We start from the raw sequence: 115343 nt of genomic DNA, 5'->3' as shown, positions 1-115343 counted from the left end.
GGCACCGCTGAAGTTCACCCCCCTGCGCAAATTTCTGCAGGACCTGATCAAAAGTGCGGAATGGAATATCGTCGATGCCTATCTCCGTACCTGGAAAAACAAAGGCTGGAACTCCCTGTTCTTCCGGCTCCTTTCCAAAGGCCACCCGGACCGGGAAATGGACTACCTGGAAAATATTCTCCTCCAACCCGGCAAAGATTATGTCAACTACGAATTATCACGGACATTGCTGCAAACCAATGCAGACAAGTATCTGCCGCTCATTGAAAAAGCCACCGGCCACCTGTCTGCACTACCTGATTATTCCGGACAACTCACCGGTTATTATCTGCTGGCTGGTCATCAACCGGAAAAATATAATACACTGCTGGTAAATGCCGCCTATACATACCTCCGGGAATATTACAGCAGCATGGCCGGTCACGCCTACCGGCAACAGCAGGCAGCCATGAAAGGCAGTGCAGACTTACTTCCACCGGACGTAATAGCGGTAAAGGAACTCCTGCTACAGGATAAAAACCCCGCTATTCATTACCTGGATCAATATCTCACAGAAAAAAAATACCTCCACCAGGATGTATTTAATACCATACTGGAACTGCTGCAGGAACAGGCTGCACCCCTACTTTTAAAGGCACTGGAAAATGACTATGATGCCCGGCAGGTACTGCCGCTGCTCACACAATTAAACCAGTCGCTTTACCTGGAACAGCTGTGGGACTTCACCCTGCACAAACTAAAATCAGTTCGTACCCTCGTAGCCGTTATACTGGCAGATCATCCGCAGGCGCTGGAAAAAGCAGGTGAGCTATTGCTGCACCGCAAAGCCGATCAACGGCTCACCGCCGTACAAATCCTATGCAAACTGCATACACCGGCAGCAAAAACATTGCTGCAACAGGCGCTGCATAAAGAAATCAATGACGACGCCCGTGACCTCATGCTGGATGCCCTCGGCGACCCGATCACCGGCGACGATGATGCTGTCACCACAGCACAGCTGGTAACCTTTGCAAAGAAAAGAGGCAAGCTCTCAAAACCACTGGAAACATGGCTGGACGTTGCCGCGCTGCCACCTTTGTTCTTACAGGACGACAGCACACTCCCCCCCGATATGATGCGTTTCCTGCTGTACCGCATGTCGCGCATAACAGCGATGCAGCCAGACGTGGAAGCCAGGCCCCTGCTACGTTTGATCGACAGATCCCGGAGTGGTGATTTTGCGGCACATCTCCTGAAATTATATACAGACAAAGCCGGTGATGTCAGGCTGAAATACCTGCTGGCATTGGCTGCACTGGTGGGAGACGAACAACTGGCAGACCATTTATACAGCTGTATCTGTCAATGGATAGCTGAAAAACGTTTAAAAATAGCCGAACAGGGCGTGGCCGCCCTCGTCCTCCATGGCAGCAATAATGCCCTGCGTGCCGTGGAATTTTTATCACGGAAATACCGCGTCCGGAAATCCAGCGTAGGTGCGGCAGCGTTAGCCGGCCTGGAAAACGCCGCTGAAGAACTGGGCATCAGCATCCATGAGCTGGGTGACCGCATTGTGCCTGACTTTGGCTTTAAAAATCTGTCCAGATCGTTTGCGGTGAAAGGGGATATTTACCGGGTGTATATTGACAACAACTTCAAACCGGCCTTTATCAACAGCAACGACCGCAGGTTGAAATCCATACCCACAGCAACTCCTGTCGCAATAAAAGATGCATTCAAAGCTCTTGGCAAAGAAGTAGCGGAAGTGGCGAAATTACAATCACTACGGCTGGAACAGTATCTCGTTGAGCAAAGGAAATGGAAGGCTGCGCAATGGCAGCAATGCTTCCTGCACAACCCCATCATGTTTGTTTGTGCCAACCGCTTGTTGTGGGCCATTTATGACAGGCATGATAAATTGATCACTTGTTTTCTTTGCAGGGAAAACGGTCGTCTCACCGGTCTTCAGCAGGAACAAATCACCATACCTGAAGATGCCACGGTGCGCATACTTCATCCGCTATACCTGGATACTGCAACCGGGGAACAATGGAAGCAACAGTTGGCAGCGTTGAGGATTATCCTCCTGTTCCCGCAGCTGGACAAACCAGAAGAAACAGCGCCGCCGGTACTTTACCAGGAAACTACAACGGACACGGCTATATCACCGGACAAACCCGTATTGGTGTAACAATTATTAATCACGGAATTTTATTTGTACTTTATCACACTTATCCGAGTGAACAATTAAAATACGTTTATGTTAAAACTACAATCCATTGTGGCAGGCAGCCTACTGCTGCTACTCTCTCTAACAACAATCCGGTTGCAGGCAGTGAACATTATACCGCAACCCTCCGAAGTAAAAACAGCTTCTGGGACCTTTACATTATCCGGCGCCACCGCTATTGTAGCAGGCAAAAGCACCAAAGAGGCCCAACAACTGCAACAGGCATTACAGGAAGCTGCCGGTCTTGACCTGGCGTTACGGCCTTCCGCCAAAAGCAATTTTATCCGCTTATCGCTCAATGAAAAGCTGAAAAAAGAACTGGGAACCGAAGGCTATCTGCTGAATGTACAACCAGGCAGCATCACCATCACGGCTCCTACTTCCACCGGCATCTTTTATGGTATCCAATCACTCCGGCAGCTGGTAAAGGCTAACGGTAATACCTATACGATTGATGCAGTCAGTATAAAAGACAAACCCCGCTTCGGCTGGAGAGCCTTTTTACTGGATGAAGGCCGCTACTTCAAAGGCGCTGCTGCGGTAAAACAGTTGCTGGATGAAATGGCGCTGTTGAAAATGAATACCTTTCAGTGGCACCTGACCGAAGACCAGGGCTGGCGGATAGAGATCAAAAAATATCCCCTGCTCACAAAAGTAGGTGGCCGCCGCGACTCCACCCAGATAGGCAGCTGGAAAGGCGCTATTACTTTCGACGGTAAACCACATGAAGGCTTCTACACACAGGAGCAGATCAAAGATATTATTGCCTACGCCGCCGAAAGACATATCACCATTGTACCTGAAATTGAAATGCCCGGCCATTCTGCCGCCGCTATTGCTGCGTACCCATGGCTTGGCACCAACAAACAACCTATTACTGTTCCCACCAAATTCGGGGTGCAATATGATGTTTTCAATGTCAGTGATCCTAAAGTGGTGGCCTTTTTACAGGATGTACTCCAGGAAGTTATTGACCTATTCCCCACCTCCAAAGTGATCCATATTGGCGGTGATGAAGTGAAATATGATCAGTGGAAAGCAGATGCAGGCGTACAGGCTTATATGAAACAACACAACCTTGCTACTCCGGCCGATTTACAGATAGCCTTCACGAATAATATTTCCAATTACCTCGCTGGTAAAAACCGTCGCATGATGGGATGGAATGAGATCATGGGCGCCAAACTTCATGAATACAATGATGAGATGAAAGACGGTGCCAAAGAAAAGCTGGCACAAGGCACCGTTGTACAATTCTGGAAAGGCGACCTGAAACTGATTACCGACGCGGTTTCCAAAGGATACGATGTGGTTAACTCCTATCATTCCATGACCTACCTCGATTATGATTACAAGTCCATTTCACTGGAAAAAGCATATAGCTTTGATCCCATCCCCGAAGGACTGGATCCTAAATATCATGCAAAAATACTGGGTAGTGGCTGCCAGATGTGGGGTGAATGGATTCCCGATGTAGCTGCCATGAACAGAATGGTATATCCTCGCCTCGCCGCCTATGCAGAAGATGCCTGGACCTTACCTGCCAATAAAAACTTTAGTAATTTCCGTACAGCACTCGCTTATTTTTATGACAGATGGCATAAGGAAGGAATTGTAGCGCACCAGTAACCAGGATTACCAGGATTGATAGGATTTACCGGATGGGTGTAGAAGATTTGATTGAAGCAGATGAATATGATATTATTCGCTTCGATCAAATCTTCTACACCCATCCGGTAAATCTTTTTTATTCCTGTTAATCCTGGTCCGTTTTTGTAAGCACGTACGTATTGTTTTTCTTCTGCAACCCGTAGCTGATTGTTTTCCGGTCGTTGGAAGTTACTGCATTGGCCTGTCCTTCGCGGAATAAGGGGAAAGTGCGTACAAGTGTATTCCCTTTTATATAGAATGAATCCCGGCCTTTGTAAGCGGGTTCCTCCAGGGTATCCAGCTCCATGGTATTGATACGGATAGCCCCCTCTTTATTGATAACATACGCGTATACTTTGCCATATGCATCTGTTCCGCAGGAAGTTGTAAAACAATAGAGTTCCGGCATTTTATCGTGGTCAAGATCCCCTACGGTAATGTGTTTCATCTTTCCTTTAATATCTCTGTCCATAATCGTATCTGCTTTTGCAGTACTATCCTTTACAGCATTGACAGCAATAATAAGATTGCGCATAGTAGCATCTCCCCGTGTAATGGCGGTGATGTGGAAATCACCTATTACGGTATCCTGCTGAAAGCTGGTCCTGTCTTCATGCGGGACCGGTACAGAAGCCTTTGCGGTATCCTGATCCCCCTGCTTTTTCTTTCCGCTGTTACATGCCATCAAACCGGTTGCGATAAAAATACCAGCAAACAAGTAGTTCCTGTAATTCATCTATGATAGATTTAAATAAATTAAATAATAAGCGTGGATTCAGTCTCTGATCTGTCACAAAAGCAATGCCTTAATACCATTCCGTGTACAAGGTCGTTTTGTTGCTTCATTGTCTCTCAACTTCCACTGAATGATGGCCAAAATCCACAACCTAAAATGCTGTGTGACAACGCATATAAAAGCCCTTTTTCACTAACTGAAATACAGTCAATGTATTATAGCACACCCGGCCATGGGTCAATAATACCGCATGATATATGCCGTGTTAATCCCTGAACATTTAAAACTATTTATTATGAAAAACCTTCCGGCATTTGGAATATTGATCGTACTGGTCTTATTCATTTTCTTTCAGGGTACACCGGGCAGACAGCTACAGGCTGCACCGGTTAGTAATAATGAATTAGCTTCTTTCCAGCAGGACACACTTCCTCCTATGGGACGGGATACGTCTAAAATGCATAAACATGGAAAGAAAAAAGATTGGAAGATGAAGGATACTACAATGAGGAAAGATACATTGAAATAGACCAGGATTAAAAGAATTAAAAAGGATTTACAAGATTGAACCACGAGATAATAATACGGGTAGATGTTTCCGTTTTTATCTCGTGGTTCAATCTTGTAAATCCTTTTTAATTCTTTTAATCCTGGTCTATTTCAGGGACCCAAATAATCCATTTTTATAATCAGCGATGGCCTGATCCACTTCCGCAGCTGTATTCATGACAAAGTTGTCTTTTGCTGCAACGGGTTCGTCGATCGGTTCGGCGCTGAGATAGAGCAGTCGTGTATTTTCGAGGGCCGTAATCCGGATATCGGGCTGGTCATCTTCCTTATCAAATACAACCAGGTGATACCCTTTTACGGTGGTACCGTTTACCAGTATGCTGCCATCAATTACATAGAGCAGCGTCCAGTAACCGGGCGTTGCTTTTAAAGTAACCGACTTATCTACTGTTATGCTTCCCCAGATAGCCGTGATAGGTGTAAAATTCTGCAAGGGACCAACCCTGTTGTCATACTCCCCGCTGATGAGACTGAGATGTATCCCGTCTGCCATCGCTACGAGCGGCATATCGGCACCGGTAATATACTGATACCAGGGATCTTCCCATTTATGTGCAGCCGGTACGTTGAACCAGAGTTGTAAGAGTTCGTAGTTACCGCCGGTACGCAAAAACTCAGCGGAGGGGCCTTCACTATGCAGGATCCCTTTCCCGGCAAACATCCATTGCACATCACCGGCGGAGACAGTCATGGCATTGCCGGTACTGTCGCGGTGAAAGCCCTGCCCCTGCAACATGAAAGTAACGGGTGCAAAGCCGCGGTGCGGATGCGGATGTAACCTGTCTTCCGGAGATCCCGGTGCATGGTATTTTGGCGGCATATGATGCACCACAATAAACGGATTAGCAAAACGGAACTGCATCGTTGGCAGCGACTGCCGTACTACTTCCGTATCTGTAATATGCTTTTCACGTCCTTCGAGGATGTGCAGGATCTTCTTCTCCATAAAGGGTATTTTTTATTGGAGCAGCTTTAAACGTGCTTTTTCAACTGAGCTTCGGAACATCTTGATAATCAGCACTTCATAATTTTCTATATGCAGTACTTCTCCTACTTTGGGAATGTTACCGTGTATATAGTTTATTAAACCGGAAAGTGTCTCATAATGTTCACTTTCGGGGAGGGGAACCGGTAATAATTCGTTGATATCTGCCAGGTATTCGTGCGCGTCTACCAGGAAGGTGTTATCATCTTTTTGTTCAACAATGGGCGATTCATGATCATGTTCATCCTGGATATCTCCTACCAGTTCTTCCAGGATATCCTCCATGGTCACAATCCCTTCTGTATCGCCAAACTCGTTGGTCACCACGGCCATTTGCAGACGCTGTCCCTGGAAAGTGCGGAGCAGGTCCTTGATCTTCATACTATCCGGCACATAAAATACCGGTTTCAGGATATCATTAATGTCGGTGAGTACTTTTTCATGTACGCCTTTCATGAGATCTTTGGTATAGATCACGCCTTTCAATTCATCCAGTGAACCGTTGTATACGGGATACCTGGAATAGCCATCTATAATCACTTTATCAACCAGCTGGTCAAAGGGCAGTGTTATATCGAGGGCAGAAATATCTTTTCTATGGGTCAGGATTTCTTTTACGCGGCTGTCATCAAATTCAAATACATTCTGTATCAGCTCCCGTTCTGTTTCTTCAATGGCGCCACCTTCCTGGCTTTCAGAGATGATAAGCTTCAGTTCTTCTTCTGAGTGGATTTCCGATTCTCCTACCGGCGTTAAGCCGATCAGGCGCAGGATACTGTTGGCCAGGCCGTTCAGCATCCAGATGAAGGGACGGAAGATGACAAAGAAAAAACGCAGCGGTAAGGCAACTGCGAGTGTGGTAGGCAAAGGTTTACGTATAGCCATTGACTTTGGCGCCAGCTCTCCGAAAACGATATGGAGAACGGTGATCACCAGGAATGCCACCGGAACCGCAATGGCATGTGCCGTAGCAATAGTGATTGTTAATCCGAGCTTATCCATTGAATTCAGGACCAGTTGGGTTACAACGGTTTCACCTACCCAGCCAAGGCCCAGGGAAGCGAGGGTAATACCCAGCTGTGTAGCCGCCAGGTATCCATCAAGGTTACCAACTATATGTTTAGCAGCTATAGTAGCCCTTTTTTGTGTCAGGCCGCCTTTACTGTTGATTTGAGAGGAACGTACTTTAACGATGGCAAACTCTGCCGCTACAAAAAAACCGTTTAATAATACTAAAAAAAAAGTCCAGAAAACTTGCAAAAGCATGTATGTGGGAGTTGGTTCGCAACCCCAAATATAGGTAAATCAATTTTTATGTGTTGTACCTATTTTTTTCTGCAATTTTTTTTGAATCAGTCTACTTATCTCATAGAGTTTATGTATTTTGTGGGGAAATTAGGCTGGCACATATCTAAAAAATGGAGAAAGTAATTACTACCGTACCTGCATCTACGCCAACGGACGATACAGCAGTAACATCTGTGTTTGTTAATGATTCGGCGCCTGCAACCATTCCTCCTAAGATCAGAAAGCTAAGATGGATTTATTGGCTATCCGGTCTTCTTATATTAACTGTTGTTACCACAGTGCTGTGGTATCACATTCCTGCTTTCCGTGATTATGCGGAAGACATTCCACCTACCTTTTATTATTTCCTGGTGGCAGGGTTTATATTCGCGATGATAGACGGCGCCATCGGTATGTCTTACGGCATCACCTCTACCACCTTTTCCCTGTCAATGGGCATTCCGCCCGCATCTGCCAGCACGGCGGTACACATCTCTGAAATCCTCAGCAATGCCATTGCCGGATGGATGCATTTTAAAATGGGGAATGTCAACAAAAAATTATTCAAAAGCTTATTGATACCCGGCATCACGGGAGCTGTGATCGGTGCCTACCTGTTGTCATCACTAGAGCATTATTCGCAATACACCCGACCGGTGGTTTCCTTCTATACGCTGATCCTGGGTGTGGTGATCCTGCTACGGGCCATCCAGGTAAACAGGGCAAAACACAATAATAAAAAGATTAAACGGATAGGCTTGCTGGGATTTGGTGGTGGTTTCATTGACGCCATCGGCGGCGGTGGATGGGGTTCCATTGTATTATCATCCCTGATTGCCGGCGGCCGGCATCCCCGCTTTTCATTGGGCACGGTAAAGGCTACCCGCTTTTTCATTGCCATGCTAAGTTCCCTGACCTTTGTAACGGTGCTCTCTCATGTACACTGGGATGCGGTACTTGGGCTTGTGCTGGGCAGCGCCATGGCTGCTCCTATTGCGGCTAAAGTATCCAATAAAATATCTGCTAAAACAATTATGCTGGCGGTAGCGGTCATTGTGATCGTGGTAAGTATGAAGAGCCTTTACACTTTCATCCTTCACCTGCTATAGATAGCCGGCTCAATCACTTGTTACGGGCCGGTTTACCTTCAGGGTAACCGGCTTGTTCCTTTCATACTGTACCCAGGCCTGGATAACCACTGCGTCTTTGTCATTAAAGGGTTGAGCAGGCAGAAATTTAGTATCAATATCTACCTTAATCCCTGCCGTGCGGTCTTCAAACATGTAAATAGTTCCGCCCAGGTTCTTCGTCACATAGCCCGTAATCCTTACCGTTACGCTGTCATTAGTCAGTTGCCGGGCATTCTTCAGCACCTCTCCTATATTATAGTCGTGGTTCTGAAAAGCGACTGTGAATAACAAACAAAGTAACAAGCTTTTCATGGTGATTATATTGGTTCGCTACCTGTTAAACACCCCTGCGTACAAATTGTTCACTTATAGCTGGTTAACGGGGGAAATACAGTTGATCATAATTGAGATTTCCGGTATAAATTGTAGGTAGAATAAATTCACAGGCATGCGTATCTTCAAAAACTACAGTGGTATTTTCTGGTTGCTGGGGGGCATTGCAGGTGGCAGTATTGCCGGTCTGCTGCTGGGTCCAAAGGTAGCGGTCATCAAACCAATTGGCGATATCTTTCTGAACCTGTTATTTACGGCTGTTATCCCGCTGGTATTTTTTGCCATTGCCAGCGCCATTGCGCATATCGAAGCCTCGCACAGGCTGGGCAAAGTACTGGGCATCATGTCCATCGTTTTCCTTTGTACCATCCTTATTTCAGCTTTCCTCACCATTGTGGCTGTATGGATCTTCCCTATTCATCAGCAAGTTACGCTGTCACACGCCGTAGATGTGGAAAGCCCCGGCAACTTCGGTGAACAGCTGACACGGCTGTTGAGTGTCGGTGAATTTTACGAATTGCTTTCCCGTAAAAACATGTTGCCCTTTATAATTTTCTCTGTGCTGGTGGGCCTGGCCGCCATGCGTGCAGGTGAGCGTGGTGTAGCGTTCCGGAAATTTTTGTACTCCGGTAATGAGGTCATGAAAGACCTGCTGGCGGTGATCATGAAAATAGCGCCCGTGGGCCTGGGTGCTTACTTTGCTTACCAGGTGGGCACGGTAGGGCCGCAATTGTTTGGCACATATGCACACTCACTGGGTATTTATTATGGTTTCGGTACTATCTATTTTATAGTCGGATTTAGTTTTTATGCTTTTGTAGCGGGTGGTTTTAATGGTATTAAAATCTTCTGGAAAAACAATATTATTCCCACCTTAACCGCGGTGGGCACCGGTAGCAGCATTGCTACCATTCCTGCCAACCTCGAAGCGGTGCAACGGATGGGCGTACCGGCATCCATTGGCAATGTGGTAGTGCCGCTAGGTGCTACCCTGCATAAAGATGGCTCCAGCATTTCTTCTATCATAAAAATGGCCGTTGTATTTGCGATGTTCGGCAAAGGTTTCAACAGTGTAGATACCGTGCTGATGGCCATGGGCATAACCGTGATCGTGAGCATCGTGGAAGGCGGTATTCCCAATGGCGGCTATATCGGCGAGTTGCTGGTCATGTCCGTATATGGGTTCCCGGTAGAAGCCCTCCCGCCGCTGCTGATCATCGGAACATTGGTTGATCCGCTGGCCACTATTTTAAATGCGACGGGAGATAACGTAGCGGCTATGCTGACAGCACGCTTTCTGCCCGGGCGTGCTGCGGCAGTTTCTTAAAAGCCTGTTCCAGGTCGGCCAACAGGTCGGCCGACTCTTCCAGCCCTACAGATAAGCGAATCAGGCTGTCACTTACCCCTTCTGCCCTTCTCTTTTCAGCAGGGATAGATTTATGCGTCATTTCAGCCGGATGACAAAGCAAACTTTTAATGCCGCCCAGGCTTTCCGCCAGTTTAAAGTAATGCGTGGAGGTAACAAAAGTGGTGGCGGCAGCGGCGCTATCATCTTTTAAAGTAAAAGAAATAATCCCGCCAAACCCTTTACTCTGCCGCTTTGCCAGCTCATGTCCCGGATGCGATGGCAAACCGGGATAGAACACTTTTTCTACCGCCGGATGTTCTGCCAGGTATTCCGCTATGATTTGTGCATTGATGCCGTGTTGTTTAATACGCAGGTGCAGGGTTTCAATACCACGGATCAGCAGGAAGCTGTCGAATGGCGACAGGATGGCGCCACAGGCATTCTGATAGAACTTTATTTCTTCTCCCAGCTGCTCCGTTTTGGCTATCACTACCCCGGCGATAAGGTCACTATGTCCGCCGAGATACTTGGTAGCACTGTGGATCACGAGGTCCGCCCCCAATGACAATGGCTGTTGCAGCACCGGTGACGCAAAGGTATTATCTACACAAAACAAACAATTGTGTGCTTTTGCAATACGACCTATAGCGGCAATATCAGAGATCTTCAGCGTGGGATTGGTGGGCGTTTCCAGCCATATCAGCCTGGTAGCGGGTGTGATGGCATGGAAGACGGCCTGCGTATCAGAAGTATCAACATAGTTTACCCGGATCCCGAATTTTTCATACACTTTATGAAAGAGGCGGAAAGCGCCACCATAGATATCATCTACGGCTACAATTTCATCCCCGGATTTAAGCAGTTTCAATACGGCGTCTATGGCTGCCAGTCCGCTGGAGAAGGCAGATGCAGCGGCGCCACCTTCCAGCTGTGCAATAATTTTTTCTACTGCCGCGCGGGTAGGATTATTGGACCGTGCATAGTCATAACCTTTGTTTACACCCGGTGCTTCCTGTACAAATGTAGAAGTCTGGTAGATAGGCACAGCAATGGCGCCGGTTTGCGGGTCTACGGGAATAGCATGGATCAGTTCTGTGATTGTGCTCATCTTTGATTGTTTTTTTAGTTTGATAAAAAACGTTCTTGCGGAGCAAATCAAGAGAGAGAGTGGGATTTTCGAATTTTTTGATTTTCGAATTTTGGTATTTAAATTCAAAAATTCGAAAATCAAAAAATTCGAAAATCAAAACTTATCTTTCCTGACATCTGATCAGGATGGATGCAGCACCTTTCAAAGCTTGTGCAGTGAAGGTTGCTAAGGTATCATCGGGCCATTTCCCTACTCCTTTCTTGATAAGCAACTTAAAGAACTGGTGCAAAGATAAAGCAGAAAAATTAACCACCAAATTTATTTTCCTACAAATTCAGTAGACTATTGTTTAGCCAATGTTAAACGTATGCCTTCTTCGTAAGATGTTGGTTTGAATTGATAATAATTTTCAAATTTGGAGGAGTCAAAAATATAGGGATGATTGTTCTGGTACAGCATCTCCCCTAATTCCCCTATGGTGGTATCAAACAATCCGGACAGGCCGATCATAAAACTGCCCAGCTTCATGTACCGGGGCTTAATGCCCATTTGCCCCGCAATCAGCTCCACATAAGTTTTACCATTGGGAGCGGGATTGGTGGTAGGCAGGTGCCAGATCTGGTTCCATGATTGCGCGTCCTGGGAAAGCAGGTATAGTCCCTTGCCGGCATCGGGCGTAAAAGTATAACTATGGGTTACATTATCTTTTCCCAGCCACATCGCGGAGCTGTTTTTCTTAAACCGGTCGATAATCAGGAGGTTGAGGAAACCGGTTTTATCTGCGCCGGGGCCGTAGAAATCGGCTGCACGTGCTATGGAAGCAGTCATATTACCCGCCTTCACTTCATCCATTAATTGGGTGGCAATAGCCGCGCGAACCTCCCCTTTATGGCTGGAAGGATGATACGTGGTATCTTCTTTCATAGGGCCGTCTACTAACCCGTAGGAATATACGTTATCGAAGAAGATGAGTTTAGCGCCGGCTTCCTTACAGGCATTAATCACATTGGTCATGATCTTAGGCCATGCAGTAGCCCATAGTTTCCTGTCATATTTAAGACCTGCGGTCAGGAAAACGATGGCGGAGCCATTTACTGCCTGCTTCGTTTGTGCGTAATCGGTAAGGTCGGCGGTTACCAGGTTGGTGATGCCTGCAAATGTTTTGGGAGAGCGGCCTACGAGGCGGACCTGTTTCCCGTTCTTCGTCAATTCCAGGCACAGCTCATTGGCAATGATACCACCTGCCCCCAGGATGGTATATAAAGGCTGAATAGATTCGTTTGACATGGTTAAAATATTGAGTGTTTTTAGATGCTGTTGGAATATTAATTTTTATATAAGACGTATAAAACCCGAAAATATTTTATCAGGGGTCCAATGGATCCCGGGCATCGGCCTGTAAAGATTTCAGATCCGGTATAAAAGAGAGGAAATACAGATCGGCCTGTTTTATTTCCGTGGCCGGCAGGTAGCTCAGCTCCTGCATACAACGCAGGTTGAAGATACTTCCGCTCACATAGCTCAGGTGAAAGGGATCGGACACACAGCACATTTTTTTATTCATGGGGAAGCCATTGCGCCAGGCAATGCGCACCGCGTTGCGGATATTGGTAGTGGTATGCCGGGCATAAGGCTCCAGGATCACAGCGGCTGCGGGGATCTTCAGTTCATTCACCAGGTACTTCTTCATTTCCACTGCTTCAGAAAACGGGGTGCCGATGGGATGTACATGTCCGCCGGAAACGATGATGCAGGGAGCAAGACCTTTACGGAACAGGTCTGCCCCTATGCGGCAGCGGTTCTTACCGGCATCGCTGATAGCGTCTGTATTGCCGGGGCCCGCACCCAGGATCAGCAGGGCGGAAAAGGTATATTTATCCCAGTCAGTTTTTTTCAATTGCGTGTAAGCCTCGCTGTTAGTATCCGACAGCGGCTCATAGCGCGCGCATTCATCACGTTTGTTCAGGCGCAGCAAGGCCAGTGCAAGATCGAGGGAGGGCCTGAAAAAGAGGCGCCTGTTGCTATTACCGTCATCTTTCAACGCCTGCGTCACTTTTATTTTATAGGCCGGGGATGACACATCATATACAGCGGAATCAATGGCTGCATAACGGAATCCTTTATTGGTCGTATAGGCGTTAATGATATAGTTTACTCCTTGCGCCGCATCCTTCCAGGCACGGGCAAGTAATGCGGTATCGGGCATCGCTGCGTACAATTGAAACAAGCCGCTGCTGCGCATGGCTTTCACCAGTCCTTCCATTTCCGCCGGATACCGGGTCAATAAATCAGGCAGTGTGTTGCCGATGCGGCTGATCACCTCTCCTGTAAATAAAAACGGATCTGTTATAGCTGTGATATTGAGACTAACGGAATGGGGCACACGCTGTACGTATGTTTTTCCGATACGTTGCATAGTGGTATCCCCGGCCATTATCCGGGCAATGGCAGGCATCTTTTCAAATAAAGTAAACAGGTAGAAATTTCTATCCTGGATATAATCTTTCCCCGTAAGAAAATGATAGCCGGGATCCGGGTAGGCATACTGACTTTTAGCAGCCGGTAAGAAAGCGATCAGAAAAAATAGTACAACCAGGTACTTTTTTATACTTGCCATTGGTAAAAAAACGTTACGCCATACAAAGTACGGATTACCTTTTAATAAGATTTAGTTCTATCTTTGATTTAAAATAAAAAACAATACATTAATAAATAATATGTATATCTAAGTTATTAAAAATTATATACCTATAAAACATTTAGTCATAAATATAGCATTAGCTGTAAAGATTAAAATCACTTATTTTTGGCCCGCCAATGCGGCGTAAACCGTAACTGCCAATAACCCAACAATGTATAATACCCACGAAAGAAAAAGCTTTTTACGTTTCGCTATACTCATCCTGATGGTAATCATACTGGTTACCTTTTTCATGATCATTGTTCTCCGCAAGCGGGCATCTGATCAGCTGGGCGTAGTGGTAAAAAGCCTGGTTGCTACAAAAACGGATGCAGGGCATATTGATCAGGCAGTGCAACTGTTGTATGCAGCAGACAATAATTTCCGTTTATATACACTCACTTACAACCCTACGCACTTACATACCTATATAAACGACTTACAGGAAATTAACGCACATCTTGATACTGCTATAGGCGCTACAGCCGCTGAACAACAAATGCAAGGCCTGCTGGCCGACAAGGAAGAGAAAACAGCGGTTTTCCTGCGGGGCAAGCTGTATGTAGATTCTCTCCTGCTTTTATCACAGTCGTGGGATACTGCCGCAGCGCCACCAGCGTTGCAACAGCTGAAAGCAATAAAGATACCACAGCAACAGGAAGTAGATACGATCATTACCTCAACCTCCGGTACCAGTCAGGGCAAGAAGAAATTATTCGGAAGGCTCAAAGAAGCAATTTCCAATAAGGTCAGTGTGCAACATACCCAGCAACAGGTACGGCTGGTAAAACGTCATATCGACACCAGCAGCAGTGGTGTTGCTTACAATGAAGCGGCGCTGAAACAGCTCCGGGATACTTATCAGCAATTTATGCGGGAAGCGGCGGGTAGTCATGCTAACCTGAACCGCAAAGAATATGCGCTGGTAATGGCTAACCAGCGGTTGTTTACCGAATTGCAACGATTGCTGACCACCCTGAAACAGAATGTAGTGGAGGAAGCTGACAAAAAACGTCTGCGCCTTAGCCAGGACATTAATCACTCCTTATATAGTATCGACAAGCACAGTTACTGGGAGATCCCGTTGATCCTGCTGCTGGCCGCCATTATTATTTATGGGATCGCACGTTTGTACCGTTACGACCTGGCATTGCTGCGTGCCAAGCAACAGGCAGAAAAATTTGCCCGGCAGAAAAGTGAGTTTGTGTCTACCATGAGCCATGAAATACGTACCCCTATTCACTCTTTGCTCGGCTATGCCACCAACCTGGAAAGGGAAAAACCGGGGGAAACGGTATCGGCTATACGAAATTCAGCAGAAGTATTGCTCTCTGTCGTAAATAACGTACTCGACTACACGCAGATGGAGACAAAAAAACCGGAACTACGGCAAGAAAAATTCTCTCCCCGTACTGCTATTGAAGAAGTGTGTAACAGTTTACAGATACAGGCGGAAATGAAATCGCTCCTGTTAACTACACATATTTACTTCCCTACCGGTCAGCAGGTGATAGGCGATGTGTTCCGCCTGAAACAGGTGATCACCAACCTTGTAGCAAATGCCATCAAATACACCAACAAAGGCGAAGTAAGCGTTACCGCGCAATTGCGCGATGGCAGCTTATTACAGATAACCGTAAAAGATACCGGTATAGGCATCAAAGATGAAGACCAGTCGTCTTTATTTGAAGCCTTTTCCCAGGGTCATAATGGACTCACCAAAGGTAGTGGACTGGGTTTACACATCTCCAAAAAAATCATTGATCTACATGATGGTACGATCGAAGTAAAAAGTGTGGCAGGTAAAGGATCCTCTTTCTATTTTGAAATCAGGTACCAGGCGGTGACGCCATCTCCGGGTACTATTAAAATTACAATGCCCGTGAATACTCCCAAAACAGCTGTAGCACCTCCAGGCGTGAGATTGCTGGTTGTAGAAGACAGTGTACTGAATCAGAAATTACTCGCGCTGCTCCTGGGCAGGCTGCAAGCCAACCACGTTATTACCGGCAGCGCAGAAGAAGCACTGGAACTGTATATGCAGGAATCATTTGACATGATCCTGACTGACATTGACCTCCCCGGTATGGATGGTATTGCCCTTACAGCCGCTATCAGGGAACTGCCTGATAAAAAGAAAGCCAATGTAACCATCATCGCCATTACAGGCAATGTACTGGAAGACGATATCGCCCTGTACATGCGCTGTGGCCTGAACGATTACATCATGAAACCTTACCGGGAAGAAGACATCCTCAGTAAGATCAGCGCCTATGGCTTGCTGATTTAAAGCTGAATGTATTAAATTACAGGATGACTTTCGCCGATCAGATTATACAGTTTAACCTGGGCCTCCATTTTGAAGGCGTACTTCCTGCTGGTATCAGGATGATGAACCCTTTCCGTGAAAATCCGGAAATAGTACCCATCATGCAACAATTCTATAAAAAATTTTATGATGATAAACAGCCGCGGCAACTGATACTGGGTATTAATCCCGGCAGGCTTGGCGCCGGCGCTACAGGTGTTCCATTCACAGACACCAAAAGGATGGCGGAAAAATGTGGTATTGATATACCCGGCTTCAAAACACATGAACCTTCTTCTGTTTTTATATATGATGTGATAGACGCCTACGGCGGATTGAAAAAATTCTATAAACAGTTCTACATCGGTTCTGTTTGTCCCCTTGGCTTTACTGCCTTAAAAGCAGGTGGAAAAGAAGTTAACTATAATTATTACGATAGTGCTGCGCTTATCAAAGCAGCAGATAAATTTATCATTGCCAGTTTACGGCAGCAACTGAAATGGAATATTAGCCGGGAAGTTTGTTATCTGATGGGTACGGGAAAAAATGCGGTCTTTTTTCAGGCATTGAATGCCAGGGAGAAATTTTTTAAGGAAGTAGTTCCGTTGGAACATCCGCGGTTTGTCATGCAATATAAATCCAAAACCAAAGAAGACTACATAGATAAATACCTGGCTGCTTTTACAGCACATCACTAAACCCCAATCCGGGGAATTTTTAAGCAGTGTGGACATAAATTTCGTCCGCAATCATATTAAGTAACCCCATGTTTAACCGATGGCCGGCCCCGGTTGCACCTGGTGCACGAACGTATCCGTCATCATCTTTTTCCATCACCACCTCTTCCCCATTCACATCTACGGTAAAACGTTCGGCGGAATCGGGTCTGATATAAAAACGACCACCCGCGGTATTGATCATAAACGCATTCATACACTCTTTTTTTTTGTAAATAACTGCAAACGGCGGGCCATCCATTTTTACCGCCTGGTATATTCCTTTTACTTTTCTACCGTATTAAAAACCGCCAGGGGATCATCAAGAACAAAATTGTATTCCAGCATCTTTTTTAGCTTCGAAGAAGTTACGATTTTATAAGGTAAATCCCAGGGTTGTATTTTTCTGGGTATCTCCAGGTTGAAAGCTGCTGCCGCCGCCTTATAATAATTCATCCGGAGCGGATGACCACCGGCACAGGCGTTAAAAATTTCTCCCCATACATCTTTTTCTATTACCCGGCTGATCACACCAATGCAATCATCCCGGTGGATGACGTTCATCGGCACATCATTCAGCTGCCTGCGACTGATGCGGCTCAAGGAATTCGGTATCCGGTCGTAACCTATCAGTCCGCCGAAGCGCAATACGGTTGTCCGGAACCCGGTAGCCCGGAGCAGCACTTGTTCCGCCAAACGAAGCGCCTGTCCGTTGGGGGTATCAGGCACCACGTCATTGGTTTCAGTGACCAGGTCATTGATGTCTGCATATACGGAGGTAGAACTCACAAACAGTACGCGGCGGATGCGGGTGGTTTGCAGTTTATCCCGCAGCAGTGTTATTTCCGCCACATGCGCCTCCACGCCCCGGTGGATACGCGGGGGGATATTGACGATCAGTATATCGGCGTCCCAGAACGCTTCGGGCGCGTCAAGCTGCGTTTCGCTCAATGATACTACATAACCATCAATGCCGGCTGCTTCCAGTTCGCGAACCCCTTCAACGGAGGTCCTCGCACCTTTTACAGGGTAGCCTTCCTGTAAGAAGTGCAGCGCCAGTGGCTTGCCCAGCCACCCGCAACCTAAAATGCTGATTTTTTTTAACTGTTGGTCCATGCTGGAATTAACTTTTACACGCCTGCCTGCGGCAGTATGGCGTGGCTGATGTTACATGAAAAACCGGTGAGCGATGATGAGAAAAACGCCCATTTGTAAACGGACAGGAAAGATAGGAAGTTTTCCTTTTACCCGGCACAACGAAGGGCGGGTAGCCACAATTTAATATTTCCACATCAAAAAAGCCACTGCCAGCATCATGATCAATGTTACGCCATGATTGATGTATCTCACGGTGGCAAATTCTTCATGGGCAATAGGGCGTGGATGCTCCCCGATGTAAGGCTTCTCCACTACTTGGCCGTGGTAAGTGTTAGGGCCTCCGAAGCGGCAATGGAGGATACCTGCCATGGCGGCTTCGGGGTAGCCGGCGTTCGGACTGGCATGTGCGCTGCCGTACTTCCAGACATACCTGCATGCGCGGCGGCTCCCCGATACCAGGATCATGAGCAAGGCCGTAATACGTGCCGGAAAGAAGTTGGCCACATCATCAAGACGGGCAGCGAAGCGGCCGAAATAAAGGTAGTCCGCATTTTTATAGCCTATCATGGAATCCAGGGTGTTGATCATTTTATAACACATCATACCAGGCAACCCCGCGAGTGCATAAAAGAAGAGTGGTGCAATGACGCCATCGCTGAGGTTTTCCGACATGGACTCCATCACTGCTATGCGGATCTGGTCTGGCGACAGGCTGGAGGTATCGCGGCCAACGATCCAGGAAAGACGTTTGCGTCCAGCTTCCACGCCCTCCTGGTGGAGCACATCAAATACCTCCTGCCCTTCCTGTAACAGGCTTTTATTGGCAAGCGCAAAGAAAACGAAGATGGTACTGAAAACATAGTATGCCCAGGGCCATGACCATAACCACCGCTGTACCCAATAAAAGAAGCTGTATACCACTATACATAATACGATAGTGAGGATAGCGCCTTTCATGAAACGGCCGGTTCCTGTATTGAGCCACCGGGTACCATAGCGGATCAGGCGGCCGAATAATTTTACAGGATGCGGCCAGCTGCGGGGATCTCCCAGCAGCAGATCAGCTGCATAGCCTAACAGTAACGGCAGTACGAATTTTAAATCAGGCTCCATTTTCGCAGGGCAGAGATGAGTAAACTGTTATCAGTTGCATTCCGGCAGGCCACCCGGCAGTGGCCTTGTTCCAATCCATAGAAATTGGACGCATCGCGGATCAGAACCCCGTAATGCTCCACCAACCAGGCTTTAAGTCCGGCAGCGGTACCCGTTAATGTTTCAAACAGTATAAAATGTGTGTTCGTGGGATAAACCTTGAACTCTGCCATCTTCCTGATGGCTTCCCACAAAAGATAAGTATCTGCCAAAAGCGAATCCAGGGGCAGCTCAAATTCAGCAGGATGCTCCAGGATATAATAGCCAGCTTCGAGCGCCAGACTATTGACAGACCAGGGCATTTTACCCGTGCGCACCCGCTCCAGCAATGGCTGTTGCCCTACCAGGTAACCGAGCCGCAAGCCCGGGATGCAACAGGTTTTGGTAAGAGAGCGCAGCACCAGCACATTGGGCAGGTGGTGCAGATGAGGCAGGAGGCTGCCGGCATTCCGGGTAAACTGAATATATGCTTCATCCACCACAAAAATGGTGTGCCGGTTGTGTGCAATCAGCTGGCGTAAAGCATGTTCATCCAGCGCCTGACCGGTAGGGTTATTAGGATTGCAGAGAAATACGAGATCCGTAGCGAAGTGTGTATCTGCCGTGAGCTTATCCCACAGCAGGTATTGCACCTGGTGGCGGTGTAGCTTGCAGGCGTCCTCATACTCCGCAAAAGTGGGCACCACAATGGTAGTAGCAGCCAGGCTAAAAGCCTGCGCCACAAGATAAATGGCTTCTGTGCCGCCATTGGTAACCATTACCGTGCCCGGCGACAGTTTTGCCTGCTTTTCCAGCATGGCTTGTAGTTTTATCGCGCCCGCATCGGGATAGTGATTGATGTCGCCTATCCTGGCGGCGAGGTGCTGCTTCAGCCCTTCCTGTAGCCCGCCGTACCAGACGTTAGAGCTAAAATCAGCTACTATAGGGCGATTAAACAGGTAGCCATCATCTCCGTGTCCTTGTATCATACCGTTGTTTTTTTATAACTCCAATGTCTTATAAACAGCTTTTATATCCAGATGTTCACGGATATGTGCTGCCAGTTTATCATATTGCTGATCTTTGAAACGGCGGTAGTCGAAATCCTTTACGGCCATCACTTTACCACATTGCGTCAGCAGGTCATTGATCACCACATCATTATCCAGGATACCATGCAGGTAGGTGCCCCAGCATTTGCCGCTGAGGAAATAACCATCCGGCATACCGTTGTGCAGGTGATTAAGCGGAGAGGGATGCTCACTAACGGTGTCGCCCATATGAATTTCGTAGCCTTCGCATAACTTTTCCCCGTTGCGGTAATGAAAGCTGCGTTGCTGCGTAACCTTTTCCTTTGTCAGCACCGTTGTCACCGGGAGGATGCCGAGGCCCGGTATGCTGGCGGTTTCCCCCTCCACCCCATATGGATCAGCCACCTGCGTTCCCATCATCTGATAACCACCGCAAATACCGATCACTACTTTATTTCGTTTATGCGCCTCCGTTATAGCACGGGCGGTTCCGTTATTTTTGATAGCTACCAGGTCAGCAATCGTATGTTTGCTGCCGGGCAGAATAATGATATCTGCGGCAGCAATATCGGCGGGGTTATCTGTATAAAAAATATTTACGCGCTCATCTTTCTCCAACACATTAAAGTCTGTAAAATTAGACATGTGGCGCAGTAATACTACCGCAATATTTACTTTTCCGGTGCTTAGTTTTTTATGTCTGATCGATAGACCCAGGGAATCTTCTTCTTCAATATGAATATCCTGGTAGTAAGGCAGCACACCTGTAACGGGTACGCCGGTAAGGGATTCCAGCTGTTTACGCCCATCGTCAAACAGCCGGATGTCGCCCCTGAATTTATTGATGATGATCCCTTTTATCAATGCTTTTTCTTCCGGCGGCAACAGTGCGATGGTACCGTAAACACTACCGAAGATGCCACCCCGGTCGATATCCGCAATGAGGTATACCGCCGCTCCTGCATGTAGTGCTATCCGCATATTAGTGATGTCGCGGTGGCGGAGATTCAGTTCTGAAATACTGCCGGCGCCTTCCATCACGATGGGGTTATACCGGGCAGACAAGCGATTGAATGCCCCTTTCACTTCTTCAAACAACAGGTGCTTGTCGTCCTGCATAAAATATTCCCAGGCTGACTGATTACCGGCAGGTTTACCATGCAACACCAGCTGGGCACTTTGATCGTTGGTAGGTTTCAGGAGTACCGGGTTCATATCGGTATGACAGGGCACGCCCGCGGCTTCCGCCTGAACGGCCTGCGCACGGCCTATCTCCAGGCCATCGGGGGTAGCGTAGCTATTGAGTGACATATTCTGCGCCTTGAAGGGAGCAGGCGAATAACCATCTTGTTTAAGTATCCGGCAAAACCCGGCGGTGATCACGCTTTTACCTACATCAGAGGCGGTGCCAGCAAACATAAGTGGCCGGAGTTGTTTCATGGATGTAAGGTACTAAAGAGGGATTATAATCTAAACAGTTCATCTCCTACTCCGCTATTCACAACAACTTTTGTCATCTTCATATTTGTTTCAAAACCACCGGCGGTAGCCTTATATTTAAAGGGTACCTGTATGCCGCTTACATCGCGGTAGTCGCTATAATCCGTTACCACATTACTGTCCGTCGTCCCTTCCTGCCCCTCCAGTGTAATGGATCGCAACTTCAACCCGGTCTTTGTGTCATAGTAGTTTTTATACAGCATACCATTGGGCAAGGCCACCGTTACAACATACACTTCCCTGTCATTGACATAATCTGTTACCGGTGACAGCTCCAGCTTTGCATTATCCGGGGAAGCCAGGAAATAAGTTTCTGCAAACAGCAGGTTCTTTTCTTTCCATATCCCTTTTTCAGCAGCGGTAAGCGGTACTTCCTTTCCCATCTTCCAGATTTTCACGGAATCTCCGTTGATCACCAGTTTACGCGATACTGCATTGATAACAGGAATGAATACTTCCTGCCATACTTTGCCCGGTTGTTTGTAAGTTGTTTTTAATGTTACCTGTGTACCCTGCGTATCGCCTTCTCCTTCCAGGATATAATCCTTTACGCCTTTCAGCTTATCGGCACCGCCAATAGCCTGTATGTAATGGTTTAGTATATCCGTGGCCGTAGTACCTGCGGGAACCGGTTTTCCCGGGTCGGCTTTCCAGGTATTATTGGATGGATTGATATCCGGGAATACGCCTTCCGGATCAATGACTACGCTGGCCAGCTTCACTTTGGAAGGATAACGGACAACCCAGGTAGCGCCGCGCTGCCATACTTCCACCGGTAGCCGTAACGTATCTGTTTTACCGTTTTCTTCTTTGATGCCGATCACCACAGGCATGGGTAGCTGTTCCAGGTTCTCAATGGTAATGAGTGCCCCTTGTGCAGGATCATTCTTCACGTATGCCACATTTTTTATGCCCTGATCCAGTTTCCAGTTGTACATAAACCATCCGCGCCAGAACCAGCCCAGGTCTTCTCCCGCTGCATTTTCTATTGTGCGGAAAAAATCCCATGGTGTAGGGTGTTTAAACGCCCAGCGTTGAATATATTCACGAAGGGCATAATCAAAACGCGCACGCCCCAGGATCTGGTCGCGGAGCAAATTCAATCCCATGGCCGGTTTGAAATAGGCCGCCACACCATTATAACCCAGATTAATAACATCAGGGGTATTCATGATGGGTTCTGCCCTGGCAGAAAACATCATAGGCGCCATTCGCTGTGCTTTTTGCGGGAAATAAAATTCGCCCTTATTAAAGGCCTCGGTGGAGATGACATTGAGGAAAGTGTTGAAGCCCTCATCCATCCAGGCATATTTACGTTCATTGGAACCCACGATCATAGGGAACCAGTTGTGACCGAATTCATGATCGGTGACACCCCACAAACCACCCCTGGTAGCCCGCCAGGAACAGAATACAATACCGGGATATTCCATACCGCCTACCAGGCCGGCAACATTGGTAGCTACCGGGTAAGTATAAGGAAACCATTGATTGGAATAGTGTTCGAGACAACCTTTTACAAATTCAGTAGACCGTCCCCAGGCATCTGCAGCACTGCATTCCAGCGGGTAGACGGATTGTGCGAGTGACTTTTTTCCGTTGGGAAGGTTGATGCGTGCAGCATCCCATATGAATGCTGCTGAAGCAGCCCAGGCAACATCACGACTGTTTTTGCAGGTGAAGTGCCAGGTACGGTTTCCATTGGCGTGTTTATTATTCAGCTCCGTGCTGTCGCGGATCATAATGGTTTTGTCGCTGTTCCTGGCCTTTGCCAGCCTCGATTGCTCTAACGGAGAAAGCACCTGCGCAGCATTGACCAGTTCACCCGAACCTGCCAGGATCATGTTGGCCGGTGCGGTAATGCGGTAGTCGAAATTGCCGTATTCAAGATAAAACTCCGCCGCACCGAGGTATGGTATATTATTCCAGCCAGATACATCATCATATACAGCCATCCGCGGATACCACTGCGCTATTTCGTAGATCCATCCGTTGGCCGTGCGCAGGCGGCTGGTGCGGTCTGTCCCGTATTCAGGGATCGTATAAGCGTATTCGATAGTGATCTGAATAGAAGCGCCTGTTTTCATGGCTTGTGCCAGGCGGATCTGCATGCGGGTATCATCCACCAGGTAATCAGCTGCGGCTGTTTTACCACCACTGCTGATGCGCACTGTTTTCAGTTCAAAACCATTGGTGTAGTTCCGGTTGGCGAAGCGGTCGCCGGTAACAGCTATGGTAGCAGTGCCACGGGAGTCTTCCCGGAACACGTTCTGGTCCAGCTGTAACCAAAGAAAAGGTAGCTGACCGGGGCTGTTATTTTTATAAGTGATCACGACCGATCCACTGATGCGGTGCTGCAGGGTATCGAGGGTAACTGCTATTTTATAATCAGCAGCATTTTGCCAGTATTTTGGTCCAGGTGCACCACTTGCACTGCGGTATTCGTTGCCGTTATCCGGATAAAAAAAGGGCGCAAAAGCCTCGTGCTGATCGTATTTAGGCGCAGTCTGAGATACTCCCTGTTGCGCCGTGCCGCAGAGTAATAATGTGGCGAGCGCATAGATTCTGTTGACTTTCATCTGAGTGCGGTATGATTAGATGTTGTAGCTATAAATATACACAAGAAATGATTATGAGTAATGGATGATAAAGCGGGCAGGCATTCTTATTTTGATAACGGAAATGGGCATACGAAATTATCACAGGCCCGGGGTTAAAGCCACCGGGCCATTTTTCAGGACGAGACAGGGTATCATCATTTTACATCAGCTCACACCTGGTTAAATAATTTTTTGGCGTGTTTCAGCCGGAAGGCAAAAATGATGCTGAGGATGCCGGTCAGGCAAAAGGCGGCAGCCATCAGGCCAAGGATGGTAGCCACCCCCAGCGCAGGATTGTCCAATATAACCACGGCAACAATGATCAGCAGGATACCTCCCAGGAGTACCCAACCCCAGTTAGGGATTTTAGCCGTATTGAGCTGAATGGAAAAGCCGATCAGGCTGATTCCCCTGAACATAAACCAGAAACCGAGGAAAAACGGGATTACCGCCATGGTAACACTGGGGTATATCATGAGGATAAACCCGATTACCAGGTCCACAATGCCGGAGGCGAGCGACCATCCCCATCCATGCATTTCCTCGCGGTTGCTCACCGCAAAGACAATTTCAAAGATCCCCGTTACAAATAAGGTGACACTGAAAAAGATACTGAGCAATATATAGCTACTGAAGGGATTGCTAAAAACGACGGCGCCGGCAATGAGAAAAATAATCCCGTTGAGCAGGTAAAGCCACCAGTATTTTACGTTTGTGCGGATAACAGAAAGGATTTTTGACATGAATTTTATTTTAATGTTATAAAATAATGACAATCCATATCTTCCTAACACCGTCTTTAACAAAAAGTTCGGGATAACATCTCCTTAAAAAAAGGGGAAAAGACCTAACTTTGTAGGGAATGATTTAAATCATAGATTAAACAAAAAGTGGAAACTATCTTTGTAAAGATCATTCAAATCATAGATTTATAAATAATACGGAAATTTTCATTGTGTGATGAACAAGGCGATTAAGCAAGATAGAATAGCACCAAACTGGTTGCATCAAGTAGATTTTCTGGGGATACATGCTATTCCCCTGCTGGCATTTTTTACCGGCACAAGAGCATTTGACTGGATATTATGCGGTGTATTATACGTTGTGCGTATGTTTTTTGTGACTGCCGGCTATCACCGGTATTTCTCGCATCGTGCCTTTAAAACGTCGCGGTTCTTCCAGTTTATCCTGGCAGGCGGCGCACAGAGCAGTTTGCAGAAAGGCGCCCTGTGGTGGTCAGCCAATCACCGTATCCATCACAAACACAGTGATACCCCTGAAGATCCGCATTCTGCCAATGTGTATGGCTTCTGGTATGCACATATCGGCTGGATCATGGGCCCTGAATATAAACCTACCCGTTTTGACCTGATCAAGGATCATAAGGCGAAGGAATTATTCTGGCTCAATAAATACCACATGATTCCTGCCCTGGTATTAATGGTGGCAGTATATTTTGTAGGTAATAAAGTGAACGGAGCCGGCTGGTTCGACTGGACAGCAGGTTTATCTACTGTACTGATCGGATTTTTCCTGAGTACCGTATTACTGTATCACGGCACCTTTACGATCAATTCCCTGATGCATAAAATCGGTAACAAACGTTACTACACCGGTGATGAATCCCGCAATAGTCTCATCCTGGCGTTGATAACACTGGGTGAAGGATGGCATAACAACCACCACTATTATCAGAGTGCTGCACGTCAGGGCTTCTACTGGTGGGAAATAGATATTACCTATTACACCATCAAAGTATTAGGCTGGCTGGGCATTGTATGGGAGATCCGTCCGGTACCTGCTAAAATGAAAGGTATGAATAAGCTGAAAGACATGAAACCGGCGCAGATAGCTCAATTACAACATGACGAAATCGGATAAGTGATAACTGAAAATAAAAAACAAAACCCCGTTAGGTATTATACTTAACGGGGTTTTTGCTTTTTCATCGCTACATTTTTGGTACATCATCTGCGTTTTTCTATTATCTTGTTTGCCTGAAAACTAATATTCCATGCAATACACACCAGCAGCTGACAGATATGACAGCATGATCTATAACCGTTGTGGAAAGAGTGGTATCCAGCTTCCGGCGATATCACTGGGACTATGGCACAACTTCGGTTCCATTGATAACTTTGAAAATGGCCGGAGTATTATCCGTCGTGCTTTTGACAAAGGCATTACCCATTTTGATCTGGCAAACAACTATGGTCCGGAACCTGGTAGTGCAGAAGAAAATTTTGGCCGGGTACTGAAGCTGGACTTCACCGGTCACCTGCGTGATGAACTGATCATTTCTTCCAAAGCCGGTTACCTGATGTGGCCCGGCCCTTATGGAGATAAAGGCTCCCGTAAATACCTGGTGTCCAGTCTCGATCAGAGCCTGCGCCGCATGCAACTGGATTATGTGGATATATTTTATTCCCATCGTCCTGATCCGGATACCCCCATTGAAGAAACGATGGGCGCACTGCACAGCATTGTACAACAAGGCAAGGCACTGTATGTAGGACTTTCCAATTATACCGCCGAACAAACAAAGGAAGCAGTGGCAGTTCTGCAATCACTGGGTACCCCCTGCCTGATCCATCAGCCGAAATACAGCATGTTTGAACGTTGGGTAGAAAACGGTCTGCTGGATGTACTGGAAGCTAACGGTGTGGGATGTATCCCTTTCTCTCCGCTCGCACAGGGCCTCCTCACCGATCGTTATCTGAACGGAATCCCCCCAGGTTCCCGCGCCAGCAAACCCAGTGGCTTCTTACAGGAAAACGAAGTATCACCGGAGAAAATTGAGAAGATCAAAAAGTTACACGCCTTAGCACAGAAAAGAGGACAGTCGCTTGCCCAGATGGCCCTCGCATGGCTTCTGAAAGACAAACGGATCACCACCGTGCTGATAGGCGCCAGTTCCGTAGGTCAACTGGATAACAACCTGGAAACATTGCGGAATACCGCTTTTGACAAAGAAGAACTGGTAGCTATTGAAGCCATCCTGGGATAAATATTTTTGCTGTTCGTGATTTTTTTTGCAGATCACGAACAGCAAAAATTTACTTCCGTGGCTTTGCTCTTTCATATTGAACCGGCCATTTCATTTCGTCGGCGTTTAATTCGAATGCAGCCCGCAACGGAAAATAAGGATCCCGTAAAAACTCACGCGCCATCAGTACAAGATCTGCGCGGCCTTCTGCTATAATTGATTCCGCTTCAGCAGGCGTAGTGATCATACCCACCGCACCCGTAGCAATACCTGCTTCCTTGCGCACCTTCTCCGCAAAAGGTGTCTGGTATAACGGTCCTACCTTTATCTGTTGATGAGCAGCCAAACCACCCGAAGAGCAATCTAGCAGGTCCACCCCTTTTCCTTTCAATATGGTGGCCAGTTTCACCGATTCTTCCGGATTCCAGCCATGATCCGCCCAATCTGTTACAGAAAGCCTTACCAGCAACGGGTATTTTTCCGGCCACACCGTACGCACGGTTTCCACTGTTTCCAGCAACAGTCGTATCCTGTTTTCAAAAGTTCCGCCATAGTTATCCGTACGTTGGTTACTAAGGGGAGATAAAAAACTATGCAGGAGATAACCGTGTGCAGCATGCAATTCCACTACCTGGAAACCTGCTTTCAGCGCGCGTTGTGCAGCGGCTTTAAAATCATCCAGCACTTTGCGTATGCCCGCTGCCGTGAGTGCCACCGGCATGGGATACGCTTCATTAAAAGGGATGGCACTGGGTGCTACGGCCTCCCAGCCACCTTCTTCCCGTGATACCTCTACCTTGCCATTCCCATCCCAGGGTCTGAATGTACTGGCTTTCCTGCCGGCATGGGCCAGCTGAATACCGGGCACCGCACCCTGTGCGGTTACAAATGCCGTAATCCTTTGCAGCATGGCGATATGCTCCTCTTTCCAGATACCCAGATCCTGCGGTGAGATACGCCCTTCCGGTGATACCGCTGTGGCTTCGGTAAATACCAACGCGGCTCCTCCTACTGCGCGACTGCCCAGGTGTACCAGGTGCCAGTCGTTGGCAAACCCGTCATGAGAGGAATACTCACACATAGGTGATACCGCAATTCGATTGCGTAATAGCACCTCTCTTAACTGTAAAGAGCTGAACAAATGAGACATAAGCAGTTGCGTTTTAGAAATTTAAAATTAAGGTTTTGTTACTGAACTTACTTCGGCCGCAGGCCTGTTATCTTTCCTTAAAACACAATAAAGTAATATCCTCGAAATATTGTAATTTGGCCGCATATACCTATATACCACATGTACCTGTTCATCCCTGTTGAACGTAAACTGATTGCCCTAGCACTAAGTCTGCTGTTTTGTTGCCTCTTATCCCTTGCAGCAAAAGCGCAGCTAAAAGCTGATTTTACTGCTTCTTCGACCAGTGAATGCGAACCGCTTACCAGCACCACTTTCAATGACATATCAACCGGTAATCCCACTTCCTGGAAATGGGATCTGGGTAACGGGTCTGTCTCCACTGAACGAAATCCGAAGGCATCTTATGTGAAGCCGGGTACCTATACCGTCACCCTTACGGTGAAAGATGCCTCCGGAGCCAGTTCAACGGAAACCAAAACCAGCTATATCTCCGTATGGTCCAAACCTGTTGTTGATTTCAGCGTTACGCCGGCCATTGGTTGCGCTCCGCTTCAAACTACTTTTACGGATAAATCCAATCCGGTCAGTGGTACGCTGAATGAATTTACCTGGGATTTCGGAGATGGTACCAACGGTAGCGGTAGTAGCGTGGGCCATACTTACAATACGCCCAGCGTGTATACAGTCATACTCTCGGTTACTAATAGTCACGGGTGTACTAATTTCAAGGTTATGGATAAAGCGGTAGATGTAGCACCCGCTATTAATGCAGATTTTACTGTTACGGAAAAGATATTATGTAAAGCACCGGTAGACGTATTGTTTACCAACACCAGCACCGGCCCCGGAACCCTGAATTATAAGTGGGAATTTGATGATGGCGTTACCACCGCAGTGAAAGACCCCGGCAAACATACTTTTACCAGTAAAGGCACCCATAGTATCAGGCTAACGGTAACGAATGACCGAAAATGCAGCGCCACCAAAATAGCAGATGATATTAATGTAGCTAATTATAAAACAGATTTCACCTTTCCCACTCCCATCTGTACCGATAATTACAACAATTACGTGGCTTCCTTTTCACCGGCATCACCCGCCAGCATCACCTGGGAGTTCAATGGTGTAAATTCATGGACCAACTATAATACCGCCAACTATTCATCGGCAGCGGCAGGGCCATTGAAAGTAAAGCTCACGGCACAATATGGCAACTGCCTGGATGTGGTGGAAAAAGACCTGGTGGTAAAAGCCTCACCAACAGCCAATATCAGTACGGATAATCAACCCATTTGTAATGTACCTGCTACGGTAAACTTTAAGGATAATTCCACCGGCGCTACCAGCTGGAAATGGGATTTTGGTGATGGCCAGAGCTCCACTGCACAAAGCCCTTCCCATACGTATAACTATGAGAGCTATTTCTACGTATACCTGACCGCTACCAATGCCGCGGGCTGCGCTGTAACCAGTAACACCAACTTCGGCATCTATAAAACAAACATCACCGCGTACGCTTCCGTTACAAGCGGCTGTGAAGGAATGGAACCTGCATTCTTCGCCAGCAGCAGTAGCAGTGATCAGATAAAAACATATGAGTGGGATTTCGGAGATGCCACCCCAAAATCAACTGAGGCTACGCCCACCCATCTGTATGCGAAAGCTGGTCATTATACAGTTAAACTAAAATACACTACCGTCAACGGCTGTACGGGAACTGTAAATACCAAAAGTGCCGTTGATATCTATAAGAAACCTACACCGGATTTTTATTCGCCTTCAGCGCCCACAGTATGTGGTAATACACCCACTTCATTTATAAATAAAACCGACATTGGCGACTCCTATCAATGGGACTTCGGGGATGGTCTTTACCAGGAAAACTATACACCCAACCCTACCCATAGCTATAAGGAGCCCGGCGTATATGACGTAACACTCACGGTAGGCAATTACACCTGTTACAATAGTGTTACTAAAAAGGCATACATCACCGCAATCGATCCCTTTCCCCGCTTCAGCCAAAATGCGCTGGATTGTAAGCAACGCACCATCCTCAGCTTTGATGAACACTCCATAGGGGCAACCGGCTGGAAGTGGACCTGGGGAGATGGAAAAGATACTTCCTATAGCGTCCAGGGGAATCCTATTACACATATCTACAGTAAAACAGGTGTTTATACAGTAACACTTACCACTACTGCCGGCGCCTGTACTACTTCCGAAACAAGGCAGGTACAGATGATCGCGCCTTCACCAATTACCATTACATCAGACGTTACCACGCTATGTAGCAATGAAAGCGTGGCGGCAAAGGTCACGGCGTATGATCCATCTATTTATAGCAGTAACTATGCCTGGTCGTGGCTCGCTAATAATGTAAATCAAAGCTGGTGGTATGAGAAAACACAATTTACCTATACTAACCTGCAACCGGGGAAACAGGCTATACAGGTAGTGGTGCAGAACAACCTGGGTTGCTACGACAGCAGTAACGTGATAGACATTGCGGTACGTGGTCCGGTAGCCGGGTTTAACTTACCCAGCACTATTGAATGCCGCGATAAAGAAGTGGCATTTACAGATGCCACTGATCTTACCTATAGTAAAGGCATTAAAAAATGGGAATGGAACTTTGGCGATGGCACCTCTCCACAAACCTTTACCAGTGGACCTTTCAAGCACACTTACAAAACAGCCGGATATTATATTACACCTGCTGTAACGGTAACGGATATAGAAGGTTGTGTCAGCAGTTATGCCGGACAACAATTACAGGTGAATGGCCCGAATGCGAATTTTTATATGGCTAATTCCCTGATAAAACCCGGTAGTGATGCTTATTTTTACGATAACTCCAATGAGGTTGGGGGCACCATCACTTCCATGTTATGGGATTTTGGCGATGGCAATACAGCGACCGATTTTTACGGTACCACCCATAATTATCCCGATAAAGGATTGTATGAGGTAAAACTACAGATCAAAGATGATAACGGTTGCGAAGATGAAATGGTGCAACAACTAAAGGTATCCTCCGTAGGCGCAGGATTCACGTATACCTCTTCTTTTGTTAATGGTGGCTCCTGTGCGCCCATGGTGTTCCGCTTCACCAATACCTCTCTTAATTTTGCTTCCTGTTTCTGGGATTTTGGTGATGGCAGTACATCCGATCAGATTAATCCCGTGCATACCTATACCGAGTCCGGTCACTATAAAGTGATTTTAAAAGTAAAAGGTGATGCCGATACGGAAGATGAATCTGAGGAGATCGTAGAAGTAAAAGGACCCTTTGCCACCATCACAGCCAGTGATGAAGGTGGTTGCCTGGAGAAAGAAATTGAATTTACCGTTATTGCACCGGACGCACAGGAATTGAGCTGGGACTTTACGGATGGCATCATTGAGCAGACAAAAGAACTGCAGATCAAACATGCATTTAAAGTACCGGGTATCTATAAGCCGCGGCTGCTCATGAAAGATGCAGCCGGCTGCAAAGGCAGCGCCATGCTGGATCACCCGATTGTTATTGATCAGCTGGACATACAGTTGAATCCTTCACCAGCGTTTATCTGCGATGAAGGTCAGCTTACCTTTGCGCCGGTATTCAACAGCTTTTCCATTGAAGACCTGGGCAAGCCTGGCACCTATCAATGGACCTTTGACCCATTACTGGCACCAACAGACATTACCACAGCTACACCCGGCTTCTACCTGGATAAACCAGGAAAATATGATTTTAGTCTTACCGCCACTACGGTATATGGCTGCAAGGAAACGGTGCCAGTTACTATCAACGTATACCCCAAACCGTTAGCCGCCATTTCTGGCTCCGATCAGGTTTGTAAAGATGCCAACATCGATTTCAGCGGCAGCGTTACAAAAGCAACGGATGTTACCTGGAAATGGGACTTTGGTAATGGTCAAACAGATACACAACAACAACCGGCGGCTACTTCCTTTGCTACAACCGGTAATTTTGATATAGCCCTTACCGTTACCAGCAAAGACGGCTGCACACATGAAGCACATCATCCCCTACTGGTATTACCATTACCGGTAATCAACGCTAGCGCCCCCAGTGATTTTGTTTGTCTTCATAATACCATCCTATTACACGCTGGCGGTGGCAGCCAATATGAATGGACACCCGCAACCGGGTTGGATAACCCACTGTTACCGGAACCAAAAGCAAGCCCCGAAGAAACGACTACTTACCAGGTAAAAGTAACCGATAACAATGGCTGCATCAATACAGACGAGATAACGCTCCGGGTCGTGCAACCCTTTACGATTCAGGCTACACCGGATACCATTATTTGCCTGGGTGATAAATTACCGTTGCGCGTCTGGGGAGCAGATTATTATAAGTGGGAAGGCACCGGTCTTGACAATACCGGTAACGCCTCTACGCAGGCCACACTCACCAGCAAAGGCCGGTATACTTATAATGTGACCGGTTACGATCGTGAAAACTGCTTTTCAGATAATACCACCCTGCAAGTACAGGTAAACCAGGCCCCTACCGTAGAACTGGGGCCAGACAGGCAAATCATGGCTGGCATACCGCTGAACCTCACTGCCACCAGTACCAGCAGGGACGTGATGCGCTGGAAATGGTCGCCGGTTACCTCCGTGGATTGCTATTACTGTCCTGTTATCCAGGTAACACCTAATCTCACTACCCAATATACACTGGAAGTAGAAAACATATATGGCTGTAAAGCCAAAGACGATATGATGGTGTATGTGATCTGCAACCAGGGCGCTATTTTTATGCCCAATGCTTTTACACCGAATCATGATGGACAAAACGAGCGTTGCTATCCCAAAGGAAAGGGGGTGAAAGAGATCGCCTATTTAAAGATCTATGACCGTTGGGGTACACTCGTATTCGAAAATGCGCACTTCCAGCTGAATAGTCCTTCCGCAGGCTGGGATGGCCGCAGCAAAGGCAAAGAGGCGCCCATAGGTACCTATATCTATATGATGCAAACGGTGTGCGAAAATGGAGAAATATTCGACTTCAGGGGAAATATTACGTTGATTAAATAACGTTTTTACAAAGCGTCCGGCACATCCCGGACGCTTTATTCTTCTTATAGTTTTATCGTCTTATTTGTTATAATCGGTCTTGCCCAGAAGCCGATGCTCAGAATATATCCCATCGTCAGATACAGGAAACACATACCGGTACGTAATCCCCAATGATCACCCAGGCCGCCGACAATAAGCGGTAAAATCGCGCCGCCGATAATACCTGTAACAAGGATGCCTGCAAAAGAGCCGTGGTGTTCTGATACCGAGTTTAGCGCCAGGGAAAAAATAACCGGATACATCACGGAAGCGAAGAAACCTACCAGCGGAAAAGCGATGAGTGCTGTTTGACCATTACCGAATAATGCCGCAGTGAGACTGATCATCGCCAGCAAAGTAAAGCCTATCAATACTTTCCGGCTATCTACCAGTTTAAGTAACAGGAGTCCCAATACACCACCTGCTGTCATCAGTCCCCAGAAATAGGCGACCGCATTAGCGCCGGTCGTTTGTGGATTATACTGGTGATAGGTGGCCAGGAATTGTGAGATCCAATTGGCAATGCCCTGCTCTGTTCCTACATAGCAAAAGATCGCTGCGAAATAAAGTAATACCACTGGCTTCTTCAGCAGATCCATATGTGTTTTCAGCGGACCTACTTCTTCTTCCTTTGTAAGGGCTACCTGTGGAAATACTGACACAGCAATGATTACCACCATCAACAGACAAATCAAGGTAAACAGCCAGTAGAGTGATATCCAGGGCAGGCTTGCCGGCACCAGGGATGCCAAACCACCCATAGAACCATCGTGCATATTTACTACCAGGTACGAATATACGAGTGGACTAACAAAAGACGCCAGTCCGAAGATCAGCTGCGCCAGCACGGAGTTGAAAGCATAGTTCTCTTCTCCGCCGGAAATACGTAACAGCGGGTTGATCACCACCTGTAACATGGCCATGCCGCAGCCAATTAAGAAAAGCGACAGTACAGCGGTTAAATAATTCGGATACAAAGACAAGAGTAATGCCCCGCTAAAAGCCACCAGGAAAGCAGCTATCATGATCTTCTTTTCCTTGTACCGTTCTATGAGCATGCCTGCGGGAATACTCATCACACCATAAGCAATAAAAAAAGCAAACGGTAATAATGCTACCATCGTGAGGCTCAAATTGAAACCCTTGATAATATCGGGTATCAGCGGGCCAATCACATTGGTCAGAAAAGAAATCACAAAAAAGGTGAGCATTATTAAACCGACGATGTAATAGTTACGTTTCATTCTTGATTGGTTGATACGATGTTCCAGCCACTAACAGCTATCATCGCGGGTTGTTGTTTCAGATCTTTGGTATAAACATAACTATTAATAGTGATATTTTCACCTGGCAGTAATGTGAAATCATTATCTTCCCAAAATACCGGTACAACAGTTTCTCCGCTTGTCTTACGGCGGATATCCAGGTGTATCATAAAGGCCAGGTGTGTACCCGGGTTACGGATTGTTACCCGTGCAAAAGTAGTATACCCCTTTTGTGTGAATGTTTGCTGCACTTCCGGTTTTACGGGAGGTAATTGCTGCAGTAACTGCAGGTCTGCAAACTGTGTTTGCGGGGTCACGTACCAATTGGTTTTCGCAGTATCCAGCAAGTCTTGTTTTGTTGATAGCACATAAAAATTGCGGCTAACTGTTTTGCCCTGTTCTTCCAGGCGCAGATCCAGGAACCACGTAGTGGTGGCGGGTATTTCCGGCAATGCCGGCAGGTGCAGGGCATCCTGGGCAGCCAGTCCACTGATAACGGTATCTTTTTGCCATACCTTATGCAGCGCGGCATCCAGTACATGAATCTTTGCTTTCAGGGATGGCGCCGGCATGCTGGTGTTGTTGATAATATCCACGCCCTTTGTTCCATAGTTGTAGGAGATATGCCATGGCTCTCCGGCTTTTCTTGCACCATAGAAAGCGCCGGTGGGTAGCAGGTAATAATCGTATAGCTGCCACCACAATTTAGGCCAGGAGGAATTATACATCCACTGGATAATGCCGGTAGCACGCGGACGATTGGCCGTAAAGGCTTCCATCATGGCGCGCATGCCTTCGTAGTTGAGATACTGCGCTTTGCGCAGGTAATCTTCCAGGCTAACGGGCGCGCCTAAACGCTTATTCATCGCATTGTTGTAATAGTCCAGGTTGTGGAACTCCCCCCTTGCCGCATGATACATCCAGGAACTGCTGATAGGCCACAGGGAATCTTTGGGGATCATCTTCTTCAGGCTCTCCAGCAGCGGCACTTCCGGGCCGGGACCTGTTTCCGTATTAAAGCCGAAGGCGCCGCCGTTTTTATCATCTATATACCAATAGTCCGGTGGCACATAATCGTAAGGGCCGCGCATTTTTACGGCAGCAGGGCCAGTGATACTGCTGGTATTATCATGCGCCGAACTCAATGCCGGGCGGGTAGGATCATATTCTTTCAGGATGTCGAGGTATTTTTGTTCCAGTGCGGGGCGGGGAAGTTTATCACTACCATACACCCATACAAATACAGAAGGATGGTTACGCAACCATATAACCTGGTCTTTCCAGGATGTTGCTACAACAAACTGTTGCTCCGGGGTCTTGATGCCGCCGAAATCATCTGCTTCCGAGATAAAATAATTATCCCATTCCCAGGCCGCACTCCAGCCCACCATGATCAGGATACCTTTCTCATCGCACAGATCATAGAGATGCTGATTGTTTCCCCAGAAGCCTTCCATGCGGATGGTGTTGAGGTTCATATGTACAGCGTATTCAATACCTGCCCGTTCATATTCCGGGGTAGCGTTGAGTAGCATAGGGTCTGTCCAGCCGCCACCGCGGATCAGCAGCTTCTTACCATTGAGCGTATAGCCACGGTGTCCTTCGGCATTGATGTAATCCCCTACAGAGCGGATGCCAAAGGTAACCGTTCGTTTATCCGATACCGTAGGAGCAACAAATTGCAACGACAACTTATACAGTTCCGGTTTGCCCAGGTCGCGGGTCCACCACAGGCGGGGATTGCTGATATTCAGTTGTACGTACTCCTGCGGGGTAAAGACAACCTTCCTGCTGCTATGGGGAGATAAAGTTATTTTTTGAGAGATAGTAATGCCCGGAGTAATATTGCCTTCCAGTGTACCACTCACCGCTTTATCGCTGTGATTATGCAGGAGCGCACTCACGGTAAGGGCTGCACGTTTTAAGGTAGCCGTATCCACCCTTGTTTGTACAAAAGGCTGGGAAATGGCGACTGGACCGCTTAACAGCAGGTGCACATCACGCCAGATACCCATGTTATGATCCGGTGGCGCAGGATTCCAGTCAACAAAGCCGAGCGTGGGCTCACCGGGACCGGGGGCAGTAAGTTTTAGTGCCAGCACGTTAGTGCCGGTATGCGCCACCTTGCTCACATCAAACCTAAACCGGCGGAAACCGCCTTTCACCGTATCTGCTGCGGCGATCTGCACACCATTCAGCCAGATGTCTGCCCGGTAATTGATCCCGTTAAACACCAGTTGTACTACCTGTCCTTCCTGCATAGCGGGCAGCTCAAACGTAGTACGATGCCACCAGGGAGCTTTGAACTGATCTCCGGGGATCTTCTCCATATTCCGGTCAAAGAAAACATCTTTGTATACCCCGTTATCTACCAGTGCAGCCATCACGGTACCGGGTACCTTGGCAGCGTACCAGTTTGCAGGAGAGAAACTACCGGAAGAAATCTCTTTACCATCTCCCCTAACGTTAACGGATGATTGAATTTTCCAGTGCTGTTCCAGTGGTTTATCTGCTGTAATCCATTGTTGCCAGGCCTGCGCAGGCATAGCAAGGGCCATTAACAGTGGCAGGAAATAGCCATGTTTCATATGAATGGTTTAAAAGAAGGCGGAGTGATGTACTCCGCCTTATGATATGCAATAATTAATACCCAGTATTTTGTATGAGTGCTGAAGTGCCATTCTTTGTGCTCAGATCTATCTGGCGTTGGGGAATAGGGAAATATTCATTTTTATTGGCAGTAAAGTGGGCACCTTTAAGATCAGTGGTGATAGTTGTTTCATATGCAAAGAATTTATTCAAATCTGTTGCAGCAGTTTTCCAGCGTACCAGGTCGAAGAAGCGGTGTCCTTCCATAGCCAGTTCCAGCTTGCGTTCGAAGTAAATTGCTTTCAGGGCGTATGCCTTTCCTTTTGCTGTAAAAGTGTTGGCAGGATACTTACTGATTTTATAATTCGCGGCGGGTGTATCTGTTGCACCTCCCAACGGATCAGCAGGATCAATATAAGTATGTACCCATCCTACCGGGTCCATCATACGGCCACGTACCATGTCTACATATTGCTGGGCGATATCCAGGCTTCCGGCCTGCGCCTGGCATTCAGCAGCCATAAGCAATACATCTGAAAAACGGATCAGTACATAGTTGATCGCATTACCGGGCGCCCATCCGTTGGGATCGTAATACTTATCCTGTGTGGACTGCATGTATACATTCTTTAGCGGAGAATATGGGCCGGCAGAAGCCTGGCTGCGAATCCACAAGTCGCCGGGATGGAGTCCCCAATCAAGATAAGGCAGCCCTCTGCGGCCTACGGTCCAATCCAGTCGCGGGTCCAGGTTGCCCTGATCAGGTGTAAAAGAAGCCGTGCTGGCAATACCCATATCTGTTTTCAATGGGTGCTGATTATAATCGTCGAGGTAAGGAAGACCGTTGGCATCCGTGCGATAAGAGTTAGCCAGATCCAGTGAAGGCTGATAGAACCCGCAACAGCTGAAAGGTCCGCCATACGGATAGTTCAGCATTTCGCCCTGGTTGGCATTGGCACTTGTTCCGGAACCATCATTGGCGCTGTATTGAATAGAGAATACAGATTCCTGGTTATTTTCAGTGGCCGCATCATAGTTATCATGAAACTTCGGCATCAGTTTAAACGGCAGTCCTTTTGTTGTAATACCGTTGTGGATCACGGTTTCAAAGAGCCGCATCGCATCTGTATATTTACCTTCATACAGGTATGTTTTAGCCAGATAAGCGGCAGCAGCCCATTTATTAGCGCGACCAACTTCCGACTGTCTGTCATTCAGATTTTCATAAGCAAATTTAAAATCTGCTTCAATCAGCGGCCATATATCTTTATCATTCGGTACCTTAAACTGATCCACATCGAGGTTTTCAAAGCCGGAGGTGTTTTCATCAATATAAGATACTTTATTAAACATCTTTTTCAGGTCTGAATAATAATGACCACGCAGGAAACGTGCTTCCCCGGCCACTTCTGCCTTCTCGGCATCTGTCATATCCGTTACCTTACCCAGGAGATACAATACAAAATTACAACGACGGATACCTTCATAGCCAACGCGCCATTTATCATTAAAGAAACCGTCGGTAGCCGTAGCGCCAAACATAGCGATGGTCAGTGCGGAACTGGCATCATCCGGAGAGCTGCCCTTATGCGCATCTCCACCGCATACGCTGCCATAGATCCAGTTATCAGGAGATACCGCGTAGCCACTTCCGCCGGAGAGATTTACCATATCGCCGTCTACGAAGTCCTGTCCGTCCAGTGCACCATAGGCGCCTATCAGCAAAATGTTCACGCCTTTTTTACTTGTCATCTGACCCTCATCCAGTGCAGCCTGTGGCGGCTTTTCGAGGAAACTTTTGCTGCAACCGGACATTAAAGCAGCCATGGTAAAAGCTGTACCTAATAATATATGATTGAATGATTTCATGATCGTACATTTTTAATGAAGCATATATTAGAAACCCACATTTACACCAATAAGAAACTGGCGCTGATTGGGATAGGAACCTTCGTCTACACCGAAATCGGTAATACCGGAGCCACCGATTTCCGGATCAAGCCCTGAATACTTTGTAATGGTAAACAGGTTTGCAGCCTGCACGTATACGCGGAACTTCTCTATATGTAATCTATTCAATGCGCCGGCAGGCAACGTATAGCCGATCTGCATATTTTTAGCGCGCAGATAGGCACCGTTTTCTACCATGTAGGAGTTAGGAACTGCGCTGGTGCTCGTGTACCGGTTGATCTCCTGAATGGGTACTTTCGCGTTATGATTTTCCGGTGTCCAGGAATCATACAAAGCTGTTTTACTTTTTGCACCTTCGAAAGTAGCGTAGAAATCACGCCACCAGCGTACATTATTCCAGATCTGATTGCCATGCACACCAAACAGGAAAATGCTGAAGTCGAATGCTTTATAAGTAAGACCGATATTAAGACCGTAAGAGAAATCAGGATTGGGATTACCCAGGAAAGTACGGTCGTCTGCATTGATCTGTCCATCGCCATTTACGTCAGCATAGCGGAAACGCCCCAGCCCTTCATCGGTCTGATAGATGGCTTCCGGATCATTGTTTACCTTTTGTGCCTGTGCATCTGCTGCTGCAATTTCTTCTGCTGTATTCCAGAAGCCATCGATCTTATATCCGAAGAAAGAAGATACCGATTGTCCTACCGCGTTGCGGATGATATTGCCGCCATCAAAACGGCGGGAATCTGTTTCAAAATAATCTACACCATCTGCAATTTTAACGATCTTATTTTTATAGGTAGTCAGTGTACCCATTACGTTTAGTTTAAGATTGCGGGCGAGATTTGCATGCCAGCCAACAGAAAAGTCGAAGCCTTCATTTTTCATGCGGGCAATATTCACAAAGGGCGAGGTTCCGGTACCAGCAAGGCCCGGCAGCTCAGGGTTGTACAACAGGTCTTTAATATCTTTACGGAAATAATCAACAGAGAAATCGAGATGACCGTCGAGTAAAGTTGCATCCAACCCAAAATTGGCGTTTACATCACTCTCCCATTTTGCATTGGGATTACCAATCTGAAATCCTGCAAAACCCGGCGTGAGTCCATTATTTACTCCACTCAGGTCGTAATAGGAAGAGTTACGGTTACCACCGAAGAGAGAGTAGCCGTTGTTAACACCCAGGTTCAGTTGATTACCCATCACACCCCATCCGCCACGGATCTTCAGATCGGAGATCCAGGTCACCTTCTTCATAAATTCTTCCTGTGAGATACGCCAGCCTGCTGTTACAGCAGGGAACCATCCAAAATGATTATTCAGGAACCTGGAAGAACCATCGCGGCGGATCGTACCGCTGATCAGGTATTTATCTTTAAAGGAATAATCAACACGGCCCAGCAGGGAATACAGCGCATCCATAGAGCGGTTGCTGAAGTTTGTTTGTGTACCTGTACCACTGGAAAGATCCGGGAAATTAGGATCAAAGGTGAAATAATCCTGGGTGGTACCGCCCACCTCACGGCTGCGGCTATCGAATGCTTCCGTGCCCACAAGCACTTTCAGGTCATGTTTATTATCCAGCAGCTGGTGATAAGTAAGGGTGTTCGTCCACGTCCAGTCGTGACCGTTAGAAGCGTTTTCTGAATAAGAATTTACGCTGGCATTTTCTTTATTCTCATACTGCGGATAAGTAAATGTGTGCTGCCAGTTGGAATAAATCTGTCCGCCGAAGCTGGTACGAAAAGTCAGGTATTTCAGGAAGTCTACTTCTCCATAAATATTACCAAACATACGTGTACTCAGGCCACGGTCATTACGGGTGCGGTATTGCATGGCTACGGGATTGAAGGCATCTCCCATATCATCCGGTTTTGAACCGGCAAAATTTCCTTTGATATCGTATACAGGTATCAGTGTTTGTTCACGCATAGCATGACCGATCACTGCATCCGATGAAAGAATGTCTACAGAAGGGTTGTCTGTCATGGAGAATGCGAGGTTCTCTCCTACCCTAATATTGCTGCGGATATTGTATTGCGTGTTAGACCGGATCGTATATCTTTTCAGGTAAGTATTTATCAGCGTGCCTTGCTGATTGAAATAGTTGAGGGAAAAGAGATAGTTCCCCTTATCGCTGCCACCGCTCACGGCCACGTTGTGGCTGGTAATAGGTGCAGGCCGGAAAACCTCGTGGTACCAGTCAGTTCCGGCTTTATTGGCCCTTACGATCTGGTAAAAATCATTCACTTCTTCAGGATCGGTATAATCCGGATTTACAAAATACAGGCTGGGATCTGTAGAAGGATCGCCTTCTTTAGCGCCCATGGGCAGAATATAGTCCGGTAATACTGGTGTGGCGCCGTTTCCATACAGTGCATCACTGGGATCTACATCAGAATTTTTATAGGCCAGCCAACGGAGGTTGGCGCGTTCCTGCGGATTGAGTGTATTCCAGACATTGCCCTTTTTGGGATATTGGCGGCCATAGTAGCCATCATAGGTGACCGCAATCTTTCCTTTACCTCTCCTGGTAGTGATGATAATAACGCCATTGGATGCACGCGCACCATAAATAGAAGCTGCACCGGCATCTTTCAATACCTGCAAACTGGCTACATCATTGGGGTTGAGATCTGCGATATCATCAGTAGGAACACCATCAACGACATAGAGCGGTGCGTTATTGCCAAAAGTATTGACACCGCGGATCCTTATCTGCGGCGCTTCTCCGGGCTGTCCTGATCCGATTACGGTTACACCGGATGCCTGTCCCTGTAGTTGTTCTGTTATCTGTGCGGAGGGTTGTTTTACCAGGTTATCAATATCCACCACGGCTACAGACCCTGTGAGGTCTTTTTTGCGCTGAGTGGTGTAACCTGTCACCACGATTTCATTGAGGGCGCTGGCGCCTTCTTTCAACGTAATATTGATGACTGCCCTGTTGCCTACAGCGATGTATTGTGTTTCATAACCGATGTAGGTGATCTCCAGCTGATCATCGCTTTTACCGGGTGTGCTGAGTGCATAGGTACCATCCGTATTGGTGACAGTACCGGTAGAAGTACCGGTAACGCGAACGGTTACACCGCCAACAGGATTCCCTTTTTCATCTTTGATCAGCCCCTTTACCGGGTGCTGTTGCAGGTTGATATCGTGTGCAGCCGGAACGGGTGCTGATGCCGCTTTTTCCGTTACCATGTAAAAATGATCGCGCACTTTTTCAAAGTGAAGATTAAAGGGAGATAATGCTTTGAGCAGGGCCTCTTCCGGCGACTGGCAGGCAGTAACAGATAGTTGTACCCGTTTACTTTTCACCAGGTTGCTTTTGTAAGCGATAGATACCTTAAAATGATCTTCTATCAGGTGCAACACTGTTTTCAGGGAAGATTCATCGGGTTGTATGTTAGTACGATTACCAGTTTCAGGGGGAATCTTTTGCCCGCTTATAGCCAGGTCCTGCGCGGTTGCCGATTGTGATAGGAAATACAGGGCTAATGATTGCATTAGCAATACACGTAAACCTTTTTTCATTTTGAACAGGTTTTAACGATTAATAATGAAACTTTCTATGGTAAAAGGTGGCCTGCCTTTTATTTCTTTTGAATCCAGACTTCGTCGCCTCTTTGGTTGAATTGCATACGGAAAACTCTCCGCAGCTGTACCAACATGGTATCAGCATCATAAATAAGGGGCATGGAGCCGGAAACCTTGTAGTTAAGTAGTTGTGTGTCGCGCACGACCAATGTTTTACCAAAGACCTGCTGCATGAAAGCAGCTGCATCTGCCAGTGAATAATCTTCCATTACCAGTCTGCCGGTACGCCAGGAAGTATAACGGGAAGCATTCACACTGCTTTTGGTATAGTCACCATCCAGTTTGTTGTAACGTAATAGTTCGCCGGGTTTCAGGTACATTTTAGCAGCTTTATCGTTACGCATTTCGCCGATATTGAGCAGGATACTACCCTGTTGTAATACCACTACGATCTCTTTACCGCTGCTATTCACATTAAACTGTGTACCTAATACTTCCACACTCAGGTTGTCGTAAGTGTGTACGATAAATTTTTGTTGAGATGATTTATGTTTGACATGAAAGAAAGCCTCACCATCCAGCCATACTTCGCGCAGCTGCTGATCCTGTGCAGCATACAGGAGTTTTGAATCTGCATTGAGTGTCACTTCCGAGCTATCGGGCAGCAGGAAGGTTTTTGTTTCCCCCAGCTTTGTATGCGCACTTACGATCACCGGTTTATTACCGTCCTGCATCATCCACCATCCGCCTGCCAGTAAAGTACCTATCACCAATACGGCTGCATATTTCCAGGCATGTTTCCACCAGGTGCTACGCGGAATCTCTTCAGCGCCCTGCTGCTCCTCCAGTCCACTCCATACAGCCTCCCACAGGTGCTCCTTTTCACCGGAGGACAGCTGGTACGACTTAAAGCCGATGCTTTGCACCAGTTGCCTCGCTTCCCGGATGACGGGTGCTTTATCAGGATATTGAAGCAGCCATCTTTCCCAGAACACATGATGTACCTCCGGCTCCAATATCCATTGCTGAAAATCTTCATCCAGTGCGAATTCACGGGCAGAATATGATGAATAGTCTTTGAATGCCAAAAGATGCGCTTTTTCTTAAAGAGCAGGTAGCGGGTTAAATCTCATCGCTTTTGGGAAAGTTTTTTTTATCTGCTCAAAAGTGTGAGCAATAAAGGGAGGGGAATTGTTTTTTTCAGGATGCTGATAGCTTTGGAGATGGTATTATATACGGAATCTACCTGCATGGCCATAATGCCGGCTACTTCCTGGTAGCTGAGGTTTTGATAAAAGCGGAGGTAAATAGCTTCCCGTTGCCTGCGGGAAAGATGGCCCAGGGCTTCCTGCAACAAACGTTGCTGTTCTGCTGCAGTTTCTTCCAGGATCAGGTTATTTTCTCTTGGGAGCGTGTATTCGAACTCAAAAGATTCCCAGGAGTCGCGGTGTTGCCAGCGGCGGTCTTTTTGCAGGGAACGGAGCAGGCGGCGGCGCAAGCTGCTGATGAGGTAATAGCGGACATTCTGAATAGTAGTAGTGAGGTGTTCACGGGAGAGCCACAGGTCCTGGAACAGGTCCTGCAAGGCGTCATTCACCCTTTCCTTATCCTGGCAGAAGTGCATGCCGTAATGAAAGAGGTGATCTATATGTGTTTCATAAATTTCAGCGAAGGCGTGGCGGTCTCCCTCCAGAAAGCGTCCCCAAAGTGAGGAATGGGAAGCCACAACCTGTAAGCCTGTAAGTAAGGCTTTCCCTTTATCCATGCTATTTTGGTTGTAAAGATAAAGCTGGGCAATTATTCTGACACCTGCAAATATTTTTTTGGTACGGGATATGCAGCTGGATTTTGTATCTATTCACCCCATTAAACAAACATTATGAAACACCTTAGCTATTTTATGCTGACAGCAATGATCGTTTTTATGAGTAGTTGTCAGGTGATCGGTGGTATTTTCAAGGCAGGCGTATGGACGGGTATCTTTGCAGTAGCAGTAGTGATAGCGGTGATTGTATTCCTGATAACGCGCGGGTCTAAGCGGGATTAAAAAAAAATTCAAAAAAGAGGGTACAAAATTTTAAAAAATGAAATAATTGGCTACTTTTGCATCCCGTCACTGAAAAGAGACAACCGGAAAGTTCGGGACGTAGCGCAGCCCGGTAGCGCACTTGCATGGGGTGCAAGGGGTCGCTAGTTCGAATCTAGTCGTCCCGACACTAAGAAAAAAGCCTTACAGTTAAGACTGTAGGGCTTTTTTCATTGTTCAAAACTCCGATATTTAGCTTTCCCCTATGGATAAACCAGCACATAATATGACCTATAAATACCCGGTTTGGGTCACAAAATGGGTCACAAATCCAAGAATCTCCCTGGAGAGATTAGCATCACCAATCATAAAGGGCGTATCAGATTACGATGGCGGGTTAATACAGAACGCTATTCACTAAATCTCCCATATTCGTACACAGATAGCAACCTTCATCATGCAACCGTTAAAGTCACAGAAATTAAACTGGATATACTGAAAGGTTGTTTTGATCCATCATTGGAAAAATACAAAGAAGAGATCCGGTTATTAAAGCCTAAAAAGCAGGTTGAACAACCAAAAGAAGCTACCAGCAAACATGAACTGCTTAAACAGCTTGTTCCAAGATTTAATTTCTGGACAAAGCATATACGTAACATTGACATTGACAACTCCTTCGACTACCTGTATACACGGAGGCTGTTGGAGAAACAGGGGAACCTACCGGTTGACGAAATTGTAATATGCCTTAACAGGGATCAAGTTGCTCCTACTACCTTCAATCGAAGGCTGGGATTCTTAAAGAGCTTTTTAACCTGGCTACAGAATAAATCAGAAATAACCTATAACCCTTTGGCTGATGTCAGCAGAAGGAAGGTAAAGAAAAAGGTGCTTGACAGGAGGAAGCCGCTTTCAGAAGATGAAATACTCTCATTCCTGAATGCTATACAGGAAAACACCTATTGTCCCTCCAACTCACGGTTTAAGCACGCTCATTATTACCCCTTCTTCCTCTTCATTTTTTACACTGGGGTAAGGAACGCAGAAGCAGTTGGATTACGTGTAAAACATATAAACCTTACTGCTAACACCGTTGAAATTTCAGAAACATTTGCCCGGAGTGTAAAAGGAACCAGCCATGTCGCCCGAATCAGGAAGGAAACAAAGACTGATAATGTCAGGTATCTACCACTAAACGAGGAATTAAGGCTGCTATTAATCAAACAGATAAAAGGCAGGAAAGAGGACGATTTCGTATTCCCCTCCCCTAGAGGAATGTGTATCGATGATCATATGCTACAACGCCGCATATACAAACCAGTAATGAAAGCGTTAGGTTTTGGAGATAAAGACTTGTATGCAGCAAGACACAGTTTCGGAACACGGTCTATTCAGCAGGGAATATCTGTTACTGATACCGCTTATGCATTGGGCCATTCTACCATTGAAACAGCAGTAAGGACGTATGTGCATGTGGAGAAGCCGACTACGGCATTGCCGAGTATTAGTAGGAAGGTAGGATAAAACGTATGTATTTATACAGGTGATATTGAAGAGGGCGTATAAATTTATAGGTATAAACCAGTAAAATATACGCCCTCATTCTAGTATATCTATTTTCTGAAAAATTGCGAAAAATAAAAATTGCGAAAAATATATTAGAAAAATTATGCTAAAAAGCCGCTACTGACAAGAGGAAGTAGCCTTTTGCTGCATTTCTTGTGCAATTGTTATTCAAATGATACCAACCATTTCTTTTGAATGTCAATTATGTCAGCTGATACAACTGCAGGATTAAAAAATGGGTCATCTCTGTTTAGTTGAACTCTAACATCTGCATTTGAGTAACAAATAAAACCGTGTGCTTCTAATTCATATTTCAAATCGCCAATTCGCTTCTTTGAATTAGTAGAGGGGTCTAACATTTCAAATTCATAAATATTCCCTTCTTGAAACAAAGAGATAATTTGCGTTGTCATGTAGCTTTGAGACTTTTCGTTTCGCTCAGAGTCGTAAGTGTAATTAATCTGTTTATTGCTTTTAAACGTAACTATTGCCTTTCTGGAGTTGCCGTACTCTTTCAATTTTAAAAAAGCATAACACTTTTCTAGTCCATCATCTGAGGTTGATAATTCAAGAACTTCATTTTGAATTTCCGAAGAGGAAAATTGATTATAAAAAGCTGGCATTAAGTTTCTAGCTGCGTTCAAATACTCCTCAACAACATTTTCATAATCTAAATCTTTTAATGCAGAATTCAGCATGTCCTCAAAAGTCTTGTCTTTTAAGAGTTTGGCTTTCCTTTTTTCAATTATTTGTTTAGCGGCTAAATAAATTACCAGATTTTGCAAGTATTCATGGCTAGTAATGTCATTAAAGGATTGAAGCTTCAAAAAGTATAGGCTTAATTCTTGTTTTATATCAGTTTGTGTCATGTTGCGAAATTTATAGCGTACAACTTATAAATATCTACAATATAGATAAATTAGGCGTTATATGCATCTATGGTACTCGGTCTATTGAACAGTGGCTGCTACCAGCAATGCTTATGCGATGGGGCATGCTACTTCGGAAACAGTTATACCTAGTTACGTGGATATAACTAAACCCTCTACTACACTGCCAAGCATCAACTATAGGTCGCAATATTAATCTATTAGACCATCTCGACAAGCTAGAGGAAACCCTCTACTAGCTTACTTAAATGTTTCAATAACTAGCTAAATCAAGGTTATTATTTCATGCTGCTTTAAAAAAAGAAAATATTACTGGTTTCAAGTGGCAAAATTCATAGTTTTGTCAGAATCCTAAAAAAGAAAATCAATGTACCAAAGTGAAATTCGCGACAGCGTTATACAAGCTCTTTTGGAAAAGGCCGCCAATAGAAATTATGGTAACTATCTAAGCAAAATACTTTTGACGCGTGTACGAGGTCTAAATAATCAGAATATAACATTTGATTTTCCGGTCACGGCTATCATTGGCACTAACGGAAGCGGAAAAACAACAATAATAGGATCAGCCGCTATCATTTATAAAGACATTCAACCAAAAAAATATTTTGCCAGAGGCGGTAACCTAGATCTTGATATGAGCAATTGGGAAATTCAATATGAACTCATTGATAGGTCAAAAGTTGCTAACGATATTATCAAAAGAACTGCAAACTTCAAAAGATTACGATGGAATAGAAATCCACTGGATAGAAAGGTTTTAGATTTTGGAGTGTCCCGTACTGTCCCTCCCATTGAGAAAAATGAATTCAATCGCTTTGCTAATAGCAAAGTAATGTTTCAAACGACTAATATCTATCCCATGACTCAAACGTTAGGCGTAGCCATAAGTCAAATTTTAGGGAAAGATGTTTCTTCATTCAGGTACATTAGATTCAATGAATCTGGAGATATCGACTTTCTTTCCGGTAAGAACCAAAGCGGTCAGCAGTATTCCGAATTTCATTTTGGCGCGGGAGAATCAAGTATAATTAGAATGGTTTCACAAATTGAAGCATTGCCAGATAATTCGCTTGTGCTAATTGAAGAAATAGAAAATGGGTTACATCCAATTGCAACTATCAAAATGGTTGAATACTTGATCGACGTTGCCTATCGAAAAAAAATCCAATCAATATTTACTACTCATTCTGACTATGCGTTAAAACCACTACCCAATAAGGCTATTTGGGCAACGATTGATGGAAAATTATACCAAGGTAAATTAAACATTCATTCACTCAGGGCAATTACAGGCGAAATTGATCTCAAACTTGCGATCTTTGTTGAAGATGAATTCGCAAAAATGTGGGTAGAGTCAATGCTTAGGTATGAAGATGGCATATCCCTAGATACTATGGAAATTCATCCGTTAAATGGTGATGGAAATGCGGTCAATATGCACAAGCACCACATGTTAAACCCAACGGTAAAGGAAAAATTCCCATCTATTTGTATCATTGATGGAGACTCTAGGCAGGTTGATGATCCTACCAATTCCATTTTCAGACTACCTGGTGAATCCCCTGAGAATTACATTTATAATTCAGTCTTGGAAAAAATTGATGAGTTTAAAATTATTTTGGCAGCAGCATTGCATAAAAGACCTGATCAGGCCGATCAGGTTGCCAAAATAATAGCTGATATTAGATTGACAAATCGTGATCCACATGTCTTATTTTCGCAAGTAGGAATGAAACTTGGTCTAATACCAGAGGACTTGGTAAAAATGGCTTTCTTAGCAGTCTGGAATCAAGCCTTCCCCGAGGAAAGACAGACCCTTCTTTCTGGCTTTTATGATAAGATTCCAAAGGAGGGATAGCTATCCAAAGTGATTCATCAACTACAGGTGTCTTATTCGTGAAATTAACATAGGGTATACGTTTATGAAATATGAAAATTCCTGAGATGTATACCCTAATTGATTTAGGCTAAATTATAGAAAATTGAAAAATACTTCTAAATAATAAAACTCCCGATTAACGAAGAAAGCTACATCATCCGCTTCTTCTGCGGTTCCGAATCTACTTTGACTAGCTCACACCTTTTCTTTAAAAATTATAGCAATACATATAAGCCTCAAGATTCAACGAACACAGATGTTCTCCAACGCAGAAATTGGCATATCACTTCTTTCGGCTTAAAACCTTTAAAATGTATGCTCAATTATTATAAATGACTAAAAACATCACAGGTTTACCCCTGCATGAAAAATGTTTATCCCTTTTAGCTATCTTAGGAAAAGAAGCGAAAGAGCAACATACTGATTTTAGACAGAAATGGGTAGATGGTCTTTTCGTAGTAGCCCCTTCCCCCATAGAAAAAACACCTTATTTTTTCCTTCATTCATAGATTTTGTTATTATATCCTCTATATTCCTTAATAGCTGCATTTTAAAGCCGTTAGCAGCCTTTTCCCACACGGCTAAACAAAAGCTATCAGACCAACGCACTAACTGGTGCAATAACCCCATTATTACATTTTAATGGTGGTCTATAGCCGACATGCTTTTCAATCTCCTCTGATATCACATTCCGAACATATTCGATATTGGGTTCGGTTGTCAATATTGAATCATGGACAGTAAAAATTGGGACATCTGGTCTTTCCTTCTTAATTCTATTTGGTATTATTTTCAGCATAATAAAACCCTCCATACCTTGTAGAAGCCACGAACAATATCGATAATCAATCTTTTTCAAAAGATCGAGTAGACCATGCACAACAGGGAAGAGTTGTTTAAATAGGGCAATGGGATTTATCTGATAATTCCTGCAATCCATATCTATATCTATGTCATCTGGATTTCCGTACATTACCCACATTACCATTTTTTTTACTTCCTCTCTAACCTGGTATTTTATGTGGCAGTGCTCCAAATAAATATCCATCATATATTCGTAGAGGTCACCACTAACAACTAGATTTTGGTATTTTTCTAAATCACAAGAACGTTTACTGTAGGCATTTCCATCGCTTTCTGCTAGCATATTGATATATTTAATTATACTTTTATAATATATACTAGTATCAGTCTTTCTTACCCTCTTATATAATAGAGGATGCACGTTCTTAAACTTGAAATCATATCTACTTGTAGGACTCATCCAAAAGTCCTTATTAAACAAACCGAGAATAAAAAATGGTTGACAATTGGATATATCAATTTCTACCAACTTTTGACCTCCATAAGTTATGTACTGACGCAACTTTCGAGGTAAACTAGTGATAGTGGAATAAAATCTCCTCGTTCTTTCTGAAATGGAGAAACGCCAATTTTGTTCCATGATGTTGTTAATGGTAATAATTCCATGCTGGTATCTGGGATCAGATTTTACGTAAGTGGTGTTAAGTTCGTTAATAACTTTGTCCTTATTAATTCCTAGATCGCCAGATTTAAAGAAGGAAGTGACATACTTGTACTCCTTTTGAGCAATCGCCATTTTATCATCCCCAGTGGAGATAATCGATAGTTTTTTCAACAGGACAGGATCACTAACGATGCTTTCCTTCAATGGGGAATTTCTATAAACTGCTGTAAACCTGTATTCACGGCAACGTTCACCAGGTGTATATGCCCCTGTTGATTGAAGAATCTCAGTTCTCAGAGCATACCCTAAATAATGTTGATAATCCCTGACATACTTTACAAGAATCTGCGCACAGAGTGTAGTCCAACCGTCAACCAAAGGCGAACGTGATTGTGTGGGTACTGCTTTTACCAGATACAGTAGGTACCGTAGGTTATCAATATGAAATGGATGAAAATTTGGTGGGTATTGGGAGATGTACTTGTCTAAATCAAGATTCTCAGGTAAAAAAATTTTTCTACTCATCCAGATATACGCAATAAGCATATATTCTGATATAAATTGTTTTTCATTATTGGTTTTTTGATATATTAAAGGAGAAAGCAATTGCTTGCTAGTGGCTGATCTTTATGACCAATGTTTAAAACTGTGAAGGTATATTTTATGGAATCTGATACTAAAAGTGGTGTCACCAAAATACATGCAAAGATACGTATATTATTTGAATATATCTAATTTTATTTGTATTTTTTGTTAATAAATCACTCTCCAATTATACTTTATTTTAAATTTCATCAAGATCCCTACTATGAATAAAAGAAACGAGCCAGACGCCCCTCTTATAGACAGTTTCGCAGATATGGAAGAAGTCGACAGTCTTTCTCTTGGGTCACAGATGCACCCTGTAGAATGGGCATTGAAGAAAAGGTATGATAGCAGGTACAATATCATTACCGGTCAGGTTGAAGTAAAGAAGAAAAAAGAGACGAAATACACTTCTTTAACTGATTATTTGCTCAATTCCATTATGCGAGACTTTCTTAAGAATGGTATTAAATGTACCTCCACTCTCTTAGCAGACTTTCTAAATTCGGATTTCAGTCCACGTTATGACCTATTCAGTGAATATTTTAAAAATCTTCCTGAATGGGATAAAGAAGATCATGTTCGCAAATTGGCGTCTACCATAAGGTGTAAGAATCAGGATTTATGGGAAATACATTTAAAGAAATGGCTCGTTGCAATGGTTGCAGGCCTGCTGGATCCAAAGGTGGTAAATCATACTGTTCTTGTTTTAGTAGGCGCGCAAGGTATTGGAAAAACAACCTGGTTACTAAATTTGGTACCTAAAGAATTGCAGAACCACGCATTTATGGGACTTGTTCACCCAGACAACAAAGATACAATTGTTAATCTCTCCGAATGTATGCTGATAATTTTGGATGAATTGGAAACGATGAACAGAAAAAGCGTAGGTGTATTGAAAGAAGTAATTACACAATCTCAAATTAGAGTGCGAAGACCATACGCACGTAATGCCGAGACATTGATACGCCGAGCCTCTTTTGTTGGCTCAGTAAATAGTATAGAATTTCTAAATGATCCTACTGGGTCAAGGCGTTTCTTATGTCATGAAGTGGAAAGTATGATTTATAACCATGAGATTGATTTAGCGCAATTATATTCACAATTATTATGTCTTTACAGATCAAAATTTGCCTATTGGTTTAATGACGAAGAAATAGCAGAAGTATGCAAGAATAATGATCAATATCAGATAAGCACCCCAGAAGAAGAAATGCTTCTAAAATATTTCGCACCGGGTACCAAAGAAAATGGGAAATTCTATAATGCTACTAACATCGTTCTTTTCCTTCAAAAGGTTACTTCCAATAAAATTACCTATTCACCAAACATAATGGGGAAAATGCTGAAAAAGAACAAATTTGAACGGAAGAAACAAAAAAGTGATTGGGGATATTTTTTGATGTTTCAATTGGATGACAAAGAGTATGAACTACTTTAAGGGTAAGTAGGGTAAGTATAAAACCTCAAAAGTATTAAATAAAAGAAAATGATTACTTGGATAACCTTGGTTACCCTACCCTAATCAAAATCGATTAACTGCTTTACTGGTACCTTGAGAATTTTAGCTATCAATGGTAGATAGCTAATTGCCGTATTGAGCTGCCCTCTCTCCATGCGGCCTATCTGGCTAGGTGGTAAACCACATTCATTAGCTAAATCTTCCTGCGAAAACCCCTTCCCCTTACGAATATTTCTTAGTTGCTCCCCGAATTTCTGTAAAAATGCTTCGTCCCTATAATATTTCATAGAGGCAAAGAGACGGGCATCACTCAACCTAAATAAGAGCAAATTTGCTCTATTTTGAAAAATAGCCTACTTTCGATAAGGTAGATTCCCTATAAATCAATAGATACTTTTCAAAACAATCTAAAACACGAAATACCTATGCAAAATGTACGGAGCGTCTTCTTATTAGTTATTCTTGCTATTCCACCTCTAATAATAAAGGCGCAGAAAATCCCAGAATATGACCATGTCATGCTGAACGGTGCTAAGGTTATAGAACCTACTTATTCAAACCTAATTGGACTCACATTATGCGATGAAAGCATCTTTATTAAAACTATGACAGCCTATGGTTATGAAGTGTCATATAACTATTCAACCGGATACAATGAAGCCTTTCTTTGGATAGATAACTCCCAATATGCAATCTCTATTAAAAAGAACAAATATCAGATTTTCATGATGTTTACACCAGACAAGTTTGATTTCGCGGTAAAGTTGATAGAGGACTTAAATCGTAAAGGACAAGTTTCTACAGTTAGGGGAGGGTATCAAAGTTATAAAATAGTTAGCCAATTACCTGATAACTATTATGCTAAATTTGTCCTCAACATTAAAAATGATATAAAGAATCATACCGGATTAATTAGTATGGAAATTAACAAATAGAAAAAAAATATCATTTACAATGAATCACAGAAAATGGCTACTCCTTCTTATTTGCTTTCTATTAAAGACATTAGCACTAAAAGCTCAAAGAGGAATTGAATACTATGAAACACATTGGGGTTATACTAGTGATGAAATATTCGAAAGAATTATTGCAAGCGGACTATTAGTTATTTTGGCAGCCCGGATGAGGCGCTCTTCTGAAAAGTACATTGTAAAAATTGGAAACGTAATTGGTGTAGTAGCAGGTTTAGTGCTTCTTTACTTCAGTATTGTGGCGTTTGATATGGCATGGAAGTATCTCGTTGGTATAATTATTATCATCATTGTTCTGTATGCTTTTTTAAATTCAAGTCAAAAAAAGTAAAGCACACTGCTCACTCATATGCACTGGCCATCACTTGAAAATTTTCCAAAAGAAGAATACCTGCCATTAACTCCGGAGCAAAAAGAATTATGGAATAAATATACCAGCCTCCCCTTCGTTGAGTTTAATTTTGAAGTGGTTTGCATACTAAATATCACTTCAACAAAAAGAGCAATCAAAATTTACACGCGGTTCAACGAACTGGGAGTCTACTATGTCTATCCCCTAAGTCGCTCCTGTAAGGACCCCATAAGGGAAACCAATAACCTTATCGATCCTGAATTAAACAGGCTGGAGCAGGGAGATATGGAGTTGACTCTCCATTCTACAACTGACCTGTTAAATTACTTAAAGCATCTTTCAGCAGGACTACCAATAATGATGTGCTATCGGCTTTCCTTCATTGGGGATGATCTAGCACTGAATACCGCATTCATAAAGGAATTGGAACAGGCTAAAACATCCCCTATAGAAGAATATACAGGAGTGCTGAAAGAATGGAGCCTGGCTTTAAGAAAGTACTTTATTGATTAAGCAATCTCGCCCACGCTTGCTCCCCCGCCTTGTATTCACGCGGATACCAAGGTCCCTCCCAACCACCGCCCCATCCCGAAAGGTTCCACCGTTCCCCCCGGTGTCTGAACCTCACTGTCATTAATTCACCTAAAAATCTACCTCAATGGTTACCATCACAAATTACCATGTGCGTAAAAGCAGCACAGGAAAGACATTTATTACACTGGAGATTCAAAGTGGTATTGAAATGATTCAAAGCCAGCAAACTGGAAAGTTCTACGCTACTGCAAAGAAATCTAGCATTCCATCTACGTTTGACGAATCCACCGCAAAAATGCTGATAGGGACACAAATGTCCGGTACAATTGAACGTATAGAGTGTGATCCTTATGATTATACTGTACAGCAGACGGGCGAAGTCATTAGTCTGGCGCATACCTATTCGTACCAACCTGAATCCTTTAGTAAGGCGAATACACCGCAATTACAAGGAAGCTGACCATCCAGAATTTTCTTATTAACGGGGCAAGGTGAATTTCATCTTGTCCTTTTTATTTACTATTCAAAATCCTGAAACATGCAACTTCGTCAAGCGCAAAGAAATAAAGCAAAAATAAAAATGGCATTGGCTGGCCCAAGTGGCTCAGGGAAAACTAAGAGCAGCCTGCTTACAGCCTATGGTCTATGCGGATGCTGGAACAAAATAGCCATCATTGATACTGAGAATAATTCGGCAGATCTGTATGCGGATTTAGGCCCCTATCAGGTATTAACATTATCACCTCCATTTACTACTGAGAAATATATTAATGCTATTATAACCTGCCAGCAGAAAGGTATAGAGGCTATTATTATTGATTCCATCACCCATGAATGGGAGTATATTCTTGATATTCATGGGAACATGACTGGCAATTCGTATACCAACTGGAATAAGGTCACACCGATGCACAATTCATTTGTACAAGCCATTCTACAATCACCTGTTCACGTTATTTCCACTATAAGAACTAAGCAGGATTACGTTCTTACCGAAAAAAACGGGAAGATGGTTCCTGAAAAAGTAGGAATGAAAGCTATTACCAGAGAGGGTATGGACTATGAATTTACATTAGTACTTGACCTTGATATGAAAAATCAGGCCACTGCAAGTAAAGACAGGACTGGTTTATTCATGAACAAGCCACCAGTAATAATTACACCTGACATGGGTATAGAAATTCTGGAATGGTGCAATCAGGGGTCAACAGACCCAAAGGTAAATCTCCCTCCTGATCTTACAGACAAAATAAACAATTGTAAATCCATTGATGAATTGCTGGACCTGTACATGAAAAGTCCTGAAAATCAGCAATCCCATTTGCAGGAGTTTACTACCCAAAGACAGCGCCTGAGCCAATTAGGAACAAACATTAATAACCAATAAAATCCCAATATCATGGAACTTGTACGCGAGTATCTGGCTTTTGAGTCAGAAGAAGTACCTATTTCAGAAAGCAGGCCATTTATTGAGGCCAACACAATACCAGCCAAACTAAAGGAGATCAAGGAATCACACATTATTCCAGTTTTCACAAAAGACAATGAGCAGGTTATCAGTCATGCAAATTTCATAGAGACGGCGGTAAATGTTGTTGATCAACTATTCAGTAAAGAGCTGGTTTTAAAGCCCAACACTAGGCTATCCCATCCAATTAAAGGAAGAGTTCCCTCAGCGAGAGATAAGCCCGTAAATCAACTACTAGAGCATGAAAAGACCCTTTACTATGAAAGGATGGCTTTTATAATTGAAATACCATCCATTTCAGATTACATCGGAGGAAATCAGCTTTCGTTAACTGTAGGTGGTGTAAAGGCTTATAACCTGGATAACCTTTCTACAAAGAAAGGTGCCGATGAACATTTTAAAGTGTTTATAGGCTTTCAGAATAAAGTATGTACAAATATGTGCGTATGGTCTGATGGCTATGTAGGTGACCTTAAAGTAAAAAACCAGCATCAGCTTTATACGGCTATTTACAATCTGTTCAGTAGCTATCAATCTGCCAGTCATCTAGCCACCATGAAGGATTTAACCAATTACTTTTTGACGGAACAGCAGTTCGCAAAGTTGGTAGGTAAAGCCAGAATGTATAATCATCTCCCAACAGACATAAAAGCAGAGATGCCACCTCTCCTATTTGGAGATAATCAGATTGGAGCTGTAGTAAAGGATTACTACAAGGATGAAAGTTTCTGTAGAGACAGTAACGGAAACATCAATCTTTGGAGGCTGTATAACCTCTTCACGGAGGCTAATAAAAGCACCTACATTGACAATTTTCTGGACAGATCAGTTAACGCCCTACAATTTGTAAACCAGATCAAAACAGGATTGGACAGCAAGAAAGGCAACTGGTTTCTAAACTAGTTTTAGTAAACATTGGGGTAATGAGCAGGCTGGATTATCTAATCCGGCCTTTTTGCTTTTATACCTGCTCAGACATCCCATATTCATCATTAACAATAAATCTTCAATTGTTGTACATGCGGTCAGAAAGCAGCATACTCGTAATTAACAGACAAGGGTATCTCCGGCGATTATACTGTCCCTTTGGGGTTGTAACTATCGTACAAGTAGGGAGTATACCCCCACGCACCAAAATGATAGTACAGGAAGTACAGGCTACCATTCAAGACCTGTTAATATACATTATCAACGGTAAACCTTTCACACATAAGCATTTTCATATTCTGATGCAGTTCTAAATCATCCCCCGTGAAGGAATACCTAAAATCACTAAACATGGGAAATAAGCGAATAATAAAATATCAGGAATTTTTAAGTAAAGCTATCCTGATAGACCAGACACATTTAATCAATACTTTAATAAAAGAGGACAGGCATCTCGACTACTTCAATCATATCTACAACAGGGTAAAATACAATTTATCCTTGTCTGATGGCTACCTGACAGCTACTGACGAGGTTCTTACCGATAAAATAGCTGAAATACAGAATTGCCTAAAAGGCATCAACGTAAAACTGAAGGAAAATCTCTTGGAGTTCGATTCCAGAGTACTAATGAGCCAGAGAGCAGACTTGGTATCTGATCTTGAAAAATTAGAGGGAGCCAAAAGCAGGGAAAGGGAAATATTTGACTGGTATTTGATCCCACACTGGTTATCTGATACATTGATCAGTATGGGAGAAGTAGTATTTAGGTCCTTTGGTTGTAACTGGTGGGGTGTTTCATCCCTCCTGGAAGATCATTGTAGCAAAGATGAAGTACTGCTGGAATTAATAGAGGAAATCGATAAATCCGGTAATTTCTTAAACAGCAGCGATGAAACATGAAAGCCAAAGTACAAAGGAGCATTTAGAGAAAGTCTTTGATCTTTTTGATACTTATGACTTATCCAGCATCAAAGAAGTGCTATGGGCCATCATCTATAATGCTATTGCAAGTCAAACAACTGATGATATGCAAAGTTCCAGTAGAGCAGAATTATTGACTGTTTACAAGCTAATAGACGACTTTATTGAGGGTATCCATGGCATTGGGCATGAATTATTCACTCGTTTTAACCACAAAGTACCTCCCGGTATGTAAACCACAGTAATATATTAAAAAATAAAATTATGAATAGCAAATCAACAGGGAATGTGTTTTTTGAAATACATTCAGCATTTTCCAAATTGGCCCTTAATTTCAGGGAAATGGTATCCGAAGAATGTAATTTCAGCGTTCCCACCTTTTATAGGAAAATGAAGGCTAAGGATAAAAAGCAGGGAAATAGAACCATACCAGCGATTAGTAATGCAGAAGAAACTGCCATTTTTAAGATTGCAAAGGCAGTTGTAGCTGAAATTACCGCCTTTATGGCCAGGTTTCCTATAAAGTAGGGTTACTCCATAGGGGGCTTTTTCTACTATAGAATCAATATTATTCACTTTTGGGTCACGTTATGGGTCAGGTCTTACCACAGGGATATAAAAAGGTTAGTTATAGAATCAAGCCAAACCTTTATCTACGCATAGATTCAGCGGATTTAAATACTTAAACGAGTGCTATAATGGGGTGCAAGGGGTCGCTAGTTCGAATCTAGTCGTCCCGACTAAAAGGCTAAAATCATTGTAACGCTTTGTTACGCGATATGCCGAAAAGCCCGCAGATATTGTATCTGCGGGCTTTTTCATTTTTGCCCATATCAATTTATATCATCGAATTTCAAGTTGTCAGCAGAGTAATCCGGTGAGTAGGTCAGTGAGTAACTTTATCTACTCAACGTAGATTCCTCGTCATATGTATTGATTTGTATTTCAAATTATTACAAAGGATATCATCTTATTTCAAATGATATCAATGGCTTTGTTTCTACTCATTTTTTGGGCTTGTGAGCCGCGAATCAGAGAACAAGATTTGTCCATTTAAATGAAGAAGAAATGAGAAGTAACAACACTTTCGGCGTACGCTTCGCTATACACCAGAACAAAAACAGACGGAAAGACTATTCCGTATTTGCCAGAATCTCTTGTAATAATTCCGCTGAAAGAGAATTAACAATTAAAGGCAGCTTCCGGATTGAGAATTGGGACGATGGTAAGGGTTGGCCTATTCTCTCCACCAAAGAGTTAAAAGAATTTGCCACCCACCTGGAAAAAGTAAAATCCAAATTAACGGCCATCTTCCAGGATCTCGAATTGAAAGAAGGTGTGCTGACAGCGGAGAATATCAAAAATTGTTACCTCGGCATTGGACCAGACATACAGAAAGTCACCATGCTCCAGCTCTGCAAAATCACTTATGATAAGTTCAAAACAGAAATTAAGAAAGGAAGCATCAAAAACTATGGGCTACAAACGGCTATGTAGAAAGGTATTGTAAATGGAAATACGCTGCTGGCGATATCCCCCTTCGCCACCTTAATTTTAATTTCATTGATGGCCTATATACCTACATACTTCAAAATCCAATTAAGCCGAATGATCCTTGTAATAAGAATGGCGCTATGAAGCACATGGAAAGGGTTAAAAAGATGGTGAAGTGGGCAGGGAAAAACGGCTGGTTCGAAAAGGATGCCCTTAGTTATTTTTCTGTCAATTTCAAACGGAAGGAAACGGAATATCTAACGTGGGAGCAACTCTGCTGGATATGCGACAAGTCTGTCTTAGCTTCCGATTTACATATTTGCCCGAGGATATACTGGGACCTGATTAAAGCCCTTTTAAAATCCGGTAGTTCGTAGCCTGAAAAATGGAGTTATACAGAATAAATTATGGGGAAAGCAAAGACAGAATATAAGCTAATGTAAAATCAAGGTAAAGCTTCAATACTTCGCGATTTCTTCAAAACAAAACTTATCCGACCATTAGTTTCCATGCGGGCACACTCAATAAATTCAAGGGAACTTTCATTAGTCTCCAGCCGAAGGCTTTCTAATAAGTCTTCCTTACTTAAAGATGTCAACTTCATATTCTCCCAGATAATTTTATCATTTTCATAAAGCAAAATTGGTTCCCCTTTTATGATACATGCGACTTTATATGATTTCATTGACAGCCAGGCAAGTATCCTGTCAATGACGACCATTACAACGGAAGCCGCAACTGTAGCAAAGAAAGGAGAAGCACCAATAACACCTCTTGCAAGTATGGCGCCCATCATTATTACAATGATCGTATCAAAGGAGGACTTTTTACCAAAGATCCTCATTCCCCCCAATCGGATGAGGGCCAGCGTTATGAAAAACATAATGAATGCACGACAGGACATTTGCAATATGGTCAAATGTTCTCCGTGCCCAAACAGTATGTCAACAGTATTCATTATTTGAATTTAATTTGTTTGATGGCACTATTCCTATCTAAAGTGCCAAGGATCTTGAAAATTTTCCCTTCTGCTTTATTATAATTAATAAAGAAATCTTCTAATTCCGTAATCATTGATTTACTAATTTCTTCAATAGCGTTGAGTTTTCTGAAATTCCTGGAATATACTGGTATAGATAGATATCTATCATTTCTAATAAGTTTATCACCTGAACGGCCTTGCTCAGCTTTAATCGCTCCAAGTAATCTGCAGTCCATCATGCAGCCAGGGAAACTTTTAAATTCCGAAATTACGATCATATCCAATGGATCACCGTCCTGGCCCTTCGTTCGTGGAATAAAACCGAAATCATAAGGAAAAATCATTCCGGCAGGTAATATTTTACTTAATTTATAATATCCTGCTTTCTTGTCAAAATCATACTTTTCTGTACTTCCTTTGGGGGTTTCAATTACCACAGGGAAAATTTCATTTTTCATAACAATATAGATCTGATCGATTGTATAAAAATTCTATGCCGCGAACGATAATAGCTGAGTCCGGATCTAATTATGCTAAGCCAAAGGGTAAATCTGGGAAAACAGACTCCTCATTGAATGTAGGGATTGCCTTTCCAGGTAATCCCATTAATTTTTTTCTTTTTTTATGGCTGACCACTGCCACCGGCGGCTCCATATATTTGCCCTGTAGCAAAGCTGCCATCATTGGCTGCCAGTTGAACATAAATAGAAGCTAGCTCAGCTGGTTGTCCAGGCCGACCCAATGGCGTTTTTTCACCAAATTTTTTCAATTTCTCCTGCGAAGCCCCGCCACTGACTTGTAATGGTGTCCATATTGGACCTGGTGCAACGCCATTTACCCTAATCCCTTTGGAACCTAATTGCTTTGCAAGAGATTTTACATAACTCATCGTGGCGGCCTTTGTTTGAGCATAATCATATAGATCTGGTGAAGGGTCGTAAGCCTGTTCTGAAGTAGTGGCAATAATAGCAGACCCCCGCTGCAGATGAGGTAACGCTGCTTTTAAAATCCAGAAGGGGGCATATATATTTGTCTTCATGGTTGCATCAAATTCCTCTGCGGAGATATCCAAAATAGAATCACTGGCTTGTTGACGGCCCGCATTATTTACGATGATATCCAGCCCACCCAGTGCCTGAAGTGCTTCATTAACCAGTGATTTGCAAAATGCTTCTTCTCTTAGATCCCCCGGTATAGCTATAGCCTTGCGTCCCTCTGCTGCGATTAATGCTATCACTTCTTTTGCATCCGGCTCTTCTGTCGGATAATAGTTAATTGCTACGTCTGCACCTTCCCGCGCATAAGCAATGGCGGCTGCACGGCCCATTCCCGAATCCCCACCTGTTATCAGTGCTTTTCTTCCTATTAACCTTCCCGAACCCTTATAGCTTTTTTCTCCGTGATCAGGTTTCGGATTCATTTTACCAGCCAGCCCCGGCCATCCTTGTGATTGACCTTCAAAGGGAGGCTTAGGAAATTTGGACCTTGGATCTTCAAGATGAGTGTTAGCTTGTGTAGTGGGTTTCATTTTAAATCAATTTTAAATGAAGGATTTCAGAATACCTGACAGGTACAGTAACAAATCTTATGCAGACATTTAAACATAGGCGATAGCTCTACCTATTGTAAATAAATCCGCCTATCATGACATTTCGCTTTCGCAATATGTAGAAATTAAGTCACAGGGTGAATATGATTTACAGAAGAAAACATAACCACATCTCTCATAACTAATTGTTTTTCAACTATATATTTTTTTTAGATGGCTAGTGGCCCGTTGTTCGATATAAATCTTGAAAAAAAGTAGTCATGGCAAAAAAAATTCTCATTACAGAAAATGATGCTGATGTGAAATTGCTGCTATCGTCTATGCTAAAAAATCGCTTCAGCTTATCGTTTATAGATTCGGGAAGACAGCTTCTGCAAGGACTATTTGAGAAACCCGACCTGTTTATTATAAATAGTCAACTGCACGACGCTAATATTCTGGAGGTATGTAAGGCGCTAAAATCCAATGAAAGAACCAAAGGCGTCCCGATTCTTATTGTTTCTGCTTCTATAGACATTGAGGAACTGATGGAAGAATGTCCCGGAGACGATTACATCAGCAAACCATTTAGTGGATCAGATTTACAGAAAAAAATTGATGAAATAATTTCCGAAAAGGCACTAGGAAATTTATACAAATAAGATTTCTATAGAACCCTATAATTGAAAAAACGACAGAATAATATGAATAATGAATTCGTGAATGCTAACAACTTGTCGAATATTGGAAAAATAATTTTGGCGAAAAATCAAACTATAGCAGTCGCGGAAAGTGTTACCGCAGGGCATATGCAAGTTGCTTTTTCGCTTGCTGATAATGCGATAAATTTCTTTCAAGGTGGGATCACCGTTTACAATATTGGTCAAAAAGTCCAGCATCTAAGTGTTGAGCCGGTACACGCCTTATCATGCAACTGTGTTTCGGAAAAAGTCGCCATTGAAATGGCGATCAATGTCTGCGATTTATTCTTATCCGATTGGGGAATAGCCATTACCGGATATGCTTCTACAGTGCCGGAAGAAGGAATTATTGAATTGTTTTCCATTTATGCAATTAGTTATAAATCTAAAATCCTCTCTAAGGGAATAATCAGACCTGAAAACTCCGGGAATCCGGTTTTAGTAAGGCATCAATATGTCAATACATTGTTGGAAATATTTAATAATTTATTAAGTAGGCCGGAGGGAATTGATTCATAGGTGTGCCTTCGTCACCTATTTAACATTGAAACAAGTCACTATGGAAAACCAGGTTAAGAAAATCACTGATTTTGCGCTAAGTAAATGTTTTCAAGATATCCCTGAAAGCATCATAATGAAACTAAAACTACATTTATTAGATGCCGTTGGGACAGTCCAAAGAACAGGAAGAGGAATTGGAGAAGATTCGCCAATCGGCGGTTACAGCTGGTGTAAGCGTGGAACTCAGCGAAAATATTCCTGTCCCAATTCCCTTCTCCAGGGCTATTAAAGCGGGTGGGCAGGCTAAATTCAACCCCATGAGCTATGTTAATGCACTCGCCAAAGCGTTTGAAGGGTCAGGTGGCATCATTATGCAGGAAAACCGGGTTATCCACGTAGAAAATGAAAAATCACACGTTCAGGTGCAGACGAGTGCCGGAACGTTTCGGGGCAAGTCGGTAGTGTATGCGACACATATCCCGCCTGGAATTAATCTCTTACATTTACGCTGTGTTCCGTATCGTAGTTATGCCATGGCTATTATTCTCGAAGATGATCAATACCTCGATGATCTCTCCTACGATTTATACGATCCCTACAGATATTACAGAACTCAGGAAGTAGATGGCCAGAAATATCTCATTGCTGGCGGTGAAGATCATCAAACAGGTCATATGGAAAACAATACGCAGTGTTTCTTAAAGCTGGAGAATTACTTAAAACAACATTTCAGGATTAAGGAGATCAAATATCGCTGGTCCTCCCAGTATTATGAACCGGCAGACGGGCTTCCTTACATCGGTAACCTTCCAGGGCAGGCGGACAATATCTATGTTTGTACCGGCTATGGCGGCAATGGAATGATTTATAGTAGTGTGGCTGCGCTACTTTTAACAAGAACTATCTTAGGAAGAGATGCAAAATTCACTAAGCTTTATGATCCCAACAGGATTAAACCCATCGCCGGTTTTAGTTCGTTTATTTCGCACAACGTGGATGTAGTAACACAATTTCTTGATAAAATAATCAACAAGGAGCAGTTGAAACAGCTGACTAACATCGCGCCTGGCGAAGGTAAAGTAGTAGAATATGAGGATCAGAAAATCGCTATTTATAAGGATGATCAGGGTGAGATTCACGTCGTGAACCCAGTATGCACACATATGAAATGCGATGTAAAATGGAATGAAGCAGAAAGATCCTGGGATTGCCCTTGCCACGGTGCACGCTATGATATAAACGGAAACGTGCTAAATACCCCAGCAGATAAAGGACTTGAGCAATTAGAATTATAATATCAGTAATGGACATGCGTCAGCAGTTCCAGAAGAAAAATTTTCAGATCTGTTCGCTTATTATGCTATCGGTTTCAAGGGAGAGATTGTTGCTAAAGGTATTTTAGTGCCGCGCAAAATAAATGATCCTAGGGCTATATGTAAAGATTATGTTTTTTAGCTTTTACAAAAAACTATTCAGAAGTTCTCATTTCAAAACTGCGCAATAAACCGGATTTCTGATACAAATGGTGATAGTCGCTATATGTTTACCTCATCCTCTCTTTCATATCCATATATTTTTATAACTTCTTCTTCAAGTTTGCCAGGCGTTTTCTCCAGGTTTCCATTTGAGGAGGTTCATTGACTGGCAGCCCACGTTTATTGGCCAGACCTAAAGACTGAATCAATTGCCTACTTAGGCACGCGGCTTTTTTATTAGATTGTATCCACGAAGTTTGGGTTGCTTTTACGTCATCTTTATAGGTCTTTATAGCCTTCATAATAATTTTTCATTCAGCGTCAGGCGCTTTTTGCTTACGATAAATTATCATAAGGCGATTATAAGCGCCGGCTTCAAGCGGCTGTTTATCTATAGCCTCCAGATATAACTTTTCAGCCTCATCAAAAGAACCTTCTTCCTCAAGTTCATTGCCTTTTCCAAGCAAGATTTTATGTGAGTTAGTTGATTTGGCCATAATATCTTAATGTATGTATGATCTTCTAACAAAAACATATCCATTCTGGTTTAATGTAAGCAACCATCTCGCTCACAAATTAAAAGTGCAAATTCGATCTGCCTTTTTGAAATGAGTTAAGAGCTAAATATCTTTGTTATCCGCCAGGTACACCGATTTTGACGGATCAGAGATTCGAAATGTAAGATTGATCCTACCTCCCACAATCTTTCTGGTTTTAGGCACATGATGCTCATATAGATCTTGCATTGATGCTCCCATCAACAGAAAGCTGCCATGCGTCAAAGGGATACTAAGCTGTGTTATACTTTTGTCGGTTTTACGACGAATTTTAAAAAGTCTGGTATCTCCAAAAGTAACAGATGCGATAGGATGATGCTTTCCGTCTTTTGGAAGTGTATCACTATGCCATGCGACCGAATCATTGCCATCCCGGTAATAATTGAGTAACACCCGGTCAAAACATATTCCGCATTCGCTTTCCACTAGTCCTTTAATTTCCAATAAATGCTCCGTCCATTCCAACCCATTAGCGCCACCATAGTAAGCAGTTAATCTCGGATCTGGTATGACTTTTTCATACATTTTCCTTGAACGTTGGCCCCAAGGTGTTGTATTTATTAATATTTTATAATATCTATCTGAAAGGTCTTTGCAAAAAAATTGTTCCCATAAGCGAAGATCGGCGCCTGGCAACATGAAATCTATAAAACGTTTCCTTCCTTCGTCAAATAATTCAATGTCATCAAAAAGTTTCATTTCATAAAGATACTTGAAACACTAAAAATATTAGCATTTGCCAGGATAGCCAACCGCGAGTGGCTTTTCCTGTTGGTGATAGCCGGCCAATTTTGGGGCGTTCCCAGGTAATTCATTTCATATATCCGCGACCTGGCTGCGATACAAAGATGATTCCCTACATTTCAAGAACGCTGTTATCTGAAAGCGTTATAGAGCGGATTCAACTCTCCAAAGCCTTTATTAAGACAAGATGCTATCAATTCATATCATTTGGATGGTTCTCGTATATTAATTAATTTCACCCGGTAACGTTCTTTTAGTGGCCGGAGTAAAACAGTGAGTAGGTGTAAAGCCGTTGACACGAAATACTGAAATTCAATATATTGCGATATCAGGGCGTCGTCTAGTCGTCCCGACAAAAAGGCTAAAATCATTGTAACGCTTTGTTACGCGATATGCCGAAAAGCCCGCAGATATTGTATCTGCGGGCTTTTTCATTTTCCGCACATATCATCTTATTTCAAAGAATTTCAAGTTGATCCTTAAAGTGTAATATTTAGAAATCCCCAACCAAGGCTTTGACAACTAATTAATTTATTACTTCAAGGCTACTGTTACTTTTTGATACAAAGTCACCCAAATAAATCAAAATGCAATAATTCTGATTTTAATCAATCTATCTTTAGATCTTGTTGAAACTACCAATGGCTACCACCGAAATCTCAATGCGCATGGTTTGGGGGCACTCTGCTAAGTTTTCCGTGGGACTTTTAAGACTGAATTTCTTACATTTAGTACAGACGTTCTTTTCCCTGGCGATGGAATATACGTAGAACAGCCATTCACTAAACCAAGGGATTTGTGCTATAGGTAATATATTGATTATAAACGCGGAATATTTACGTTATGAGAAGGCTCATATTGATACTGTTTAGTGCTGTATTGTTACTTGCTGTCATCTTCCATTATTCAACAACCGTTGAGTTGCCGTCTGATGTAAAGGGGGCTTACAATGCCTTACCTGGTCCACCGGACTATAACTCAGACGTAAAACCGATCCTGTCTGATAAATGTTTTGCCTGCCATGGGCCCGACAAAGCTAAGCAAAAGGCGGGTCTACGATTGGATATCGCCCAGTTTGCCTACGCCAGTTTGCCCGACGATAAAGGTAAAGTAGCTATAGCTCCCGGAAATATAGATGGCAGCGAATTATTTCACCGCATCATGTCAGATGATCCAAAGTATATGATGCCCTCACCCGAATCGCACCATACCCTTACCGCACATGAAAAAGCCATTCTGATCAAATGGATTGATAATGGCGCGGTATACAAACCTCATTGGGCTTTTGTTAAACCGGTAAAACCTCATATACCGGCAGCAGATGGTATTATAAACAACCCTATCGATAATTTTGTACTGGCTAAACTAAAGCAGCAAAAGTTGCAACCGGCAAAGGAGGCAGATAAAGAATTACTGCTGCGCCGCGTTACACTTGACCTTACGGGACTTCCGCCTACCATAGCCGAAATAGATGCTTTTTTAAAGGATGGCACTCCTAATGCCTATGAAAAACAGGTTGACCGATTGCTATCTTCCCCACATTATGGAGAAAAAATGACGGTTGACTGGCTGGATGTTGCCCGATATGCCGATTCACATGGATATACGGTTGACAGGATCAGGGACATGTCGCCATATCGCGATTGGGTGATCAAAGCCTTCAATACGAATTTTTCATATGATAAATTCATACAGTGGCAACTGGCTGGTGATTTGATGCCACACCCCACACGCGATATGATAGTGGCCACGGCTTTTAACCGCAACCATCAGCAAAATATGGAAGGTGGGATTATTGAGGAAGAATTTCAGACAGAATATGTTATTGATAGAACAAATACTTTTGGCAATGCTATGCTGGCTATGTCTGTAGGCTGCGCCAAATGCCATGATCATAAATTCGACCCAATATCTCAAAAGAATTATTATGAGCTGTTCAGTTTCTTTAACAATATAAAAGAAGCCGGCCAGATATCCTTTGACGATGCACTGCCTACACCTACGTTGCTATTACCTACCGAACAAAAAGAAAAAGTACTCCAGTTTATCAATAACAACATAAAAAAAGAACAGGAAGCCCTTACTCAAACAGAAAACAAGGCTGCTGCCAGCTTTGATAAATGGATCAATGACGGTGGCTACAAAAAACTATCTGCCGACAAAATTCCAGGTAACGGCATACAGGCCTACTACACTTTTGATAAAGGAAGCCTGGTCAATAACATGAACCCTAAAGATATTGCCACAATGAAACGCGAAACCGGGCAGGCAGGTGAAAAGGCGGTGTTTGAGAATAACGGTAACGGTAAAGCCATTGTACTCAATGGTGACAGCTGGCTCGATCTTAACAAAACCGGTATTTTCAGGAGATCACAGCCGTTTACCATAGGCATGTGGGTTAACATACCAAAGCAGCTAACCGAGGGCGTTATCTTTCACAAAAGCAACGCTGAGCGTTTATATAATTTCAAAGGATACCATCTCTATTTGAATAACAATAAGCTGGAGCTAAATATGACCCATACAGGTCCGTCAAATGCTATTACAAAAGTGAGTATTCCTGATGTACCGCGTGATAAATGGATACAACTTACGGCCACTTACGATGGTTCGTCGAAGGCTGCCGGATTTAAATTATATATGGATGGCTCGGAACTACCCATGGAAACCACGATAGACGAGCTTACCAAAGATATCCTTTTTAACGGAGGAGGCCCTGGCCTGCAAATAGGCGCCTGGTGGCGTGGCCGTGGTTTTAAGGATGGTAAGGTGGACGATATTACCGTTTATAACCGTACTTTAACACCGTTTGAAATTAAAATATTGGCGCAGAAAGCAAGCTGGTTGCAAATTACAGCCAAGAATAAAGCCGGGGTAACTCCGGATGAGTTAAATAACTTAAGGGCATATTATCTTTCAGCAATCGATCCGGATGTACAATCCGGGAAACAAAAATTAACGGCGTTGCGAACTGAATTATCAGATTCTACAGAGAATATTGATGAAATAATGGTGATGCGGGAAATGGCCAAACCTAAAAAAACGTTCTTGCTAAAGCGGGGCAATTATGATATGCCGGGCGAACAGGTTTATCCAAATACGCCGGAGGCTATTTTGCCCTTTGATAAGCATTTGCCAAAGAATAGGTATGGCCTGGCACAATGGGTAACCAATCCTGATAATCCACTGGCTGCAAGGGTTGCTGTAAACCGTTTTTGGCAGAACTTTTTTGGGACGGGAATCGTAAAAACTGCCGAGGATTTTGGCAACCAGGGCGAAATGCCAAGTCACCCCGAGTTACTGGACTGGCTGGCTACAACTTTTATTGAATCCGGCTGGAATGTAAAGCAGCTCAATAAAATGATTGTCATGTCAGCCACGTACAGGCAAGATTCCCGTGCAAGCAAAGCAGCCGTAGAAAATGATGCAGAGAACCGGCTCCTTTCACATGGCCCCGCTTATCGTATGCAGGCCGAAATGATCCGCGATAATGCGCTTTTAGCAAGTGGATTACTTAATACGCAAATAGGCGGTAAAAGCGTGAAACCCTACCAACCCGAAGGCCTTTGGGAGATTAATAATACCACGTATAAACCCGATACAGGTAAATCTGTTTATCGGCGCAGTTTATATGTGATCATCAAGCGTTCGGTACCTAACCCAACATTGGCAACTTTTGATGCCACTGCACGTAATTACTGCACCATGCGAAGGCAAAAAACCAATACGCCACTGCAAGCGTTGGTGACCCTTAATGATCCAACCTTTGTAGAAGCTGCCAAAGTAATGGGAGAACAAATGACCCGGACGCCTGACAACCGTGAAGCTATCATTACAACTTACCGTAAACTCACCGGGCACAGGCCCACGCCTGGCGAGGTAAGCCTGCTGCTCGCACTGCAACAGGCCGAGTTAAAAAAATTCAGGCAGCATCCTGAAAAGCAAACGGGTTGGCTTAATACGGGACAGTATAAAATCGATAAAACGCTGGACAGCTCAATGATTGCCGCCAATTCAGTAGTTGCCAGCGCCATCATTAACTCTGATGCATCATTAACCAAAAGATAAATTTGTATGTCTGATTTTCATCATGATGAGGAGTTCAGGCTCCATACACCGGAATTTAATGAGCTCAATAAAAAGCTTGACCGTCGCAATTTTTTAACCAAAACATCTTTGGGGATCGGGGCATTGGCCCTGGGGTCATTATTCGGTAACAAGCTGTTTAGCGGTTCGCCCAATGCAGCGTCTATATCGACCGGCGATCTGGAGGCAGATATTTTAAGGGCATTACCCCACTTTGCACCAAAGGCAAAAAGGGTGGTATACTTGTTTCAAAGCGGCGGCCCATCTCAATTCGAAACATTTGATTACAAGCCCGTGCTGGCCAAATTGATGGGCCAAAACCTACCGGATTCGGTACGCAAAGGACAACGGCTTACGGGTATGAGCGCCAACCAAAGCGCGTTGCCCATGGTGCCATCATATTACAAATTTAACCAGCATGGCCAAAACGGGACCTGGATGAGCGAGTTGATGCCTTTTACCGCAGCTGTAGTTGATGAGCTTTGTATAGTAAAATCAATCCATTCAGAGGCGATAAATCATGACCCTGCTATTACTTTTTTTCAAACCGGTAATCAGTTACCCGGTAGACCTTCCATTGGGTCGTGGATAAGTTATGGCCTGGGGTCGGACAACAATAACCTGCCAACTTTTATTGTGTTGGTTTCCAAAAACGGACAAAAAGATCAGCCGCTATATGCCCGGTTATGGGGTAACGGTTTCCTGCCATCTAAACATCAGGGAGTGCAGTTTAGGGCGGGGAAAGATCCGGTGTTATTTCTGAACAATCCTGATGGGTACGATGGTAAAGACCGGAAAGAAATGCTCGAGTATCTCTCAAAACTAAATCAGATACAAAATGCTGCCTACGGCGACCCGGAAGTAGATGCCCGCATAGCACAGTATGAAATGGCCTATCGCATGCAAACCTCCGTACCAGAGGTAATGAGCACTGCAGATGAACCAAACGAGATATTTGAAATGTACGGGCCCGATAGCAGGGATTCCGGTACCTATGCCGCCAACTGTTTACTTGCGCGTAAGCTGCTGGAAAAGGATGTAAAATTTATACAGCTATACCACCAGGGCTGGGATCAGCATAGTAATCTGCCATCGGGCATAGCCACACAATGTAAAGCAACAGACCAGGCTACTGCCGCACTCATTAAAGATTTAAAACAACGGGGCTTATTGGAAGATACATTAGTAATATGGGGCGGCGAATTTGGCCGTACCGTGTATTCTCAGGGCAAGCTTACGGCAAATGATTATGGCCGTGACCACCACCCGCGTTGCTTTACCATGTGGATGGCAGGGGCAGGAGTTAAACCCGGTATAACCTATGGTGAAACGGATGACTTTAGCTACAATATTGTAAAAGATCCCGTACACGTGCATGATTTTCAGGCCACGCTGCTGCATCTTATGGGTATAGATCATGAACGGCTTACCTACAAATTTCAGGGCAGGCGCTTCAGACTTACAGATGTGGAAGGAAAAGTTGTAAAGGATATATTAACTTGATACTATAACACAGATCTATGAAAAATTCGAGAAGAAATTTCATCAAAAATGCAACTATTGCATCTGCTTTGATTGCGGCCACACCCGCAAAAAGCTTTGCCATCTTACACAAGGATTTGCAGCCCGATGATCATATTATTGGTCAGGGTGCATTTACCTACAAGGCAGATAAGAGTTGGGCAAAAATCAGTGTAAACACAAACCCGCTCGCTAACTGTCACGAAATGGTGCAGGATAGCAAAGGCCGTCTTATTATGTTGGGCGACCATACCCATAACAACATCCTTATATTCGACAAATCGGGTAAGTTGCTGGATTATTGGGGCACTGCCCTGCCCGGAGGGCATGGCTTAAGCATCAGCAAAGAAGGTGACGAAGATTTTTTATTACTTACCGATTGCGGTTGGGCTTTGGACAGGACAGGAAACAACTACGGCCAATCGGGCCAGGTACTGAAAACTACGCTTGACGGTAAACTAATATTTGCGATAGGCCACCCGCGAACTATTGGCATTTACAAGGACAATGAACCCTTTAAACCAACAGAAACTGCCGTTGCTCCTAATGGTGATATTTATGTTGCTGACGGTTATGGCTCCGATTATATTATACAATACAATAGTAAAGGACAATATATACGTCACTTTGGCGGACATCATAATACTAACAAAGACTATAATCTGAACAATGCACATGGCGTAACAGTTGATACCCGCGATAAAAATAATCCTACATTGATTTGTACCTCGCGGGAGGAGAACTGCTTTAAAGTATTTACACTCGACGGTAAATTTATCAAGCGTATAGACATGCCCGGTATGTACGTATGCAGAGCGGTAATCAATGAACAGAATATTTATGCCGGTGTGTGCTGGTCAAAAGATGCCAATGGTAAACGTTTTGATTATTCAGGCTTTGTAACCGTGCTGAATGCAAATGACGAAGTGGTATCAAACCCGGGAGGAGCTGCACCAGTATATAAAAACGGAATTTTACAACCAACATTGCAGGCAACAAACCCTGTTTTCCAACATGGCCATGATGTTTGTATTGATGAAGATAAAAATATCTATGTGTGTCAGTGGAACGCCTATCACACAGCCCCGGTGAAATTAACGCGTATATGAGATTAGGTAACATCAGCACATTTTCAGGCCATTTGCATCCGCTTATTGTGCATCTTCCAATTGGCTTTATATTGCTGGCGGCAATTTTTAATATTTTATCATACAAAAAAAAATACGAGAATTTAAAGCCAGCTGTATCAGTAACATTATTTATTGGGTTTATATCGGCAGTCCTGGCTTGTTTGTTCGGCTATATATTGTCCTTATCCGGTGATTATGAAAAGGACATATTGATCCATCATAAGTTATCCGGTATTACCCTTACAATTATTTCTGGTGTCTTATATTATATATCTACAGAAAAAGTGACACGCGAGGTACGCATTCCGAAAAAGCTATTCTCCGTTTTACTCCTCGGTGTCATAGCACTCATGAGCTATAGCGGGCATGAGGGGGCAAGCCTTACTCACGGAAACGACTACCTAAGTGTGCGCACACTGATGCAGCAGGTGCGCGACAAACCGGCAAGCGTCCAAACCGCCATGATATTCGAAGATGTTGTAGCACCTATTTTACAGAATAAATGTGCCCAGTGCCATCAGGGGGGCAAACTGAAAGGGAACTTTTCGGTTGAAAACCTGCAAACACTATTAAAGGGAGGTAAGAGTGGTCCGGCAATATTTCCCGGAAAATTAGCCGAAAGCGAATTATATAAGCGTGTTACACTCGATCCCGGCCATAGCGATTATATGCCTGCAGATGGTAAACCTCCGCTTTCAAAAAATGAGATACAGATAATTAAATGGTGGATAACGAAGGCCAGTGCGGTGGAAGGTAAAACATTAGCACAGTTAAAGGACGCAGACTCAATACAAATGCAGGTAAGCACCTACCTGGGCTTTAATAAAATTACTACCGGAAATGCTGACGGGAATGGGGTTACTCAGACCATTAATGCCGACATCCCCATACAGGCAGACACTTTGCTGATGGCACACCTACGAACAAAAGGATTAATGGTGAGACTGATGCTAAAAAAGCCAATGATGCTGGATGTTACACTCCCCGCCAATTCAGGTGTGAAAATGTCAGAGATCAGGGACGACCTAACACTCCTGGCCAAAAATATCGTTTGGCTGAACCTATCCGGTAATAACTTTACAGATAGTGATCTGCATATTTTAAGATCATTTGTTAATCTTGAAAAATTACGGATAGAAAAGAACCCGGTTACGGACGATGTCTACAATAATCTTGTATCTCTCAAGCACCTGGAGGCCGTAAATTTAAACGAAACTAAAATAACAGAGATGACGGTGGTCAACCTGAAAAAAAATACCGGAATAAAACGAATTTATACCTGGGGTACAGCAATAAAGCAAAACTAGCACCCGGCTTTTCGGGTGCTCCTCCCTACCTGGCTTTCTCTGATGCAATTCATATCAGCTCATATCATTTAGTAAAAAATTAACTATTTTATACTTTTGTTGAGTAACGTTCTTTTAGTGGCCAGAGTGAAATAGTGAGTAGCTTTTAAGCCATTGACACAATAATTAAAAGGTACTCCTCCTAATGTTCAATACGATGAGTATCGCGCACACTGCTAAATGTTAATGCTAACAATTTCCAATCGTTCCCTGCTTTTTTATAAACTTCGGTTACTGTAAATTCATTTAATCCGTCATGCACTAAACAATACGATCTGTGGTCCTTCGTTTCAGCAATATTATGATGATGACTTTAATTCATTAATAAATGGCTGGTTGTAGAAACGCTTTCCTGTCGCTTTATACAGCGCATTGGCAATGGCCGCGAACACAGGAGGAAAAGGAGGTTCACCCAGGCCGGTTGGGTCGTGTTCATTTTTTACAAAATGAACTTCAATTGCTTTTGGTGCTTCATTGGCCCTGATCAAACGGTAAGTGGTAAAGTTATTCTTTTCGGGTACCCCATCCTTGAAAGGAAGTTCTCCATAGAGCGCGTTACCAATACCATCTATAATGGCACCTTCCGCCATATTGATTGCAGCATCTTTATTAATCACGATTCCGCAGTCAATAGCGGCAACAACTTTTTCTACTCTCGGCGTATTATCTTTCAATACTACATCAACTACCTCAGCAACATAAGAATTATGGCAAAAATAAGCAGATACCCCGCGCTGCACTCCCTGAGGCGTTTCATTCCACTTTGATTTTTCCCGAACCAGCTCCAATACGCCGGCATAGCGCGCTGCGTCGTAGTCGTTCTTTTCCCCAACGGGATTTGCTTGAGCCCGTTTCAACAGTTCCAGCCGGAACGCTATCGGATCTTTGCCTAATTCAGCAGCCAGCTCGTCAAGGAATGACTGTTCGGCACTGGCCATAAAATTAGATCTTGGAGCGCGGAAAGCACCGATGGTGATATTGGAATCTATCTTCCACCCTTCGGCAAGGTAATTGTCAATTGCCCCCGCGGGAAAACGATCAGGATAGATAGGTGATTCGGGAATACCACCAGCTTTGACATGAAAGGCAGTCAAATTGTTATTTGCGTCTATTGCTGCACGATAGGTTGCACTATAAGTTGGACGGTATATTCCAGCTGTCATTTCGTCTTCACGGGTATATACCAACTTAACGGGAGCCTGTAGATGCTGGGAAATTACTGCGGCTTCTATTAAGTGATGTCCATATGCCCTACGTCCAAATCCACCTCCCATACGGGCTAGTCTGATTTTTATCTTTTCCTTTGGCAATCCAAGCCTTTGAGAGAGTGTTCCTATGATAAACTCCGGAGCTTGAATTGGTCCGTATAGCTCCGCCTTCTCTGCCGTTACATGCGCAAAGCAGTTTACAGGTTCCATGGTATTATGTGCCAGGAAAGGTGCAGTATAGGTTCGTTCAAGGATTTTAACAGCAGATTTGAAAGCACTTTCCGGATCACCGTCCCTGCGCAGGATGTTTCCCGGTTTCTTACCAGCTTCCTCCATCATGGCCCGATGCGTTTCGGTACTCTCCAATCCGGCAGGATACTTAGCGTCTATAGGTTTTGCTCCAGGTGTCCAAGATGAAGCCGTCTTAAAGATACGCTCTGGCTCCTGCTCCCATTCAACTTTTAATGCTTTCTTTGCCTGCAAAACTTCCCAGGTACTATTACCTGCAACTACAGCAAATTTCGTAAAACTTGTTGTGTCAAAGAAGTTCTGCACAATATCTTTAGTAAGCGAATCAATGGTAAATATGGAATTAATTCCAGGCATTTTTTTAGCAACACTGTCATCAATAGATTTTAGCTGCATACCAAATGCTGGTGGATGAACGATCATAGCGATGAGCATTCCCTCTGCTTTATAGTCAAGCGTAAACAGCGGTTTCCCTGTCAGGATATTCCGCAACTCGACATTTTTTTTAGACGAACCGATGATCTTAAAATCGGAAATGTTTTTTAATTTAACTTCTTTGGGTACCAGTGTTTTTGCCGCCGCGGTGGCGAATTCGCCATAGCTGGCTTTTTTCCCGGAAGCTTTATGAAGAAGAACCCCAGGTTCGGTGGTAATTTCACTGGCCGGCACTTTCCAAAGCTGAGCAGCAGCTAATATCAGCATCTGCCTGGCGGTAGCTCCTGCTGTACGCAATGGCGCCCATCCCTGCCTGATAGACTGACTGCCGCCCGTAAACTGCCTTTGATATCGTTCAGGATAGAAGTCTGCCTGCTCTACAATCACCTTCTCCCAATCAACATCTAATTCTTCAGCCAGTATCATTGGCATAGAAGTCTTTATGTTCTGGCCAAACTCCGGATTAGGGTTAAATAGCGTGACTACGCCATTTTCACCAATCTTGATATAGCTATTCAATTCGAACCATTCCCTGGGAAGTTCGATACCTTTCTTCTCCGGAGGAGTGCAACCTGCTAACCAGCTAAAATGCAGCACCATTCCTCCACCTGCAAGTAAAGCAGCTTTCAGAAACGACCTTCTGCCTATTGTAGTTTTTACAACCGTCATCTTGTCTTGTCTTTGCGTTTAATAATTGGCAGCTGTTCTAATGGCCGCCTTTATTCTAAGGTATGTTCCGCAGCGACAAAGATTACCCGTCATAGCGGCATCAATTTCATCATCCGTAGGCTTGGGTTTGGATTTCAATAACGCAGCAGCATTCATGATCTGGCCAGCCTGGCAATAACCACATTGAGGAACATCGTGTTCTTCCCACGCCCGCTGTAATGGATGGTCCCCATTCACGGATAAGCCTTCAATCGTAGTTATCTGCTGATCACCGATCGCAGAAACAGGTACTGAACAACTACGGACTGCTGTTTCACCAAGTAGGACAGTACAAGCGCCACAAGCAGCCACACCACATCCATATTTGGTGCCGACTAAAGCAAGATGGTCACGTAATACCCAAAGGAGCGGTGTTGCTGGATCAATATCCAACGTATGCGTTTTGTTATTTACATTTAATTTTACATTAGTCATATCATATTTGTAGTGATTATATACAAGGTAATCACAAAAAAGGCCAAACACTTATACTTATTACTGATTTTTCTACCATTTTTACTGATATCATTTTGTTGCACTAACCCAAAAGCCTAAAAAGCCATGAAGCCCGTAGAAACAGTATCTTCAACTAAACTGATGAAGTAGCAGTTATTTCAAACAAATTTTTTTATTCACCAAATGCCTTCTTTTCCAATCAACAATTATTATATTTGTTTGATACAGAAATTATCTATACTTATTAAATTCCATTTTATGTCTGCAGCGCAGTTGCTTACAATTATTTAATATGCAATGTCTGCGGGTCGTATTACTTTTGAGAGGTATGTCAGACAACCAGTCTGCCTTAAAAAGGCCAGTATGCAACGATCTACTTATACCAGCCAGCTTGATGAATTAAATGATGAAGTCCTACTGGAACAATTCCGGCAGGGTAATACACTGGCATTTGAAGAACTGTACAAAAGATTCTGGGGGGTGCTTTACCTCCAGGCATACCGTATATTAACACAGGAAGAAGATGCACAGGATATTGTACAGGAAGTATTTACCGCTCTCTGGACTAAAGCTGCCAACATCCAGCTTTCCGGCTCATTAGCCGCTTATTTATATGCTGCAACGCGAAACAGGGTGCTGAATATGCTGGCGTCCAAACGTACTTATCAGACCCATTTGTCTTCTCTGAAACATTTCCTTTCAGGTACCAATAATAACTCCCTGCAATACATTACAGAAAAAGAAATTACTGCCCGCATGGAGCGGGAAATACGTGCGCTGCCCGCCAAAATGAGAGAAGTATTTGAACTAAGCCGGAAAACGTCGCTTACGCATAAAGAAATAGCCCATCAGCTGCAACTGTCGCAGGAAACCGTCAAGAAGCAGATCAGCAATGCCATCCGGACCCTTCGTCATAAGATGGCCCATTTTCCTTTTTTCCTCTAGGCCAACCCGGTTAATTTAAAAATAATCTGCCGGCATCTACCCCTCTTTTCATTTTCAACTGTCTAGTAAGAAAGGTATATGCCTTTTAATATGCCCATGCATGACATCAAAAAGTTATTGAAAAAATATATAGCCGGGAAGTGTACCCCGGAAGAGCAGCTATTAATAGAACAATGGTACCAGCAGGAAAATGACCGTAGTAAAGCAGATACCTCCGGACTCCGTTTTGAGCATCTGGAAAAGACGATATGGCAACAGGTACAACAGCACACATCACCGCCTGCGAAACGGGTAACGATGCATCGCTATACTCTGTTGAAAATAGCTGCCTCCCTGCTGCTGATAATAGGAGCTGGTATGCTCATGTGGCAACGCTGGCCGGCTGAAGAAAAATGGCAGGAAGTAATTGCATCAAAAAAACAGCCCTTGCAGTTAATACTGGACGATGGTACCCAGGTATGGCTGAATGCAGGTAGTCGCTTACGATACCCGGCTCATTTCACCGGTGTAAACAGAAAAATAGAATTGTTATCAGGGGAAATATGCCTGGATGTAAAACAAGATCCTGCACGTCCTTTTATCGTAAAATCAGGTCATGTAAATACCCGGGTACTGGGCACGGTGTTTAATGTGCGGATTTATCCACAACTGGCTTTCCTCCAGGTAACAGTACAACAGGGAAAAGTGGCCGTTCAGGGCGATGCCGGCCTACAGGACCTGGCTGGGAAAGAAGTGCTCGTATTACCCGATGAACAGCTTACGATCAACACCGGATCACCCGCATTCAGCAAAACCATCGTAGATGGTAAGGCCGTGAATGGGTGGACAACCGGTAAACTGCTTTTTAATAATGAAAGACTGGATGTGATAGCATTATTGCTTGAAAACAAGTACAACAAACAGATTTCTTTTGCCGATACCACCCTTGGGGCCTATCGCATTACCGCCGGCATTGAGACTGCTGATTCCTTATCAGAAGTACTGGACATCCTTTGCCTGGCTAATAAACTAACCTATTCCACGGATGGTCAACATATTATTTTTCGTAAACAAACACACTAAAACATATCGCCTATGCCCGTCACATAAGGTCATTAAAAAGCCGGTAAAGGTATACCCTACCGGCCCGTTTAAAAGAAAAGATCAATGCGTAACGCCAATCACTTATTGATCCTTCTCTCTGGATTTTATTAACGATTTGATCAATTATTAAAACCCGTATAAAGGTATGAAAATTTATACCAGGATTGTCGTGTCCTTCATTCAACAAATTATGAAAACAGGATGCAGGTTATTTATCCTTATTCTAATGAGCACTCAGCTGTTGCTGGGCGCTGTTTCCAATGGTCAGTCACATACCATTGATGAAACCATCGACTGTACTTTTTCCCGGCAATCGCTCAAAGAAGCTTTTACCATTATTCAGCAAAAAACAAATTACCTGTTTATCTACAATGAAAAGGTAATAGCACCTTACAAAACGGCAGCACTACAGGTCAGGCAAAAAACAGTTGCCTGGACGCTCAATGAATTACTGCGCAATACAGGGCTGACCTATAAAATACGAAACAGCAAAATAATCATCCTGGAAAAAGAACCCACGACCACTACTCCACCTGCCACCCTTACTGCACCTGCGGAAAAAGTGAGGGGTAAAGTCACCGATGAAAAAGGTACGCCTTTACCCGGTGTGACCGTAGCCGTTAAAAACGCCAACCGGGGCGATATCACAAACAGCGAAGGCGTTTTCTCTGTAGACGCTGCAGCCGGTGATATTTTACTCTTTTCCATGTCTGGCTATATACGCCGGGAAGTAACGGTTTCCTCCACTCAGCTAACCACTGTGGTACTGCAGGAAGATATAAAAGGACTGGAAGAAGTAGTGGTAGTGGGATATGGCACGCAAAAGAAAAGGGATATCACCGGTTCTATTTCTTCTGTAAAAGGGAGCGAAATTGCAGAACAACCTACTACCAATGCCGCACAGGCATTGAAGGGTAAGGTAGCGGGACTGGACGTATTTAACAGTGGCAATGAACCTGGTGCCGGCGCTAATATCCTCTTGCGCGGACAACGTTCCATCAAAAACGATAACAGCCCTTTGATTGTATTGGATGGAATCCCCATGTTAGGTGGTTTTAATGAAATCAATCCGAATGATATTGCTTCCGTAGAAGTATTAAAAGATGCTTCTTCTACTGCTATATATGGCTCCCGTGCAGCGAATGGTGTAATCATCATTACTACCAAAAGAGGTAAAGCAGGAAAAACTAATGTTGCCTATGATGCTTATTATGGTGCTACATCCATCACCAAAAAGTTGGATCTGATGAATGGTGAACAGTTTGCCCAGCTGCGCCGGGAAGCGGCCAGAACTGCCGATCCCGGTAACAATTATCCCGGCGATGCTACACTTTTCGATGACATTGCTCTCCGGTCGCTGGCACTGGGCAGGTCTACCGATTGGCAGGATCTTATTTATCACGGCGGCGCCAAACAAAACCATCAATTGTCTGTAACCGGTGGGAAGGAAAAAACCCAATTTGCCGTTTCCTTTAACTATTTCAAGGAAAACGGGATCATAGACAAAACAGATTTTACCCGGGGAGCTTTACGCATCAACCTCGACCACCAGGTCAATGACCGTATCCGGATGGGCGTATCTACACTGGCCAGTATGTCTACACAAAATGTAACCGACAATACAGTCTTTGATAATGTCTTGCGCCTGAACCCTCTCGGTATTCCATACGACAGCACCGGCGCATTGCTGTTCCGCCCCAATAATGATGAAGGACAACGGGTAAACCCACTGTCTGTTATCAAAAACACCATCAATCAGCATTATAAAACACGCGTATTTGCCAGCATGTACGGCGAGTGGGATATATTCAAAGACCTTACCTACCGCCTGAATATAGGACCGGAAATGGAAGCCTCCAAAGAGGGTTATTTTAAAGGCAGTGAAACAGACGATAACCAGGGAGGAAATGCTACCGCAGGTTTGAGCAATTCAGATATGTTCTCTATAACGGTGGAGAATATACTGAAATACAACAAACAGCTGTCAAAGTCACAACGACTGGGCGTTACCTTATTACAAAGTTCCCAGCAGCAAACCGTCAACAGTTCCGGTATCAGGGCGAATAAACTGCCGTATGAGGCCCAGAGTTACCATAACCTGGAAACAGCAGGTGAAGTAACCGGTATTAGCAGTGATTACCGCAAATCATTATTGCTGTCTTACATGGCCCGTATTAACTATGACTACAAGAACCGTTATCTCTTTACTGTTACGGGTAGAGCAGATGGTTCCTCTGTTTTTGCTGCGGGTCATAAATGGGGATACTTCCCTTCTGCCGCCGTGGCCTGGCGTGTAGATGCAGAACCATTTATGCAATCTCTCCACAACCTGAATACCTTAAAACTGCGGTTAAGCTACGGTAGCACCGGCTTTAACGGCATTCTGCCCTATGGTACTTTCAGTACACTCCAAAAGAGCAGCTATGCTTTTGGAGAAGCAGGGATGAATGGATTTCAGCCTGCTACTATTGCTAATCCTAATCTTAAATGGGAAGCTACGGCTTCGCTGAATGCCGGAATCGATTTCGGGTTGTTCAATAATCGCATTACAGGTACTGTAGAACATTATATTGCCAATACCAAAAATATCCTGTTAAGAAGGAGTATTCCCGGAAGTACCGGTTATACAGAAGTATTGGAAAATGTTGGCGCTACCCGTAATAAAGGTTGGGAAGTTACCTTGTCTACCGTCAACATCAATAACGAAAATGGTTTTCAATGGACAACCGATCTGAACTTCTCTACCAACAAAAATGAAATTGTACAATTGTATGGAGATGGAAAAGATGATGTAGGCAACCAGTGGTTCATTGGCCAGCCTATCAATGTGTTCTATGATTATCAGAAAACAGGCATCTGGCAAACCAGTGAGGCTGAAACGGCTAAAGACTATGGCGCCAAACCCGGACAGATAAAGCTGTTGGATAAGAATGAAGATAAACAATATAGTGACCAGGACCGCATGATTCTGGGATCAGCGTTTCCAGGCTGGATAGGCGGTATGACCAACCGTTTTTCCTATAAGGGGCTGGAGTTGAATGTAGTAATAAATACACGCCAGCACTACCTGATCTATTCCAGATGGTATGAAAATAACAACCGGCTGGCCGGCAGGTATAACAACATAAATGTAGATTACTGGACACCGGAAAATCCTACCAACGAGAATCCGCGTCCCGATAAGAACCAGGAAAGCGTATATCTCGGTTCAACACTGGCCTATAAAGATGCCAGTTTTGTGAGAGTAAAAAATCTTTCATTAGCTTATTCACTTCCACAATTATGGTTGCAACGTGCCACTATTAAAAATTTAAAAATCACCCTGAGCGCCGAAAATCCATTTACCATTACAGGATATAAAGGACAGGATCCGGAGTTTGAATCAGACGGAACCCGCGCCATGTACCCTACTGTGAAAATGTATGCCATCGGTATCAATGCTGCTTTTTAATGATTAAAACAACCTGTTATGCCATTTAATAAACGACTTCATATACTTACTGCAATATCCCTTTGCTGCACGATTTTCGCTTCCTGCAGCCTGGATGAAAAAGATCTGTACAAACCCGTACCGGAAGCCATATACAGCAATCCAGCCGGCATCTCCAATGGCGTTACCGGTGTATACAGCAAATTGAGGGCACTATACGGATCACAAAAAGGATTTACTGCCACCACTATGGGTACAGATCTTTTCCAACATGGAAAAGATGGAGGCTATAAATTCATGGATGATTATTCCACCGCGCTCAATCCTGCCAATGGTTATCTCAATGAGATCTGGAACGATTGTTATGCTGGTATTAATGCTGCCAATACCGTGCTTGATAAGATAGACCTGGTAGAAATGGACGACAAACTCAAAAAACAATATAAAGCAGAAACCCGTTTTTTACGGGCACATTTCTACTACTGGCTTACACTTCAATTTGGAGATGTAGTATATTCAGCGCATGAAACAAAGGGAGTGGTAACCGATGCCGGCAGAACTGCCAAAGAAGAAATCTGGAAAAGCATGCTGGAAGATACCCAGTTTGCCGCCGATGAACTGAACTGGACTTCTTCGGAATACGGACGGATTACCAAAGGCGCCGCCCTCCATCAGCTGGCAAAAATCAAGTTATTATTGAAAGACAATGATGGTGCCGCTGCTGCCGCTATAAAAGTGATTAAAGAGGGCCCCTATCAGCTGGTAAAGACTTATGGTAGTGTATTCGATTATAATAACCAGCGAAATACAGAGATCCTATTTGCGGTGCAATACCTTAACAATGCCTTGTTTAACGGCGACGGCAATCAGGGACACGCCTTCTTTACACCTGCCTATGATCAGTATGCCGGTTTAAAACGTGACCTGGAACAAGGTGGCCGTCCTTATACCAGATTCCGGCCCACCGCGTTTTTCAGAGACCTGTTTGATCAAGATGATGCCCGCTTTGATGCGACCTTCCGCTATACCTGGACATATAACAATACCGCCACCATGCCCGCAGGAAAAAAGATAGGCGATACCGTAGTATGGCAGATCTCTCCGGGTATTACCTCTCTTATTGCTCCCAATAATGACAACATGCACTGGGCTGTCAAAAAGCATGACGATCCTACCCGTGCCAGCGTACAGGACCTCAACGGATTCCGCGACTTTTTTGTGTACCGCTATTCAGAAACTTACCTGCTGGCTGCGGAAGCATTAGTGCTGGCTGGAAAACCGGAAGATGCCCTTCCTTATTTCAATGCCGTTAGAACCAGGGCGGCCAAACCAGGCAAACAATTGCCGGATGTAACCATTGCCCAGCTGAATATAGACCAGATCCTGGATGAACGTGCCCGCGAACTGGGTGGGGAAAGTATGCGCTGGATGGACCTTGTCCGTACCGGCAAACTGATAGAAAGAGTGAAGAAATACAATCCTAATGCCGTGAATATAAAGGAATACCACGTATTACGTCCTATTCCGCAGGCCCAGATTGATCTGTCTACCGTTGAATTTCCACAGAATAAAGGCTATTTTTAATTCAAAAATAAGAATGAATGAAGCGATGTTTTTTTATTGTTCTGATAATGTGCGGAGCCTGGGGTTCCCTCCACGCACAGGCAACCAAACCCGCCAAAGGAAAGGTTGACCTTATATTAAAAGATTTCTATCAACGCCCGGACCGGATCATGGTGGCCGCTCACCGGTCGGCACATACCAATTACCCGGAAAACTCACTGGCAGCCATCCGTGAAGCTATCAGGCAGGGTATTGATATTGCAGAACTCGACGTACGGCTGACCAAAGACAGTGTACTGGTACTCATGCACGATAAAACCATTACCCGCACCACGGGTCAGAAAGGAGAAGTGAGCAGCTTTACTTACGGAGAGCTGAAACAATTCCCTTTACTGCACAACGGGCAGCCGACTTCTGAAAGAATTCCAACTTTCAAAGAAGCTTTATTGCTGGCAAAAGGACATATTATGATAGATGTCGACTTCAAGGCCGATGGCCAGGAAGCTGCCCGGCAGGCATGTGGGTTGATAAAATCTACCGGTACTATTAAGCAGATCCTGTTCTTCCTGTATGATCACCACGATGCGGCCTTTCTGCAAAGTATCAACAAACAGATACCTATTATGCCCAGAGCACATAATGCCGCTGAAACAGCTGCCATCTTAAAAATAGGTAAGTTCCCGGCCATTCACGTGGATCCTTCCTTTTATACAGACAACCTGATGAGCGATATCCGCTCCGCGGGATCACGGGTATGGATAAACGCATTAGGGGAAATTGACAGCATCGAGAGAGCCACCGAAAATGCAGGATTCGATCTGTTGTTTTCAAAGTATAAGCAAGCCAATATTATCCAGACTGATTTACCGGAACAACTGCTCCGCTATTTAAGAAAAAAAGGACTGCACCAATAGTAGTTCGAAATCCCTTATCAGGACGCTGGCTTGTCCACCTGAACTTTTGATAAGAAGCCCTACATGCTTAGATGTAGGGCTTCTTTCTTTTGTATAAATCTTCGGTTCTTATAGCATGTAATATTCCCGGACATAGCCATTAACGCTGTCATAGACGAAATACTTAATCCCCCGTAGGCCGGAAACTGGGCGCACTGACATTACTCTCTACAAGTGCTTTACGGTATTCTCTCGGAGACTTCCCCTGGTAAATTTTGAACTGCCTGTTAAAGTAGGAGATATTGTCAAACCCACAAGCATAGCATATTTCAGATATGCCGTTTTCTGTTCCTATCAACAACCTCGTAGCGTGACTAATCCTTATCTCATTTACAAATTGCGAGAATGTTTTACTGGTTCTTCTTTTGAAGTAACGGCAAAAGGCGGCTTCGTTCATGCAGGCCAGAGAAGCGGCAGATTTGCTATCTACATGAGTAAGATAATTTTCCAATACATATTTAAATACGGATTCCAACTTTTTCGAATCTACATCCTTATAGTGTATCTTCCTGGGATCTTCTGTTAGTAGTTGTACATTTTCCCTGCTTCCTTGCGACAACTCATCCAGGATCTGTAAAAGTATAATCAGGTTTTTCATTTGCTGATTTGCCTGAAATTGAAAAAACAACTTATTAACAGCAGCCGGTATTTTCCTGAATTTTATACCGGATTCAGATAACTGCATCAGGTCTTTAATCTTTCTCAATTCCAGTTTATCAAAGAAGTCTTTGCCAATAAAATCTTCTGTAAACTGTACTATAATAGCGTGCGCTATTTCGTCAGTTCCCACCGGTGAACTGCTACTGCAAAAACAATGGACCAACCCCGGACCAAACATATATATCTCTCCCTCATTGTAATTCATCACTTTGTTTCCCGCATACATTTTACCGGAACTTTTTACAATCAGGATCAACTCGTGCCCATGATGAAAATGAAAAGTATTCGTGAAACGCGGTTGACAAAATTCTTTAATGACAAAACTGGCATCTTCCGGAGTAGATATATGTCGGTAAGAAACTTTCATAACCTAATGTCTTTATTTTTAGTACACTATTTATTTTCTAATGCAAAAATTCAGTATTATGGTAAATATAGTATTGATATATTGCAAATGGAGTACTTTTATTTAAATGGAAGTCTGAATAAGTTTGTAAGACAACGATTTTACCTGCGTAAAACTATTAAGCCACTTTTATATATTAATGCGTTATGGAGCTAGCGATACACAATTGGATGCGGTCTGAAACTATAGAAACTACTATACGGCGGGTTGCTGCGCTTGGATATACCAAACTTGAAATTGCCGGAAACCCCGAACAGTATGATACGAAAAGCATCAGAAAACTGATGCAGGATCATGGTCTGTCCTGCTGGGGGTCTGTAACATTGATGTTGGGAGATCGCAACCTGCTTGCCAGGGATGAGGCGCAACGTGCAAAATCGGTGCAATATGTGAAAGACGTAATAAAAATGGTAAAGGAATTGGATGGCCATATGGTGTCTGTTGTGCCGGGTACCGTTGGAAAAATTGTGCCCGATGGAAGACCCGATGAAGAATGGGGTTGGGCCGTTGGTGCCATGAAAGAAATTTACGACTATAGCGAGGCTGCAGGCATATTGATAGGCATCGAACCGATCAACAGGTTTGAAACCTATTTCATCAACAGGGCTGATCAGGCACTGGCGTTGGCGCAGGCTGTCGGACCAAATTGTGGTGTTTGTCTGGATACCTTTCACATGAATATCGAGGAGGCGGATATGTTTGCCGCGATCAGAAGAGCCAAGGGTAAACTGATAGGTTTTCATGTGGCGGACAACAACAGGATGGCGCCAGGAATGGGTAACCTCAACTGGCCCAAGATCGTAGATACATTGCGGGAAATAAACTATAACGAAGTGCTTTCCGTGGAATTTTGTGCCCCACTGGATCGTACGCCGGCCAATCCTTATCCGGATTCTATTGATAAAAACCCGGAGAACTTATCTGCAGAGCAGGAGCAATTCCTGGTGGACCATGGCAGCGCCTCTGTTACAGAGGAGTTTTATACCATGCTGACTACCGAATCATTTAATACTTTATCAAAACTTATTTAAAGAAGTCAACTGCTAACAGATGAAAATAACTAATGTAGAGGCATTTTGGTTACGCTGTCCCGTTCCTAAAGAAAAGCAACATACGTCAGACTACGGATTATTGGTCAATTTTGACATGACGCTTGTAGTGATAACCACAGAAGATGGTCTGCAGGGATTTGGAGAAGCCAAAGCAGCGGTTGGGTCTTCCGGAGAATGTGCCTCCATTGTAACGTGTATTGAACATGAGCTGAAGCCGGTTTTACTGGGTAAAGACGTAAAAGACATTACCCGCCTTTGGGAAGAAATGTATAATGGTACACGGGATCATTATGCCTTGTCAAGAGGACGAAAATTCCCTATCCTTGGAAGAAGGGGACTCACGGTATCTGCCATGAGCGGCATTGATACCGCCTTATGGGATTTGAAAGGAAAAATGTTCAATGTTCCGGTAATGGATTTGCTGGGCGGCGCCTGTAGGGATTCAATGCCGGCATATGCAAGTGGAGGTTGGGCAGATGCAGATAATATTGGCGCGCAATTGAATGGTTATGTTGACAAGGGTTTTGGGGGCGTCAAGATGCGCGTTGGCGTGATGGACAAAACCGTACAAAACAGTATTGAAAGAGTAAAAGCAGCAAGGGCAGCTTTAGGACCCGATATTAAATTGATGGCCGACGCGCATGGAACCTTTAGTGTTCCGGAGGCCAAACAATTTTGTCGGGGGGTAGAAGATTGCAACTTATATTGGTTTGAAGAACCCATTAGTCCCGATAACAGACGAGGCACAGCAGAAGTGAGGACTGCCACACATATTCCCATCGCTGCAGGCGAAAGTGAATATACCAGTTTTGACATTCATGAATTGTTGGAAATAAGGGCGATTGATGTAATACAGCCGGATATTGCTATCATTGGTGGTATTTCGGAAGCGATGCGCGTAGCGCACCTGGCAAGCGTGTATCAACTGGAACTGGCGCCGCATTGCTGGGGTTCTGCCTTTTCTTTTATGGCGGGACTGAATGTAGCATTTGCATCGCCTTCGGCAACTATCATTGAGTTTTCCTCAGGAGGAAACCCTATGATGTATGAGCTGGTGAAAGAGCAGATTACGGTTACAAATGGTTCGATCCCCGCTCCCACTGCTCCAGGATTAGGCGTAACGCCGGACTGGGATTTTGTACGGGAGTTTAAACAAAAAGTTTAGAAGTGGTAATTGTAAATAATTATTTATGGCCAAAGCACTTAAAATTAATCACGTAACACTGATTGTAGACAATCTGGAAAAAGCAGGTAATTTCTATCAGCATGAATTAGGCCTGGAGCCGCTTGCCGCATTCCGGTTTGACTACCCTGTTATGTTTTTCAAGTTCAATGAAGAGCAACAATTGCATATCTCCGAATGGGAAGACCGCACCTCCTTCCGTGGGCATATCTGTGTGCAGGTAGACGATTTTAACAGTCTTTTCTTTCGTATGAAGGAACTGAATGTAATTGATATAAATCCCTGGGGAAAGGTGAGAAAACTGCCTGACGGGGCCATGCAGATGTTTGTACGTGATCCTGCCGGCAACCTGGTGGAAATTTCCTCTGTACCAGGAGCGGAAGTCGATCCCCGGATATTTACGGATGAACTCTATGAAGAAGGGTTGTATATTTCAAATAGAAATGACTTCAGAGGGTACAGATCTGATGATGCCACTTTATATCATAAATAACAGATGAGAAAAAACGTATTGCTGCTCGAAACCGTTGCAGATGAAGCATTGGCCATCCTTCAGAAGAATGTGAATGTATTCACAGGATACGATGAAGTCAGTTTAAAAAACGTTCTGAACAAGGAGGACATCCATGCCATCATTACAAGAGGAAAGGGCTTGATCAATAAACCCCTTATAGATGCCTGCCCGCATTTACAGGTGGTGGCCAGATGTGGCGTAGGGTTGGATAATGTAGATGTGGGGGAAGCAACGGTAAGAAAGATCATGGTGATCAATGCACCCGGCAGTAATGCAGCAACGATTGCAGAACATACCCTGAGCCTGATGCTGATGCTGATGCGTAATATGTATGAATCGGTTGCCCAGGTTAAACAAGACAACTGGAATTGGCGCAATCAATATACAGGAGATGAGCTGAACGGCAAGACCCTTGGCATCCTGGGAATGGGAAATATAGGAAAACGTGTAGCACGGATTGGAGAAGCTTTTGGAATGGAGGTACTGTATTGGAGTAAGTCTGTTCAGGACCTGCCTTATAAATACCGGACGATGGAAGATGTATTACGGCATTCAGACGTAGTGAGTCTCCATCTCCCTTTCAATAACGAAACAGATAAGATCATAGGAGAAAAGCAACTGGGCTTAATGAAAACAGGTTCGTTATTGATCAATACAGCAAGGGGCGCGCTTATTGACCATGCAGCATTACTGCAGGCATTAAATGCACAGGCGATTTCGGGGTTTGCTGCGGATGTACTACCTGAGGAGCCACCGGTTCAGCATCTCCCGATTGTACATCATCCGCGGGCCATCATTACACCGCATTCCGGCAGCCTTACGGCAGCCACGTACCGGCAGATATGCCTGCTCACGATAAACAATGTAGTAGCAGTGCTGACAGGTGAGCAACCTGAACGCAATAGCATATATAACCGCGAGGCGCTTCAATGATTAGCAGTCTATTATTCTATACGCTGATGCTAAATCCAAATTCAGGTAGGGCATCGCTTCGTTAATATTATACCCGTCATGCTTCCCGAAATGTGTCAGGTGGTAACCTATAATCTTTGTTTAAATGAAAAAATTATTCGTTTGTTTATTGTTCCTGGTAAGTACCGGCATTACCTGCACCGGCTTACTCTTTGCACAATCTTCCAAAAAGGGTAAAAAGCCGCTGGTTGTTTTCGTGACCGGTGATCATGAGTACAGCGGTGAAGAAACACTACCGTTAATAGCCGCCGGGCTGGAGAAAGACTACGGTATGAAAACGATCGTTCTCAAGGCATCCCCTGATTATAAAAGCGAAGAAAACATTCCGGGCCTCGACGCATTAAAACATGCGGATCTGGTCGTTTTCTATTTGCGTTGGCGTAGGCTTCCCCCTGAACAACTGGCCTATATCGAAGCTTACTTGAAAACCGGCAAGCCTGTTATGGGTTTCCGTACAACCACGCATGCATTCAATTTTCCTAAAGGACATCCCAGTGAAAAATGGAATGCCTTTGGAGAATTTGCATTGAATGCTCCTCCGGGATGGGGCGGCGCAGCAAAGCATACCCATTACGGACATGAGAGTAGCACAGATGTACACATCATCCCTGAACAGGCGGGCAATCCTATACTGACAGGAGTGGCAACAAATTTTCATGTTCGCTCATGGCTATACCGCGTTTTACCGGATTATCCCGTGAAAGGTTCTACCTGGTTGCTGATGGGGAAGGCTGTAAATCCTGATAAAGAAGCCATCGAAAATCCGGTTGCCTGGACCGGCATCAATTCTTTCGGCGGCCGGGTTTTTATGACCACACTGGGCCACCCGGATGATTTCAGACAGGAGCCTTTTCAGCGCCTGGTGATCAACGCCATTCATTATGAATTGGGTCTCAAAGTTCCGAAAAAATGGAAAGGCAAAATGGATATCCAGGTGCCCTACCGCGAGACGAATTAAGTATATAACGCTTCCTTATTCAGGCAAATTTATCTAAGATAAGATGTCCAGACTATTAAAAATTGGCATTTATGCACCGCTTATTCCCATGTTATGGGCGATAATGATACTCGATGCGTGTAAATCCAAAGGACCCGCTCCGCTTACTATTTCCGGGTCATCACATATTTCCCTGATCGGTAATAACCTGGGATCGAGAATGATAAATTATGATAATTTGGAAACGGAGTTATATGTCCGTTATCCGGATTATAAATTACACATCCGCAATATGTGCGATGGTGGGGAAACCCCTGGGTTCCGGCCACATTCCGGCAGAAATTCTCCATGGGCGTTTCCGGGTGCGGAAAAATTCCATCCCGTACTGGACCACCAGTTTCAAACGATGAATGGGCAACCCGAGGGGCATTTTGAGACGCCGGATCAATGGTTAACCAGGCTCAAAACAGATGTGATCATTTCCTTTTTCGGCTATAATGAATCATTTGATGGACAAGAAGGACTGGCCAGCTACAAAGCGGAATTGGATGCCTTTATAAAATGGACGTTGAAACAAAAATATAATGGTACCTCGGCGCCGCAACTGGCCATTGTTTCGCCAATCGCTTTCGAGGACCTGTCTGACAAATATGATCTTCCCGATGGCCGGAAAGAAAATAAAAACCTGGCCTTGTATACCCAGGCCATGAAAGAAGTTGCTGAGCATAACAACGTACTGTTTGTTGATGCGTTTACACCTTCAAAAAAATGGTATAAGAATACTAAGGAACCTTTGACCATTGACGGCTCACAACTGAATGAAGAAGGTTATAAAAAGTTAGGACATTTATTGGCAGACCAGATTTTCGGAAAGGTTTCTCCCAAAGCAGCAACGAACAGAAAACTGGTGAACGACGCTGTAATGGAGAAGAACTGGATGTGGCTCAACGACTTTAAAATCCCTAACGGCGTGCATGTATACGGTCGCCGGTATAATCCTTATGGACCAGATAATTATCCTGCCGAAATAGAGAAGATCCGCGAGATGACAGCTATCAGGGACACAGCGGTTTGGATGGCAGCTTCGAAAGGAACGAAAATGGATATTGCTGCTGCCGATAAAAATACCAAAGTATTACCTATCGTTAAGACCAACTATAATCCTGCTAAAAATGGTAGTCTCCGGTATCTCAGCGGGCAGGAAGCACTAAGCAAACTGAAAGTACCAGCGGGTTACAAAATTGAGCTTTTTGCTTCAGAAGAGCAGTTCCCAGACCTGGCGAAGCCCATGCAGATGTCATTTGATAATAAAGGCCGGCTGTGGGTTGCGGTGATGCCGAGCTATCCGCATTATAAGCCGGGAGATGCCAAACCCAATGATAAAATTATTATTTTTGAAGATACGGATGGTGATGGTAAGGCCGATAAACAAACGGTCTTTGCGGATCACCTGCATCTGCCAATCGGTTTTGAGATCGCGGCAGAAGGCGTATATGTTGCCCAGGGAACCAATCTTAAATTGTTGACAGATACCGATGGTGATGATAAGACTGACAAAACGGAGATCTTGCTCAGTGGATTTGATGATCACGATACCCATCACAGCAGTCATGCATTTACAACGGATCCTTCAGGAGCAATCTATTCAGGAGAAGGCGTCTTTCTTCAAACGCATGTTGAGACTTCCTATGGAACCGTTCATGCATCTAACGGCGGCTTTTACAGATATGACCCACGACGCAGGAAACTGGAACGTACTGCACAACTTTCTATTCCAAACCCATGGGGTATTACGTTCGATGACTGGGGACAGCCTTTTTTTGCAGAAACATCCAGCCCGGATGTACGTTGGATGCTTCCCGGAACAGTGCTGCCTCTATATGGTCAGGCTACGCATAAATCGATCCAGCTGATTGAAGATAAACATAAAGTACGGCCAACATCGGGCCTCGAATTTGTATCAAGCCGCCATTTTCCGGATGAGGTGCAGGGAGACTTCCTGATCAACAATACCATCGGGTTCCTGGGAACGAAAGAACATACACTACAGGATGATGGAACAGGCTATAAAAGCCATCATCGTATGGATCTGCTGGTAAGCGGAGATCCCAATTTCCGGCCGGTAGATATGGAGTTTGCCCCCGATGGATCCTTATACGTGATCGACTGGCATAACATTCTGATAGGACACATGCAGCATAATGCACGGGACCCGCTGAGGGATCACTCCCGTGGAAGAATATACCGCATTACTTATCCATCAAGACCATTGGTAAAACCAGCAAATATAGCGGGAGCATCTATAGAAGAACTCCTGGACAACCTTAAATTGCCGGAGTACAGGACCCGTTACAGAACCCGCCGCGAACTGAGAGGACGCGATGTTTCAGAAGTACTGGCCAAACTGAAAACCTGGGCTGCTAACCTGGATAAAAATGATCCGGGATACGAACATCACTTGCTCGAAGGTCTATGGGTGAGCTGGGGAATGGATAAAGTAGATCAGGACCTTTTAAAGCAGGTATTAAAAGCCAAAGATTATCATGCAAGGGCAGCGGCAGTACAGGTAGTCCGCTATACAGGACATCAGGTTCCTGACCAGGCAGATTTGTTGATGCAGGCGGCAACAGATGAAAATTCCCGCGTGCGACTGATGGCTATCGTGGCTGCTTCCTGGATCGGCAAGGAGAAAGGTCTTCCCATTTTAGCAGCAGCTAAGAAAATGCCCCTGGACGAATGGATGATTCATGCATATGAAACTGCAGTAGCGCACTTGAATGGAGAAAATGTGAAAAAGGAAGAAGAGAAAGATGTTAATACAACTCTGAAAGGTACCAACCTGGCACTGTTTAATCAGGGAAAGAAAATTTATGCCATGGAAGGATACTGTAACACATGCCATCAGTCAGACGGCAAAGGGCTGCCTGATTCTGGCTTCCCTCCTCTTGCCGGCTCCGAATGGGTAAAAGGAAACGATGAACGGCTGATCAAGCTGGTTATGAAGGGAGTTTTGGGTCCGATGGAGGTAAACAATAAAATGTATACCGGCCAGGTTCCCATGACGCCTTTTGGCGGGTTACTGAAAGATGATGAGATGGCCGCTGTGTTAACCTATGTCCGGAATTCATTCGGGAATAAAGGGACGGCTATTTCTCCTGAAAAAGTAAAAGAGATCAGGAAGGCCATAGAAAGTAAAAAAGATTTCTATACTCCTGAGCAACTGCTGAAAGAGCATCCAATGGAGAATAAATGACCGGTACCTGGCTCTTAAAATAGATAGTACCGGCATTATCTAAATTTCCCGCAGCGCCTCTAAAATGAAGGAGGCGTTGCATTGAGATCGGAATCCAGGAAATCATTGATCATGGGTGTCAGCCAATCCGTCCGTTGCATCATGCCTATATGGGTTGTACCCGGTATAATGGCCAGGCGGGATGTAGGCAGCCCGTGTATATCTCCCATTTTTCCACCACCTTTGGCGCGAAACAGCTCCAGTGCATGCTCATATCGTACACCATCGGCATCACCAATGGCCATGAATATCGGAGCCTTTATGTTTTTTACATCCTTGGACCAATCATAAGGCTTCAGGTCTATACTGATAACCTTCTTTACAAATTCCGGAAAATGGGCAGGATCGTTTCCAAGACTGTCGTATTGTTTTTGTATAGGTGAGCCTTTGAACATATCTGCGGTGATAGTAGCAAAACTAGCCTCTACATCAGGCCACCATCCATCATGCGAATAGGTACCTGACAACACCACGAGCCTGCGTACCTGCTCAGGATGTCGCACGGCTACCTGAAAGGCTATTCCGCCTCCCATGCTATATCCTAAAATGTCTGCACTATCTATTTCGAGGTGCCTGAGCAAGCCCGATACATCGTCTGCCATACCTTCGTAGCTAAATTTGCGGGATATATCCCTTGTGCGGCCGTGGCCCTGCATTTCCGCTACTATCACTTTCCGGTTTCTGGCCAACAATGGTATGATATGCGACCAATTCAACGGTATATTCATATAAGAGCCATGCAGTAGGACTATCGGCTTACCTTCACCATACACTTCGTAGTACATTTTTAGGCCGTTGACATCTGCATAACCAGTTTCGGCGGGTTTGATATTTTTATTTGTTGTTGTGTCTTGAGATGCAGTAGCAGTTTGTTGGGTTTCTTTTTGCTGCGACCCGCAGGCCAATGCGATTATAACAATCATAAGCAAAAGACAAGTCCGGATTACAATACGTTTGTTCATATGGTGCAGTTTTACTACAACACAAAGTTCGACAACAATTCCATGCCAGTTGGTATGTATATGCGACAATTAAGAGGGGTAACTGCGACATATAAAACGGTGCATCCTTTTTAAAGATCATCAGAGAAGAAACAGATGTAGTCAAATCTATAGCCAGATTTTCGTCTGTGTAAGTCATCTATATTGTGCATTTATACCCTTAACTTTATATTCAAAGTAAATTCAACCACTTTTAAAGGGAACAAAATGAAATCAGTAGAAATTATCATGCTTCCTGTAAAGGACAAACAAAAAGCGAAAGAGTTCTATCTGAAACTCGGCTTCCAGGTAATTGTGGAGGCGCCGGCAGCACATGGTGAAACCTGGATACAGATGGGTTTGCCAGGTAGTAATACCACCATATCTTTTGCCGGTTTTCAGGGTGTTATTTGTGAAACTGATAATATTGAAAAAGAAATTGAAAACCTGAAAAACAAAGGAATAGAAGTTGGAAAGATTGATGATACTTCCTGGGGCAAATTTGCATGGTTAAAAGATCTGGATGGGAATAGTTTTTGTCTTCACCAAAAATAAACTGCTTTGCTACGGATTAATTAAGCAGCCGGTATTCATTGGGGGTGTACCCTGACCCTGCATGTTGTTTCCCCTCCTGAAATGTTATGGATAATTGAACCCCAAGCTGATGTTATCCATAATGTGTACTGCTTTGTACCCAATTCAAAATTATTACCTGATCTGCTATTTGCACTACTCAAACTCCTGAATCAGTGATATTGGTAGATAATACCGTAATCGGTATACCAACCTGTTAAAAAATAGATGCGACCTTTGCATCAGTGAAAGCGGAAAGCTCCCTACTTAACAAATCTATTAAACAAATTGTTAATCAATTAATTAAAACATCGCAACTATGAAATATAGAAAACTGGGAAACAGTACCCTTGAAGTTTCTGCCATCGGTTTAGGTTGCATGGGTATGAGTTACGCCTATGGGGAGACTCCTGATAAAAAAGAAATGATTGCCCTGATCCATTCGGCCATAGACCGTGGCGTAACTTTTTTTGATACCGCCGAGATGTATGGACCTTTTACAAACGAGGAATTACTGGGCGAAGCATTGGCGCCTTACCGGGATCAAGTGGTGATTGCCACCAAATTCGGCATTAAAATGCAGGATGGCAAACAAGTACAGGATAGCAGTCCACAACAGATCAGGAAGGCGGTAGAGGGCTCGCTGAAACGCCTGAACACTGAATGCATAGACCTCTACTACCAGCACCGTGTGGACACTACGGTGCCAATTGAAGAGGTAGCTGGTCTGATAAAGGACCTGATCAGCGAAGGAAAGATCAAACACTGGGGACTGTCAGAAGCGGGTGTACAGACGATCCGCCGCGCCCATGCCGTACAGCCGGTTACCGCACTTCAAAGCGAATATTCGCTCTGGTATAGAAGGCCGGAAGAAGAACTGATCCCAACACTGGAAGAATTAGGCATCGGATTTGTGCCTTTCAGTCCGCTTGGCAAAGGCTTTCTTACCGGAAGGTTTAACAAGGATTCCAAATTCGGCAGTTCGGACTTTCGGAGTATCGTACCTCGTTTCACACCAACAGCACTGGAAGCCAACCAGTCATTAGTAGATCTGTTGAAAAAGGTTGCTGGTCAAAAGAATGCCACACCCGCACAAATTGCCCTGGCATGGCTACTGGCGCAAAAACCCTGGATCGTGCCTATTCCCGGCACCACAAAACTTAACCGGCTGGAAGAAAACATCGGCGCAGCAGATGTCCAGCTTTCCGCAGGCGAATTAATTGAAATTGATACTGCATTAGACAAAATAAAAGTGGTAGGCGATCGCTATCCCGAAGAGCTTGAGAAAAGGACAGGATTGTAAAACTTTCATCCTATCTGGTGGTGAAATTTCCACCAAAACTACACAAGATTTAAAAACAATAAAAATGGCAAGAACAGAAAACGAAAATGCAATTTTCCCGAAGGGAGAAAAGGCTCCGGCAGATTATTTCACCGGCACCGCCTGGGTAAATATCTTAGTTCCGCAGGACCAAACAGGCAGCTACTCTATTGGTGATGTTGTGTTTGAACCAGGCTGCAGAAATAACTGGCACACGCATCCAGCCGGGCAGACCCTGCTGGTAACAGCAGGCAACGGATATTACCAGGAAAAAGGGAAACCTGCAAGATTACTAACTAAAGGCGATGTTGTGAAGATCCCGTCTGATGTAGAACATTGGCATGGTGCCACCCACGATAGTTACTTTACACACATCGCCATCAGCAACATCACCAAAGAAGGTGCAGTAAAGTGGTTACAGCCTGTAACCGATGAAGAATATAACAGCGTACATAAGAAATGATAAATGAAAATGCAGGTATCTAACTGAAACTCATACTACAATCTTCACCAGGCATAATTTTGCAGCAGATTCAAAGAAGCAGGAATCCGTTATGATTAGCTTACATTTGTAATTATGGCAAAAGAAAAAAACAAACCCGTTTCAGTAAGATTCGATTTGAAGATGCTGGAAATATTGAAGGAGGAAGAGAAGATAGATACCCCTCAGCAAGCCTTAAATTTCCTGTCAAAATTCTGGGAAAATAACCGGCCGGCGACGACTGATTTTGCAAATGATTTTAAGAAGCTCAAAACGATTGAGCCGGCTATAAAACCGGTTATAAAAGAAGAGAAAGGAGCTGCAACAGCCCACCCTTCAGGGTTATCAGGAATAGACCTGCTTATCTGGAAGGCCGAGCAAAGGGAGAAAAATGAGGAATAGAGATCTCTTGAACATCATCATCTAACCACCAGTACTTTAAAACTGCCTGGAATAACATCATATCTTCCGGCGTCATTTTTCTTATCAGCAATATTTGCGACAGATAAATAAATGGTATTGGTCACCTCATCCAATGCCAGCGTCCTTGCACCTTTTACTGTAACAACAGCTTTCTCTGCTTGAAATTTGTTATTCCCTGTTTGCTTAATTACGCTTAATGTACCATCTGCACAAGATGCATAAATAGTTTGGCTTTGTGCATTATAGGCAACCCCATCACAATCTTCTCCTATTGAAATATTGGCTATGATCGAATTATTACCGAGCTGAACAACCAGCAATTTTGCATTGCCGCAACCAACAAATAAAAGTTTATTTTTAAGGTCAATAGCCAGCCCTGTAGGACCTTCGCCTGCAGGTAGTAATTTTATTCTCCCCTTTACCTTAAATGTTTTGATATCAACAATAGCTATTTCGCTTTTGTCCTCTATATTAACATATATGTTACCTTCAAGATCAGATACCAGTGCTTCCGGTTTTCCTCCAATATCTATAGTCGCTTTAATCTTCATGGTAACCGGGTCTATCACGGAAAGGCTATTACTTCTCCCATTGCCGGTAATAATTGTTTTACTCATGGGTTCAAAAATGATAGCATCAGGATTATTACCCGTTTTAATCTTTGAGCGTACCTGTTCATTTTTCGTATCAAATACCACTACATCATTCTCTCTGCCATTACTGATAAACCCTTTCCCGGATTGAACATCGAGTGCTATGCCATGTACACCGGAAAGGTCTTTAATAGCAGCCAACTCTTTGCCCGTCTTTTTATCAATAACATTTACCTGGTCACCATGCGACACATACAGTTTGTTATCAGGCCCGGAAGTGAGATAGTCCCACCAGCCATCCCCCTGTAAAGAGAATGAATCCACAACTTTCATCCTGCTTTGTGCCTGCAAAAGTGAAGGGAGCAGCATTATAGCGATCAAAGAGAATTTTAGCAATTTCATCGGTTTAATTTATAAAGATTGAAAGATCAGAAGTCATTGTCTATACCACGGGGCGCGGTGCTGAAGCCACCAAGGAATATCAGTTACAAATATATTTCCCGATTCTGTTGAAATTCTAAAGTTTTACCGGCAGGATGCTGCCCTCCTGCTTATGTACCTGTTAACTTTAAAAAAATTCAGAATTCACCATTACTTTTGAAATATGAAAGTACTCATCATTGAAGACGAAATACAGCTGGCAAAGAGTATTATCAGCTATCTATCCGGAGAAGATTATATATGTGAGCATGCGGAAAGCTATCAGCAGGCATTGGATAAGATACATATATATGAATATGATTGTATAATGGTCGATCTAATGCTACCAGGCGGAGATGGTATAAACCTACTGGATGAGATAAAACAACAAAATAAACATGCAGGTATCATTATTATCTCTGCAAAAGATGCTATTGAAGATAAGATAAAAGGACTTCAAACAGGTGCAGATGATTATATATCCAAACCATTCCATCTTTCTGAACTGGCAGCCAGGATCTATTCCGTTATCAGAAGAAGAAAATTCAATAATAGTAATATTATTCAACATCATGAATTAGCAATAGACCTGCTGGCTAAAACGGTACATATAAATGACAACCTCGTAGTGCTCACGAAGAAAGAATTCGACCTGTTGATATATTTCCTTGGTAATCAAAACAGGGTTATCTCTAAAAACGCCCTGGCAGAGCACCTTTCAGGAGATATTGCTGATATGCTGGATAACCACAATTTCGTATACGCGCATATAAAAAATCTGAAAAGGAAATTAAGCGAGTCGGGCTGTGCTAATTATCTCAAAACAATTTATGGTACAGGATACAAATGGGAAATATGAGTAAGTTACTTAACAAATCAATGAAGGCATTTATCATGTATGCCGGGATTGTACTGGCTTGTAGTATTCCCGCCTATTATGCTATTATAGACTTTATATGGGAACATGAATTAAAAGAGCATAACCTTATTGTCAGTGAAGCCACCAAACAGAACCTTCACTCACTCTCCCTTTCAGACACTGAGCTAACCGAAAGCATTTTACTCTGGAATAAGCTGCGGCCTGAAACGCAGTTACAAATGGTGCCGGCATTAAAGCCGGACTCTATCTACAATACATACAGGAAAAACAAATACATTCCCGCAAAAGGATGGGACAGATTCCAGGGGCTGATTACTTATTTCACCATCAATGGAAAAGTGCTTCGTCTCACGCTTGAAACCAATATGGAGGAATCCCATGAAACAATTATCGCTATTGCTGCCGTCACTTTTATCTTTTTTCTGATCCTGCTTGGCGGTCTCATTTTTATTAACAGAAAAATATCAGAAAAGCTATGGCGGCCTTTTTACAATAGTCTTCAAAAGATCCAGTCTTTTGATCTTCATAAACAATATGCCATCCATTTTGAGAAATCGGGAATTGAAGAATTCGAAACACTCAATTATCATCTTGACAAGTTAATAGCAGGTAATATCAGGGTATACAAACAACAAAAGGAATTTACGCAAAATGCATCCCATGAATTGCAGACACCTTTAGCCATTATTAAATTCAAGCTGGATTTGTTGCACCAGAGTAAACCGATTACAGGTGAACAGTCTGAAATCATTGATCAGGCGCATCAGGCATTGACAAAAGTCTCCCGGATAAATAAAAACCTGTTACTATTAGCCAAGATGGAGAACAGCCAGTTTTCAGAAAAAGAACCGGTTAATCTGTCAGCATTGATACAAAATTACTACCCATTACTGGAAGACTTTGTGGAAGACAAACAATTACAGGTAGTCCTGCAAATACAGCCAGATATAAAATTATCGGGGAACAAAGTACTTGTAGAAATTCTGCTGACTAATCTTTTTTTGAATGCCATCCGGCATAGCACCCAACAGGGTTCAATCTGCATCAGGCTTACAGAAAATATCCTGGAGGTTTCCAATAAAGGCATGGCCCCGCTGGACGAAAAAATGATCTTCAGGCGTTTTGGCCCCTCCTCCCCCAACACAACCGGAACCGGACTGGGATTGGCTATTATCAAACAGATCTGTCATTTGCATGGCTGGCAGGAAAGCTATCGCTTTGAACAAAACCATCATATTTTTAAAATCGAATGGACATAATTCGAAATTCCTTCTAAATCACCTTTCATCTTTGTGTATATAAAGTTTACACTGGATGAAACGACTGATGATCCTTTTTCTATCGATACTGCCTGCTGTCATGATACAGGCGCAAAAAAATGCCGCTACTGTTTCCGGCTTGGTGAAGGATGCAGCCCTTAAAACGGTACTCCCTTTTGTGAATGTAACGTTGCATAAGTTGCCGGATAGCACTTTTATTACAGGCACTATCACCAATGAAGCGGGTATCTTCAGTATTGCCTCTCTGGAAAGCGGTCAGTTCCTGCTAAAATTTTCCTACATGGGATATACCAGCAAAGGGCAATCCCTACAAGTAGGGCAACTCAGTAATTTCCTGGATATCGGTAGTATAGAACTAGCCACCACCAGCGTCTCCATAAATGAGGTAACTATCCAGGGCAAACAGGACGCAGTTACAGAGAAAATGGATAAAAAAACATTTTCAATATCCAATAATATTACCCAGACAGGTGGTTCTGCAATAGAAGCCATGAAAAATCTTCCGGGTGTCACAACCGGCCCGGATGGAAAAATCCTGTTACGAGGCAGTGATAAGGTAATGATACTGATAGATGGTAAACAAACGGCGCTTACCGGTATTGGCGGGCAATCCGGCTTGGATAACATCCCTGCTTCTGCGATAGAAAAAATCGAGATTATCAATAATCCCTCCTCGAGGTACGATGCGAATGGAAATGCCGGCATCATCAATATCATCTATAAAAAAGAAAAAAAAGAAGGTTTAAATGGTAAAATAGGCATCAGCACCGGGCTCGGGGCATTATGGGAAAAGAAGGCCAATTTGCCGGATATTAGGCCACAATATAAGGCCACACCAAAAATCAATCCTTCTCTTTCGCTAAACTACCAAAAGAATAAAGTCAATCTGTACTTGCAGGGGGATAATCTTTATACCCACACACTAAACAAAAATGAGTTTACAGAACGGATATACAGTCATGGAGACAAGATAATACAGCAAGTGAAAAGAAACAGGACCACCAATATCATTACCGGCAAAACCGGTATCGACTGGCAACCCGATAAAAATAATACCATCGCTGTTTCCGCCTTATTTAGCAGTGAAAAAATATTAGACCGCGGAGATGAACCTTTTTTCACAATAGATCTTTCTGAAAGAAAGCGCCTATGGCAATTCCTGGAAGATGAACTGAAAACTACGGCCACTTTTTTCTGCAGGTTGGCAATACCAATTCAAACAGCCGGGCCGCACCCTGAACGTTAACCTGAATTATACTTTTCACCGGGAAGATGAAAAATATTTTTTCACTAACATCATGCCGGCCTACACAGGGCTGGATTCCTTTAAGCTACTTTCCGATGAACATGTAACCGATCTGAATGCCGATTACATACATCCATTGAAATACGGCCGGTTCGAGGGAGGGGTTAAATTCCGCCGCAGATATATTCCTACCAATATGCAGTTCAAACCGGGCCTCCACTCTCCGCTCGACACCAGTGCAGGAGGCTGGGCCAACTACGGCGAAATTATACCGGCCGCTTACGGTCTTTTTGTATTTGAAAACAGGAATTTGGAAATAGAAGCCGGTATGCGTATAGAATATGTAGACCTCAGGTATGAAGTGAATCCTCAGCACAACACCTATAAAAGCGATGGATACCACTATATTCAGCCTTTCCCCAATGTACGGTTATCCTACCTCATCAATGATCAGCATAAACTATCCCTGTTTTATAACCGCAGGGTTGATCGTCCGAATGAAGTAGATATCCGCATTTTCCCTAAATATGATGACGCAGAGATTATAAAAGTCGGCAATCCTGAACTCAGACCACAATTTACCAATACATTTGAGCTCGGATATAAAACCAACTGGGATGATGGCTTTCTTTATCCGGCGATTTATCATAAAAGGATGGATGCCACTATCACACGCATAGCCAGTGTTGTAAACGGGAGTAATCTTATCTACAATGTTTTCCAGAATGCTGGCAAAAGCTATACTTCAGGGATAGAAATAAGTATGACACAACGGCTGACCGAATGGACCAGTTTTAACGTTAACCTGAATGGATATCAGAATATCATACATCCTTTCACTGTTGTTAATAAATACCCGGAAGAAAGCATTTACACGGCACCCCGACAGGAAATGCTTTCCTGGAATGCCAAATTCAATACCCTGTTTCAGCTACCACATTTAACAGAAGTTCAGTTGACAGCGATCTACCTGGCACCTGACATTATCCCACAGGGTAAAATATATGCCCGTTTTTCAATCGACCTGGGTGTAAAAAAGAAGCTGGGGAAAAATGAATTCTTTTTGAATGCTACTGATGTCGCCAATACTTTGCGTATCAAAAGAGATATCACTGGTACTGACTTTCAATATACAAGCACCGATTACCTGGAAACACAGGTTATACGTATAGGGTATAGTTACAAGTTTTAGTTTTAGCGGTTATCAAACATCACTTTCCCGAAACATTTCCTGTTTAGCGATATGCCTCACAATTTTCTGTGCATCTAAAGCGATCTCCCGGATTTGACCCGTTGGACTGACCCAATAACCACAGAAATACAAACCATCTTTGCCAAAATATTTTTGCTTATTTGCACATAATTGTAAATCCGAGAAGCGACGCTTGTCAACATCAACTATTTCAGCATAGTCCCGGTAATACCCAATACCGGCAACAATAGCATCAAAAACTTCTTTTTTATCATCCTTGAAATGAATGGTTGCGCCTTCGATGTAATCAATATCACCATAAATTTTTATGTGCCCTTTCCGGATATGTTGAATTGTACCAATGTCCAATACGGGTGCTTTACCATCTCTGCAGATTTCTTCCAGTGGGCCGTATGACATTTTTCTAAGCCCCAGTTTGGTAAGATCACCTATTAACCATTTCATAAGAGGGGCGCTGATAGTATCAGCTACATGCGGTGGAAGGCGGCTCATTAATAAACTTAGCCTGAGTACAGGAATGCCCCATACATCCCGTGGAATTACATTTACAGGAGAGCGGACTGCCATCGCAGGTATTGCACCCTGCTCATATAAATCCATGGCAATTTCACAAGCCGAATTACCAAAACCTACTACCAATACATTTTGTCCTTTAAAGTCTTTGCCTGTTCTGTATGCATGGCTATGCAGGATTCTCCCGGTAAATGTTTCCATGCCTTTAAAGTGGATGGGTTTGGGCTTACCATAAGCTCCAGTTGCCATTATCAGGTATTTTGATTTGAACAAGCCGTCAGTTGTTTCCGTCATCCAATAGTCCCCTTCTTTCTTCACTGATATCGCTTCGGTATTAAAAACCGGGTTGATATTAAATTCCTTTTGATAATCATCTAAGTAATCCACTACCTGTTGTCTGCTCGGATACCGGGGTATGCTGCTTCCAAATTTTTTATAAGGGAGATTTGAAAATATTTTGCTTGTATGTAAATGCAGGCGGTCGTAATGATTACGCCATGGGCTGGCAACCTGGCCTTGTTTTTCAATAATGATATATTCGATACCGTGTTTATACAAAGAGGCAGCGGAAGCCAAGCCAGAGATGCTTGCTCCGATAATGAGCGTATTAGTCTGCTTCGTTAACATAACAGTGCTGACCTGACCGTCGTTTTATTAAACTGTATTCAAATTACAAAAATCCAACCAGCACTACTAAAGCCGGAATGTTAAATCCACCGCTCAGATTAATCTTCTCTGACTAATTTTATATCCATAAAATGCTGCCAGTTTTTCCCATCAGTGGATTGTTCCCATATACCCAAAAACACCTTGTTTCCCTCACTAAAACCACCATTAAACCGTAATGTTTCTCCAGTGAAAGTCCATAGGTCACCCACCAGTGTAGCCGTCATAAATCCTGAATTACCCAGGTTATCATAATGCTGCATGGTGTAGATATTGGCCGCTTTATCATAACCAATTATTTCAAGGGTTTCGTTTTTTCATTACCCATTAACACCGCTACTTTATGCTGCAAAAAGAAACCGCCAGGCAACCATTCATAGTGATCCGTTCCTTTGATGTTAATTTCAGGATTGTTGCTGGTAGGTAATATGCGGCCAATAGTATTCCATTTACCGACAAAGTTGTTTAAATGGTGATAGGCTATTTCTTTTTTTTCCATGCTTTAATAACAGTTTAAAAAGAATTTATCAAGATAATTCATTCTGCTCAGATATTGACGAAGTGGATCAGCTATACCTGTTTATAAAAAGTAAAGAAGCCGGCTCATCTGATTGAGCCAGCTTCTTTTTGAAAAGAATAAAACAACGTGGTTATTTTCGTTTATCACTACCCGCCAGAAAGGTAAGCCGGGTGATAATAACTGTCAGGCTACTTTTGGTGACGCCGGGTGCTTTCAGAACAAAATAAAGATGGTGACGGCCCGTGGTCGCTTTAAGCGGGATGCGTACCGGCTTCCCTTCAGTAAAGCTGCCCTTTCCCGGCACCAGTGAAAGCGGCGTGCTTACCAGCATACCATCCGGTGTATCGAGATGTAATTCAAGTGTTCCACCAATGGCCGGCGAAACCTCCATGTCGATGCCTGTGATACCTGTCAGATCTATGGCATTAAACCCTACATATGCTTCAGGGCCGTAAAGCACAGCCAACTCCGATACTACACCCGGTACTTTTACGCGCATAATATTACGAACTTCATCTGCCTCCGCAGCTGCCAGCACAGGCGATTTTAGCACTATAGTTTTTTCTGCCGAAAGCGGTGGTAATCCATGATAGCCACTATCTGTATAAGCTGCTTTCAGTACAAACACGCCATCTGTTTTTCCGGCAACTACGCTGGTAGTATAGCTTCCTTTTAAAGGTAAAGAAGGAGGCAGGCGTTTTGCCAGCCCTAAAATATAGCTGATCATTTCATTGGCTTTAACGGGCGGCAGATCAGGATGCGCACTCATGGCTGCATCTCCCCAAACGCCACTGCCACCATGAATAACCTTTTGAACAAGGCGCTCCGTTGCATGGGTGTCCTTTTTATACTTTTCTGCGATGGCATTAAAAGAGGGGCCAATAGATTTTTGGTCAATCGCATGACAGGAATAACAATCACTTGCATTTAATACCATTCCTCCGTAGATATCCATTTTGTCTTCCAGTTCATGCATACGGGAAGGATCGGGATCACCCAGCAGTGGTGTGTATCCTTCTGCCAGGTAATGAATGCCTACCTGTGCACGTTGCGAGCTTACACCACCGTAAACACTATCTTCCTTATCGCTGATCGTTACCTCATAATTAAAAGTACCGCCAGGGAAATAGAAGCTGCTATTGCCCTTTGTGATATTGAGCGCAATCTGTGGTGGCTCATTGCCGGCCGTGAGCCGTACCTGTGCGCTGTCCTGCGCACCTTTTGCGTCTGTCACGGTTAAGGTAGCCGTGTATATGCCTGGTTCGTCCAGGGTAAAGGCAGCCGCTTCAGTGGTGGCTGTCTGTGTTTTCCCGCTATTGTCTGCACGTACTTTCCAGGCATAGGTGAGTGCATCATGATCAAAATCCTTTGTACCGTGGGAAGACAAGTTTACTTTGAATGGGACTGCGTTGCTTGTGGCATCTGCGGTCACTTTCACCACAGGCGTGCGGTTGCCTCCATTGTATACGATCTTTACCAACCGCGCATCATCGTTCGCCCGGAACCAGCCTTTCCCATATTCAAGCATATACAAACTCCCATCCGGTCCGAACTTCATGTCTATCGGGTTACTGAAAGTATGACCTGGCAGAAATCTTTCCATCGACTTGTAATTTCCTTCTGCATCCATCGTTACCACATTTATCCAGCCACGGATCCAGTCAGTGATAAACCATTTTCCTTCATAGTAATCCGGGAAAACATGCGGAGCGTTCTTAAAGTCTGACCGATGAAACACGGGGCCACCGGTAGCGCAGCGGGCGCCGCTACCCATCAAAGGAAATTCCTTTGAGGCACTGTAAGGATACCAGATAAAAGCTTTTTGCGCCGGCGGCAGTGTTTTCAACCCTGTGTTGTTAGGGGAATTATTCACCGGGCCGGCGGGATTGAAGGGGTCACCGGATTTACCCGTAGCAAAATTATATTGCCAGTAGGCCTTGTTATCTGCAACAAAATAAGGCCATCCATAGTTTCCCGGTTTACGGATCTGGTTAAATTCATCGTATCCTTTTGGACCAAGGCCAGTGGAGTCATCATTAGCATCTGGTCCTACTTCACCAACGTATAGCCAGCCTGTTTTGCTGTCCATCGTAATACGCCAGGGTTGCCGGTGTCCCATGGAATAAATTTCAGGAAGCGTCCCCGATTCCCCTTTTGGAAAAAGATTCCCGGCAGGAATGGAATAGGTACCATCAGGCTCGGGGTGAATACGCAATATCTTTCCACGAAGATCATTGGTATTACCGGCGCTACGTTGTGCATCCCAGTCTTCTTTTCCTTTACGTTCATCAATAGGTGCATATCCCCATCCGCGCGGACTGCTATTATCACCGGTGGTGATGAAAAGATCACCACTCCCTTTTACATCGAAGAGCAGACCGCCGCCTGTATGGCTGCCATCGAGGATCTGTTTGGGAATCTTCAGCAATATTTTTTCGCTGCCCATGTCAAACATCCCTTCTTTATTCAATGTATAGCGGGACACATGAAACGCGGTTCCTCCCGGTTGCGTATAATACACATAGATCCACTTGTTGGTGCTGAATGCCGGGTCGAGCGTAATACCCAGGAGTCCATCCTCATATTTGCCGGACACGGGTAATGTGCCTATAATTTTTGATTGTTTCGCCTGTTGATCGTATTCGATAATTTCGCCTCTCCGCTGTGCAAAAAATATCTTACCATCATCTGCTATTACGAGATGTATAGGCTCGTTCAGTTTCTCCATTAAGATCTCTTTATGGAACCTGTTTTCTTCCGGGAGGGCTTTTGAATAATCCAGCGTTACCGGCTTATCCGCCCCCATCGCATAATACAGGCCGCCCCATAATATTTTCAGAAAAACGGGGTTACTGTAAGCCGCAGTGGTGTGTCCCATAGCCATATAAAAAGAACGGCCTCCATCAAAATCATGATACCATACCGCGGGATGATCAGCGCCCATCTTTCCACCTTTGTAGGTTTGCTCATCCAGTGCAATCAGTGTTTTTATACCGGGGTTCACGATAGTAAAATCATAGAACTCATCTTCCATCGTAAAATGATCAGGAAGCGAATCTGTAGCAGGATGGTGCTGATCTTTTACAACGTATGTACCCTTTTGTACATTGGGATCTGCCGGATGACTCAGAAAGTAGGCACCAATAAGCTGCCCGTACCAGGGCCAGTCGCGCTCAGCATCGGTAGGGGCATGTATGGCTACAAAGCCCCCACCTGCCTGAATATACCGCTGAAAAGCTGTTCGCTGCTCCTCATTAAAGAGTGCTCCTGACGCCTGCAGGAATACCACCGCACGGTAACGTTTCAGGTGCTCTTCATTAAAATTGCCGGCGTCTTCTGTTGTATCCATTATAAATCCTTTTTCCTGCGCCATCTTACGGAGGGCTACCAGTCCGGTATCAATAGCATCAATATGCCTGAAGCCAGCTGTTTTGGTAAACACCAATATCCTGGCTGGTGGTGCATCCTGTTTGCAGGCTGTTTGCATCACACATGCTATCATCAAAAATAAAATAACAATCAACGGTGATCTCCGGCGGTATAATAACATAACGGTAAACATTATCTGTTAATTAGTCTTTTATCAGCATATTTCCCAGCGCCTTTTCGAGGAATACCAGGCTTCTTTCTGCTTCGTCTATTTTGCCGCATTCCACACTGAGAAAGATCTCCCTGTCTACCGGCTCCATAATTTCAAATACCTTATCCCACTTCACCATCCCTTCACCGCAGGCACAACCTACAGGCGTTCCCGTTACTGCTCCCCGCTCCTGTGTACTCTGTTCCATGCTGATATCCTTTGCATGGATATGGCGCACATAATCCCTTACCTGCGTTAACCCGTCATAGGGGTCTTCCTCACCGGCGAGATAGGAATTACCCGTATCCCAGTTTACGCCTATCCATGGAGAAGGTACCAGGTGAACAATCTTCAGTAATCCTTCTGCGGTTTTTGTGTAAATACCATGCGGTTCTATACAGATATTTACCTTATGCCGGGCAGCTACCATAGCAGCTTTTGTCAGGGAGTACTTCATTGCTTCGTGCGCAAAAGCATCGTCCATCCAATCGGGTTTCACCATTTCATCCGTATTTACGAACGGGGCATCCAGTGCCGACGCAAAAATAATAGCGCGGGTTAAACGGCTCACGGCAGCTTCCGGCTTCATTAACGGACTATGCCCACTGATACTGCTAACCTTTATTCCATATTTGTCGCAGATCTCTTTCATCAACAATGTATCTTCTTCCATCGAAAATGAATGAAAATACTGCACTTCACTCAATAGTCCCCAGCCGGTATGTACCATGGGTTCTATGTACTTGTATCCCAGTTCTGACGCTATTTTTACGCCTTCTTCAAATCCTTTGTCTGCGCTGCGGCAGTACTCCATATTCAAACTGATCCTGAATTTCGCCATGATATTTATTTGTTTTTATTTGTTTTCGGTTAGTTTTAATACCCCGGATTCTGTTTTACATTGGGATTGCTGTTAACTTCACCCTGTGGGATAGGAAATAATAAATAATTGGCATCTTCACTACCTCTCACCTGTTTAATAATATCCAATGCTGTGATGGTATGTGGAATGCCTGCTGTTTTCGCATTGGCATATCTCACCAGGTCCATCCAGCGTTCACCTTCAAATGCCAGTTCCAGCCTGCGCTGCCTGTCTACCTCATTACGGAAGGATGTTTTATCCGGCACATTCGCTAATGTTAAAGCGGTCAGCCCTGCCCTTGTACGTATTTCATTCAAAGGCGCCAATGCGTTCCCAGGGCCATTCAGTTCATTTTCAGCTTCTGCATAGATGAGTTTAATATCAGCCAGTCGTAATACACTGTAGTTATCAGGATTATTAAATGGCAGGGCGCCCACATTTCTCCATTTGTAAATGAAATAGCCCAGGTCTACTGCACCGCCGCCACCCGGCAAGTTATTCGGTAATCCTACCAGGAAGCTGGTGTAATTATCGGCTACGTGTACGCCGTTGAAATTCACGGGCGCCACAAATTTGAAGCGTTTATCATTGGTACGGTCGGCCACATTTTCTATAAAATCCGGTACCGGGCGGGGAAATTTATCAAAGGAATAGGTGGCTAACGGGAACGGGAGTATTTCGTCCGGTATTACGCCACCACCTTCTAACGGGGGATTGTAGTTGATTTCGAAAACAGCTTCCGCTTTGCCCTTTGCAGGCCATAAGCTGTTAAAATCAGCAGGCAGGGAATACAGCGGACTGGCGATCACTTTCTGCGCTGCAACCGTGGCTTTATCCCACTGCCGCAGATACAGATACACTTTTGCCTGTAAAGCGTTTACGGTAGTCTTTATGGCCCGGTAGCGGTTTCTGGAAGCATCTGTCTGTGTTTCTGCAACCAGCGTTGCAGCCATATCCAGATCGCTGGTGATAAGCGCATACACGCTGTCTACAGAAGAGCGGGCCGCCTGTGCATTTTCCTGGATGGTTTGCTGATCGCCGGAAAGTACCGGTTTTGTATACAGCGGTAAGGCACCATAAAATCTTACGAGATAGAAATAAGTGAGCGCCCTTATAAACAGGGCCTCGCCCTTTATCTGATCACGGCGGGCTGCATCCATATCTGCATTGCCAACAAGATCTATGATAAAATTAGCTTTGGCAATTGCATTATATCCTTGTGTATAAGGACCATCAATATATCCGCTGGTAGGATTCCAGGTAAAATTTTCCAGCATCAGCAGTGCACTATTTACAGTAGTAGTGTTGTCGCCAGGTATTTCTGCCATGTTAATGATGCATTCCCCGAACATCTTCCCTTCCCTCAAAGCTGCGTAGGCAGAGGACAACAGTGATTCTGCATTCTCCGCGGTGCCAATGGCATTTTCAGGCAACAGGCCTGTTAACGGTTTCTGATCCAGTATCTTGCTACATCCGGACACTGTAAAAAACGCTATGGCAAAAATGAAAACGTTGATCCTTTTCATATCCAGTAATTTTAGAGTTTAACATTCAGTCCGAAAAGAAATGTACGCGCCTGCGGATAAACGAAATAGTCTACTCCGAAACCGATGGCGCCATTGGTATAACTTACTTCCGGGTCCCAACCGGAATAGTTGGTAAATGTGAGCAGGTTTTGCCCCGTGATATAAAACCGCGCACCGCCAATATGTAGTTTCTCTATAACATTGGCTGGCAGGTTATAGGCCAGGGTAAGGTTCTTGAGCCTTACATATGTTCCTTTTTCTATAAAACGGTCCGATGCCCGGGTGTTGTTATTGGGATCTCCGATCACCGCACGTGGCACATCCGTTTGATCACCTTCCTTTTTCCAGCGATGCAGTGTATTGGTGGTTGCATTGATGGCAGACTTCATCCCTTCTGTAAACTCCCTGTTGGCATTATAAATATCGTTGCCAAAGGAACCCTGGAAGAAAAAGGATAGCTCCAGTCCCTTATACCCGAAAGTATTGGTGAGTGCACCAATGAGCCGGGGATTGGGATCTCCGATAATGGCGCGGTCCTGGTCATTGATCACATTGTCACCGTTAATATTCACGAACTGTATATCACCTGGCTTGGCATTATCCTGCTTTGGTGCGGCTGTAATGGCTGCAGCGTTCTGAAAGATACCTTGTACTTTATAACCATAGAAGGCACCCAGCGGCTGTCCTTTTTGTATAATATTGTTGCCGGAAATCACCACCCTGTCTACCAGCACGCCCTTTTCATCCAGCACTTTTCCCAGGTCTGTTACTTTATTGCGGTTAATAGAAAGGTTGATGTTTGTAGTCCAGGAGAAATCTTTCTTTTCAATATTGGTGCTGTTGATTCCCAATTCAATCCCCTTATTTTCCACGGTGCCTACATTCTGAGGGGCGGTACTGATACCAACACTCACCGGTAAAGGCACTAACTGCAACAGGTTGGTAGTACGCTTGTTGTAAGCATCAAAAACGAGGGAGATCCTGTTGTCAAGAAAACCGATATCGAAACCTGCATTATACTGGGTGGTAGCCTCCCATTCCAGTTTATCATTGCCAATCTGTGTCAGCACGGTACCGGTGCTACCTGGCGTGAACAGGGTAAACCGTGCATAGGTACCCACCTGTTGGTTTCCATTAGTACCGCCACTGGCGCGTATCTTAAGATAGGGTACCGTTTTTCCCCCACCAAAGAAAGGTTCATCGGAAACAATCCATCCCAGGGAAACGGCCGGGAAATAACCAAAGCGGTTGTTCTGGCTAAATACACTGGAACCATCGGCACGCATACTGGCCTGCAGGAGATAGCGGTTTTTGTAACTGTAAATACCGCGCACGAAATAACTGATCAACCCCCATTCACTTTCTGCGCTGGTGGGTACACCAAAAACGGAGCCGGCAGTGAAATTGGTAATATCATTACTCACAAAACCGGATGAACTATTATATTGGTTAGTAGCGGTGAAATGTTGTGCAGAATAGCCCCCCAGCAATGTAAGCCGATGCTCGCCATTATCCAGTGGCCTGTAAGTAAGTGTGTTTTCCCATAGCTCAATAGGATTTACCAGGTTGAACATACCAGCGGAACCTCTCACAGCATTGTTCTGTGTAGCGGAATATTGCAGGGTAGTAAAATTCCGGGATAACTGTGTCTTAAAATCGAGTGCAAGACTTGTCCTGAATGTTAACTTTGGTACGATATCCCACTCACCATATACATTTCCGATGAACTGGTATATATTGGCGCGGTTATGTACTTCCAGCAGATTACCCACCGGGTTATCGGAATAGAGATAAGGGTTGGTACCGTATTTACCATCCGGTGTTTTCACAGGCACCAGCGGGATCTGTGAAAGTGCCCCGCCCAATACACCGCCATTCGCCAGCGCGGAGCCGGATTGTACGCTCCTGTTGTCATCACTGCGGCTGAAGTTCAGGTTTGTACCTACCCGGATCTTATCATTAATGGTCTGATCCAGGTTTACTTTAAACTGGTAACGTTTGATACCGGAATTCAGCACAATACCTTCCTGGTCAAAATAGCTGGCAGAAAGATAATACCTTGTTTTCTCCGTAGCACCACTGAAACTTAACTGATAGTTTTGCATGGGCGCTGTACGGAATATTTCATCCTGCCAGTCTGTATCGTACTTGATATCCGCCGGATTGATAACGGCAGGCAATCCTGCATTCACCAGTGCATCATTGTACATATCTGCCCACTGGGTACCATTCAGCAATGGGATCTTTTTACGTAATGACTGTGTGCCGTAATAAGTGCTGAAACTGAGCTGCCCTTTGCCTTTACCCCGTTTGGTAGTGATCACCACTACGCCATTGGAAGCCCTCACCCCATAGATAGCTGCTGCTGCACCATCTTTCAGTACATCTATAGATTCAATATCACCGGGATTAATCGTATTGAGTGGATTGAATTTTTGTTCGCCGGAGCCGATACCGTCATATGACGGTGTAACGGGCACACCGTCTATTACATACAGCGGCGTATTACCAGAACTGATAGCACTGCTGCCACGGATCTGTACATTGATACCTGACCCTGGCTGACCGGAAGGTGAAGTGATCTGTACCCCCGCCACCTGGCCCTGCAAAGCCTGCTCCACGCCTGCTACCGGTTGTTTCGCAATCACATCTCCTTTTACTGTAGCAATAGATGCGGTTACATTACGTTTTTGTTGTGTACCGTATCCCACCACCACTATCTGGTTCAGCGCCTGAACATCGAGCTGTAACTGTATATCAACGGGGTCACCTGTTGTTATTTTCTTTTCCTGTGGAAGATAACCTGTATAGGAAAAAACAAGTGTAACGCCAACGGGCACACTAAGTTGATAAGTGCCATCATTACCGCTGGTAGTACCGGTTTTCCCTCCACTGATACGAATGCTTACATTGGGCAAACCTTCTCCTGTATTGTCAGTTACCCTGCCCTTTACAATGATACCTGTTTGTGCATACATGAACAATGGTGCGCTGCACATCAGGCACAGGAAACAGGATAAAATCCGGAGCGACCTGAATATTTTCATAAATAATATTGTTGATGAAGTAATAATGTTTGTTACTGCACAGAAATTGATTGTTTTAAGGCGTTGGTTGTTATGGTGGATGAACGGGATGTTGATCATCCGTAAACACCTTATTGGCAGAGCTTTTCATAAACGTATATATCTTCTGGTTGAGAAAATGAAATGATAAAAGAGAGATAGTGCTACTATCAGGAAAGTTGTATTGTTGGCAGGCTTTGTCGTCGTTTCCGCATGTACAGGTGTAATGCACCGAATGCTACGATCAATATACCCGGCAATACCGCTACGTATCTTAAGGTATAGGCGCCTGCTATCAATTTGGACTGATCAGCCAATTGTGCAGCATCCACACCTGCTATGGCGAGTTGCTGTGTAGCCGTTTCCATCTGGCTGGCATACAGTTGCCCCATATAAGGTAGTACCAGCGCAGTGGAGAGTAATCCTACCCCACCCATCAGCGAAAGTCCTAACGGGCCGGTTTTATATAGGTTTTCTGCTACAAAACCGATCATGGTGGGCCAGAAAAAACAAATACCTGCGGCAAAAATGCCGGCGGCCACAAACGCCGTATAGCCCTGGGCGTATCCCAGCCACAGTAATCCTGTAAATGAAAGGACGGCGGATAAAAAAAGTACGCCCGTAGCGGAAATCCTTTTAAGGATAGCGCCGGCATTTGCACGACCAATGACCATGATACCATTGATGAATACCAGGAGTAAAATAGCGGGCACCCCTATATTGGAAAGCAGCTCTGCTATCCACTGGTTCGTGCCCAGTTCAGTAGCAGCAGTCAGTAACATACACAAGAGCATAAAAATGAACATCGGCCTTCCACACTCGCGTATCATTCCTTTGTTGGAAATGCCCAATGAAACACGCTCAGAGGATGGGAATGCCTGCCCAAAAAACATATAGCCGTAAACGATAGTAGGTACAATCATCAGTGCCATTTGCCATTGCCAGCCAATATGCGCCAGTGAACAGAGATAGGCCAGGATACCACCAATTACAATGCCGCCGGGAAACCAGATGTGCCAGTCATTTATTTTCCTGGCCTTGTCATTGGTATACATACTGCTTACCAGGGTATAACTGGCCGACTCTATACAACCATTGCCGATTCCTACCAATAAAGTAGATAAAAATAAAGAC

At 44.1% G+C, this 115343-nt stretch carries 92 protein-coding genes, 1 tRNA gene and 1 riboswitch (2 of these 94 only partly in view); of the genes, 52 read left to right on the top strand and 41 right to left on the bottom strand.

Annotated elements, in window-relative coordinates; genetic code table 11:
- Both ABQ275_RS07825 and ABQ275_RS07820 read left to right on the top strand, forming a co-directional pair.
- Positions 1 to 2173, top strand: the 3' portion of a protein-coding gene (locus ABQ275_RS07825; RefSeq protein WP_349317726.1) for a DUF4132 domain-containing protein. The gene continues 434 nt to the left of window position 1, outside the view; the window shows 2173 of its 2607 coding nt (coding positions 435-2607); its start codon lies beyond the left edge, outside the window; the stop codon is at positions 2171 to 2173.
- Between the two features lie 69 nt (positions 2174 to 2242).
- Positions 2243 to 3841, top strand: coding sequence for a beta-N-acetylhexosaminidase (locus ABQ275_RS07820; RefSeq protein WP_349317725.1), 1599 nt, complete (start codon positions 2243 to 2245; stop codon positions 3839 to 3841).
- A 127-nt stretch (positions 3842 to 3968) separates the two neighbouring features.
- Here ABQ275_RS07820 and ABQ275_RS07815 read toward each other — a convergent pair whose 3' ends face one another.
- Complete coding sequence (locus ABQ275_RS07815) at positions 3969 to 4598, bottom strand: hypothetical protein (RefSeq protein ID WP_349317724.1); 630 nt, start codon at positions 4596 to 4598, stop codon at positions 3969 to 3971.
- A 295-nt stretch (positions 4599 to 4893) separates the two neighbouring features.
- Between ABQ275_RS07815 and ABQ275_RS07810 the strand changes: the two genes are divergently transcribed.
- The gene (locus tag ABQ275_RS07810; RefSeq protein ID WP_349317723.1) at positions 4894 to 5127 is read left to right on the top strand and encodes a hypothetical protein; all 234 of its coding nucleotides are present in this window, start codon (positions 4894 to 4896) and stop codon (positions 5125 to 5127) included.
- 126 nt (positions 5128 to 5253) lie between these two features.
- Here ABQ275_RS07810 and ABQ275_RS07805 read toward each other — a convergent pair whose 3' ends face one another.
- Together ABQ275_RS07805 and ABQ275_RS07800 are read right to left on the bottom strand one after the other, a co-directional pair.
- Complete coding sequence (locus tag ABQ275_RS07805) at positions 5254 to 6114, bottom strand: pirin family protein (RefSeq protein WP_349317722.1); 861 nt, start codon at positions 6112 to 6114, stop codon at positions 5254 to 5256.
- A 12-nt stretch (positions 6115 to 6126) separates the two neighbouring features.
- Complete coding sequence (locus tag ABQ275_RS07800) at positions 6127 to 7419, bottom strand: hemolysin family protein (RefSeq protein WP_349317721.1); 1293 nt, start codon at positions 7417 to 7419, stop codon at positions 6127 to 6129.
- 152 nt (positions 7420 to 7571) lie between these two features.
- Between ABQ275_RS07800 and ABQ275_RS07795 the strand changes: the two genes are divergently transcribed.
- The gene (locus tag ABQ275_RS07795) at positions 7572 to 8549 is read left to right on the top strand and encodes a sulfite exporter TauE/SafE family protein (protein ID WP_349317720.1); all 978 of its coding nucleotides are present in this window, start codon (positions 7572 to 7574) and stop codon (positions 8547 to 8549) included.
- A 9-nt stretch (positions 8550 to 8558) separates the two neighbouring features.
- Here the strand turns inward: ABQ275_RS07795 and ABQ275_RS07790 are convergent, their stop codons facing one another.
- Positions 8559 to 8882, bottom strand: coding sequence for a NirD/YgiW/YdeI family stress tolerance protein (locus ABQ275_RS07790; RefSeq protein ID WP_349317719.1), 324 nt, complete (start codon positions 8880 to 8882; stop codon positions 8559 to 8561).
- Between the two features lie 136 nt (positions 8883 to 9018).
- Between ABQ275_RS07790 and ABQ275_RS07785 the strand changes: the two genes are divergently transcribed.
- Positions 9019 to 10230: a dicarboxylate/amino acid:cation symporter gene (locus ABQ275_RS07785; protein WP_349317718.1), complete on the top strand. Its 1212-nt coding sequence runs from the start codon at positions 9019 to 9021 to the stop codon at positions 10228 to 10230.
- On the opposite strand, the gene ABQ275_RS07780 is transcribed toward ABQ275_RS07785, so the two are convergent.
- The 3 genes from ABQ275_RS07780 to ABQ275_RS07770 form a co-directional block, all read right to left on the bottom strand.
- Complete coding sequence (locus ABQ275_RS07780; RefSeq protein ID WP_349317717.1) at positions 10181 to 11359, bottom strand: PLP-dependent aspartate aminotransferase family protein; 1179 nt, start codon at positions 11357 to 11359, stop codon at positions 10181 to 10183. The genes ABQ275_RS07785 and ABQ275_RS07780 overlap by 50 nt on opposite strands.
- A 139-nt stretch (positions 11360 to 11498) precedes the next feature.
- A riboswitch (SAM riboswitch) is annotated at positions 11499 to 11611 on the bottom strand.
- Positions 11612 to 11683: 72 nt separating this feature from the next.
- The gene (locus ABQ275_RS07775; protein ID WP_349317716.1) at positions 11684 to 12628 is read right to left on the bottom strand and encodes an NAD-dependent epimerase/dehydratase family protein; all 945 of its coding nucleotides are present in this window, start codon (positions 12626 to 12628) and stop codon (positions 11684 to 11686) included.
- Between the two features lie 79 nt (positions 12629 to 12707).
- Positions 12708 to 13958: a YdcF family protein gene (locus ABQ275_RS07770; protein WP_349317715.1), complete on the bottom strand. Its 1251-nt coding sequence runs from the start codon at positions 13956 to 13958 to the stop codon at positions 12708 to 12710.
- Between the two features lie 235 nt (positions 13959 to 14193).
- Here ABQ275_RS07770 and ABQ275_RS07765 point away from each other — a divergent pair, with 235 nt between their 5' ends.
- Both ABQ275_RS07765 and ABQ275_RS07760 read left to right on the top strand, forming a co-directional pair.
- Positions 14194 to 16311 carry an ATP-binding protein gene (locus tag ABQ275_RS07765; RefSeq protein ID WP_349317714.1) on the top strand — a complete coding sequence of 706 codons (2118 nt, stop codon included), beginning with the start codon at positions 14194 to 14196 and terminating at the stop codon, positions 16309 to 16311.
- A gap of 23 nt (positions 16312 to 16334) precedes the next feature.
- Entirely contained in the window at positions 16335 to 17027 is a 693-nt protein-coding gene (locus ABQ275_RS07760) for a uracil-DNA glycosylase family protein (protein WP_349317713.1), read from the top strand.
- 19 nt (positions 17028 to 17046) lie between these two features.
- Here the strand turns inward: ABQ275_RS07760 and ABQ275_RS07755 are convergent, their stop codons facing one another.
- From ABQ275_RS07755 to ABQ275_RS07725, 7 genes are all read right to left on the bottom strand, one after another.
- Complete coding sequence (locus tag ABQ275_RS07755; RefSeq protein ID WP_349317712.1) at positions 17047 to 17262, bottom strand: hypothetical protein; 216 nt, start codon at positions 17260 to 17262, stop codon at positions 17047 to 17049.
- Between the two features lie 68 nt (positions 17263 to 17330).
- Positions 17331 to 18161: an NAD(P)-binding domain-containing protein gene (locus ABQ275_RS07750; RefSeq protein ID WP_349317711.1), complete on the bottom strand. Its 831-nt coding sequence runs from the start codon at positions 18159 to 18161 to the stop codon at positions 17331 to 17333.
- 162 nt (positions 18162 to 18323) lie between these two features.
- A complete protein-coding gene (gene cbiB, locus ABQ275_RS07745) occupies positions 18324 to 19256 on the bottom strand; it encodes an adenosylcobinamide-phosphate synthase CbiB (protein WP_349317710.1) in 933 nt (310 codons plus the stop codon).
- Positions 19241 to 20263 (bottom strand): aminotransferase class I/II-fold pyridoxal phosphate-dependent enzyme, encoded by a 1023-nt coding sequence (locus ABQ275_RS07740; protein WP_349317709.1) that lies wholly within the window; start codon positions 20261 to 20263, stop codon positions 19241 to 19243. The genes cbiB and ABQ275_RS07740 overlap by 16 nt, the downstream gene beginning before the upstream one ends.
- A gap of 12 nt (positions 20264 to 20275) precedes the next feature.
- Positions 20276 to 21724 carry a cobyric acid synthase gene (locus ABQ275_RS07735; protein ID WP_349317708.1) on the bottom strand — a complete coding sequence of 483 codons (1449 nt, stop codon included), beginning with the start codon at positions 21722 to 21724 and terminating at the stop codon, positions 20276 to 20278.
- 44 nt (positions 21725 to 21768) lie between these two features.
- Positions 21769 to 24384 (bottom strand): M1 family metallopeptidase, encoded by a 2616-nt coding sequence (locus ABQ275_RS07730; RefSeq protein WP_349317707.1) that lies wholly within the window; start codon positions 24382 to 24384, stop codon positions 21769 to 21771.
- A gap of 191 nt (positions 24385 to 24575) precedes the next feature.
- On the bottom strand, positions 24576 to 25148 hold the full coding sequence (locus tag ABQ275_RS07725; RefSeq protein ID WP_349317706.1) for an HdeD family acid-resistance protein: 573 nt from the start codon (positions 25146 to 25148) through the stop codon (positions 24576 to 24578).
- Positions 25149 to 25365: 217 nt separating this feature from the next.
- Between ABQ275_RS07725 and ABQ275_RS07720 the strand changes: the two genes are divergently transcribed.
- Complete coding sequence (locus ABQ275_RS07720) at positions 25366 to 26286, top strand: acyl-CoA desaturase (RefSeq protein WP_349317705.1); 921 nt, start codon at positions 25366 to 25368, stop codon at positions 26284 to 26286.
- Between the two features lie 133 nt (positions 26287 to 26419).
- Complete coding sequence (mgrA, locus tag ABQ275_RS07715; RefSeq protein ID WP_349317704.1) at positions 26420 to 27412, top strand: L-glyceraldehyde 3-phosphate reductase; 993 nt, start codon at positions 26420 to 26422, stop codon at positions 27410 to 27412.
- Between the two features lie 49 nt (positions 27413 to 27461).
- Here the strand turns inward: mgrA and ABQ275_RS07710 are convergent, their stop codons facing one another.
- Positions 27462 to 28541, bottom strand: a complete 1080-nt coding sequence (locus ABQ275_RS07710) for an NADH:flavin oxidoreductase/NADH oxidase (protein ID WP_349317703.1) — start codon at positions 28539 to 28541, stop codon at positions 27462 to 27464.
- Positions 28542 to 28682: 141 nt separating this feature from the next.
- Between ABQ275_RS07710 and ABQ275_RS07705 the strand changes: the two genes are divergently transcribed.
- A complete protein-coding gene (locus tag ABQ275_RS07705) occupies positions 28683 to 33578 on the top strand; it encodes a PKD domain-containing protein (RefSeq protein ID WP_349317702.1) in 4896 nt (1631 codons plus the stop codon).
- Positions 33579 to 33622: 44 nt separating this feature from the next.
- On the opposite strand, the gene ABQ275_RS07700 is transcribed toward ABQ275_RS07705, so the two are convergent.
- The 6 genes from ABQ275_RS07700 to ABQ275_RS07675 all read right to left on the bottom strand — a co-directional run bounded on the left by ABQ275_RS07700 (position 33623) and on the right by ABQ275_RS07675 (position 44669).
- Positions 33623 to 34843 (bottom strand): MFS transporter, encoded by a 1221-nt coding sequence (locus tag ABQ275_RS07700; protein WP_349317701.1) that lies wholly within the window; start codon positions 34841 to 34843, stop codon positions 33623 to 33625.
- Positions 34840 to 37452: a glycosyl hydrolase 2 galactose-binding domain-containing protein gene (locus ABQ275_RS07695; protein WP_349317700.1), complete on the bottom strand. Its 2613-nt coding sequence runs from the start codon at positions 37450 to 37452 to the stop codon at positions 34840 to 34842. Before ABQ275_RS07695 ends, ABQ275_RS07700 begins: the two co-directional genes overlap by 4 nt.
- Positions 37453 to 37507: 55 nt before the next feature.
- Positions 37508 to 39322 (bottom strand): RagB/SusD family nutrient uptake outer membrane protein, encoded by a 1815-nt coding sequence (locus ABQ275_RS07690; protein WP_349317699.1) that lies wholly within the window; start codon positions 39320 to 39322, stop codon positions 37508 to 37510.
- Positions 39323 to 39349: 27 nt separating this feature from the next.
- A complete protein-coding gene (locus ABQ275_RS07685) occupies positions 39350 to 42901 on the bottom strand; it encodes a TonB-dependent receptor (RefSeq protein WP_349317698.1) in 3552 nt (1183 codons plus the stop codon).
- 59 nt (positions 42902 to 42960) lie between these two features.
- The gene (locus ABQ275_RS07680; protein ID WP_349317697.1) at positions 42961 to 43992 is read right to left on the bottom strand and encodes a FecR domain-containing protein; all 1032 of its coding nucleotides are present in this window, start codon (positions 43990 to 43992) and stop codon (positions 42961 to 42963) included.
- 65 nt (positions 43993 to 44057) lie between these two features.
- Positions 44058 to 44669: a sigma-70 family RNA polymerase sigma factor gene (locus ABQ275_RS07675; RefSeq protein ID WP_349317696.1), complete on the bottom strand. Its 612-nt coding sequence runs from the start codon at positions 44667 to 44669 to the stop codon at positions 44058 to 44060.
- A 114-nt stretch (positions 44670 to 44783) separates the two neighbouring features.
- Between ABQ275_RS07675 and ABQ275_RS07670 the strand changes: the two genes are divergently transcribed.
- The 3 genes from ABQ275_RS07670 (at position 44784) to ABQ275_RS07660 (ending at position 46454) form a co-directional block, all read left to right on the top strand.
- A complete protein-coding gene (locus tag ABQ275_RS07670) occupies positions 44784 to 44951 on the top strand; it encodes a phosphatidate cytidylyltransferase (protein ID WP_349317695.1) in 168 nt (55 codons plus the stop codon).
- 93 nt (positions 44952 to 45044) lie between these two features.
- Positions 45045 to 45118 (top strand) — tRNA-Pro (locus ABQ275_RS07665).
- 118 nt (positions 45119 to 45236) lie between these two features.
- Positions 45237 to 46454, top strand: a complete 1218-nt coding sequence (locus ABQ275_RS07660; RefSeq protein WP_349317694.1) for a site-specific integrase — start codon at positions 45237 to 45239, stop codon at positions 46452 to 46454.
- A gap of 206 nt (positions 46455 to 46660) precedes the next feature.
- On the opposite strand, the gene ABQ275_RS07655 is transcribed toward ABQ275_RS07660, so the two are convergent.
- A complete protein-coding gene (locus ABQ275_RS07655) occupies positions 46661 to 47365 on the bottom strand; it encodes a hypothetical protein (RefSeq protein ID WP_349317693.1) in 705 nt (234 codons plus the stop codon).
- A 388-nt stretch (positions 47366 to 47753) separates the two neighbouring features.
- Between ABQ275_RS07655 and ABQ275_RS07650 the strand changes: the two genes are divergently transcribed.
- Both ABQ275_RS07650 and ABQ275_RS07645 read left to right on the top strand, forming a co-directional pair.
- Positions 47754 to 49244 carry an AAA family ATPase gene (locus ABQ275_RS07650; protein ID WP_349317692.1) on the top strand — a complete coding sequence of 497 codons (1491 nt, stop codon included), beginning with the start codon at positions 47754 to 47756 and terminating at the stop codon, positions 49242 to 49244.
- Between the two features lie 353 nt (positions 49245 to 49597).
- Positions 49598 to 49774, top strand: a complete 177-nt coding sequence (locus ABQ275_RS07645; RefSeq protein WP_349317691.1) for a hypothetical protein — start codon at positions 49598 to 49600, stop codon at positions 49772 to 49774.
- Positions 49775 to 49860: 86 nt separating this feature from the next.
- Here the strand turns inward: ABQ275_RS07645 and ABQ275_RS07640 are convergent, their stop codons facing one another.
- Positions 49861 to 51279: a hypothetical protein gene (locus ABQ275_RS07640; RefSeq protein WP_349317690.1), complete on the bottom strand. Its 1419-nt coding sequence runs from the start codon at positions 51277 to 51279 to the stop codon at positions 49861 to 49863.
- Positions 51280 to 51541: 262 nt separating this feature from the next.
- Here ABQ275_RS07640 and ABQ275_RS07635 point away from each other — a divergent pair, with 262 nt between their 5' ends.
- The 11 genes from ABQ275_RS07635 to ABQ275_RS07585 all read left to right on the top strand — a co-directional run bounded on the left by ABQ275_RS07635 (position 51542) and on the right by ABQ275_RS07585 (position 59453).
- Entirely contained in the window at positions 51542 to 52759 is a 1218-nt protein-coding gene (locus ABQ275_RS07635) for a VapE domain-containing protein (protein ID WP_349317689.1), read from the top strand.
- A 446-nt stretch (positions 52760 to 53205) separates the two neighbouring features.
- The gene (locus ABQ275_RS07630) at positions 53206 to 53715 is read left to right on the top strand and encodes a hypothetical protein (RefSeq protein ID WP_349317688.1); all 510 of its coding nucleotides are present in this window, start codon (positions 53206 to 53208) and stop codon (positions 53713 to 53715) included.
- 19 nt (positions 53716 to 53734) lie between these two features.
- Positions 53735 to 54082 (top strand): hypothetical protein, encoded by a 348-nt coding sequence (locus ABQ275_RS07625; protein WP_349317687.1) that lies wholly within the window; start codon positions 53735 to 53737, stop codon positions 54080 to 54082.
- 18 nt (positions 54083 to 54100) lie between these two features.
- Positions 54101 to 54616 (top strand): hypothetical protein, encoded by a 516-nt coding sequence (locus ABQ275_RS07620; RefSeq protein WP_349317686.1) that lies wholly within the window; start codon positions 54101 to 54103, stop codon positions 54614 to 54616.
- A 145-nt stretch (positions 54617 to 54761) separates the two neighbouring features.
- Positions 54762 to 55097, top strand: coding sequence for a hypothetical protein (locus ABQ275_RS07615; protein WP_349317685.1), 336 nt, complete (start codon positions 54762 to 54764; stop codon positions 55095 to 55097).
- A gap of 78 nt (positions 55098 to 55175) precedes the next feature.
- Entirely contained in the window at positions 55176 to 56024 is an 849-nt protein-coding gene (locus ABQ275_RS07610; protein ID WP_349317684.1) for an AAA family ATPase, read from the top strand.
- A 12-nt stretch (positions 56025 to 56036) separates the two neighbouring features.
- The gene (locus ABQ275_RS07605) at positions 56037 to 57008 is read left to right on the top strand and encodes a DUF3871 family protein (protein ID WP_349317683.1); all 972 of its coding nucleotides are present in this window, start codon (positions 56037 to 56039) and stop codon (positions 57006 to 57008) included.
- A gap of 375 nt (positions 57009 to 57383) precedes the next feature.
- On the top strand, positions 57384 to 57935 hold the full coding sequence (locus ABQ275_RS07600) for a hypothetical protein (RefSeq protein WP_349317682.1): 552 nt from the start codon (positions 57384 to 57386) through the stop codon (positions 57933 to 57935).
- Positions 57925 to 58191: a hypothetical protein gene (locus ABQ275_RS07595; protein ID WP_349317681.1), complete on the top strand. Its 267-nt coding sequence runs from the start codon at positions 57925 to 57927 to the stop codon at positions 58189 to 58191. Before ABQ275_RS07600 ends, ABQ275_RS07595 begins: the two co-directional genes overlap by 11 nt.
- Positions 58192 to 58220: 29 nt before the next feature.
- Positions 58221 to 58484 (top strand): hypothetical protein, encoded by a 264-nt coding sequence (locus ABQ275_RS07590; RefSeq protein WP_349317680.1) that lies wholly within the window; start codon positions 58221 to 58223, stop codon positions 58482 to 58484.
- Between the two features lie 540 nt (positions 58485 to 59024).
- Entirely contained in the window at positions 59025 to 59453 is a 429-nt protein-coding gene (locus ABQ275_RS07585; RefSeq protein WP_349317679.1) for a hypothetical protein, read from the top strand.
- Positions 59454 to 59895: 442 nt separating this feature from the next.
- On the opposite strand, the gene ABQ275_RS07580 is transcribed toward ABQ275_RS07585, so the two are convergent.
- The 3 genes from ABQ275_RS07580 to ABQ275_RS07570 form a co-directional block, all read right to left on the bottom strand.
- Positions 59896 to 60408, bottom strand: coding sequence for a YetF domain-containing protein (locus ABQ275_RS07580; RefSeq protein ID WP_349317678.1), 513 nt, complete (start codon positions 60406 to 60408; stop codon positions 59896 to 59898).
- Positions 60408 to 60890: an inorganic diphosphatase gene (locus ABQ275_RS07575; RefSeq protein ID WP_349317677.1), complete on the bottom strand. Its 483-nt coding sequence runs from the start codon at positions 60888 to 60890 to the stop codon at positions 60408 to 60410. Before ABQ275_RS07575 ends, ABQ275_RS07580 begins: the two co-directional genes overlap by 1 nt.
- A gap of 164 nt (positions 60891 to 61054) precedes the next feature.
- A complete protein-coding gene (locus tag ABQ275_RS07570; protein WP_349317676.1) occupies positions 61055 to 61960 on the bottom strand; it encodes an SDR family oxidoreductase in 906 nt (301 codons plus the stop codon).
- A 281-nt stretch (positions 61961 to 62241) separates the two neighbouring features.
- On the opposite strand from ABQ275_RS07570, the gene ABQ275_RS07565 reads away from it, so the two are divergent.
- The 3 genes from ABQ275_RS07565 (at position 62242) to ABQ275_RS07555 (ending at position 64457) form a co-directional block, all read left to right on the top strand.
- Positions 62242 to 62622: a response regulator gene (locus tag ABQ275_RS07565; protein ID WP_349317675.1), complete on the top strand. Its 381-nt coding sequence runs from the start codon at positions 62242 to 62244 to the stop codon at positions 62620 to 62622.
- 42 nt (positions 62623 to 62664) lie between these two features.
- Complete coding sequence (locus ABQ275_RS07560) at positions 62665 to 63180, top strand: nicotinamide-nucleotide amidohydrolase family protein (RefSeq protein ID WP_349317674.1); 516 nt, start codon at positions 62665 to 62667, stop codon at positions 63178 to 63180.
- Between the two features lie 140 nt (positions 63181 to 63320).
- The gene (locus tag ABQ275_RS07555; RefSeq protein WP_349317673.1) at positions 63321 to 64457 is read left to right on the top strand and encodes an FAD-dependent oxidoreductase; all 1137 of its coding nucleotides are present in this window, start codon (positions 63321 to 63323) and stop codon (positions 64455 to 64457) included.
- Between the two features lie 491 nt (positions 64458 to 64948).
- Here the strand turns inward: ABQ275_RS07555 and ABQ275_RS07550 are convergent, their stop codons facing one another.
- Positions 64949 to 65134, bottom strand: a complete 186-nt coding sequence (locus ABQ275_RS07550) for a hypothetical protein (RefSeq protein WP_349317672.1) — start codon at positions 65132 to 65134, stop codon at positions 64949 to 64951.
- 123 nt (positions 65135 to 65257) lie between these two features.
- Positions 65258 to 65893 carry an alpha-ketoglutarate-dependent dioxygenase AlkB gene (locus ABQ275_RS07545; RefSeq protein ID WP_349317671.1) on the bottom strand — a complete coding sequence of 212 codons (636 nt, stop codon included), beginning with the start codon at positions 65891 to 65893 and terminating at the stop codon, positions 65258 to 65260.
- 888 nt (positions 65894 to 66781) lie between these two features.
- On the opposite strand from ABQ275_RS07545, the gene ABQ275_RS07540 reads away from it, so the two are divergent.
- From ABQ275_RS07540 to ABQ275_RS07525, 4 genes are read left to right on the top strand one after another with little or no spacing between them, the layout of a single operon-like run.
- On the top strand, positions 66782 to 70006 hold the full coding sequence (locus tag ABQ275_RS07540) for a DUF1553 domain-containing protein (RefSeq protein ID WP_349317670.1): 3225 nt from the start codon (positions 66782 to 66784) through the stop codon (positions 70004 to 70006).
- A 6-nt stretch (positions 70007 to 70012) separates the two neighbouring features.
- On the top strand, positions 70013 to 71527 hold the full coding sequence (locus ABQ275_RS07535) for a DUF1501 domain-containing protein (RefSeq protein ID WP_349317669.1): 1515 nt from the start codon (positions 70013 to 70015) through the stop codon (positions 71525 to 71527).
- A 17-nt stretch (positions 71528 to 71544) separates the two neighbouring features.
- Positions 71545 to 72654: a twin-arginine translocation signal domain-containing protein gene (locus tag ABQ275_RS07530; RefSeq protein WP_349317668.1), complete on the top strand. Its 1110-nt coding sequence runs from the start codon at positions 71545 to 71547 to the stop codon at positions 72652 to 72654.
- Complete coding sequence (locus ABQ275_RS07525; protein WP_349317667.1) at positions 72651 to 73982, top strand: DUF2231 domain-containing protein; 1332 nt, start codon at positions 72651 to 72653, stop codon at positions 73980 to 73982. The genes ABQ275_RS07530 and ABQ275_RS07525 overlap by 4 nt, the downstream gene beginning before the upstream one ends.
- A 338-nt stretch (positions 73983 to 74320) precedes the next feature.
- Here ABQ275_RS07525 and ABQ275_RS07520 read toward each other — a convergent pair whose 3' ends face one another.
- Together ABQ275_RS07520 and ABQ275_RS07515 are read right to left on the bottom strand one after the other, a co-directional pair.
- On the bottom strand, positions 74321 to 76582 hold the full coding sequence (locus tag ABQ275_RS07520) for a molybdopterin cofactor-binding domain-containing protein (protein ID WP_349317666.1): 2262 nt from the start codon (positions 76580 to 76582) through the stop codon (positions 74321 to 74323).
- 18 nt (positions 76583 to 76600) lie between these two features.
- A complete protein-coding gene (locus ABQ275_RS07515; protein WP_349317665.1) occupies positions 76601 to 77056 on the bottom strand; it encodes a (2Fe-2S)-binding protein in 456 nt (151 codons plus the stop codon).
- Positions 77057 to 77440: 384 nt separating this feature from the next.
- On the opposite strand from ABQ275_RS07515, the gene ABQ275_RS07510 reads away from it, so the two are divergent.
- The 5 genes from ABQ275_RS07510 to ABQ275_RS07490 all read left to right on the top strand — a co-directional run bounded on the left by ABQ275_RS07510 (position 77441) and on the right by ABQ275_RS07490 (position 85012).
- A complete protein-coding gene (locus ABQ275_RS07510; RefSeq protein ID WP_349317664.1) occupies positions 77441 to 78022 on the top strand; it encodes an RNA polymerase sigma-70 factor in 582 nt (193 codons plus the stop codon).
- Positions 78023 to 78100: 78 nt separating this feature from the next.
- A complete protein-coding gene (locus tag ABQ275_RS07505; RefSeq protein ID WP_349317663.1) occupies positions 78101 to 79084 on the top strand; it encodes a FecR domain-containing protein in 984 nt (327 codons plus the stop codon).
- Between the two features lie 247 nt (positions 79085 to 79331).
- Positions 79332 to 82556 (top strand): TonB-dependent receptor, encoded by a 3225-nt coding sequence (locus ABQ275_RS07500; RefSeq protein WP_349317662.1) that lies wholly within the window; start codon positions 79332 to 79334, stop codon positions 82554 to 82556.
- Between the two features lie 18 nt (positions 82557 to 82574).
- Entirely contained in the window at positions 82575 to 84119 is a 1545-nt protein-coding gene (locus ABQ275_RS07495) for a RagB/SusD family nutrient uptake outer membrane protein (RefSeq protein WP_349317661.1), read from the top strand.
- A 17-nt stretch (positions 84120 to 84136) separates the two neighbouring features.
- Positions 84137 to 85012, top strand: a complete 876-nt coding sequence (locus tag ABQ275_RS07490; RefSeq protein ID WP_349317660.1) for a glycerophosphodiester phosphodiesterase family protein — start codon at positions 84137 to 84139, stop codon at positions 85010 to 85012.
- Positions 85013 to 85175: 163 nt separating this feature from the next.
- Here the strand turns inward: ABQ275_RS07490 and ABQ275_RS07485 are convergent, their stop codons facing one another.
- Complete coding sequence (locus ABQ275_RS07485; protein ID WP_349317659.1) at positions 85176 to 86078, bottom strand: AraC family transcriptional regulator; 903 nt, start codon at positions 86076 to 86078, stop codon at positions 85176 to 85178.
- A gap of 185 nt (positions 86079 to 86263) precedes the next feature.
- Here ABQ275_RS07485 and ABQ275_RS07480 point away from each other — a divergent pair, with 185 nt between their 5' ends.
- The 6 genes from ABQ275_RS07480 to ABQ275_RS07455 all read left to right on the top strand — a co-directional run bounded on the left by ABQ275_RS07480 (position 86264) and on the right by ABQ275_RS07455 (position 94028).
- On the top strand, positions 86264 to 87148 hold the full coding sequence (locus ABQ275_RS07480) for a sugar phosphate isomerase/epimerase (protein ID WP_349317658.1): 885 nt from the start codon (positions 86264 to 86266) through the stop codon (positions 87146 to 87148).
- A gap of 19 nt (positions 87149 to 87167) precedes the next feature.
- Positions 87168 to 88334 carry a mandelate racemase/muconate lactonizing enzyme family protein gene (locus ABQ275_RS07475; RefSeq protein ID WP_349317657.1) on the top strand — a complete coding sequence of 389 codons (1167 nt, stop codon included), beginning with the start codon at positions 87168 to 87170 and terminating at the stop codon, positions 88332 to 88334.
- Between the two features lie 25 nt (positions 88335 to 88359).
- Complete coding sequence (locus tag ABQ275_RS07470; protein WP_349317656.1) at positions 88360 to 88845, top strand: VOC family protein; 486 nt, start codon at positions 88360 to 88362, stop codon at positions 88843 to 88845.
- 3 nt (positions 88846 to 88848) lie between these two features.
- Positions 88849 to 89799 (top strand): NAD(P)-dependent oxidoreductase, encoded by a 951-nt coding sequence (locus ABQ275_RS07465; RefSeq protein WP_349317655.1) that lies wholly within the window; start codon positions 88849 to 88851, stop codon positions 89797 to 89799.
- 124 nt (positions 89800 to 89923) lie between these two features.
- A complete protein-coding gene (locus tag ABQ275_RS07460) occupies positions 89924 to 90796 on the top strand; it encodes a ThuA domain-containing protein (protein WP_349317654.1) in 873 nt (290 codons plus the stop codon).
- A 43-nt stretch (positions 90797 to 90839) separates the two neighbouring features.
- Positions 90840 to 94028 carry a PVC-type heme-binding CxxCH protein gene (locus ABQ275_RS07455; RefSeq protein WP_349317653.1) on the top strand — a complete coding sequence of 1063 codons (3189 nt, stop codon included), beginning with the start codon at positions 90840 to 90842 and terminating at the stop codon, positions 94026 to 94028.
- 59 nt (positions 94029 to 94087) lie between these two features.
- Here ABQ275_RS07455 and ABQ275_RS07450 read toward each other — a convergent pair whose 3' ends face one another.
- The gene (locus tag ABQ275_RS07450) at positions 94088 to 95029 is read right to left on the bottom strand and encodes an alpha/beta fold hydrolase (RefSeq protein WP_349317652.1); all 942 of its coding nucleotides are present in this window, start codon (positions 95027 to 95029) and stop codon (positions 94088 to 94090) included.
- Positions 95030 to 95275: 246 nt separating this feature from the next.
- Here ABQ275_RS07450 and ABQ275_RS07445 point away from each other — a divergent pair, with 246 nt between their 5' ends.
- The 4 genes from ABQ275_RS07445 to ABQ275_RS07430 all read left to right on the top strand — a co-directional run bounded on the left by ABQ275_RS07445 (position 95276) and on the right by ABQ275_RS07430 (position 97824).
- A complete protein-coding gene (locus ABQ275_RS07445; RefSeq protein ID WP_349317651.1) occupies positions 95276 to 95602 on the top strand; it encodes a VOC family protein in 327 nt (108 codons plus the stop codon).
- Between the two features lie 337 nt (positions 95603 to 95939).
- Positions 95940 to 96923, top strand: a complete 984-nt coding sequence (locus tag ABQ275_RS07440) for an aldo/keto reductase (protein ID WP_349317650.1) — start codon at positions 95940 to 95942, stop codon at positions 96921 to 96923.
- Positions 96924 to 96987: 64 nt separating this feature from the next.
- On the top strand, positions 96988 to 97404 hold the full coding sequence (locus ABQ275_RS07435) for a cupin domain-containing protein (RefSeq protein ID WP_349317649.1): 417 nt from the start codon (positions 96988 to 96990) through the stop codon (positions 97402 to 97404).
- Positions 97405 to 97518: 114 nt separating this feature from the next.
- Positions 97519 to 97824 carry a hypothetical protein gene (locus ABQ275_RS07430; protein WP_349317648.1) on the top strand — a complete coding sequence of 102 codons (306 nt, stop codon included), beginning with the start codon at positions 97519 to 97521 and terminating at the stop codon, positions 97822 to 97824.
- A 17-nt stretch (positions 97825 to 97841) separates the two neighbouring features.
- Here the strand turns inward: ABQ275_RS07430 and ABQ275_RS07425 are convergent, their stop codons facing one another.
- Complete coding sequence (locus ABQ275_RS07425) at positions 97842 to 98840, bottom strand: YncE family protein (RefSeq protein ID WP_349317647.1); 999 nt, start codon at positions 98838 to 98840, stop codon at positions 97842 to 97844.
- A gap of 202 nt (positions 98841 to 99042) precedes the next feature.
- Between ABQ275_RS07425 and ABQ275_RS07420 the strand changes: the two genes are divergently transcribed.
- Genes ABQ275_RS07420 through ABQ275_RS07405 form a run of 4 tightly spaced genes read left to right on the top strand, consistent with a single transcriptional unit; the run spans position 99043 to position 103456 of the window.
- Positions 99043 to 99717, top strand: a complete 675-nt coding sequence (locus ABQ275_RS07420; RefSeq protein ID WP_349317646.1) for a response regulator transcription factor — start codon at positions 99043 to 99045, stop codon at positions 99715 to 99717.
- Entirely contained in the window at positions 99714 to 100997 is a 1284-nt protein-coding gene (locus tag ABQ275_RS07415) for a HAMP domain-containing sensor histidine kinase (RefSeq protein ID WP_349317645.1), read from the top strand. The genes ABQ275_RS07420 and ABQ275_RS07415 overlap by 4 nt, the downstream gene beginning before the upstream one ends.
- A 55-nt stretch (positions 100998 to 101052) precedes the next feature.
- Positions 101053 to 102264 carry a TonB-dependent receptor gene (locus ABQ275_RS07410; RefSeq protein WP_349317644.1) on the top strand — a complete coding sequence of 404 codons (1212 nt, stop codon included), beginning with the start codon at positions 101053 to 101055 and terminating at the stop codon, positions 102262 to 102264.
- The gene (locus ABQ275_RS07405; RefSeq protein WP_349318791.1) at positions 102254 to 103456 is read left to right on the top strand and encodes an outer membrane beta-barrel family protein; all 1203 of its coding nucleotides are present in this window, start codon (positions 102254 to 102256) and stop codon (positions 103454 to 103456) included. The genes ABQ275_RS07410 and ABQ275_RS07405 overlap by 11 nt, the downstream gene beginning before the upstream one ends.
- A gap of 12 nt (positions 103457 to 103468) precedes the next feature.
- On the opposite strand, the gene ABQ275_RS07400 is transcribed toward ABQ275_RS07405, so the two are convergent.
- From ABQ275_RS07400 to ABQ275_RS07365, 8 genes are all read right to left on the bottom strand, one after another.
- Positions 103469 to 104617, bottom strand: a complete 1149-nt coding sequence (locus tag ABQ275_RS07400) for an NAD(P)/FAD-dependent oxidoreductase (protein WP_349317643.1) — start codon at positions 104615 to 104617, stop codon at positions 103469 to 103471.
- A gap of 98 nt (positions 104618 to 104715) precedes the next feature.
- Positions 104716 to 104919: a hypothetical protein gene (locus tag ABQ275_RS07395; RefSeq protein ID WP_349317642.1), complete on the bottom strand. Its 204-nt coding sequence runs from the start codon at positions 104917 to 104919 to the stop codon at positions 104716 to 104718.
- A 32-nt stretch (positions 104920 to 104951) separates the two neighbouring features.
- Complete coding sequence (locus ABQ275_RS07390; RefSeq protein ID WP_349317641.1) at positions 104952 to 105155, bottom strand: hypothetical protein; 204 nt, start codon at positions 105153 to 105155, stop codon at positions 104952 to 104954.
- Positions 105156 to 105306: 151 nt separating this feature from the next.
- Positions 105307 to 108678 carry a ThuA domain-containing protein gene (locus tag ABQ275_RS07385; RefSeq protein ID WP_349317640.1) on the bottom strand — a complete coding sequence of 1124 codons (3372 nt, stop codon included), beginning with the start codon at positions 108676 to 108678 and terminating at the stop codon, positions 105307 to 105309.
- A 70-nt stretch (positions 108679 to 108748) separates the two neighbouring features.
- Complete coding sequence (locus ABQ275_RS07380) at positions 108749 to 109597, bottom strand: sugar phosphate isomerase/epimerase family protein (RefSeq protein ID WP_349317639.1); 849 nt, start codon at positions 109595 to 109597, stop codon at positions 108749 to 108751.
- Positions 109598 to 109632: 35 nt separating this feature from the next.
- A complete protein-coding gene (locus ABQ275_RS07375) occupies positions 109633 to 111144 on the bottom strand; it encodes a RagB/SusD family nutrient uptake outer membrane protein (protein ID WP_349317638.1) in 1512 nt (503 codons plus the stop codon).
- Positions 111145 to 111155: 11 nt separating this feature from the next.
- Positions 111156 to 114191 (bottom strand): TonB-dependent receptor, encoded by a 3036-nt coding sequence (locus ABQ275_RS07370; protein WP_349317637.1) that lies wholly within the window; start codon positions 114189 to 114191, stop codon positions 111156 to 111158.
- 188 nt (positions 114192 to 114379) lie between these two features.
- Positions 114380 to 115343, bottom strand: the 3' portion of a protein-coding gene (locus ABQ275_RS07365; RefSeq protein ID WP_349317636.1) for an MFS transporter. 293 nt of this gene lie beyond the right edge of the window; 964 of the gene's 1257 nt are visible here — the last part of the coding sequence; its start codon lies off the right edge, out of view; its stop codon occupies positions 114380 to 114382.

The organism is Chitinophaga sp. MM2321, assembly GCF_964033635.1.
In the GTDB taxonomy this organism is placed as follows: Bacteria; Bacteroidota; Bacteroidia; order Chitinophagales; family Chitinophagaceae; genus Chitinophaga.
The sequence above is the reverse complement of the archived record's forward strand: the minus strand, read 5'-3'. Positions and strand labels throughout refer to the sequence as shown.

Coding starts and splice junctions, on each gene's coding strand:
- ABQ275_RS07820 (WP_349317725.1), top strand. CDS start 2,243: ATGTTAAAACTACAATCCATTGTGGCAGGCAGCCTACTGCTGCTACTC.
- ABQ275_RS07815 (WP_349317724.1), bottom strand. CDS start 4,598: ATGAATTACAGGAACTACTTGTTTGCTGGTATTTTTATCGCAACCGGT.
- ABQ275_RS07810 (WP_349317723.1), top strand. CDS start 4,894: ATGAAAAACCTTCCGGCATTTGGAATATTGATCGTACTGGTCTTATTC.
- ABQ275_RS07805 (WP_349317722.1), bottom strand. CDS start 6,114: ATGGAGAAGAAGATCCTGCACATCCTCGAAGGACGTGAAAAGCATATT.
- ABQ275_RS07800 (WP_349317721.1), bottom strand. CDS start 7,419: ATGCTTTTGCAAGTTTTCTGGACTTTTTTTTTAGTATTATTAAACGGT.
- ABQ275_RS07795 (WP_349317720.1), top strand. CDS start 7,572: ATGGAGAAAGTAATTACTACCGTACCTGCATCTACGCCAACGGACGAT.
- ABQ275_RS07790 (WP_349317719.1), bottom strand. CDS start 8,882: ATGAAAAGCTTGTTACTTTGTTTGTTATTCACAGTCGCTTTTCAGAAC.
- ABQ275_RS07785 (WP_349317718.1), top strand. CDS start 9,019: ATGCGTATCTTCAAAAACTACAGTGGTATTTTCTGGTTGCTGGGGGGC.
- ABQ275_RS07780 (WP_349317717.1), bottom strand. CDS start 11,359: ATGAGCACAATCACAGAACTGATCCATGCTATTCCCGTAGACCCGCAA.
- ABQ275_RS07775 (WP_349317716.1), bottom strand. CDS start 12,628: ATGTCAAACGAATCTATTCAGCCTTTATATACCATCCTGGGGGCAGGT.
- ABQ275_RS07770 (WP_349317715.1), bottom strand. CDS start 13,958: ATGGCAAGTATAAAAAAGTACCTGGTTGTACTATTTTTTCTGATCGCT.
- ABQ275_RS07765 (WP_349317714.1), top strand. CDS start 14,194: ATGTATAATACCCACGAAAGAAAAAGCTTTTTACGTTTCGCTATACTC.
- ABQ275_RS07760 (WP_349317713.1), top strand. CDS start 16,335: ATGACTTTCGCCGATCAGATTATACAGTTTAACCTGGGCCTCCATTTT.
- ABQ275_RS07755 (WP_349317712.1), bottom strand. CDS start 17,262: ATGAATGCGTTTATGATCAATACCGCGGGTGGTCGTTTTTATATCAGA.
- ABQ275_RS07750 (WP_349317711.1), bottom strand. CDS start 18,161: ATGGACCAACAGTTAAAAAAAATCAGCATTTTAGGTTGCGGGTGGCTG.
- cbiB (WP_349317710.1), bottom strand. CDS start 19,256: ATGGAGCCTGATTTAAAATTCGTACTGCCGTTACTGTTAGGCTATGCA.
- ABQ275_RS07740 (WP_349317709.1), bottom strand. CDS start 20,263: ATGATACAAGGACACGGAGATGATGGCTACCTGTTTAATCGCCCTATA.
- ABQ275_RS07735 (WP_349317708.1), bottom strand. CDS start 21,724: ATGTTTGCTGGCACCGCCTCTGATGTAGGTAAAAGCGTGATCACCGCC.
- ABQ275_RS07730 (WP_349317707.1), bottom strand. CDS start 24,384: ATGAAAGTCAACAGAATCTATGCGCTCGCCACATTATTACTCTGCGGC.
- ABQ275_RS07725 (WP_349317706.1), bottom strand. CDS start 25,148: ATGTCAAAAATCCTTTCTGTTATCCGCACAAACGTAAAATACTGGTGG.
- ABQ275_RS07720 (WP_349317705.1), top strand. CDS start 25,366: ATGAACAAGGCGATTAAGCAAGATAGAATAGCACCAAACTGGTTGCAT.
- mgrA (WP_349317704.1), top strand. CDS start 26,420: ATGCAATACACACCAGCAGCTGACAGATATGACAGCATGATCTATAAC.
- ABQ275_RS07710 (WP_349317703.1), bottom strand. CDS start 28,541: ATGTCTCATTTGTTCAGCTCTTTACAGTTAAGAGAGGTGCTATTACGC.
- ABQ275_RS07705 (WP_349317702.1), top strand. CDS start 28,683: ATGTACCTGTTCATCCCTGTTGAACGTAAACTGATTGCCCTAGCACTA.
- ABQ275_RS07700 (WP_349317701.1), bottom strand. CDS start 34,843: ATGAAACGTAACTATTACATCGTCGGTTTAATAATGCTCACCTTTTTT.
- ABQ275_RS07695 (WP_349317700.1), bottom strand. CDS start 37,452: ATGAAACATGGCTATTTCCTGCCACTGTTAATGGCCCTTGCTATGCCT.
- ABQ275_RS07690 (WP_349317699.1), bottom strand. CDS start 39,322: ATGAAATCATTCAATCATATATTATTAGGTACAGCTTTTACCATGGCT.
- ABQ275_RS07685 (WP_349317698.1), bottom strand. CDS start 42,901: ATGAAAAAAGGTTTACGTGTATTGCTAATGCAATCATTAGCCCTGTAT.
- ABQ275_RS07675 (WP_349317696.1), bottom strand. CDS start 44,669: ATGGATAAAGGGAAAGCCTTACTTACAGGCTTACAGGTTGTGGCTTCC.
- ABQ275_RS07670 (WP_349317695.1), top strand. CDS start 44,784: ATGAAACACCTTAGCTATTTTATGCTGACAGCAATGATCGTTTTTATG.
- ABQ275_RS07655 (WP_349317693.1), bottom strand. CDS start 47,365: ATGACACAAACTGATATAAAACAAGAATTAAGCCTATACTTTTTGAAG.
- ABQ275_RS07650 (WP_349317692.1), top strand. CDS start 47,754: ATGTACCAAAGTGAAATTCGCGACAGCGTTATACAAGCTCTTTTGGAA.
- ABQ275_RS07645 (WP_349317691.1), top strand. CDS start 49,598: ATGACTAAAAACATCACAGGTTTACCCCTGCATGAAAAATGTTTATCC.
- ABQ275_RS07640 (WP_349317690.1), bottom strand. CDS start 51,279: ATGCTTATTGCGTATATCTGGATGAGTAGAAAAATTTTTTTACCTGAG.
- ABQ275_RS07635 (WP_349317689.1), top strand. CDS start 51,542: ATGAATAAAAGAAACGAGCCAGACGCCCCTCTTATAGACAGTTTCGCA.
- ABQ275_RS07630 (WP_349317688.1), top strand. CDS start 53,206: ATGCAAAATGTACGGAGCGTCTTCTTATTAGTTATTCTTGCTATTCCA.
- ABQ275_RS07625 (WP_349317687.1), top strand. CDS start 53,735: ATGAATCACAGAAAATGGCTACTCCTTCTTATTTGCTTTCTATTAAAG.
- ABQ275_RS07620 (WP_349317686.1), top strand. CDS start 54,101: ATGCACTGGCCATCACTTGAAAATTTTCCAAAAGAAGAATACCTGCCA.
- ABQ275_RS07615 (WP_349317685.1), top strand. CDS start 54,762: ATGGTTACCATCACAAATTACCATGTGCGTAAAAGCAGCACAGGAAAG.
- ABQ275_RS07610 (WP_349317684.1), top strand. CDS start 55,176: ATGCAACTTCGTCAAGCGCAAAGAAATAAAGCAAAAATAAAAATGGCA.
- ABQ275_RS07605 (WP_349317683.1), top strand. CDS start 56,037: ATGGAACTTGTACGCGAGTATCTGGCTTTTGAGTCAGAAGAAGTACCT.
- ABQ275_RS07600 (WP_349317682.1), top strand. CDS start 57,384: ATGGGAAATAAGCGAATAATAAAATATCAGGAATTTTTAAGTAAAGCT.
- ABQ275_RS07595 (WP_349317681.1), top strand. CDS start 57,925: ATGAAACATGAAAGCCAAAGTACAAAGGAGCATTTAGAGAAAGTCTTT.
- ABQ275_RS07590 (WP_349317680.1), top strand. CDS start 58,221: ATGAATAGCAAATCAACAGGGAATGTGTTTTTTGAAATACATTCAGCA.
- ABQ275_RS07585 (WP_349317679.1), top strand. CDS start 59,025: ATGAGAAGTAACAACACTTTCGGCGTACGCTTCGCTATACACCAGAAC.
- ABQ275_RS07580 (WP_349317678.1), bottom strand. CDS start 60,408: ATGAATACTGTTGACATACTGTTTGGGCACGGAGAACATTTGACCATA.
- ABQ275_RS07575 (WP_349317677.1), bottom strand. CDS start 60,890: ATGAAAAATGAAATTTTCCCTGTGGTAATTGAAACCCCCAAAGGAAGT.
- ABQ275_RS07570 (WP_349317676.1), bottom strand. CDS start 61,960: ATGAAACCCACTACACAAGCTAACACTCATCTTGAAGATCCAAGGTCC.
- ABQ275_RS07565 (WP_349317675.1), top strand. CDS start 62,242: ATGGCAAAAAAAATTCTCATTACAGAAAATGATGCTGATGTGAAATTG.
- ABQ275_RS07560 (WP_349317674.1), top strand. CDS start 62,665: ATGAATAATGAATTCGTGAATGCTAACAACTTGTCGAATATTGGAAAA.
- ABQ275_RS07555 (WP_349317673.1), top strand. CDS start 63,321: ATGCCGTTGGGACAGTCCAAAGAACAGGAAGAGGAATTGGAGAAGATT.
- ABQ275_RS07550 (WP_349317672.1), bottom strand. CDS start 65,134: ATGGCCAAATCAACTAACTCACATAAAATCTTGCTTGGAAAAGGCAAT.
- ABQ275_RS07545 (WP_349317671.1), bottom strand. CDS start 65,893: ATGAAACTTTTTGATGACATTGAATTATTTGACGAAGGAAGGAAACGT.
- ABQ275_RS07540 (WP_349317670.1), top strand. CDS start 66,782: ATGAGAAGGCTCATATTGATACTGTTTAGTGCTGTATTGTTACTTGCT.
- ABQ275_RS07535 (WP_349317669.1), top strand. CDS start 70,013: ATGTCTGATTTTCATCATGATGAGGAGTTCAGGCTCCATACACCGGAA.
- ABQ275_RS07530 (WP_349317668.1), top strand. CDS start 71,545: ATGAAAAATTCGAGAAGAAATTTCATCAAAAATGCAACTATTGCATCT.
- ABQ275_RS07525 (WP_349317667.1), top strand. CDS start 72,651: ATGAGATTAGGTAACATCAGCACATTTTCAGGCCATTTGCATCCGCTT.
- ABQ275_RS07520 (WP_349317666.1), bottom strand. CDS start 76,582: ATGACGGTTGTAAAAACTACAATAGGCAGAAGGTCGTTTCTGAAAGCT.
- ABQ275_RS07515 (WP_349317665.1), bottom strand. CDS start 77,056: ATGACTAATGTAAAATTAAATGTAAATAACAAAACGCATACGTTGGAT.
- ABQ275_RS07510 (WP_349317664.1), top strand. CDS start 77,441: ATGCAACGATCTACTTATACCAGCCAGCTTGATGAATTAAATGATGAA.
- ABQ275_RS07505 (WP_349317663.1), top strand. CDS start 78,101: ATGCCTTTTAATATGCCCATGCATGACATCAAAAAGTTATTGAAAAAA.
- ABQ275_RS07500 (WP_349317662.1), top strand. CDS start 79,332: ATGAGCACTCAGCTGTTGCTGGGCGCTGTTTCCAATGGTCAGTCACAT.
- ABQ275_RS07495 (WP_349317661.1), top strand. CDS start 82,575: ATGCCATTTAATAAACGACTTCATATACTTACTGCAATATCCCTTTGC.
- ABQ275_RS07490 (WP_349317660.1), top strand. CDS start 84,137: ATGAAGCGATGTTTTTTTATTGTTCTGATAATGTGCGGAGCCTGGGGT.
- ABQ275_RS07485 (WP_349317659.1), bottom strand. CDS start 86,078: ATGAAAGTTTCTTACCGACATATATCTACTCCGGAAGATGCCAGTTTT.
- ABQ275_RS07480 (WP_349317658.1), top strand. CDS start 86,264: ATGGAGCTAGCGATACACAATTGGATGCGGTCTGAAACTATAGAAACT.
- ABQ275_RS07475 (WP_349317657.1), top strand. CDS start 87,168: ATGAAAATAACTAATGTAGAGGCATTTTGGTTACGCTGTCCCGTTCCT.
- ABQ275_RS07470 (WP_349317656.1), top strand. CDS start 88,360: ATGGCCAAAGCACTTAAAATTAATCACGTAACACTGATTGTAGACAAT.
- ABQ275_RS07465 (WP_349317655.1), top strand. CDS start 88,849: ATGAGAAAAAACGTATTGCTGCTCGAAACCGTTGCAGATGAAGCATTG.
- ABQ275_RS07460 (WP_349317654.1), top strand. CDS start 89,924: ATGAAAAAATTATTCGTTTGTTTATTGTTCCTGGTAAGTACCGGCATT.
- ABQ275_RS07455 (WP_349317653.1), top strand. CDS start 90,840: ATGTCCAGACTATTAAAAATTGGCATTTATGCACCGCTTATTCCCATG.
- ABQ275_RS07450 (WP_349317652.1), bottom strand. CDS start 95,029: ATGAACAAACGTATTGTAATCCGGACTTGTCTTTTGCTTATGATTGTT.
- ABQ275_RS07445 (WP_349317651.1), top strand. CDS start 95,276: ATGAAATCAGTAGAAATTATCATGCTTCCTGTAAAGGACAAACAAAAA.
- ABQ275_RS07440 (WP_349317650.1), top strand. CDS start 95,940: ATGAAATATAGAAAACTGGGAAACAGTACCCTTGAAGTTTCTGCCATC.
- ABQ275_RS07435 (WP_349317649.1), top strand. CDS start 96,988: ATGGCAAGAACAGAAAACGAAAATGCAATTTTCCCGAAGGGAGAAAAG.
- ABQ275_RS07430 (WP_349317648.1), top strand. CDS start 97,519: ATGGCAAAAGAAAAAAACAAACCCGTTTCAGTAAGATTCGATTTGAAG.
- ABQ275_RS07425 (WP_349317647.1), bottom strand. CDS start 98,840: ATGAAATTGCTAAAATTCTCTTTGATCGCTATAATGCTGCTCCCTTCA.
- ABQ275_RS07420 (WP_349317646.1), top strand. CDS start 99,043: ATGAAAGTACTCATCATTGAAGACGAAATACAGCTGGCAAAGAGTATT.
- ABQ275_RS07415 (WP_349317645.1), top strand. CDS start 99,714: ATGAGTAAGTTACTTAACAAATCAATGAAGGCATTTATCATGTATGCC.
- ABQ275_RS07410 (WP_349317644.1), top strand. CDS start 101,053: ATGAAACGACTGATGATCCTTTTTCTATCGATACTGCCTGCTGTCATG.
- ABQ275_RS07400 (WP_349317643.1), bottom strand. CDS start 104,617: ATGTTAACGAAGCAGACTAATACGCTCATTATCGGAGCAAGCATCTCT.
- ABQ275_RS07395 (WP_349317642.1), bottom strand. CDS start 104,919: ATGCAGCATTATGATAACCTGGGTAATTCAGGATTTATGACGGCTACA.
- ABQ275_RS07390 (WP_349317641.1), bottom strand. CDS start 105,155: ATGGAAAAAAAAGAAATAGCCTATCACCATTTAAACAACTTTGTCGGT.
- ABQ275_RS07385 (WP_349317640.1), bottom strand. CDS start 108,678: ATGATAGCATGTGTGATGCAAACAGCCTGCAAACAGGATGCACCACCA.
- ABQ275_RS07380 (WP_349317639.1), bottom strand. CDS start 109,597: ATGGCGAAATTCAGGATCAGTTTGAATATGGAGTACTGCCGCAGCGCA.
- ABQ275_RS07375 (WP_349317638.1), bottom strand. CDS start 111,144: ATGAAAAGGATCAACGTTTTCATTTTTGCCATAGCGTTTTTTACAGTG.
- ABQ275_RS07370 (WP_349317637.1), bottom strand. CDS start 114,191: ATGAAAATATTCAGGTCGCTCCGGATTTTATCCTGTTTCCTGTGCCTG.